105 protein-coding genes, 2 tRNA genes, 2 pseudogenes and 1 riboswitch (2 of these 110 running past the window's edge) are annotated in these 111,108 nt (G+C 73.6%); of the genes and pseudogenes, 70 read left to right on the top strand and 39 right to left on the bottom strand.

Annotated elements, in window-relative coordinates:
• From ABTX81_RS14925 to ABTX81_RS14940, 4 genes and pseudogenes are all read left to right on the top strand, one after another.
• A protein-coding gene (locus ABTX81_RS14925) for a beta-N-acetylhexosaminidase (protein ID WP_350544692.1) crosses the window boundary here: on the top strand, nt 1–1,370 show its 3' portion. It extends 238 nt beyond the left edge of the window; only the last 1,370 of its 1,608 coding nucleotides appear in the window; the start codon falls outside the window, past its left edge; the stop codon is at nt 1,368–1,370.
• Nucleotides 1,371–1,691: 321 nt separating this feature from the next.
• The gene (locus ABTX81_RS14930; RefSeq protein WP_350545037.1) at nt 1,692–2,558 is read left to right on the top strand and encodes an FAD binding domain-containing protein; all 867 of its coding nucleotides are present in this window, start codon (nt 1,692–1,694) and stop codon (nt 2,556–2,558) included.
• A gap of 86 nt (nt 2,559–2,644) precedes the next feature.
• Nucleotides 2,645–3,098 (top strand): annotated as a pseudogene (locus ABTX81_RS14935) ((2Fe-2S)-binding protein); the annotation flags it as partial.
• A 724-nt stretch (nt 3,099–3,822) separates the two neighbouring features.
• Nucleotides 3,823–6,150, top strand: a complete 2,328-nt coding sequence (locus ABTX81_RS14940) for a xanthine dehydrogenase family protein molybdopterin-binding subunit (RefSeq protein ID WP_350544694.1) — start codon at nt 3,823–3,825, stop codon at nt 6,148–6,150.
• A gap of 101 nt (nt 6,151–6,251) precedes the next feature.
• On the opposite strand, the gene ABTX81_RS14945 is transcribed toward ABTX81_RS14940, so the two are convergent.
• A tRNA-Cys gene (locus ABTX81_RS14945) sits at nt 6,252–6,323 on the bottom strand.
• A 255-nt stretch (nt 6,324–6,578) separates the two neighbouring features.
• A riboswitch (guanidine-III (ykkC-III) riboswitch) is annotated at nt 6,579–6,644 on the top strand.
• A gap of 45 nt (nt 6,645–6,689) precedes the next feature.
• On the opposite strand from ABTX81_RS14945, the gene ABTX81_RS14950 reads away from it, so the two are divergent.
• Nucleotides 6,690–7,004 carry a DMT family transporter gene (locus tag ABTX81_RS14950; protein WP_350544696.1) on the top strand — a complete coding sequence of 105 codons (315 nt, stop codon included), beginning with the start codon at nt 6,690–6,692 and terminating at the stop codon, nt 7,002–7,004.
• A gap of 95 nt (nt 7,005–7,099) precedes the next feature.
• Nucleotides 7,100–8,539, top strand: coding sequence for an MFS transporter (locus ABTX81_RS14955; RefSeq protein WP_350544698.1), 1,440 nt, complete (start codon nt 7,100–7,102; stop codon nt 8,537–8,539).
• Between the two features lie 43 nt (nt 8,540–8,582).
• Here ABTX81_RS14955 and ABTX81_RS14960 read toward each other — a convergent pair whose 3' ends face one another.
• Nucleotides 8,583–9,827, bottom strand: coding sequence for a polysaccharide deacetylase family protein (locus ABTX81_RS14960; RefSeq protein ID WP_350544700.1), 1,245 nt, complete (start codon nt 9,825–9,827; stop codon nt 8,583–8,585).
• A 437-nt stretch (nt 9,828–10,264) separates the two neighbouring features.
• On the opposite strand from ABTX81_RS14960, the gene ABTX81_RS14965 reads away from it, so the two are divergent.
• Genes ABTX81_RS14965 through ABTX81_RS14975 form a run of 3 tightly spaced genes read left to right on the top strand, consistent with a single transcriptional unit; the run spans nt 10,265 to nt 14,879 of the window.
• Nucleotides 10,265–10,909, top strand: a complete 645-nt coding sequence (locus tag ABTX81_RS14965) for a class F sortase (RefSeq protein WP_350544702.1) — start codon at nt 10,265–10,267, stop codon at nt 10,907–10,909.
• Complete coding sequence (locus ABTX81_RS14970; protein ID WP_350544704.1) at nt 10,906–12,237, top strand: alpha/beta hydrolase; 1,332 nt, start codon at nt 10,906–10,908, stop codon at nt 12,235–12,237. The genes ABTX81_RS14965 and ABTX81_RS14970 overlap by 4 nt, the downstream gene beginning before the upstream one ends.
• Nucleotides 12,234–14,879: a bifunctional lysylphosphatidylglycerol flippase/synthetase MprF gene (locus ABTX81_RS14975; RefSeq protein ID WP_350544706.1), complete on the top strand. Its 2,646-nt coding sequence runs from the start codon at nt 12,234–12,236 to the stop codon at nt 14,877–14,879. The genes ABTX81_RS14970 and ABTX81_RS14975 overlap by 4 nt, the downstream gene beginning before the upstream one ends.
• Before the next feature lie 93 nt (nt 14,880–14,972).
• Here ABTX81_RS14975 and ABTX81_RS14980 read toward each other — a convergent pair whose 3' ends face one another.
• Nucleotides 14,973–15,404 (bottom strand): SsgA family sporulation/cell division regulator, encoded by a 432-nt coding sequence (locus ABTX81_RS14980; RefSeq protein WP_350544708.1) that lies wholly within the window; start codon nt 15,402–15,404, stop codon nt 14,973–14,975.
• A 329-nt stretch (nt 15,405–15,733) separates the two neighbouring features.
• On the opposite strand from ABTX81_RS14980, the gene ABTX81_RS14985 reads away from it, so the two are divergent.
• The 5 genes from ABTX81_RS14985 to ABTX81_RS15005 all read left to right on the top strand — a co-directional run bounded on the left by ABTX81_RS14985 (nt 15,734) and on the right by ABTX81_RS15005 (nt 20,507).
• Nucleotides 15,734–17,566, top strand: a complete 1,833-nt coding sequence (locus ABTX81_RS14985) for a DEAD/DEAH box helicase (protein ID WP_350545040.1) — start codon at nt 15,734–15,736, stop codon at nt 17,564–17,566.
• 275 nt (nt 17,567–17,841) lie between these two features.
• Complete coding sequence (locus tag ABTX81_RS14990; RefSeq protein WP_350544710.1) at nt 17,842–18,087, top strand: TM2 domain-containing protein; 246 nt, start codon at nt 17,842–17,844, stop codon at nt 18,085–18,087.
• A gap of 3 nt (nt 18,088–18,090) precedes the next feature.
• Nucleotides 18,091–18,534, top strand: a complete 444-nt coding sequence (locus tag ABTX81_RS14995; RefSeq protein WP_350544712.1) for a DUF2752 domain-containing protein — start codon at nt 18,091–18,093, stop codon at nt 18,532–18,534.
• A gap of 437 nt (nt 18,535–18,971) precedes the next feature.
• On the top strand, nt 18,972–19,622 hold the full coding sequence (locus tag ABTX81_RS15000; RefSeq protein WP_270146684.1) for an IclR family transcriptional regulator: 651 nt from the start codon (nt 18,972–18,974) through the stop codon (nt 19,620–19,622).
• Nucleotides 19,623–19,700: 78 nt separating this feature from the next.
• The gene (locus tag ABTX81_RS15005) at nt 19,701–20,507 is read left to right on the top strand and encodes a S16 family serine protease (protein ID WP_350544713.1); all 807 of its coding nucleotides are present in this window, start codon (nt 19,701–19,703) and stop codon (nt 20,505–20,507) included.
• A 9-nt stretch (nt 20,508–20,516) separates the two neighbouring features.
• Here the strand turns inward: ABTX81_RS15005 and ABTX81_RS15010 are convergent, their stop codons facing one another.
• On the bottom strand, nt 20,517–21,092 hold the full coding sequence (locus ABTX81_RS15010; protein ID WP_350544715.1) for an Lrp/AsnC family transcriptional regulator: 576 nt from the start codon (nt 21,090–21,092) through the stop codon (nt 20,517–20,519).
• Nucleotides 21,093–21,296: 204 nt separating this feature from the next.
• Here ABTX81_RS15010 and ABTX81_RS15015 point away from each other — a divergent pair, with 204 nt between their 5' ends.
• A complete protein-coding gene (locus tag ABTX81_RS15015) occupies nt 21,297–21,857 on the top strand; it encodes a VOC family protein (RefSeq protein WP_502892779.1) in 561 nt (186 codons plus the stop codon).
• A gap of 9 nt (nt 21,858–21,866) precedes the next feature.
• Here the strand turns inward: ABTX81_RS15015 and ABTX81_RS15020 are convergent, their stop codons facing one another.
• Entirely contained in the window at nt 21,867–22,436 is a 570-nt protein-coding gene (locus ABTX81_RS15020; protein WP_350544717.1) for a hypothetical protein, read from the bottom strand.
• 154 nt (nt 22,437–22,590) lie between these two features.
• Between ABTX81_RS15020 and ABTX81_RS15025 the strand changes: the two genes are divergently transcribed.
• From ABTX81_RS15025 to ABTX81_RS15040, 4 genes are all read left to right on the top strand, one after another.
• The gene (locus ABTX81_RS15025) at nt 22,591–23,316 is read left to right on the top strand and encodes a response regulator transcription factor (RefSeq protein ID WP_350544719.1); all 726 of its coding nucleotides are present in this window, start codon (nt 22,591–22,593) and stop codon (nt 23,314–23,316) included.
• Complete coding sequence (locus ABTX81_RS15030) at nt 23,313–24,881, top strand: sensor histidine kinase (RefSeq protein WP_350544721.1); 1,569 nt, start codon at nt 23,313–23,315, stop codon at nt 24,879–24,881. The genes ABTX81_RS15025 and ABTX81_RS15030 overlap by 4 nt, the downstream gene beginning before the upstream one ends.
• 216 nt (nt 24,882–25,097) lie before the next feature.
• Entirely contained in the window at nt 25,098–26,762 is a 1,665-nt protein-coding gene (locus ABTX81_RS15035) for a glycoside hydrolase family 18 protein (protein WP_350544723.1), read from the top strand.
• A gap of 163 nt (nt 26,763–26,925) precedes the next feature.
• Nucleotides 26,926–28,326, top strand: coding sequence for a glycosyltransferase 87 family protein (locus ABTX81_RS15040; RefSeq protein ID WP_350544725.1), 1,401 nt, complete (start codon nt 26,926–26,928; stop codon nt 28,324–28,326).
• A gap of 95 nt (nt 28,327–28,421) precedes the next feature.
• Here the strand turns inward: ABTX81_RS15040 and ABTX81_RS15045 are convergent, their stop codons facing one another.
• The gene (locus ABTX81_RS15045; RefSeq protein ID WP_350544727.1) at nt 28,422–28,838 is read right to left on the bottom strand and encodes an SsgA family sporulation/cell division regulator; all 417 of its coding nucleotides are present in this window, start codon (nt 28,836–28,838) and stop codon (nt 28,422–28,424) included.
• 402 nt (nt 28,839–29,240) lie between these two features.
• On the opposite strand from ABTX81_RS15045, the gene ABTX81_RS15050 reads away from it, so the two are divergent.
• The 6 genes from ABTX81_RS15050 (at nt 29,241) to mycP (ending at nt 35,762) form a co-directional block, all read left to right on the top strand.
• On the top strand, nt 29,241–30,662 hold the full coding sequence (locus ABTX81_RS15050) for an RDD family protein (RefSeq protein ID WP_350544729.1): 1,422 nt from the start codon (nt 29,241–29,243) through the stop codon (nt 30,660–30,662).
• 90 nt (nt 30,663–30,752) lie between these two features.
• A complete protein-coding gene (locus tag ABTX81_RS15055) occupies nt 30,753–31,463 on the top strand; it encodes an RDD family protein (RefSeq protein ID WP_350544731.1) in 711 nt (236 codons plus the stop codon).
• 147 nt (nt 31,464–31,610) lie between these two features.
• On the top strand, nt 31,611–32,327 hold the full coding sequence (locus tag ABTX81_RS15060; protein WP_350544733.1) for an endonuclease V: 717 nt from the start codon (nt 31,611–31,613) through the stop codon (nt 32,325–32,327).
• A 93-nt stretch (nt 32,328–32,420) separates the two neighbouring features.
• Nucleotides 32,421–32,873, top strand: coding sequence for a DUF2563 family protein (locus tag ABTX81_RS15065; RefSeq protein ID WP_350544735.1), 453 nt, complete (start codon nt 32,421–32,423; stop codon nt 32,871–32,873).
• A 44-nt stretch (nt 32,874–32,917) separates the two neighbouring features.
• Nucleotides 32,918–34,399, top strand: a complete 1,482-nt coding sequence (locus ABTX81_RS15070; protein WP_502892782.1) for a WXG100 family type VII secretion target — start codon at nt 32,918–32,920, stop codon at nt 34,397–34,399.
• 118 nt (nt 34,400–34,517) lie between these two features.
• Nucleotides 34,518–35,762, top strand: a complete 1,245-nt coding sequence (gene mycP / locus ABTX81_RS15075; RefSeq protein ID WP_350544739.1) for a type VII secretion-associated serine protease mycosin — start codon at nt 34,518–34,520, stop codon at nt 35,760–35,762.
• Here mycP and ABTX81_RS15080 read toward each other — a convergent pair.
• Nucleotides 35,753–36,340 carry a GNAT family N-acetyltransferase gene (locus ABTX81_RS15080; RefSeq protein ID WP_350544741.1) on the bottom strand — a complete coding sequence of 196 codons (588 nt, stop codon included), beginning with the start codon at nt 36,338–36,340 and terminating at the stop codon, nt 35,753–35,755. The genes mycP and ABTX81_RS15080 overlap by 10 nt on opposite strands.
• Nucleotides 36,341–36,399: 59 nt before the next feature.
• Nucleotides 36,400–37,047: an NAD(P)-dependent oxidoreductase gene (locus ABTX81_RS15085; RefSeq protein WP_350544743.1), complete on the bottom strand. Its 648-nt coding sequence runs from the start codon at nt 37,045–37,047 to the stop codon at nt 36,400–36,402.
• Nucleotides 37,048–37,187: 140 nt separating this feature from the next.
• On the opposite strand from ABTX81_RS15085, the gene ABTX81_RS15090 reads away from it, so the two are divergent.
• The 3 genes from ABTX81_RS15090 to ABTX81_RS15100 are packed head-to-tail and all read left to right on the top strand — an operon-like array spanning nt 37,188 to nt 38,223.
• Nucleotides 37,188–37,460, top strand: a complete 273-nt coding sequence (locus ABTX81_RS15090) for a winged helix-turn-helix transcriptional regulator (RefSeq protein WP_350544745.1) — start codon at nt 37,188–37,190, stop codon at nt 37,458–37,460.
• Nucleotides 37,445–37,654, top strand: a complete 210-nt coding sequence (locus ABTX81_RS15095) for a hypothetical protein (RefSeq protein ID WP_350544747.1) — start codon at nt 37,445–37,447, stop codon at nt 37,652–37,654. The genes ABTX81_RS15090 and ABTX81_RS15095 overlap by 16 nt, the downstream gene beginning before the upstream one ends.
• Nucleotides 37,651–38,223, top strand: a complete 573-nt coding sequence (locus ABTX81_RS15100) for a DinB family protein (RefSeq protein ID WP_350544749.1) — start codon at nt 37,651–37,653, stop codon at nt 38,221–38,223. The genes ABTX81_RS15095 and ABTX81_RS15100 overlap by 4 nt, the downstream gene beginning before the upstream one ends.
• Before the next feature lie 48 nt (nt 38,224–38,271).
• On the opposite strand, the gene ABTX81_RS15105 is transcribed toward ABTX81_RS15100, so the two are convergent.
• On the bottom strand, nt 38,272–38,769 hold the full coding sequence (locus tag ABTX81_RS15105; RefSeq protein ID WP_350544751.1) for an RNA polymerase sigma factor: 498 nt from the start codon (nt 38,767–38,769) through the stop codon (nt 38,272–38,274).
• Between the two features lie 550 nt (nt 38,770–39,319).
• A complete protein-coding gene (locus ABTX81_RS15110; RefSeq protein WP_350544753.1) occupies nt 39,320–40,099 on the bottom strand; it encodes a hypothetical protein in 780 nt (259 codons plus the stop codon).
• Nucleotides 40,100–40,355: 256 nt separating this feature from the next.
• On the opposite strand from ABTX81_RS15110, the gene ABTX81_RS15115 reads away from it, so the two are divergent.
• Nucleotides 40,356–41,396: a hypothetical protein gene (locus tag ABTX81_RS15115; RefSeq protein ID WP_350544755.1), complete on the top strand. Its 1,041-nt coding sequence runs from the start codon at nt 40,356–40,358 to the stop codon at nt 41,394–41,396.
• Nucleotides 41,397–41,416: 20 nt separating this feature from the next.
• Here ABTX81_RS15115 and ABTX81_RS15120 read toward each other — a convergent pair whose 3' ends face one another.
• Entirely contained in the window at nt 41,417–42,007 is a 591-nt protein-coding gene (locus ABTX81_RS15120; protein ID WP_350544757.1) for an isochorismatase family protein, read from the bottom strand.
• Between the two features lie 240 nt (nt 42,008–42,247).
• The gene (locus ABTX81_RS15125) at nt 42,248–43,564 is read right to left on the bottom strand and encodes a nicotinate phosphoribosyltransferase (RefSeq protein WP_350544759.1); all 1,317 of its coding nucleotides are present in this window, start codon (nt 43,562–43,564) and stop codon (nt 42,248–42,250) included.
• A 202-nt stretch (nt 43,565–43,766) separates the two neighbouring features.
• On the opposite strand from ABTX81_RS15125, the gene clpS reads away from it, so the two are divergent.
• From clpS to ABTX81_RS15170, 9 genes are all read left to right on the top strand, one after another.
• Nucleotides 43,767–44,060, top strand: a complete 294-nt coding sequence (clpS, locus tag ABTX81_RS15130; RefSeq protein ID WP_350544761.1) for an ATP-dependent Clp protease adapter ClpS — start codon at nt 43,767–43,769, stop codon at nt 44,058–44,060.
• Between the two features lie 87 nt (nt 44,061–44,147).
• A complete protein-coding gene (locus tag ABTX81_RS15135) occupies nt 44,148–44,729 on the top strand; it encodes a DUF2017 domain-containing protein (RefSeq protein WP_350544763.1) in 582 nt (193 codons plus the stop codon).
• Nucleotides 44,730–44,973: 244 nt separating this feature from the next.
• Nucleotides 44,974–46,428 (top strand): amino acid permease, encoded by a 1,455-nt coding sequence (locus tag ABTX81_RS15140; RefSeq protein ID WP_350544765.1) that lies wholly within the window; start codon nt 44,974–44,976, stop codon nt 46,426–46,428.
• Nucleotides 46,429–46,482: 54 nt separating this feature from the next.
• Nucleotides 46,483–46,914 (top strand): M67 family metallopeptidase, encoded by a 432-nt coding sequence (locus tag ABTX81_RS15145; protein WP_350544767.1) that lies wholly within the window; start codon nt 46,483–46,485, stop codon nt 46,912–46,914.
• Between the two features lie 150 nt (nt 46,915–47,064).
• Nucleotides 47,065–47,184 carry a putative leader peptide gene (locus ABTX81_RS15150; protein WP_350544769.1) on the top strand — a complete coding sequence of 40 codons (120 nt, stop codon included), beginning with the start codon at nt 47,065–47,067 and terminating at the stop codon, nt 47,182–47,184.
• A 108-nt stretch (nt 47,185–47,292) separates the two neighbouring features.
• Nucleotides 47,293–47,571, top strand: coding sequence for a MoaD/ThiS family protein (locus ABTX81_RS15155; RefSeq protein ID WP_350544771.1), 279 nt, complete (start codon nt 47,293–47,295; stop codon nt 47,569–47,571).
• 86 nt (nt 47,572–47,657) lie between these two features.
• Entirely contained in the window at nt 47,658–48,626 is a 969-nt protein-coding gene (locus tag ABTX81_RS15160) for a PLP-dependent cysteine synthase family protein (RefSeq protein WP_350544773.1), read from the top strand.
• A gap of 134 nt (nt 48,627–48,760) precedes the next feature.
• Nucleotides 48,761–48,952: a MerR family transcriptional regulator gene (locus ABTX81_RS15165; RefSeq protein WP_350544775.1), complete on the top strand. Its 192-nt coding sequence runs from the start codon at nt 48,761–48,763 to the stop codon at nt 48,950–48,952.
• Between the two features lie 201 nt (nt 48,953–49,153).
• Nucleotides 49,154–49,900 (top strand): MBL fold metallo-hydrolase, encoded by a 747-nt coding sequence (locus tag ABTX81_RS15170; protein ID WP_350544778.1) that lies wholly within the window; start codon nt 49,154–49,156, stop codon nt 49,898–49,900.
• Nucleotides 49,901–49,904: 4 nt separating this feature from the next.
• Here the strand turns inward: ABTX81_RS15170 and ABTX81_RS15175 are convergent, their stop codons facing one another.
• Nucleotides 49,905–50,822, bottom strand: a complete 918-nt coding sequence (locus ABTX81_RS15175) for a branched-chain amino acid transaminase (RefSeq protein WP_350544780.1) — start codon at nt 50,820–50,822, stop codon at nt 49,905–49,907.
• 142 nt (nt 50,823–50,964) lie between these two features.
• Between ABTX81_RS15175 and ABTX81_RS15180 the strand changes: the two genes are divergently transcribed.
• Nucleotides 50,965–51,981 carry a LuxR C-terminal-related transcriptional regulator gene (locus ABTX81_RS15180; protein ID WP_350544783.1) on the top strand — a complete coding sequence of 339 codons (1,017 nt, stop codon included), beginning with the start codon at nt 50,965–50,967 and terminating at the stop codon, nt 51,979–51,981.
• Between the two features lie 35 nt (nt 51,982–52,016).
• On the opposite strand, the gene ABTX81_RS15185 is transcribed toward ABTX81_RS15180, so the two are convergent.
• From ABTX81_RS15185 to ABTX81_RS15200, 4 genes are all read right to left on the bottom strand, one after another.
• A complete protein-coding gene (locus ABTX81_RS15185; RefSeq protein ID WP_350544786.1) occupies nt 52,017–53,306 on the bottom strand; it encodes an NtaA/DmoA family FMN-dependent monooxygenase in 1,290 nt (429 codons plus the stop codon).
• Nucleotides 53,303–54,391, bottom strand: a complete 1,089-nt coding sequence (locus ABTX81_RS15190; protein WP_350544788.1) for an LLM class flavin-dependent oxidoreductase — start codon at nt 54,389–54,391, stop codon at nt 53,303–53,305. Before ABTX81_RS15190 ends, ABTX81_RS15185 begins: the two co-directional genes overlap by 4 nt.
• 447 nt (nt 54,392–54,838) lie before the next feature.
• The gene (locus ABTX81_RS15195; RefSeq protein WP_350544791.1) at nt 54,839–56,116 is read right to left on the bottom strand and encodes a PTS transporter subunit EIIC; all 1,278 of its coding nucleotides are present in this window, start codon (nt 56,114–56,116) and stop codon (nt 54,839–54,841) included.
• A gap of 405 nt (nt 56,117–56,521) precedes the next feature.
• Complete coding sequence (locus ABTX81_RS15200; RefSeq protein ID WP_350544794.1) at nt 56,522–57,811, bottom strand: PTS transporter subunit EIIC; 1,290 nt, start codon at nt 57,809–57,811, stop codon at nt 56,522–56,524.
• A gap of 382 nt (nt 57,812–58,193) precedes the next feature.
• Here ABTX81_RS15200 and ABTX81_RS15205 point away from each other — a divergent pair, with 382 nt between their 5' ends.
• The 4 genes from ABTX81_RS15205 (at nt 58,194) to rdgB (ending at nt 60,550) form a co-directional block, all read left to right on the top strand.
• Nucleotides 58,194–58,427, top strand: coding sequence for a PTS sugar transporter subunit IIB (locus tag ABTX81_RS15205; RefSeq protein ID WP_030060521.1), 234 nt, complete (start codon nt 58,194–58,196; stop codon nt 58,425–58,427).
• 162 nt (nt 58,428–58,589) lie between these two features.
• Nucleotides 58,590–59,324, top strand: coding sequence for a ribonuclease PH (gene rph, locus ABTX81_RS15210; protein ID WP_350544797.1), 735 nt, complete (start codon nt 58,590–58,592; stop codon nt 59,322–59,324).
• Between the two features lie 193 nt (nt 59,325–59,517).
• Nucleotides 59,518–59,907, top strand: a complete 390-nt coding sequence (locus ABTX81_RS15215; RefSeq protein ID WP_350544800.1) for a hypothetical protein — start codon at nt 59,518–59,520, stop codon at nt 59,905–59,907.
• A 37-nt stretch (nt 59,908–59,944) separates the two neighbouring features.
• Nucleotides 59,945–60,550 carry an RdgB/HAM1 family non-canonical purine NTP pyrophosphatase gene (gene rdgB, locus ABTX81_RS15220; protein ID WP_350544803.1) on the top strand — a complete coding sequence of 202 codons (606 nt, stop codon included), beginning with the start codon at nt 59,945–59,947 and terminating at the stop codon, nt 60,548–60,550.
• Between the two features lie 62 nt (nt 60,551–60,612).
• Here the strand turns inward: rdgB and ABTX81_RS15225 are convergent.
• Nucleotides 60,613–60,690: transfer RNA gene (locus ABTX81_RS15225), tRNA-Leu, on the bottom strand.
• Nucleotides 60,691–61,214: 524 nt separating this feature from the next.
• Here ABTX81_RS15225 and ABTX81_RS15235 point away from each other — a divergent pair.
• Entirely contained in the window at nt 61,215–63,563 is a 2,349-nt protein-coding gene (locus tag ABTX81_RS15235) for a chitinase C-terminal domain-containing protein (RefSeq protein WP_350545042.1), read from the top strand.
• 86 nt (nt 63,564–63,649) lie between these two features.
• Here ABTX81_RS15235 and ABTX81_RS15240 read toward each other — a convergent pair whose 3' ends face one another.
• Complete coding sequence (locus ABTX81_RS15240) at nt 63,650–64,312, bottom strand: hypothetical protein (RefSeq protein ID WP_350544806.1); 663 nt, start codon at nt 64,310–64,312, stop codon at nt 63,650–63,652.
• A 183-nt stretch (nt 64,313–64,495) separates the two neighbouring features.
• Entirely contained in the window at nt 64,496–64,972 is a 477-nt protein-coding gene (bcp, locus tag ABTX81_RS15245) for a thioredoxin-dependent thiol peroxidase (RefSeq protein WP_350544809.1), read from the bottom strand.
• A gap of 141 nt (nt 64,973–65,113) precedes the next feature.
• Between bcp and ABTX81_RS15250 the strand changes: the two genes are divergently transcribed.
• The 4 genes from ABTX81_RS15250 to ABTX81_RS15265 all read left to right on the top strand — a co-directional run bounded on the left by ABTX81_RS15250 (nt 65,114) and on the right by ABTX81_RS15265 (nt 68,185).
• On the top strand, nt 65,114–65,455 hold the full coding sequence (locus ABTX81_RS15250; RefSeq protein ID WP_350544813.1) for a DUF3618 domain-containing protein: 342 nt from the start codon (nt 65,114–65,116) through the stop codon (nt 65,453–65,455).
• A gap of 199 nt (nt 65,456–65,654) precedes the next feature.
• Nucleotides 65,655–65,957 carry a GroES family chaperonin gene (locus tag ABTX81_RS15255; RefSeq protein WP_350545045.1) on the top strand — a complete coding sequence of 101 codons (303 nt, stop codon included), beginning with the start codon at nt 65,655–65,657 and terminating at the stop codon, nt 65,955–65,957.
• Nucleotides 65,958–66,113: 156 nt separating this feature from the next.
• Complete coding sequence (locus ABTX81_RS15260) at nt 66,114–66,986, top strand: MBL fold metallo-hydrolase (protein WP_350544816.1); 873 nt, start codon at nt 66,114–66,116, stop codon at nt 66,984–66,986.
• A gap of 20 nt (nt 66,987–67,006) precedes the next feature.
• Nucleotides 67,007–68,185, top strand: a complete 1,179-nt coding sequence (locus ABTX81_RS15265; protein ID WP_350544820.1) for a winged helix DNA-binding domain-containing protein — start codon at nt 67,007–67,009, stop codon at nt 68,183–68,185.
• A gap of 12 nt (nt 68,186–68,197) precedes the next feature.
• On the opposite strand, the gene ABTX81_RS15270 is transcribed toward ABTX81_RS15265, so the two are convergent.
• Nucleotides 68,198–70,669 (bottom strand): transglycosylase domain-containing protein, encoded by a 2,472-nt coding sequence (locus ABTX81_RS15270; protein ID WP_350544823.1) that lies wholly within the window; start codon nt 70,667–70,669, stop codon nt 68,198–68,200.
• 260 nt (nt 70,670–70,929) lie between these two features.
• Here ABTX81_RS15270 and ABTX81_RS15275 point away from each other — a divergent pair, with 260 nt between their 5' ends.
• The 9 genes from ABTX81_RS15275 to ABTX81_RS15315 all read left to right on the top strand — a co-directional run bounded on the left by ABTX81_RS15275 (nt 70,930) and on the right by ABTX81_RS15315 (nt 79,841).
• Nucleotides 70,930–71,799 (top strand): ABC transporter permease, encoded by an 870-nt coding sequence (locus tag ABTX81_RS15275; protein ID WP_350544826.1) that lies wholly within the window; start codon nt 70,930–70,932, stop codon nt 71,797–71,799.
• Nucleotides 71,792–72,664: an ABC transporter permease gene (locus ABTX81_RS15280; RefSeq protein ID WP_350544829.1), complete on the top strand. Its 873-nt coding sequence runs from the start codon at nt 71,792–71,794 to the stop codon at nt 72,662–72,664. The genes ABTX81_RS15275 and ABTX81_RS15280 overlap by 8 nt, the downstream gene beginning before the upstream one ends.
• Nucleotides 72,665–72,694: 30 nt before the next feature.
• Nucleotides 72,695–73,654: an ABC transporter ATP-binding protein gene (locus tag ABTX81_RS15285; protein WP_350544832.1), complete on the top strand. Its 960-nt coding sequence runs from the start codon at nt 72,695–72,697 to the stop codon at nt 73,652–73,654.
• Between the two features lie 343 nt (nt 73,655–73,997).
• Nucleotides 73,998–75,257: a DUF445 domain-containing protein gene (locus tag ABTX81_RS15290; RefSeq protein ID WP_350545048.1), complete on the top strand. Its 1,260-nt coding sequence runs from the start codon at nt 73,998–74,000 to the stop codon at nt 75,255–75,257.
• A gap of 100 nt (nt 75,258–75,357) precedes the next feature.
• Complete coding sequence (locus ABTX81_RS15295; protein WP_350545051.1) at nt 75,358–76,425, top strand: adenosine deaminase; 1,068 nt, start codon at nt 75,358–75,360, stop codon at nt 76,423–76,425.
• Nucleotides 76,426–76,571: 146 nt separating this feature from the next.
• On the top strand, nt 76,572–77,135 hold the full coding sequence (locus ABTX81_RS15300) for a hypothetical protein (protein WP_350544835.1): 564 nt from the start codon (nt 76,572–76,574) through the stop codon (nt 77,133–77,135).
• Nucleotides 77,136–77,231: 96 nt separating this feature from the next.
• Nucleotides 77,232–78,068: a DUF4097 family beta strand repeat-containing protein gene (locus tag ABTX81_RS15305; protein ID WP_350544838.1), complete on the top strand. Its 837-nt coding sequence runs from the start codon at nt 77,232–77,234 to the stop codon at nt 78,066–78,068.
• A 40-nt stretch (nt 78,069–78,108) separates the two neighbouring features.
• Nucleotides 78,109–79,068: an ATP-binding cassette domain-containing protein gene (locus ABTX81_RS15310; protein ID WP_350544841.1), complete on the top strand. Its 960-nt coding sequence runs from the start codon at nt 78,109–78,111 to the stop codon at nt 79,066–79,068.
• The gene (locus tag ABTX81_RS15315; RefSeq protein WP_350544844.1) at nt 79,065–79,841 is read left to right on the top strand and encodes an ABC transporter permease; all 777 of its coding nucleotides are present in this window, start codon (nt 79,065–79,067) and stop codon (nt 79,839–79,841) included. The genes ABTX81_RS15310 and ABTX81_RS15315 overlap by 4 nt, the downstream gene beginning before the upstream one ends.
• Nucleotides 79,842–79,911: 70 nt before the next feature.
• Here ABTX81_RS15315 and ABTX81_RS15320 read toward each other — a convergent pair whose 3' ends face one another.
• On the bottom strand, nt 79,912–80,643 hold the full coding sequence (locus tag ABTX81_RS15320) for a TetR/AcrR family transcriptional regulator (protein WP_350544847.1): 732 nt from the start codon (nt 80,641–80,643) through the stop codon (nt 79,912–79,914).
• 171 nt (nt 80,644–80,814) lie between these two features.
• Here ABTX81_RS15320 and ABTX81_RS15325 point away from each other — a divergent pair, with 171 nt between their 5' ends.
• On the top strand, nt 80,815–82,332 hold the full coding sequence (locus ABTX81_RS15325) for an MFS transporter (protein WP_350544850.1): 1,518 nt from the start codon (nt 80,815–80,817) through the stop codon (nt 82,330–82,332).
• A gap of 82 nt (nt 82,333–82,414) precedes the next feature.
• Here the strand turns inward: ABTX81_RS15325 and ABTX81_RS15330 are convergent, their stop codons facing one another.
• From ABTX81_RS15330 to ABTX81_RS15340, 3 genes are all read right to left on the bottom strand, one after another.
• Complete coding sequence (locus ABTX81_RS15330) at nt 82,415–83,080, bottom strand: peptidase inhibitor family I36 protein (RefSeq protein WP_350544853.1); 666 nt, start codon at nt 83,078–83,080, stop codon at nt 82,415–82,417.
• 115 nt (nt 83,081–83,195) lie between these two features.
• On the bottom strand, nt 83,196–84,224 hold the full coding sequence (locus tag ABTX81_RS15335) for a CU044_5270 family protein (protein WP_350544856.1): 1,029 nt from the start codon (nt 84,222–84,224) through the stop codon (nt 83,196–83,198).
• Complete coding sequence (locus ABTX81_RS15340; RefSeq protein WP_350544859.1) at nt 84,221–84,826, bottom strand: RNA polymerase sigma factor; 606 nt, start codon at nt 84,824–84,826, stop codon at nt 84,221–84,223. Before ABTX81_RS15340 ends, ABTX81_RS15335 begins: the two co-directional genes overlap by 4 nt.
• Before the next feature lie 139 nt (nt 84,827–84,965).
• On the opposite strand from ABTX81_RS15340, the gene ABTX81_RS15345 reads away from it, so the two are divergent.
• The 4 genes from ABTX81_RS15345 to ABTX81_RS15360 all read left to right on the top strand — a co-directional run bounded on the left by ABTX81_RS15345 (nt 84,966) and on the right by ABTX81_RS15360 (nt 87,226).
• A complete protein-coding gene (locus ABTX81_RS15345; RefSeq protein ID WP_350544863.1) occupies nt 84,966–85,550 on the top strand; it encodes an NADPH-dependent FMN reductase in 585 nt (194 codons plus the stop codon).
• A gap of 110 nt (nt 85,551–85,660) precedes the next feature.
• Nucleotides 85,661–86,095: a MerR family transcriptional regulator gene (locus tag ABTX81_RS15350; RefSeq protein ID WP_350544868.1), complete on the top strand. Its 435-nt coding sequence runs from the start codon at nt 85,661–85,663 to the stop codon at nt 86,093–86,095.
• Between the two features lie 234 nt (nt 86,096–86,329).
• Complete coding sequence (locus ABTX81_RS15355) at nt 86,330–86,761, top strand: hypothetical protein (RefSeq protein WP_350544873.1); 432 nt, start codon at nt 86,330–86,332, stop codon at nt 86,759–86,761.
• A gap of 39 nt (nt 86,762–86,800) precedes the next feature.
• On the top strand, nt 86,801–87,226 hold the full coding sequence (locus tag ABTX81_RS15360; protein WP_350544877.1) for a hypothetical protein: 426 nt from the start codon (nt 86,801–86,803) through the stop codon (nt 87,224–87,226).
• Between the two features lie 6 nt (nt 87,227–87,232).
• Here ABTX81_RS15360 and ABTX81_RS15365 read toward each other — a convergent pair whose 3' ends face one another.
• From ABTX81_RS15365 to ABTX81_RS15395, 7 genes are all read right to left on the bottom strand, one after another.
• On the bottom strand, nt 87,233–88,432 hold the full coding sequence (locus tag ABTX81_RS15365) for a serine hydrolase domain-containing protein (RefSeq protein ID WP_350544881.1): 1,200 nt from the start codon (nt 88,430–88,432) through the stop codon (nt 87,233–87,235).
• Nucleotides 88,433–88,694: 262 nt separating this feature from the next.
• Nucleotides 88,695–89,939 carry a serine hydrolase domain-containing protein gene (locus tag ABTX81_RS15370; protein WP_350544885.1) on the bottom strand — a complete coding sequence of 415 codons (1,245 nt, stop codon included), beginning with the start codon at nt 89,937–89,939 and terminating at the stop codon, nt 88,695–88,697.
• Nucleotides 89,940–90,198: 259 nt separating this feature from the next.
• Nucleotides 90,199–90,969 (bottom strand): CDP-alcohol phosphatidyltransferase family protein, encoded by a 771-nt coding sequence (locus tag ABTX81_RS15375; RefSeq protein ID WP_350544890.1) that lies wholly within the window; start codon nt 90,967–90,969, stop codon nt 90,199–90,201.
• 110 nt (nt 90,970–91,079) lie between these two features.
• A complete protein-coding gene (locus ABTX81_RS15380; protein WP_350544895.1) occupies nt 91,080–91,811 on the bottom strand; it encodes a YidC/Oxa1 family membrane protein insertase in 732 nt (243 codons plus the stop codon).
• Between the two features lie 90 nt (nt 91,812–91,901).
• Complete coding sequence (locus ABTX81_RS15385; protein ID WP_350544899.1) at nt 91,902–92,201, bottom strand: DUF6412 domain-containing protein; 300 nt, start codon at nt 92,199–92,201, stop codon at nt 91,902–91,904.
• Nucleotides 92,202–92,280: 79 nt separating this feature from the next.
• Nucleotides 92,281–92,658, bottom strand: coding sequence for a hypothetical protein (locus ABTX81_RS15390; RefSeq protein ID WP_350544904.1), 378 nt, complete (start codon nt 92,656–92,658; stop codon nt 92,281–92,283).
• Between the two features lie 1,195 nt (nt 92,659–93,853).
• Nucleotides 93,854–94,273 (bottom strand): type VII secretion target, encoded by a 420-nt coding sequence (locus ABTX81_RS15395; protein ID WP_350544908.1) that lies wholly within the window; start codon nt 94,271–94,273, stop codon nt 93,854–93,856.
• Between the two features lie 127 nt (nt 94,274–94,400).
• Between ABTX81_RS15395 and ABTX81_RS15400 the strand changes: the two genes are divergently transcribed.
• Together ABTX81_RS15400 and ABTX81_RS15405 are read left to right on the top strand one after the other, a co-directional pair.
• Entirely contained in the window at nt 94,401–94,685 is a 285-nt protein-coding gene (locus ABTX81_RS15400; RefSeq protein WP_350544911.1) for a type II toxin-antitoxin system Phd/YefM family antitoxin, read from the top strand.
• The gene (locus ABTX81_RS15405) at nt 94,678–95,100 is read left to right on the top strand and encodes a type II toxin-antitoxin system VapC family toxin (RefSeq protein ID WP_350544914.1); all 423 of its coding nucleotides are present in this window, start codon (nt 94,678–94,680) and stop codon (nt 95,098–95,100) included. The genes ABTX81_RS15400 and ABTX81_RS15405 overlap by 8 nt, the downstream gene beginning before the upstream one ends.
• Before the next feature lie 13 nt (nt 95,101–95,113).
• Here ABTX81_RS15405 and ABTX81_RS15410 read toward each other — a convergent pair whose 3' ends face one another.
• A complete protein-coding gene (locus tag ABTX81_RS15410) occupies nt 95,114–95,704 on the bottom strand; it encodes a hypothetical protein (protein ID WP_350544917.1) in 591 nt (196 codons plus the stop codon).
• Between the two features lie 378 nt (nt 95,705–96,082).
• Between ABTX81_RS15410 and ABTX81_RS15415 the strand changes: the two genes are divergently transcribed.
• Entirely contained in the window at nt 96,083–96,622 is a 540-nt protein-coding gene (locus tag ABTX81_RS15415; protein WP_350544920.1) for an RICIN domain-containing protein, read from the top strand.
• Between the two features lie 69 nt (nt 96,623–96,691).
• Here the strand turns inward: ABTX81_RS15415 and ABTX81_RS15420 are convergent, their stop codons facing one another.
• Nucleotides 96,692–97,807, bottom strand: coding sequence for a Gfo/Idh/MocA family protein (locus ABTX81_RS15420; protein ID WP_350544923.1), 1,116 nt, complete (start codon nt 97,805–97,807; stop codon nt 96,692–96,694).
• A gap of 357 nt (nt 97,808–98,164) precedes the next feature.
• Between ABTX81_RS15420 and ABTX81_RS15425 the strand changes: the two genes are divergently transcribed.
• A complete protein-coding gene (locus ABTX81_RS15425; RefSeq protein ID WP_350544926.1) occupies nt 98,165–98,731 on the top strand; it encodes a histidine kinase in 567 nt (188 codons plus the stop codon).
• 54 nt (nt 98,732–98,785) lie between these two features.
• Here the strand turns inward: ABTX81_RS15425 and ABTX81_RS15430 are convergent, their stop codons facing one another.
• Together ABTX81_RS15430 and ABTX81_RS15435 are read right to left on the bottom strand one after the other, a co-directional pair.
• Complete coding sequence (locus ABTX81_RS15430; RefSeq protein WP_350544929.1) at nt 98,786–101,326, bottom strand: FtsX-like permease family protein; 2,541 nt, start codon at nt 101,324–101,326, stop codon at nt 98,786–98,788.
• 114 nt (nt 101,327–101,440) lie between these two features.
• Nucleotides 101,441–101,728, bottom strand: a pseudogene (locus ABTX81_RS15435) (ABC transporter ATP-binding protein); the annotation flags it as partial.
• Between the two features lie 475 nt (nt 101,729–102,203).
• On the opposite strand from ABTX81_RS15435, the gene ABTX81_RS15440 reads away from it, so the two are divergent.
• The 4 genes from ABTX81_RS15440 to ABTX81_RS15455 all read left to right on the top strand — a co-directional run bounded on the left by ABTX81_RS15440 (nt 102,204) and on the right by ABTX81_RS15455 (nt 106,372).
• A complete protein-coding gene (locus ABTX81_RS15440) occupies nt 102,204–102,983 on the top strand; it encodes an HAD-IIA family hydrolase (RefSeq protein ID WP_350544932.1) in 780 nt (259 codons plus the stop codon).
• A gap of 85 nt (nt 102,984–103,068) precedes the next feature.
• The gene (locus tag ABTX81_RS15445; RefSeq protein WP_350544934.1) at nt 103,069–104,274 is read left to right on the top strand and encodes a low temperature requirement protein A; all 1,206 of its coding nucleotides are present in this window, start codon (nt 103,069–103,071) and stop codon (nt 104,272–104,274) included.
• A gap of 168 nt (nt 104,275–104,442) precedes the next feature.
• The gene (locus ABTX81_RS15450) at nt 104,443–105,120 is read left to right on the top strand and encodes a uracil-DNA glycosylase (protein ID WP_350545054.1); all 678 of its coding nucleotides are present in this window, start codon (nt 104,443–104,445) and stop codon (nt 105,118–105,120) included.
• 148 nt (nt 105,121–105,268) lie between these two features.
• The gene (locus ABTX81_RS15455; RefSeq protein ID WP_350544937.1) at nt 105,269–106,372 is read left to right on the top strand and encodes a glycoside hydrolase family 6 protein; all 1,104 of its coding nucleotides are present in this window, start codon (nt 105,269–105,271) and stop codon (nt 106,370–106,372) included.
• A gap of 28 nt (nt 106,373–106,400) precedes the next feature.
• Here ABTX81_RS15455 and glxA read toward each other — a convergent pair whose 3' ends face one another.
• From glxA to ABTX81_RS39650, 3 genes are all read right to left on the bottom strand, one after another.
• Nucleotides 106,401–108,332, bottom strand: a complete 1,932-nt coding sequence (glxA, locus tag ABTX81_RS15460; protein ID WP_350544942.1) for a radical copper oxidase GlxA — start codon at nt 108,330–108,332, stop codon at nt 106,401–106,403.
• Between the two features lie 9 nt (nt 108,333–108,341).
• The gene (locus ABTX81_RS15465; RefSeq protein ID WP_350544944.1) at nt 108,342–110,249 is read right to left on the bottom strand and encodes a glycosyltransferase family 2 protein; all 1,908 of its coding nucleotides are present in this window, start codon (nt 110,247–110,249) and stop codon (nt 108,342–108,344) included.
• 459 nt (nt 110,250–110,708) lie between these two features.
• On the bottom strand, nt 110,709–111,108 hold the end of the coding sequence (locus ABTX81_RS39650) for a 3-oxoacid CoA-transferase (RefSeq protein WP_502892780.1). Its footprint extends 1,028 nt past the window's final position; the window shows 400 of its 1,428 coding nt (coding positions 1,029–1,428); its start codon lies off the right edge, out of view; its stop codon occupies nt 110,709–110,711.

The following is a 111,108-nucleotide window of genomic DNA, read 5'->3' on the forward strand; positions in this document are numbered from 1 at the left end:
GCCACGCCGTGATCACCGCCGGCGGACCGGCCGGCGCGCTCTGGGGTGCCCAGACGCTGCGCCGGCTGCTCGGTCCGGACGCCTTCCGGCGCGCCCCGCTGCGCGCGGAGTGGGTGCTGCCCGGCGTGGACATCGAGGACGCGCCCCGGTTCGGCTGGCGCGGCGCGCTGCTGGACGTCGCCCGACACTTCCTGCCCAAGGCCGATGTGCTGCGCTTCGTGGACCAGCTGTCCGCGCACAAGCTCAACGTGCTGCACCTGCACCTGACCGACGACCAGGGCTGGCGGGTGGAGATCAAGCGCTACCCGGCGCTCACCGAGAAGGCGTCCTGGCGCGAGCGCTCGATGGTCGGCTACCGGGCCGGCCAGCGCCGGGACGACCGCCCGCACGGCGGCTTCTACACCCAGGCCGACCTGCGCGAGATCGTCGCCTACGCGGCCGAGCGGGGCATCACCGTGGTGCCCGAGATCGAGCTGCCGGGCCACACCCAGGCCGTCGTGGCCGCCTACCCCGAGCTGGGCAACACCGACGTGGTGGACACCTCGGCGCTCGGCGTGTGGACCGACTGGGGCGTCAGCCACCACGTGCTCAACCCGTCCGAGGCCACCCTGCGCTTCTTCGAGGGCGTGCTGGAGGAGGTCCTGGAGCTCTTCCCGTCCGAGTTCATCCACCTGGGCGGCGACGAGGTCCCCAAGGAGCAGTGGAAGGAGAGCGCCGCCGCGCAGGCGCGGATCCGCGAGCTGGGCCTGTCCAACGAGGACGAGCTGCAGAGCCACATCATCCGGCACTTCGACCGCTGGCTGGCCGAGCGCGGCCGGCGGCTGATCGGCTGGGACGAGATCCTGGAGGGCGGCCTCGCCCCCGGTGCCGCCGTGTCGTCCTGGCGCGGCTACGGCGGCGGGATCGCCGCCGCCGAGGCCGGGCACGACGTGGTGATGTGCCCCGAGCAGCAGGTCTACTTCGACCACCGGCAGGCGCCGGGCGAGGACGAGCCGATCCCGGTCGGCTTCGTGCGCACCCTGGAGGACGTCTACCGGTTCGAGCCGGTGCCGGCCCAGCTCGACGAGGCCGCGGCCCGCCGGGTGATCGGCACCCAGGCCAACCTGTGGAGCGAGTTCATGCACAGCGCCCGGGACATCGACTACCGGGCCTTCCCGCGGCTCGCGGCCTTCGCCGAGGTCGCCTGGTCGGCGCTGCCCACCGACCCGGCCGCGCGCGACTTCGCCGGCTTCGAGCGGCGGATGGCGGAACACCTGGAGGTGCTGGACGCGCTCGGCGTCGAGTACCGCCCGGCCGCCGGCCCGCACCCGTGGCAGACCTGGCCCGGAGTCCAGGGCCGGCCGATCGAGGGGCCGCCGCCGGTGGTCTGACGGCGCGCCGGGAGGGCGGACGGACGTCACGTGCGGGAACTTCCGAACGGGCGTCGGACGTCAAGAACAGATGAACATCCGACCCGGTCCGGTACGGACCGGGTCGGATACCGCCCGGTATCGGTCCCAATCGGGCAGCACCGTTCGCCAGTCCCGAAATGATCATCGAGCATTGTGTGCCAGAGTTGCCCAACCCGGCCCGATCGCCCGTACCCTACGGGCCAGGCCGGGCTGCCGGAGCGGACACCGGCCCGAGGGCCGCGGCGGCAGGCGATCGATGAGCAAGTGGAGCACGGTGGGACCCAGGTGAACCGGACGATCATGCTGCCGGCCTCCCTCGACGAGGCCGTCGAAGCGCTGGCCGCTCACCCGGCCGCGGTGCCGGTGGCCGGCGCCACCGACCTGATGGAGGCCGTCAACGCCGGACGGCTGCGCCCGGCCGCCCTGGTGGGCCTCGGCCGGATCACCGAACTCCGCGGCTGGCGCTACGAGGACGGCGGCACCGCCGTGCTGGGCGCCGGGCTCACCCACGCCCGGATGGACCGCCCCGACTTCGCCGCGCTCATCCCCGCGCTGGCCGACGCGGCCCGCACCGCCGGCCCGCCGCAGGTGCGCAACGTCGGCACCCTCGGCGGCAACATCGCCACCGCCGCCCCGGCCGGCGACACCCTCCCGGTGCTCGCCGCGCTGGAGGCCAGCGTCACCCTGGCCCGGGCCGGCGCCACCCGCGAGGTCCCGGTCAGCCACCTGCTCACCGGCCTCGACCCGCTGCGCCCCGGCGAGCTGCTCACCTGGGTGCGGGTCCCGCTGCTGCACGCCCCGCAGGTCTTCCTCAAGGCCACCGGCCGCAGCGGCCCGGCCCGCGCCACCGCCTCGGTGGCCCTGGTCCTCGACCCCGCCCGGCGAGCCGTGCGTTGCGCCGTCGGCGCCGTCGCCCCGGTGCCGCTGCGGCCCCTGGAGGCCGAGGCCTGGGTGGCCGGCTGCATCGACTGGGACGGCTCGCGGGAGATCGACCCCGCCGCGACCGCGGCCTTCGGCGAGTACGTCGCCGCCGCCTGCGTCCCCGACGGCTACGGCGCGGAGGGCGCCTGGGAGGCCGTCACCGAGGGGCCGAGCGCGGCCGCCGTCCGTCTGCGGCGTACCGTAGCCGTGCTGGCCCGCCGGGCACTGGGAAGGGCGCTCAAGTGACCACAGACCACCCCATCGAGGCCCTGGACGCGGGGCTGCTCGACCACGCGCACGACCACGCGCCGCAGGTCAGCCGCGAGCTGCGGCCGACCACCTCGTACACCCTGCGGGTCAACGGCTTCGAGCGGCCCGTCACCGACGCCTGGATCGGCGAGAGCCTGCTCTACGTGCTGCGCGAGCGGCTCGGCCTGGCCGGCGCCAAGGACGGCTGCGAGCAGGGCGAGTGCGGGGCCTGCTCGGTGCAGGTCGACGGGCAGCTGGTGGCCGGCTGCCTGGTCCCCGCCGCGCTGGCGCAGGACAGCGAGATCAACACCGTCGAGGGCCTGTCGGCCGGCGGCGGCGCCAGCGACGTCCAGCAGGCGCTGGCCGAGTCCGGCGCGGTGCAGTGCGGCTACTGCGTGCCCGGCCTGGCGATGGCCGTGCACGACCTGCTCCAGCGCAACCACCGGCCCACCGAGGTCGAGGCCCGGCAGGCGCTGTGCGGCAACCTCTGCCGGTGCACCGGCTACCGGGGCGCGCTGGTCGCCGTGCAGAGCGTCGCCGACGCGCGCGCGGCGGAGGCCGAGGCCGCGGACGAGGCGGCCGCCGCCGAGGAGCCGGCCAAGGCCGCCGCGGCCCCCGCCCCGGACCCGGTGTCCGCGCCGTCCGAGCCCGCGACCGTGCCGGCGGCCCCCGCCGACGACGCCGTGACCGCCGCCGACCTGCCGGTGTACACCGACGGCGACGCCTGGATCGAGCACGTCCCGCAGCCCCCCGCCGAGCCGGCCGCCCCGACGCCGGCCCCCGGCGCCGGCGCGCCGTACGCCGCCCCGGACGGCGCGGGCGGCTACGACAGCGGGGTCTACGACACCACCGTGCTGGCCCCGGTCCGGGACGTCCCCGCGCCGCCCGCCGACGGGTCCGCCGGCTTCCACCCGGCCCAGGGCTACCCCGGACAGCAGCCCTACCCGGGCGCCACCCCGGCGCACGGCACCTACCTGCCCGGCGCCGCCGGCTACCCCGACGCGTCCGGCTACCCGCAGCAGCCCGGCTACGACCAGGCCCCGGCCTACGACGGCGCCGGGTACGACGGCCCCGTCTACGAGACCCCGGCCGCCGGCTACCCGCAGCAGCCCGGCCACGACGGCGGCACTCCCGCGCACGGCACGCCGTACATCCCCACGCCCCCGCACGGCGTCCCGGCCGAGGGCGCCGCCCCCGCCGGCGTCCCGTACGGCGCCACCCCCGCCCACGGCATCCGGCTCCCCGAGGACGACCACGCATCATGACGTCGCCTACCGACATCGGCGCAGCACTCCAGCAGGACGGCGACGCGGGCGGCACGACGGAGCCGTTCGGGCTGGGCAGCTCCCCGCTGCGCAGCGACGCCCTGCCCAAGGCGCTCGGCATCTACCCGTACGCCGCCGACCTGTGGGCCGAGGGCCTGCTCTGGGGCGCGGTGCTGCGCTCGCCGCACCCGCACGCGCGGATCCTCGGCATCGACACCTCGGCCGCGCTGGCCCTGCCCGGCGTGCACGCCGTGGTCACCGCCGCCGACCTGCCGGCCGGCCCGGACGGCCTGCCGGACGGCGCGCCGTCCGGACCGATCGTCGCCGACCGTCCGGTCCTCGCCGCCGGGGTGGTCCGCCACCACGGCGAGCCGGTGGCCGCGGTCGCCGCCGACCACCCCGACACCGCCCGGCTCGCGGTCGGCCTGATCACCGTCGACTACGAGCCGCTGGAGGCCGTCACCGACCCCGAGCAGGCCTTCACCGCCCCGCCGCTGCACCCGGACGGCAACCTCTTCCGCCACCTGCCGCTGCGCACCGGCGACCCGGAGGCGGCCGGCGAGGTCGTCGTCGAGGGCCTGTACCAGGTGGGCCGCCAGGACCCGGCGCCGCTCGGCGCCGAGGCGGGCCTGGCCGTGCCGCGCCCGGACGGCGGGGTCGAGCTGCACCTGTCCTCCACCGACCCGCACGGCGACCGCGACCGCACCGCCGCCTGCCTGGGCCTGGAGCCGGACCGGGTCCGGCTGGTGGTCACCGGCGTGCCCGGCGCCACCGCCGACCGCGAGGACCCGTCCTTCCAGGTCACCCTGGCGCTGCTGGCGCTGCGCACCGGCCGCCCGGTGAAGATGACGCTCACCCGCGAGGAGTCCTTCCACACCCACACCTCGCGGCACCCGGCGCTGCTGCGCTACCGCCACCACGCGGACGCCGAGGGCCGGCTGGTGAAGGTCGAGGCGCAGATCCTGCTGGACGGCGGCGCCTACGCGGACGTCTCGGCCGAGGCGCTGGCCGCCGCCACCGCCTTCTCGGTCGGCCCGTACAACTGCCCCAACGTCTTCGTGGACGCCTGGGCGGTGCGCACCAACAACCCGCCGGCCGGCCGGATGCGCGGCGAGGGCGCGCTGCAGGCGTGCTTCGCCTACGAGTCGCAGCTGGACCAGCTGGCCGCCCGGGTCGGCGTCGACCCGGTGGAGATCCGCCGCCGCAATGTGATGGCGACCGGCGACCCGCTGCCCACCGGACAGGCCGTCACCTGCCCGGCCCCGGTGGGCGCGCTGCTGGAGGCCGTCGCCGGGGAGCCGCTGCCGGCGCTGCCGGTGGACGACCCGGACGCCGAGTGGCTGCTGCCGGGCGGGCCCGGCGGCGCCGGCGACCCGGCCGCGGTGCGGCGCGGCATCGGCTACGCGCTGGGCATGGTGCACATGCTGGGCGCCGAGGGCGAGGACGAGGTCGCCACCGCGACGGTGCGGGTCAGCGGCGACCACGCCACGGTGATCTGCGCCGCGGTCGACGCCGGCCAGGGCTTCGCCACGCTGGCCCGGCAGATCGTGCAGAGCGTGCTGGGCGTCAGCGAGGTGTACATCGCGCCGGCCGACAGCGACCAGTCGGTGGCCGGGCCGTCCGCCCGGGGCCGGCACACCTGGGTGTCCGGCGGCGCGATCGAGCGGGCCGCGCTGATGGTCCGCCACCAGCTGCTCCAGCCGATCGCCGCGAACTTCGGGATGTCGGCGGAGCTGCTGCAGATCGCCGACGGCAAGATCACCTCGTACGACGGGGTGCTCGGCATGCCGGTGGCCGAGGCACTGGAGGGCAAGGAGCTCTGGGCGACCGCGCAGTGCCGCCCGCACCCGACCGAGCCGCTGGACGAGGCCGGGCACGGCGACGCCTTCGTCTCCATCGCGTTCTGCGCGATGCGCGCGGTGGTGGACGTGGACATCGAACTGGGCGCCGTCCGGGTGGTCGAGATGACGGTGGCCCAGGACGTCGGCCGGGCACTGAACCCGCGGCAGATCGAGGACCGGATCGAGGCGGGGGTCGCCCAGGGCGTCGGCCTGGCGCTGCTGGAGGACCTCCGCACCGAGGGCGGCCTGCTGGCCAACCCCTCGCTCACCGGCTACCGGCTGCCGACCGCGCTGGACACCCCGGAGATCCGGGTCGCCGCCCTGCTGGAGGAGCGCGACGTGGTGGCCCCGTTCGGGGCCAAGGCGGTCAGCGCGGTCCCGGCGGTGACCGCGCCGGCGGCCGTGGCCGCGGCGGTCCGCGCCGCCACCGGCCTGCCGGTGGGCCGGCTGCCGATCCGCCCGGAGGACGCCGTCACCGGCTGAGCGGGCGCTCGGGGAATTCGGCGGGAGACCGCCGAATTCCCGGAAAATGCATGACGAATTGCCGGTCGGCGCTTTTGCGTCGACCGGCAATTCGCTTTCGGAGGCCATGACGGGAATCGAACCCGTGTACACCGCTTTGCAGGCGGTTCCCTAAACCACTCGGGCACACGGCCGTGGGGGTGGAACTGGTGACAGGCTGGACTGCGGGGCGCCTCAGGCGCGGCGGCAGCAGCGACAGGCGCGACAACAGCGGGGAGCGGTGGCACAGGTGCGGGGCGAGGTGGCCGCCGTCTTCCTGTCCATGTCCGACTCCTGTCGTCGTTCGCCGTGTTGGTGAATTCAGTCTGGCGGAATGCCGGGCGGAACGTCAATATGCCTTTGTAAATTCTGTGTGGCGGGATTTCCGGAGGGGTGTGCTACGGTCGGAGGCAGGTGGCCCTCCGCGGCCGCCCCGGACGAGCGCGTCGTACCCGGTGATGACAAGACGACGCAGTGACAGCGGCAACCCGGCCGCTGCCGACTGCGGAGGTACGACCGTCATGGCTTGGCTCGTTCTGATTCTCTCCGGCGTCCTGGAGACCGTGTGGGCGGTGGCCCTGGAGGCGTCCAAGGGCTTCTCCCGCCTCGTCCCGACCGTGGTGTTCGGTGCGGCGCTGCTCCTCTCGATGGGCGGCCTGGCGTACGCGATGCGCTCGATCCCGATCGGCACCGGCTACGCGGTGTGGGTGGGCATCGGCGCGGTGGGCACCGCGATCTACGGCATGGCGGTACTGGGGGACGCGGTGACCCTGGCCCGGATCGGCTGCCTGCTGCTGATCGTCTCCGGCGTGGTGGGCCTCAAGGTGCTGCACTGACCGCGGCGCCGGCTCCGGACCTAGGTCCGGAGTCGGAGAAGAGTGGCGACCAGGGTCAGGGTCCATCGGGCCGGACGCGCCTTACGATCATACGTATGACCACAGCCTCCGCCGCCTCGGCCGACACCGCCCCCGTTCCGATACCGACCGACCCCGGCGGCGGGGTGCTGGGCGACCACTTCCGGGCCCTGACCCTGGGGATCGTCTCGGTGGTCCTGGTGATCGCCTTCGAGGCGACGGCCGTCAACACCGCGATGCCGGTGGCCGCCCGCGAGCTGGACGGGCTCGGGCTGTACGCCTTCGCTTTCTCCGGCTACTTCACCACCACGCTCTTCGCGCTGGTCGTCTCCGGCCAGTGGTGCGACCGGAGCGGCCCGCTGCAACCGCTGTTCACCGGCATCGCGGTGTTCGGGGCGGGCCTGCTGGTGGCCGGCGCGGCGCCCGGGATGTGGATCTTCGTCGGCGGCCGGGCGATCCAGGGCCTCGGCGGCGGGCTGGTGATCGTCGCGCTCTACGTGGTGGTCGGCCGGGCCTACCCCGAGCGGTTGCGGCCCTCGGTGTTCGCCGCCTTCTCCTCGGCCTGGGTGCTGCCCTCGATCGTCGGCCCGGTGGTCTCCGGCGCGGTCACCCAGCACCTCGGCTGGCGCTGGGTCTTCCTCGCCGTACCGGCGCTGATCCTGCTGCCGCTGGCGGTGATGGGCCCGGCGCTGCGCCGCTCGGAGAAGGAGCAGCCGGTGCTCAAGGGCGCCGCGTTCGACCGCCGCCGCACCGGGCTGGCCGCGATGGCCGCGCTCGGCGCCGGCCTGCTGCAGTACGCGGGCCAGCGGCTGGACCTGCCCGGGCTGCTGCCGGCCGTCGCCGGGGCGGCGCTGCTGGTCCCGGCGGTGCTCGGGCTGCTGCCGGCCGGCACGCTGCGGGCCGGGCGAGGACTGCCGACGGTGATTCTGCTGCGCGGGGTCGCGGCGGGGGCCTTCTTCGCGGCCGAGGCGTTCATCCCGCTGATGATGGTGACCGAGCGCGGCCTGTCGCCGACGCTGGCCGGGCTCACCCTGACCAGCGGTGGCCTGTCCTGGGCGCTCGGCTCCTGGATCCAGGGCCGGCCGGGGGCCGAGCGGTACCGCGAGGCGATGATCCGCGGCGGCTTCGTGCTGACCGCGGTGGCCATCGCCGGGGCGGCGCTGGTACTCGTCCCGGCGGCGCCGACCTGGGTGGCGGCGGCGGCCTGGGGCGTCGGCGGGATCGGCATGGGCCTGACGGTCGCGAGCGTCAGCGTGCTGATGATGAAGCTGTCGACGCCGGAGGACGCCGGGGCCAACTCGGCCTCGCTCCAGGTGAGCGACGCGCTGGGCAACGTGCTGCTGGTGGGCCTGTCCGGGGTGCTGTTCGCGGCGCTCGGCGGAGGCTCGGTGGCCGCCGCCCACGACGGCGCCGGGGGCACCGGGTCGACCGGGGCGTTCGCGGTGATCTTCCTGACCATGACCGGGGTCGCGCTGCTCGGCGCCCTGGTCTCCGGCCGGGTCCGCAAGTCCGGCTGAGCGACCGGCCGAGACCTCGGCGGGAGGCCGGGCGGGCCACGATTCAGAAGCTCTCCCAGCCCCCGGCCGGGGCCTGGCCCGGGCCCAGGGTCCGGAGCTTGCGCAGCACCGCCGGGTCCTGGGCGTCCAGCCAGTCGACCAGTTGACGGAAGGACACCAGCCGGACCTCGGGCCGCCCGGCGATCGCCTTGATGACGTCCTCGACGGCGTTCATGTAGATGCCGCCGTTCCACTCCTCGAAGTGGTTGCCGATGATGTACGGCGCGCGGTTGGTGGTGTAGGCGCGCTCGAAGCCCATCAGGTAGGCGTCCCTGGCCTGGGTCTGGAAGCCGGGGTGGAGCGCCGGGTCGGCCTTGGTGTTGCTGCCGCACTGGTTGAACATGATGTTGTAGTCCATCGACAGCACCTGGAAGGTGTGCCCGGGGAACGGGATGGACTGCAGCGGGAGGTCCCAGAGCGCCCCGCCCTGGATCTTCTGCGGCCAGATCTGGGTGCCGTTGCCGCTGCTGTCGTAGCGCCAGCCGCGCTTGACGGCGGTGGGCAGCAGGTTGCGCTGGCCCTCCAGGCAGGGGGTGCGGCTGCCGATCAGCTCCTTGCGGTAGTCGAAGGGCAGCGCGGGCAGGTCGGTGAAGCCGGTGTTGGTCCGCCAGTTCATCACGAAGTCCATCGCCTGCTGGATCTCGCTGTCCCACTCCTCCGGCGACCACTTGCCGACACCGGTGGCGCCGCAGAAGTGGCCGTTGAAGTGGGTGCCGATCTCGTGGCCCTCCAGCCAGGCGGCGTGCACGTTCTCCAGGGTGTCCCGGATGTGCTGGTCGGTCAGGTAGCCGATGTCGGAGGCGCCGGCCTTGTGCTGCGGCGGGCGGTAGAGGTCCTTGCGGGACTCCGGCAGCAGGTAGAGGCCGCTGAGGAAGAAGGTCATCGAGGCGTCGTGCTCCCGGGCGAGCCGGCGGAAGCGCGCGAACAGGCCGTTGTCGAGCTCGCCGGCGCCGTCCCAGGAGAAGACCACGAACTGCGGCGGGCGCTGGCCGGGCCGCAGCGCCTCGGGGGCGGGCCGGGCGGGCTGCGGGCCGGTGTCCGAGGTGGAGCCGTCGCCGATCAGGGTGACCGGGGGCTTGGCCGCCTCGGTCGGGGCCGGCGCGTGGTCCTCGGCCGGGGTGGCCGGGACCGGGGCCGGAGCGGTCGCCTTCCCGTCGCCCGGGTCCTTCCGGACCCCGCAGCCCGCGGCGAGGGCGGCGGCGCCGGCGGCACCCGCGGCCAGCAGGGTGCGGCGGGAGAGAGCATCCATGGTCACTCCGTTCATGGGGCGGGCGCGATGCGGGCGCGGCAGGCACGGCGGGTGGCCGGCCGGGCGGACGGGGGCCCGGTCGGACAAGTGCGGTGATAGGCCTGTGAACGGGGTCAGCATGGCACGCGATCGAGATCGGTCAATGCTTCACCACGGATGGTCGGAACTCATCGCCCGAAGGATGCAACCGGGAAGGCGTTCCTGAGTGTCCGATGAAGAGATTGTCGCCATTCCTGAGAGCCGCCAGGTGACCGGAGGGTGGCGGGCAGGTGACGTCTCACCCCTTCGGACCATGCTGTGCCCCAAGAGCCCTGCCGATCGGGGGGAGTGAGTACGACCAGCGTATGAATGTGACATAGGGTCCGATCCGGTTGCATGGTTCCCAGGAAGTTCCCAGGAACCGGCGACCGGTCCGACGTCAGCAGAGGGGAGCGCCGGTGGGCGCCCAGCAGAGCAGGAGCCCGTGGCCGGGCACCTTGGCGGTCGGTGCCGCGCTCGTGCTGGGTGCGTGGCTGCTGCACGAGGGCCCGAGTGCCGTGCTCCCGCCGGCACCCGGCGCCGGACAGGCCCTCAGCGGCTTCGCCCCGGTCTCCGTGGTGCCGCCGCTCGGCCCCTCCCGGCCGACCCGGATCCGCATCCCCGCCGTCCGGCTGGACGCCCCGGTCACCGGCCTCGGCCTCGACCGGGACGGCCGCCTCCAGGCACCGCCGCAGGAGGACCGCAACCTCGCCGGCTGGTACCGGGACGGCGCCGCCCCCGGCCAGCGCGGCACCGCGATCATCGCCGGCCACGTCGACAACGACAGCGGGCCCGCCGTCTTCTACCACCTGGGCGCCCTGCACCGCGGGGACCGGATCGAGATCCTCCGCGAGGACGGCCGCACCGCCGTCTACCAGCTCTACGCCATCGAAGTGCACGACCGAAAGGACTTCCCGGACGACCGCGTGTACCGCCAGGCCGCCGACGCCCAACTGCGGGTGATCACCTGTGGCGGCGGCTACAGCGAGGAGCACGGCTACGACGGCAACGTCGTCGCCTACGGCTTCCTCGCCGACACCACGCGCCCGGGGAAACCCGTATGACCTCCCTCGCCGACACCACCACCGGGCTCGCCGTCCGCTGGAACCCGCTCGACTGGCCGCTCACCCACGGCCCGATCCCGTACGCCGTGCTCGCCGCCGGCTGGGCCGCGCTCGCGCTGCTCGCGCTCTCCCGCGACCGGCGCTGGATCGGCCTGCGCCCGGCCGGCGCCGCGCTGCTCACCGCCGCCCTCACCGCCGCGATCAAGATCGCCGTGGACGGGTGGTGGCACCCCTTCCCCGAGGGCACCCCCGACTACGTGCTCGGCTGGGTCGCCCTCGCCGTGTTCGCGCTGGCCCTGGCCGGCTTCCGCGTCCCGCTGCTGCCCGGCCGTCAGCGGTTCCTGGCGGCCGGCGGCGCGCTCCTGGTGGTGCTGATGGCGGCCTCGCAGGTCAACCGCGGCTTCGACCAGTACCCGACGGCCCGCGTCATGCTGGCGCCGAAGACCCAGGCACTGACCACCGGCAAGGCGCCCGACGTGGTGGCCGTGCCGCCCGGCAAGGTGCTGGAGGAGGTCTGGCGCGCCCCGGCCGGTCTGCCGGAGAAGGGCACCGTCTCGACCGCCCCGATCCCCGGGACCAAGTCCGGCTTCGACGCCCGCGACGCCTACGTCTACCTGCCCCCCGCCTACCAGGCCAGCCCCCGGCCGCTGCTGCCGGTGCTGGTGCTGATGGCCGGCCAGCCCGGCAACCCCTCCGACTGGGTCAACTCCGGCGGCATGCAGGAGCGGCTGGACGCCTTCGCCGCCGACCACCAGGGCCTCGCCCCGATCGTGGTGATGGTCGACCAGATCGCCACCATGTGGGGCAACAGCCTCTGCATGGACTCCCACGTCGCCCGGGCGCAGACCTACCTCGCCGAGGACGTCCCCGACTGGATCCACGGCCACCTCCAGACCGCCACCGGCCGCACCGCCCTGTCCATCGGCGGGGCCTCGCTCGGCGGCACCTGCGCCCTCCAACTGGCCGTCAACGCGCCGCAGGTCTACGGCTCGTTCATCGACATCTCCGGCCAGGACGAGCCCACCCTGGGCACCCACGACGAGACCGTCGAGAAGGCCTTCGACGGCGACGAGCAGGCCTTCGCCGCCATCGACCCGGCGCACCTGATGGCCACCCGCCGGTTCCCGGACACCGCCGGCGTCTTCGCGGTCGGTGCCGGCGACGACGACTTCCGCCCGCAGCAGGAGACGATGTACGCGGCCGCACAGAAGGCAGGGATGAAGGTGGAGTTCCAACCGATCCCCGGCGGTCACAGCTGGACGGTGTTCCGGGAGGCGCTCGACCGGAACCTGCCCTGGCTCGGCCGGCAGACCGGGATGATCCGGTGATCCGGCTCGGCGCCGCGCCGGCCCGGGCCCTGGCGGGCGAGCGCGCGCGACAGGGCGAACGGCAACCGCGGCGGGACGGCGAACAGCCCTACCCGCGGGTCCCCGAACAGCCCCGCGGCGGACCGGCACCCGCCCCCGCCCCGGCCCCGGGCCCCGGGCCCGGCGCACCCGCGCCGCGCTCCCCGCAGCGCCTCGCCCGGGCCGCCGCCGGCCTCGCCGCCCGGGTCGCCACCCGGCTCGGCGAGGCCCCGCTCACCCTGGTGCTGCTGGTCGGCCTCTGGGCCGTCGGCGCCGCCACCGGCAGCCTCTCCCGCGGCCCGTCCGAGGCCCTGCTGGACAAGGTCGGCGTCGGCACCCCGACCCTCGGCGAGGGCCGCTGGTGGACGCCGCTCACCTCGCTGTTCTGGTGCTCCGGCACCGGCGCCTACGTCTTCACCAGCCTGCTGCTGCTCCTGGTCGCCCCGGCGGCCGAGCGCCGGCTCGGGCCGCTGCGGACGCTCGGGGTGGTGGTCGCCGGGCAGCTGGCCGGCACCCTGGCCGGCACCGGCGTGGTCGCGGCCGGCGCCGGGTTCGGCGAGCAGTGGACCGCCTCGGTCGTCGGCCAGACCGCGGTCGGCCCCGGCGTCGGCCTGTTCGCGCTGGCCGGTGTGCTCGGCTACCGGCTCACCGTGCTCTGGCGCCGGCGGCTGCACCTGCTGGTGGTGCTGGTGCCGCTGGTGATGACGCTGTACGTGGGGCACCTGCAGAGCGTGCAGCGCTTCTCCGGAGCCCTGGTCGGCCTGGCCGCCGGCGCGCTGCTCTTCCGCGGCCGCCCGCACCTGCGCTCGCACCGCTCCTCGCACACCGAGACCCGGGTGCTGGTGGCGCTCTGCCTGGTCGCCGCCGCGCTCGGCCCGCTGATCGCCTCGCTGTACGACAACGCGGCCGGCCCGTTCAACACCTTCTCGGAGATCTACCTGTCGCACCGGCTCAGCCCGGAGGAGGTCGCCGACTTCTGCGCCGTCTCGGCCCACGACTGCGCCCGCGCGCACGCCGTCGAGCGGATCTTCGACACCCCGGCGCGGCTGATGGCCACGCTCTTCCCCGCGCTGCTGCTGGTGCTGGCCGAGGGACTGCGCCGCGGCCTGCGGCTCGCCTGGCGGATCACCGTCGCCACCGAGCTGCTCTGGACCGCCATGCTGGTCTGGCTGTTCACCGAGACCGGCACCGGCTCGGGCGGGGTCGTCCAGTACTTCGTCGAGGCGCTGCTGCTGCCGCTGGTCACCGGCGGCCTGCTGCTGGCCACCCGCAAGCGCTTCCCGCTGCGATTGCCGCGCGCGGTGCTCGGCCGGCTGGCCGCCGTGCTCGGCGGCGCGCTGCTCGTCGCCAGTGCCGCGTACACCGGGCTCGGCGTGCTGGCCGCCGGGCAGTTCGAGCCGGGCGCGACCTTCCGGGGGCTGGTCGCCGGGCTGCCGGCCCAGTACCTGCCGCCCGCCTACAACGACCTGCTGCCCGACTACCCGATCGCGGTCGGGCCGTTCGCCCGGGTCCTGGAGACGTACTGCGGGCTCGCCTTCTGGGCGGTCGCGCTGGGCGCGCTCCTGGTGGCCTTCCGCCGGCCGGTGGTGCACGTCGACGCCGAGGACGCCGCGCGGGCCCGCACCCTGCTCACCGAGCACGGCGGCGGCACGCTCTCCTTCCTCACCACCTGGGACGGCAACCACTACTGGTTCGACGAGGACGGCCGGGCGGCCGTCGCCTACCGGGTGCTGAACACCGTGGCGCTGACCACCGGCGACCCGTTCGGCGACCCGGAGGCGCGCGCCCGCGCGGTGGCCGGGTTCGCCCGGTACTGCGACGCGCGTGGCTGGACGCCGTGCTTCTACAGCATCACCCCGGAGACCAGGGCCGCCGCCGGGCAGCTCGGCTGGCGCTCGCTGCAGGTCGCCGAGGACACCGTGGTCGCGCTGCCGGAGCTCGCCTTCACCGGCCGCAAGTGGCAGGACATCCGCACCGCGCTCAACAAGGCGGGCAAGCAGGGCATCACCGCCGAGTGGTGGTCGTACCACGAGGCGCCGCTCGCGCTGAAGGAGCAGATCCGCGCCATCTCCGAGGAGTGGGTCTCGGAGAAGGGGCTGCCCGAGATGGGCTTCACCCTCGGCGGCCTGGAGGAACTGGACGACCCGGCGGTGCGGCTGCTGATCGCGGTCGACGAGGACCGCGCCGTGCACGGGCTGACCAGCTGGATGCCGGTCTACGAGAACGGCGAGCCGGTCGGCTGGACGCTGGACTTCATGCGCCGGCGCTCGGACGGCTTCCGCGGCGTCACCGAGTTCCTGATCGCCTCGGCGGCGCTCGGCTTCAAGCAGGAGGGCGCGCGCTTCCTCTCGCTCTCCGGCGCACCGCTGGCCCGCTCGGAGAAGGAGCCGCCGACCGGGCTGCAGAAGACCCTGGACTGGCTGGGAAGGGCGCTGGAGCCGGTGTACGGCTTCCGCTCCCTGCTCGCGTTCAAGGCGAAGTTCCAGCCGGAGTACCGGCCGATGTACATGTCCTACCCGGACCCGGCCGCCCTGCCCAGCATCACCCGGGCGATCGGCAAGGCCTACCTGCCGCACCTCACGCCGGCCCAGGGCGTGCGGCTGATGCGGAAGCTCTCGGCGTAGCGCCCCGCCCGGACCCGCCCCGGAGCGGGCGAAGAGCAGCAGCTGCCCGGGCTCGGCCCCGGGCGGCTGCCGACTCGTGCCGTGCCGGGCCGCTCAGCCGAGCAGCTGGGCGAGGGCGCGGTCGGCGTCCAGGTGCAGGTGCTCCTCGCCCTCGGGGACGAGCAGGCGGCTGCGCCACAGGAAGCGCCGCAGGTCGGCGGTGTCGAACTGGACCAGCGCGGTGCCCTCGGGCGCGCGCAGCTCGACCATGGTGCGCCGGCCGAGCGCGGGCCGGACGTGGACGTCGCCGATGCCCGAGGGCACCTCCAGGCCGGCGGCGAGCAGCCGGCGGGCGAAGACCCAGACGATGTCGGCGGACTCCGGGCCCCCGTCGGCCGGGTCGTCCAGCGAGAACTCGGCGGGGAAGGCCATCCGGACGGCCAGCGGGTCGTCCGGGAGGTAGGTCAGGGTGACCCGCAGCCGGACGGAACGGTGGGCGGAGAGGATCAGGCGGGCCTGGACGGTCTCTTCGGCGGTGGCGTGCACGGCGGTTCCCTTCCTTGGGGGTGCGAGGCCGGTGACGGCTGTGGGGTTGGGGCGGCCTCACCCGGAAGAGAGGCGGTGGAGGGGGTTCCGCTTACCGCGTTTTCGCATGTTTCCGACGTGATCCACGTCACATCGATTTCCGGCCGAACCGGCCGCCCGCCAGCCGGAAGCCCGCCCCGCCCGGCCCCGCCGCGGCCGCCCGAACGGCCCCGGGCCCGGTACGCTGGGCGGGTTGTCCGAACGCCGTCCAGCCGTGGGGCGAGGCCGAAGAACCGCCTCTGACCTGCGATGATCCCCCCTCGGAGACCGTGAGTACTGCCGCCGCCTCGATGCCGCTCTTCTCCGACGCGCAGGAGCCGCACGCGCCCGTCCGGGCCGGCGGCCAAGCCGCGCCGACCTCCTCGCACCACCTGTCCCCGGCCTTCCCCGGCCGCGCCCCCTGGGGCACCGCGGGAAAGCTCCGGGCCTGGCAGCAGGGGGCGCTGGACAAGTACATCGAGAACCAGCCGCGCGACTTCCTCGCCGTCGCGACCCCGGGCGCCGGTAAGACCACCTTCGCGCTGACCCTGGCCTCCTATCTGCTCCACAACCACCTGGTGCAGCAGATCACCGTCGTCGCGCCGACCGAGCACCTGAAGAAGCAGTGGGCCGAGGCCGCCGCCCGGATAGGCATCAAGCTGGACCCGGCGTACTCCTCCGGGCCGCTCTCCCGGGAGTACCACGGCATCGTGGTCACCTACGCGGGCGTCGGCGTGAACCCGATGCTGCACCGCAACCGGACCGAGGCCCGCAAGACGCTGGTCATCATGGACGAGATCCACCACGCCGGTGACTCGAAGTCCTGGGGCGAGGCCTGCTTCGAGGCCTTCGAGCCGGCCGCCCGGCGGCTGGCGCTGACCGGGACGCCGTTCCGCTCGGACACCAACCCGATCCCGTTCGTCCAGTACGAGGCGGGCGGCGACGGCATCCGCAAGTCCGTCGCCGACTACACCTACGGCTACGGGCACGCGCTGGCCGACCACGTCGTCCGTCCGGTCATCTTCCTCTCCTACAGCGGCAACATGCGCTGGCGCACCAAGTCCGGCGACGAGCTGGAGGCCCGGCTCGGCGAGCCGATGACCAAGGACCTCATCGCCCAGGCCTGGCGCACCGCGCTCTCCCCGCAGGGCGAGTGGATCCCGTCGGTGCTGCAGGCCGCCGACCGCCGGCTCAGCGAGGTCCGCAAGGCGATCCCGGACGCCGGCGGCCTGGTGATCGCCACCGACCAGAACGTGGCCCGCGCCTACGCCAAGATGCTGCGCGAGATCACCGGCGAGAAGGTCACCCTGGTCCTCTCCGACGAGACCGAGGCCTCCAAGCGGATCTCCGACTACGCGGCCGGGACCTCGCGCTGGATGGTCGCGGTCCGCATGGTGTCCGAGGGCGTCGACGTGCCCCGGCTCTGCGTCGGCGTGTACGCCACCTCGATCTCCACCCCGCTGTTCTTCGCCCAGGCCGTCGGCCGCTTCGTGCGCGCCCGCAAGCGCGGCGAGACCGCCTCCGTCTTCCTGCCGACCATCCCGATGCTGCTGGGCTTCGCCAATGAGATGGAGCTCCAGCGCGACCACGTGCTGGACCGGCCGAAGAAGGAGGGCGAGGGCCTCTTCGACGAGGAGGACCGGCTGCTCGCCGAGGCCGAGCGGGCCAACGACGGCCCGGACGGCGCGGGCGGCGAGGAGTTCTCCTACGAGGCGCTGGGCTCCGAGGCGGTCTTCGACCGGGTGCTCTACAACGCCATGGAGTTCGGCATGCAGGCGCACCCGGGCAGCGAGGAGGAGGAGGACTACCTCGGCATCCCGGGCCTGCTGGAGCCGGACCAGGTGCAGATGCTGCTGCAGAAGCGCCAGCACCGGCAGATCCAGCGGAGCAAGGGCAAGCCCGCCGAGGAGGCCGATCTGCTGGAGCTGCCGGCCGAGCAGCGGCCGGTGGTGACCCACCAGGAGCTGCGCGAGCTGCGCAAGGAGCTGAACGCGCTGGTGGCCGCCTGGCACCACCGCACCAGCCAGCCGCACGGGACCATCCACAACGAGCTGCGCCGGCAGTGCGGCGGCCCGCTGACCGCGCAGGCGACGGCCAATCAGCTGAAGGCGCGGATCGCCAGGATCAGGGAGTGGGCGAAGTAACGATCCGTCGGTGGGGGCGGCGCGGGGTGACGGCATGACCGTAAAGGTCATATGACGTTCGGATATACGCGAAGGATTTGTGGAGACATTCGGTCGGATGATCGGCTAGTGTTCCGCGTGCCGCGCCGCCTCCGGGCCGCCGACGCCGCACGCTCCCCGTCCGGGGCCGGCCGTCGTGGCTCCCGGTGACTCCGGCCGGCACCTCACCGACCCGGGGAGACATGACGCTCCGTCGTGCGCCCGGGCCTGCCTGTCTTTCAAGGAGTACACCGAACGTGTCGTACCAGCAGCCCTACGCGCAGCAGCCCGAGCTCTCCGACAAGTCGAAGGTCGTCGCGGGTGTCCTGCAGATCCTGCTCGGCGGCCTGGGCATCGGCCGTTTCTACACCGGCCACATCGGCATGGGCATCGCCCAGCTGCTGACCTGCGGCGGCCTCGGTGTCTGGTCGCTGATCGACGGCATCCTGTTCCTCACCAGCAACGACCGCACCGACGCCCAGGGCCGTCTGCTGCGCGGCTGAGCCTTGGCCGCGCCCGCGAAGGCACGTCGCCGCCCCGGCCGGACCGGCCGGGGCGGCTTCGCCGTTCCCGAGCGGCTGCGCACGGCCTGGGCGCCGGTCGGGGTGCTGGCCGGCGGCGCGGCCGGTTCCGCGTACCTGTGGTCGCGCGACCCCCATCTGCCCGGGCAGGTGCTGCCGTTCTGCCCCTGGCGCAAGGTCACCGGGCTGGAGTGCCCCGGCTGCGGCGGCACCCGGATGGCCTACGACCTGCTGCACGGCGACCTCGCCGCGGCCTGGCACGACAACGCGGCGCTGCTGCTCGCGCTGCCGCTGGTCGCCGCGGCCTACCTGGTCTGGCTGCGGCACGGCCTGGCCGGCCGGCGCTGGCAGCCGCCGCTCGGCCGGCGCGGGACGGCGGTGCTGCTCGGCGTGGCGACCGCCTGGACCGTCCTGCGCAATCTGCTCTGACGCGACGTCTTCCGCGACGTTCTCCATGACGTCTTCGGTGACGTCTTCCATGACGTCTTCCGACCCGATCCGTTCCGGTACGACCTGTTCTGACGCCATCTGACCGGACGCGGTCCGATCCGTCCGGAACTCGGACTGTGGTCGAACCTACGAACGCCTGGGCGCGCTGTTCTGTCATGCTTTGTCCGCATTTACCGGGGCGTGCGAACTTGATCTTGCCCGAATTTTGGACAAACACTTCCGCCGCCGCAATTCCTTCACTACCTTTCCCACACGCTCTCCCGCCGGGCGACCCCCGCGAGACGGGCGCCGCAGGGCCCCAGGACGTCAAGGACGACTCTCCGCGGCCCGAGCGCGGCCACCCCACCTGCGCGCGACATCCGAGTCGCGGACCGGTCCGCCGATCCGCGACCCGCCGCGGAAAGGAATTGCGTGTCGTGACTGCAGAGACCTCCCAGACCCTGGACCGCGGTGTCCGGGTCCTCAAGCTGCTCGCCGACTCGGAGCGCGGGCTCACCGTGACCGAGCTGGCGGCCCGCCTGGCCGTCAACCGGACCGTCGTCTACCGGCTGCTGGCCACCCTGGAGCAGCACGGGCTGGTCCGCCGGGACATCGGCGGCCGCGCCCGGGTCGGCCTGGGCGTGCTCCGGCTCGCCCACCGGGTCCACCCGCTGCTGCGCGAGGCGGCGCTGCCCGCGCTGCGCAGCCTCGCCGAGGACCTCGGCGCCACCGCCCACCTCACCCTGGTGGACGGCAACGAGGCGCTCGCGGTGGCCGTGGTCGAGCCCAGCTGGACCGACTTCCACGTCGCCTACCGGACCGGGCTGCGCCACCCGCTGGGGGAGAGCGCGGCCGGCCGGGCGATCCTGGAGGCCAGGGCCTTCCCGAGCCAGCGCCGGCCGGAGCAGGGCTTCGTCATCACCCGGGCGGAGGAGCAGTCCGGGGCGTCCGGCGCGGCCGCGGCGCTGCTCGGGCTGAGCGGCATCGAGGGCAGCGTCGGCGTGGTGATGCTCAACGGGCTCGTCCCGGAGCGGGTCGGCCCCCGGGTGGTGGAGGCCGCCACCGAGGTCGCCGACGCGTTGCGCTGACCGGCCGGTGCGGCGGGTGGGCCGTCCGGGTGGCCGCGTGCGTGCCCGCCGGACGGCCCGGTGTGTTTGGATGCCTCTGTGTCCGACACCAAGCTGCCCCCGGCCCTCACCTCGCCCCGGACCCGCGCCCTCGCGCTCTGCGGTGCCCTGGTCACCGCGCTGTTCGGCGTGGCCGCCTTCGTCCCGCTGCCCTACACGCTGACCTTCCCCGGCGTGACCGCGGACACCCTGGGCAGCTACCAGGACCGGCCGGTGCTCACCATCACCGGCGCGCCGGTCCGCAGCACCCGGGGACAGCTGCGGATGGTGACCATCTCGGCGACCAACCCGGGGGAGCGCAACACCTTCTGGCGCTCGCTGCAGGCCTGGTTCGACGCGGACGAGGCCGTCCGGCCCACCGACACCGTCTACCCGCAGGGCGACCCGGCCAAGGCCGAGGAGGTCACCGCCCAGCAGATGGCGGAGTCCCAGGACGCCGCCACCGCGGCCGCGCTCTCCCACCTCCAGCTGTCGCCGGCCCAGGTGAAGGTGAAGGTCGACCTCGGTGACATCGGCGGCCCGAGCGCCGGCCAGATGCTCGCGCTCGGCATCGTCGACAAGCTCGCCGGGGACGGCAAGGGCGGCGACCTCACCGGCGGGCTGACGATCGCCGGCACCGGGACCATCGACGAGCAGGGCGTGATCGGCCCGGTCGGCGGCGTGCCGCTGAAGACCCAGGCGGCGGCCCGGGACGGCGCGACCGTCTTCCTGCTGCCCAAGGACGAGTGCGCCGACGCCAAGGTGAACACGCCCGCCGGGCTGCGGCTGGTGCCGGTCGGCACCCTGGCGGAGTCGGTCTCCGCGCTGGAGGCGCTGCGCACCGGCGGGGCCGTCCCCGCCTGCTGAGCCCCGCCGCTACTCGGCGGCCGCCTGGTCGACCAGCGGCAGGATCCGGTACGGCACCGGGTTCTCCAGCGCGATCGCCGTCGAGGACCGGACGATCCCGTCGAAGCCGACCACCCGGTCGATCACCCGCTGCAGATCGGCGTTCGACCGGGCCACGATCCGCACCATCATGTCGCCGTGCCCGGTGATGGTGTGCAGCTCCAGCACCTCCGGCACCGCCGCCAGGTGCTCGCGCACGTCCGTGCCCTGGCCCTGGGAGATCTCCAGGGTCGCGAAGGCCGTCACCGGGTAGCCCAGCGCCGCCGGGTCCACCTCGGGACCGAAGCCGCCGATCACCCCGCGCGCCTGGAGCCGGTCCAGCCGGGCCTGCACCGTGCCGCGCGCCACCTGCAGCCGGCGCGAGCACTCCAGCACCCCGATCCGCGGCTCCTCGGCGAGCAGCCGGATCAGCCGCCCGTCCAGCACGTCGATCGCGTCGTTGGTGCTCCCCGCCGGGCCGCCGGGAACGCCGGAATGTCCTTGCCCGGTCGGCGAGTTGGACGGTCCAGGGGCGCCCGGAGGGCTGGGGGAGTGGGCGGGGGGCATCGCGGGGTCCGTCCTCCGGTGGGCATTCTGTACAGCGGTGCGCCCGATTCTCCCGCCCCGGAGCACAGCTTGACCAGGAGGAAACGGAACAGTTGCGCGGAAGTCGGCTCGGCGCCACCCTCCAGCCACAACCCCGTGCACCCGTCCCCACACCGGCGTGCCGGGGGCGATCCGTGGTCCCGTACCCCGGCCGGGAGGGCTGACATGACCGACACCGCCGCCGAACGCGTGCTGCTCGCCCCGGGCCCGGAGCCGGCCGGCCCGGGCGCCGCCGGCCCGGAGGAGCCGGGGCTGCTCCCGATGGGCCGCGCCGACGCGGTGGTCTTCGCCGTCCGCGACGCCGAGCGGGCGGCCCGCCGGTACTCGGTGGCGCTCGGGCTGCGCTGCACCGCGTACGCCGGGCCCGAGACCGGCGAGCCGGAGACGGTCTCCTACGTGCTGCGGGCGCCCGGGACCAGATTCGTGCTGACCTCGCTCGTCCAGGAGATCGGCCCGCGCGGCCGCGAACTGGCCGGGCACCTGGCCCGGCACGGCGACGGGGTGATCGACCTCGCGGTCGCGGTGCCGGACGTCTGTTACGCGTACGACTACGCCGTCGACCGGGGCGCGGCCTCGCTCGCCGAGCCCTACGAGGTGCGGGACGCCCACGGCACCGTGGTGCTCGCCGCGATCGGGGTGCCCGGCGGGACCAGGCACACCCTGGTCGACCGCTCCCGCTACCGCGGGCCCTACCTGCCCGGCTACGTGCCCTTCGACCGCTGGTGACCGGCCCGGTCAGCGCACGACGGTGTCGACCCTCGGGGGGTAGCCGTTCCAGGAGACGATCACCGAGTTGGCCTGGTCGTCCTTGGTGAAGTCCACCCGGATCCACTGCGGGCCGTTCCAGACCAGCATCTGCCATCCCGAGTCCGGCGTGGCCGAGACCAGCGAGGCGTGGTCGGCCTGCAGGTCCAGGGCGACCCGGCCGCCCGGGACGGGGTAACTGTGCACGGAGGACGTGGTGCTGGTGGCCGGGGCCGGGCGCGTCGGGGCCGGCGCGGCGCTCGACGGGGCCGCGGGGGTGGCGGGGGTGGCCGGGGTGCTCGGCCGGGGCGGGGGTGCCGACGCCCGGCCGGTGGACGGCGTCGCGGCCGGTTCGGTGCGGTTGGCCGGCTGCGGCTGCGTCGCCGAGGGCGTCGGCGTGGGTCTCGCACCGTCGGCCGACGCCGGCGAGGGCAGCGGCAGCGCGGTGGGCCGCTCGAACGCGGCGCCGGTCAGCACGGCGTGCACGCCCAGCCAGGACAGCGCCACCGCCGCCCCGGTGGCCGCCGCCCAGGCGCCGAGCTGTACCAGTCCGTTCCGCATCGTGCGCACATCCTGCCGTATCTCCCGGCCGCACCGGCGGGCACCCCGGTACTTCCGCAGGGAACTTGCACAACTCCGGCCAGCCCCGCACAGACCGGCGCGAACCAACCCGAGGTACAGACCAATCGGGGCCGATGGGCTACCGTGCAGCCCCATGGCAACAGTGCTCGTGGTCGAGGACGACCCCTTCGTGCGATCCGCCCTCATCCGCCACCTGACCGACACCGGCCACGCGGTCCGCAGCGTGGGCACGGCACTTGAGGCGCTGCGCGAGGTCGCCCAGGTCGGCTGCGACCTGGTCATCCTGGACCTCGGCCTGCCGGATCTGGACGGCAGCGAGGCACTCAAGATGATCCGTGGCCTGACCAACGTCCCGGTCATCATCTCCACCGCCCGCGACGACGAGGCGGAGATCGTCCGGCTGCTCAACGACGGGGCCGACGACTACCTGGTGAAACCGTTCTCCGGGGAGCACCTGAGTGCCCGGATGGCCGCCGTGCTGCGCCGGCTCGGCGGCGGGGCGGCCCCGGTCAGCCAGGTGCTCAGGGTCGGCGGGCTGGCGATCGACCTCCAGCGCCGGGAGGCCTCGCTGGACGGGCGGGCGCTGGACCTGACCCGCCGTGAGTTCGACCTGCTGGCCTTCCTCGCGGCCCGGCCGGGCGTGGTGGTGCCGCGCAAGGAGATCCTGGCCGAGGTGTGGCGGCAGACCTACGGCGGCGACCAGACGATCGACGTGCACCTGTCCTGGCTGCGCCGCAAGCTCGGTGAGACCGCGTCGAATCCGCGCTACCTGCACACCGTGCGCGGCGTCGGGGTCCGGCTGGAGGCGGCCGGGCAGTCCGCCGGGTCCGGGCCCGTCCCCGTGGAGCGCCGGACATGAGGCGGTTGCGGCACTCGCTGCGCTGGGCGCTGATCAAGGCCGCCGTGGCCGGGACCACCATGGTCGCGCTGGCCTTTCTCATCCCGCTCGGCCTGATGGTCCAGCAGACCGCCCGGGACCGGGCGTTCACGGCCGCCGAGCGGCAGGCCGCCGCGCTCGGCCCGGCGCTGGCCATCACCACCAACGAGGACGCCATCGCCCGCGCGGTGGCCTCCACGGACGCGGGTGCGCAGGGGCGGATGGCGGTGCACCTGCCGCCGGCGGAGTCCGCCGCGAGCGGGGCCGGCTCCGGTTCGGCCGGCGCCGCGGGCGGGGTGGCCGCGGCGACGGGCGGGGCGGGGACGGCGGTGGGCGCCGCGGGCGTACCCGGGACGGCGGGCGCGGTGGGAACGGCGGGGACCGCCACCGCCTCGGCCACCGGGCCCGCCGCCGGCGCGACCATCGGCGAAGTCCGGGCCCTGGACGCCGATGTGGCCACCGCGGGCGGCCAGGGGCGCTCGTTCACCGTGCAGGTCCCGGGCGGCTTCGCGCTGCTCCAGCCGGTCGCCGTGGACACCGTGCGGACCGCCGTGGTCGAGGTGTTCGTGGCCGACGGCGACCTCACCCGGGGCGTCGCCACCGCCTGGCAGGTGCTCTCCGGGGTCGCGCTCGGGCTGGTCGCCATCTCGGTACTGGTCGCCGACCGGATGGGCGCCCGGATCGTCGCCTCGGCCCGCCGGCTGGCCGCCGCCGCCCGCTCGCTCGGCGCCGGCGACCTCGCCGTCCGGGTGCCGGTGGAGGGCAAGCAGGCCGCCGGCAGCCCCGTGGAGCTGCACGAGGCCGCCCACGCGTTCAATGCGATGGCCGACCGGGTCGTCCAACTGCTGGCCGCCGAACGCGAGTTGGCCGCCGACCTGTCGCACCGGCTGCGCACCCCGCTGACCGTGCTGCGGCTGAACGCCGCCTCGCTGGGCGAGGGCGACGCGGCCGACGCCACCCGGCACGCGGTGTCCCAGCTGGAGCGCGAGGTCGACCAGATCATCCGCTCGGCCCGCCGGGCGCCCGAGGACGCGCCCGCCGTCACCGTCGGCTGCGACGCCGCCGAGGTGATCCGCGAGCGGGTCGGCTTCTGGTCGGCGCTCGCCGAGGACGAGGGCCGCCCCTGGCAGCTGGCCGGCGCCGAGCACGAGACGCCCGTCCCGGTCCAGCGCGGCGACCTGGCGGCGGCGGTGGACGCGCTGCTCGGCAACGTCTTCCGGCACACCACGGTCGGCACCGCCTTCTCGGTGGACGTGCTGCCCACCGAGAGCTCGGTGATCGTGCTGGTCGGGGACGCCGGCCCGGGCTTCACCGACCCGCAGGCCGCGCTGAAGCGCGGCGAGGGCCACGGCGGCGAGGGCTCCACCGGCCTCGGGCTGGACATCGTCCGCAAGCTCGCCGAGGCCACCGGCGGCGACCTCGCGCTCGGCGAGTCGGCCGTGCTCGGCGGCGCCGAGATCCGGCTGCGGCTGCGCCTGCGGCAGGACGGCACCGCCCCGGCGCGGACCGGAAGACGCCGCGGCCGCGGGCCGCTGTTCCCGCGCTGAACGGGGCCGCCGACGGGCTGCTGGTGAAAGGTTTCAGCGCTTCGTCAGGGCCCTGCGGGGCCCGGGGGAGGAACATGCTCCTCTCTTTCTTAAGCGCACCGTAAGGGAGTTCTACCCCTGGCTCAGGGGGCGGTTTCCGGCCATTCGGCGCCGTTAGCGTCATCGGCGTCGGTCACCCGCCGACCGCACACCTGCCAGCCCCGGAGGTAAGCCCCCATGACGACCCAGCAGCCCCACCGCCGTCCCGGCGGCCGCCGTCGGCGCAGCCGCAAGGGCCTGCTGATCGGTGCCTCGGCCCTCGCCGCAGCCCTGGTCGCCGGGGGCGTCGTCGTCCTCGCCTCCTCGGCCAGCGCCGCCTCGCTCGGCGCCGTCTACAGCCGCACCAGCAGCTGGGACTCCGGCTTCACCGGCCAGTACCTGGTCACCAACCCGGACAGCGGCGCCATCGAGGACTGGACGCTCACCTTCGACCTGCCGGCCGGCGCGAAGATCGACTCGCTCTGGAACGCCACCTTCACGGCCGAGGGCCAGCACATCACCGTCCGGCCGGAGGCCTGGAGCAAGCGGCTGGAGCCGGGCAAGAGCATCGTGGTCGGCTTCGTCGCCCAGGGCTCCGGCGCCGCGCAGGCCGAGCCGGCCAACTGCCTGATCAACCAGGCCTCCTGCAAGCCGGGCGACGGCACCGTGCCCACCCCGTCCGGGCGGCCGACCACCACGGCCACGGCCTCGCCGTCCGCCTCCGCCACGACGACCGCCTCGCCGTCCGCCTCGGCCACCGCCACCGCTTCGGCGACCGCGACCGCGACCGCCACGGCCACCGGCAAGCCGACCACCGGCGCGCCGAGCCCGACCGCGACCGCCCAGCCGACCACCCTGGCCCCGACCGCGACCGCCACCACCACGGCCGCCCCCACCACTCCGGCGCCCACCGCCACCGCGACCGGCACCCCCGCCCCGGCCGGCGGCGCCGGCTTCAGCCCGTTCGTCGACACCTCGCTCTACCCGCCCTACGACCTGGTCGCCACCGCCAGGGCCACCGGCGTCAAGGACTTCAACCTGGCCTTCGTCGTCTCCGGCGGCGGCTGCACCCCGAAGTGGGGCGGCGTGAGCGACCTCGCCGCCGACGCGGTGGCCGCCCAGATCGGCGCCCTGCGCGCGATCGGCGGCGACGTCCGGGTCTCCTTCGGCGGCGCCAACGGCAGCGAGCTGGCCCTCGCCTGCTCCTCGGCCGCCGAGCTCGCCGCCGTCTACCAGAAGACCGTCGACGCCTACGGCCTCACCAAGGTCGACTTCGACGTCGAGGGCGGCGCGATCGCCAACGCCGCCGCCAACACCCGCCGTGCCCAGGCCATCGCCCAGCTGCAGAAGAACGCCGCCGCCAAGGGCAAGGCCCTGGAGGTCTCCTTCACCCTCCCCGTGCTCCCCTCCGGCCTGACCCAGGAGGGCGTCAACCTGATCGCCGACGCCAGGAACAACGGCGTGGCGATCAGCGCGGTCAACGTCATGGCGATGGACTTCGGCGACGGCGTCGCCCCCAACCCGCAGGGCCAGATGGGCAAGTACGCCATCGCCGCGGCCACCGCCACCCAGGCCCAGGTGAAGAGCGTGCTCGGCATCGACGACGCGGCCGCCTGGCGCAAGGTCGCGGTCACCCCGATGATCGGCGTCAACGACGTCGCCAGCGAGGTCTTCACCGTCGCCGACGCCAAGCAGCTCGCCGACTTCGCGAAGAGCAAGCACCTGGCCTGGCTGTCGATGTGGTCCGGCACCCGCGACAAGGCCTGCGAGGGCGGCGCCAAGCCGTACGCCGACGCCAGCTGCAGCTCGATCGCCCAGCAGCCGCTGGACTTCACCCGGGCCCTCGGCGCCTACACCGGCTGACCCCCGCCCCACAGACTCCGGCCGTCCGTGCCCCGACCGCAACGGGGCACGGCCGGCCGGCACCACATTCCAGGTGGTTACTCTCGGTCACCGACTCGATCCGGGCCCGCCACGGGGCATCGGGTATCGTCGCTGGTTGGCCGACCGGCGGACGGAGCGAAGAGTGACAGCGGTGCAAGACGAGCGCGGCGTGGTGCCCCCCGCACCGGACCAGGCGCCCGCCCCCCTGTCGGACCGGCTGCGCACCGCCCTCGGCGCGCCCCTGCGCGCTCTGCGCGAGGCCCCGCGCCGGCCGCTGCTGGCCGTCTCCGCGGTCGCGTTGTTCTCCCTGCTCGCCTACGCGGTGGTCCGGCACTTCGCGCACACCTCGATGGTCGACATGATCGTCTACCGGGCCGAGGGCGCCGCCGTCGCCAACGGCGAGGACCTCTACGCCCTGCGCGTCACGCAGTGGGACCTGCCCGCCACCTACCCGCCGTTCGCCGCGATGCTCTTCGTGCCGACGACCTGGTTCCCGATCCCGTTCCTGCGGGTCGCGGTCACGCTCTGCAACCTCGGACTGCTCGCGCTGCTCACCCACCTGTCGTTCAAGCTGGTCGGCTGGCCGCGCCGGGACCTGCGCGCGATCGGCGTGATCCTGGTCACCGGCGCCGGCGTCTGGCTCGAACCCGTCTACACCACCCTGCGCTACGGGCAGATCAACCTCGCCCTGGCCTGCCTCATCCTCTGGGACCTCACCCGGCCCGACGGGCGCCGCAGCAAGGGCGTCGCGATCGGCATCGCCGCCGGCATCAAGCTCACCCCCGGCCTGTTCGCGGTCTACCTGCTGCTCACCGGCCGCGTCCGGGCCGCCTTCGTGGCCGGCGCGACCTTCCTCGGCACCTTCCTGCTCGGCGCGCTCGTGCTGCCCGACGCCACCTGGGGCTTCTGGACCAAGTACCTCTACGACTCCTCGCGGGTCGGCAAGACCGAGATCGTCGACAACCAGGCGCTCAGCGGCGCCGTCGCCCGGCTGCTGCACACCGCCGAACCGGGCACCGTCGCCACCGTGGCCGCGGCCGTCGTCGCGGTGGCCGGCCTCGGCGTCGCCGCCCGGGCCGCCCGCAGCGCGCGCTGGCTGTCGCGCTCCGAGGCCTGGGGCGTCTGCTGCACCGCCGTCACCGCCGTGCTGATCTCGCCGATCAGCTGGACCCACCACTGGGTCTGGTGCCTGCCGGTGCTGGTCCTGCTCGGCTGCGAGGCGGCGGTCGAACGGGCCCGTCCGGCCGCCGTCCGGAAGGTCCGCTGGCGGGCCGCCTTCGCCGCCACGCTGGTCGCCTTCCTGTCGTTCGCGATGTGGCTCGCCAAGCCGCAGGGTGCGCTGGTGCTGGAGCTGTCGCCGCTCCGCCAGATCCCGACCTCGGTCTACCCGATCGCCGGGATCTGCTTCCTGCTGGCCGCCGCGCTACGCGTCCGCGCCCGGCGCCTGGCGGCCGGTGCGCCGACGGCGCCGCTGCCCGGTCAGCGCGGCGGCGGACGGCCGGACTCCGCGCGCGAGCGTCAGCAGGCCCCCGCGGCCCGCTGAATCGGCCGGGCCGCCGGGGGCGGGACGGCGGGTCACGCACCTCGCGGCCGTCTCGGGCCTCGCGGGCCTCGCGGGCCTCGTGGGCCTCGCGGAGGTCACGCGAGCAGCTCGGCCAGCGAGCCGTCCATGTCCAGCGCGGCCAGCTCGCTGCCCGGCGGCACCAGCCGGTGCGCCCGCTCCAGCCAGGCGGCCACCGCCGGCAGCGGTGCCTCCAGCAGCGCGTCCCCGGCCGGCGAGCTCAGCGCCAGGCAGAGCACGCTGCGGCGGCCCGACCGCGTCGGCCAGATCCGCACGTCGCCCTGGCCGCAGGGCCGGAAGGTGCCCTCCACCAGCAGCTCGCGGGCGAACACCCAGGTCACCGGCGAGCCGGTGTCCAGGTGGAAGGTGATGTGCACGGCGTAGGGGTCGTGGCTGCCGTACGACAGCCGGGCCGGCACGGGGACGCTGTGCTCGGGGGAGAGCACCAGGTTGAGCTCCAGCTCGTGCTCGACCACGCTCGTCGGGCGCTCCATGATCGGTTCCTTCCTGCCTGCGGTTCGTGCCCGCGTTCGGGCCCTGTGACCTTGAAGAGCGCGGCCCGGGGGCGCTCTTACACGGGTTTCCGGGATTTCTCGGATTTCTCGCGGAGATCCGTCGCCGGTGGTGTCGGGGAGTGGTGAACGCGGGACGGCGGGCGCGTGGTCGGGCGTACGCGCCGTCTTCCTTACCGTGGGCGGCCCCGGGCTGTCCGGTGAATGGCCAACTTCACTCGGCCCACCCGCCGAGGTACTACCCTTTGTGACTGACCGGCGACTGTCCGCCTCCTCGGCGGCACCTCCTCGCGCGCCGACGGCGGAGCCACCCGGCCGCCCGTGCCACCGTCGCGCACCCCTCGCCGGGCGCGCCGCATCGGCCTGCCAGGAAAGCGAGCCCCCATGACGGACCGGCCCCTCGCCGGCGGCAGCACGGACACGGCCGCCGGCCCCGCGCCGGGCTACTACCCCGACCCCTCCATCCCCGGGTTCGTCCGCTACTGGGGCGGCTCGGCCTGGGTGCCCGGCACCAGCCGGCCCGCCCCGGTCGAGGGCGAGGTGCTCGAACCGCCCCGGTACGCGACCCGCCGCCCGGGCGCGGCGGCCGGCGGGGCCGGGGCCGGGCGGTACGTGCCGCCGCCGGTGGCGGCCGAGCCGGCGGGGGAGTCCGCCGGGCGCTCGTCGTCCGGCGGGGACAGCGGGCCGGTGTACCTGGACCAGACGGGGGGCGGGGCGTCGTTCACCTTCGTGGTGCCGGAGAACGGGCCGGTCTTCCGCCGGGGCGGGGAGCGGGCGTCGTTGGTCGCGGAGCCTTCGGGCGCGGGGGCGGGGCGGGAGTTCCAGCAGGTGCCGCAGGTCGTGCCGGAGCCCGAGCCGGTCCCGGAGCCCGGGCCGGAGCCGGCCGGGTGGCAGGCGGATCCCCGGGCGCAGCGCGGGCTGATGGAGGCGGACGACGCGTCGCGCTGGGTGTCCTGGGGTGCGCTGCCCGGTCCGGTGGAGGAGCCGCCCGCCGAGGCACCCGCGCCCGAGCGGGCGGGCGTCCAGGATCCGGCCGACCCGCCGTCCGCTCCGGCCCCGGCTTCCGGCCCGGCGGTACCGGCTCCGGCCCCGGCTTCCGGCCCGGCGGTACCGGCTCCGGCACTGGCTCCGGCCGCGTCGCCGGATCCGCCCGCGACGGCGGGGGCCGTGACGGAGGCCGCGGAGGACGCCGAACCGGCCCCGCCCGCCGCACCCGCCCCGCGCGAGCCGTCCGCCACCCGGCCCGCCGCCCCGGTCCGGCGCCCGTCCCCCGCCGCGCGCCGCCGCGCCGTGGCGCCGCCGCAGCGGCCCGCCGGGCTCGGCCGCCGCCTCGCCGCCCGGCTGGTCGACACCGCCGTCCTGGCCGTGGTCGCCGTCGCGGCGGGCGTCCCGCTCGGCCGCTCGGTCGAGGCCCACCTCCAGCGCAAGCTCGACCAGGCCCGGATGGCCAGCCGGCTCACCCACCGCCAGATCGACGTCTGGCTGATCGACGGCACGGTGCTCGGCAAGGCCGCCGTCCTGCTCGGCATCCTGCTGTTCGTGGGCCTGCTCTACGAGGTCCTGCCGACCGCCCGCACCGGCCAGACGTTCGGCAAGCGGCTCGCCCGGATCCGGGTGGTCGCGGTGGCCCGGAGGACGGCGGCCGGCGCCCCGGCCCGTCCGGGGATCGGGCGCTCCCTGGTCCGCTGGCTGGTCCGGCAGCTCTCGGTGCTGCTGGTGGTCGGCCTGTTCTGGCCGCTGTTCGACCGCCCGGCGCGACGCGGCTGGCAGGACCGGGCGGCCCGCACCCGGGTGGTCCGGGTCTGAGGCGCCGCCGGCCTCCCGTCCGGTGGTCTTGTCGGACAAAACGGAGTCAATATCCCAAGTTCGTACAATGCGTGATGTTCTACTCGGGGCATGAGCACCTACAACCCCTCAGGCCCCGAGCCGGAGGGGGGCGGCAAGCCCTCCTTCGGCAAGCAGCCCCCGCAGTCGGGCGGCGGCACGCCGGAAGGTGCGCCGTCGGACCCGTACGGCACCCCGCCGCCGGACGGCGGCCCCGGCGCGTACGGCGGCACCTACGGCGGTGCTCCCGCCGGCCCGCCCCACGGCCAGAACCCCTACGGCCAGTCGCCGTACGACCAGCCCCCGCCCGGCTACGGCCCCGCCGGGTACGGTGCGCCCGGCGGCGGCCCCGTCCCCGGAATGCCCCCGCTCGGCAGCTGGCCCAACCGGATCCTCGCCCGGCTGATCGACTACCTGCTGGTGCAGATCGTCGCCGTCCTGCTGGTGCTGCCGTTCGCCAGCCTCTCCGACCGCTCCGGCTCGGCCGGCGCCTTCTGGCTCGCCTGCGCGCTCTACCTCGTCTACGAGGGCCTGATGCTCAGCCGGGACGGCCAGACCCTCGGCAAGAAGGCCATGAAGATCCGGGTCGCCATGCTCGTCGACGGCAACTCTCCGACCCCGTCGGCCGCCTGGACCAGGGCGGCGGTCTTCATCCTGCCCGCCGTGCTCTGCTGCGCCGGGCTCTGGTGGCTCATCGACGGCCTCTTCGGCGTCTTCGACAAGCCGTACCGGCAGTGCATCCACGACAAGTCCGCGAAGACGGTGGTGGTCTCCACCGCCTGAGCCGGCCGCCCCGGCCCCCTTCGTGCCGACCGTCCCGGCCGGCGTGCGGAACCCCGCGCGCCGGCCGGCCGCGTCCGGGGCCGTCCGCCCCGCTCGGTACCGTGGCCCCGACCGCACCACCGCTCCGCGCACCCAGGGGGAACCGCCGTGCCCGTCCCCGCCGACTGGCCCACCACCGAGGCCGAGGCGCTCGCCGAACAGGAGCGCCTGCGCCCGCTCGTCCGGCCGTCCGGCGCCATCGGCGACGCCGCCGCTCCGGACGGCGACGACCGGCTGATCGCCGGCGTCGACGTCGCCTACGACGACGCCCGCGACCTCGTCGTCGCGGCCGCCGTGGTCCTCGACCGCGCCACCCTCGCCGTCGTCGAGGAGGCCACCGCCACCGGACGCGTCGCCTTCCCCTACATCCCCGGCCTGCTCGCCTTCCGCGAACTGCCCGCCGTCCTCGACGCCCTCGCCGCCCTCACCCACCGCCCCGGCACCGTGGTCTGCGACGGCTACGGCCTCGCCCACCCGCGCCGCCTCGGCCTCGCCAGCCACCTCGGCGTCCTCACCGGTCTGCGCACCCTCGGCGTGGCCAAGACCCCGTTCACCTTCGACCACCGCGCACCCGGCCCCGCCCGCGGCGACTCGACCCCGCTCACCGACCCGGCCACCGGCGAGGAGGTCGGCCGCGCCCTGCGCACCCGGCCCGGCGTCAAACCGGTCTTCGTCTCCGTCGGCCACCGCATCGGCCTCGCCGAGGCGGTCGAGGCCACCCTCGGCCTCACCCCCCGCTACCGCCTCCCCGAGACCACCCGGCACGCCGACTCGCTCTGCCGGCGCGCCCTCACCGCCGCGAGCCGGGTATCGGACGTGAACTGACGGCACACCAGGAGCGGCCCGTGTGTTAGACATGACTGGCTCACCAGAACCGTCAGCGAGACACCGGCCGGACGCACGGGGGAGGCGCCGAACGTGGCAACGGGAAACGGAACGGGATCGACCGGCGGGACGGGGCGGGGCTACCGCGTCGAGGTCGAGCAACTGCGCGCCTTCGCCGCCCAGGTGCGGTTGCTGCTCGCCGAGTTCCAGCGTCACGCCGACGGCAACGCCACCCACGGCAGCAGCGGCATCGGCAAGAACGCGCTCGGCACCTTCGCCGAGGCCGTCGACCTGCACGGCCGCTACCAGACCATGCGCGACGGCCTGCGCGACGTCCTCAACCAGCTCCAGGACGCGGTCGACGAGGCCCAGAAGAAGGCCGAACTCACCGCGACCAACTACGAGGAGCAGGAGCACCACACCAAGACCAAGCTGAAGCTCGGCGACGACGGCTGGTCCGTGGCCAACCCCTCCACCGGCAGCGTCGCCGCCTACGCCCGTACCACCGCGCCGGCCCAGCACGACGACGGGAAGGGCGTCCGATGACGTACACCGACTTCGGCAGCTACAGCCACGCCGAACTCCGCCGGATGGTCCAGGCCCTCAACCCCGGCGAGGTGATGGCCGCCGCCGATCCCTGGCGCCGCGCCGCCGACACCCTCAAGGCCATCCGCGCCACCCTCACCCGCGCCAGCACCGAGGCCGCCACCTCCTGGGAGGGCAGCACCAGCGACGCCTTCCACACCCGCATGCTGCACCTCGCCACCACCATCAACACCACCGCCTCCTACGCCAACGACGCGGCCATCACCCTCAAGGCCGTCTCCGAGGCCATGGCCAAGGCCAAGCGCGACATGCCCGAGGAGCCCAGCGGCTGGGCCCAGTTCACGGACGCGGTCGGCGACACCGCCTCCTCCCTCTTCGGCGCCGACGACGAGGAATCCCGCACCAACGTCGCCGACCAGAAGAAGGCCGAAGCCGCCACCGTCCTGCAGACCCTCGCCATGCACTACCGCACCGCGGCCCCGATGCTGAAGCCCCCGCCGCCTCCCCCGCCACCACGTACAGGCGGGAAGCACGAGGACAGGGATTTCCCGGAGGACGACGCAGGCACGGGCGGCTATGCGGCCGTGGGCGGCTTCCTCAGCGGCGCGGGTGTCGGCAACATTGGTTCGGGTGCCGGTGTTGTGCCGACGGCCCGGCCTCAGGATGGGTCGGTGGCGGATCCCCGGACGGGTGGCGCCACACGCTCGAACCCACAGGCGACAAGCTCGTCGTTCTCGAAGGCGCCGTCGGCTCCCTCCGACCCGGGCGTCAAGGGCGGGGTCGCCATGCCGCCCTCCAAGGCCGCTCCGGCGAGCTTCGGCGCAGGGACCGTCGTGGACGGCGGCGCCGTTCCCACGCCACCGACGTCCGGTGGGCAGTCGCCGTCCGGAGGGAGTGGTACGTCGATCCTCGGTTCGCCGGGGAACGGCGGAAGCCAGTCCCTGCCCAACAGCCCCGTTACCCAGCCCGCCGCGCCACAGGGCGGCATCGGGGGAGGAACCCCTCACCCGAGCGGGATCCCGCAGTCCTTCGGCCCCGCGGACAGGCAAGCACCGGGCGGTGGGTGGACCGGGCAGGCCGGGCCGGAAGCCGTGCGCGGTGGCCGAGAGGGAACACCGGGTCGGACCGGAGCCGGACGCACTGGTGCGATCTTCGGCGCTGAGGGCATGCCGGGTGTGGGCGGCGGCGGGGTCGTCGGTGCGGGTTCCGCCGGGGGTAGGGGCGCCTCCCAGGGCGCGGCCGGTCGAGCCGGCGGAACGGTCGTCGGTGTCGGGGACCACTCGGGGAAGAGCAGCGGCGGCAAGCAGGCCTTCACCGAGGGCGGTTCGGGCGTCGGAGCGCGCGGGCGGATCCGGCCGGAAGCCGGTACGGGCAGCCCGCTGACGCAGACGCCCATGGTCCCGATGGGCAGCGCCGACCGGGGGCGGAAGGACGACGAGAAGAAGCGGAGTCGCCCCGACTACCTCGTAGAGGACGAGGAGACCTGGATGTCGGACGACCCGGTGAATCCGAACGTGGTGGAATGACGCCCGGCCTTCGGGTCCAAGCTGATCGATCGGTTGCCCTGCGGTTCTTCGGGCTGTGGGGCCGCCTCTGCGCTGAGTGGAGTGGCGGGACTTGAGGAGCTTTCGTCTGAGTCGCGGGGTGGCCGTGCTGCTGGCGGGCGGACTGCTGGCGACCCTGGGCGCGGGTCCCGCCCACGCCGACAACGTGCGCGATGCGCAATGGCCGCTCGTGACGTACCAGGCGGCATCCGCGATCTGGCCGGTCTCCCAGGGTGAAGGCGTCACGGTCGCAGTCATCGACAGCGGCGTTCTGAAGGACCACCAAGACCTGACGGGTCAGGTGCTGGCCGGGGCGGACTACACCGGGCAGAGCACTGACGGAACGGCGGACACCAACGGCCACGGCACAGGTATGGCCAGTCTCATCGCCGGTCATGGTCACGGGACAAGGGCCGGCATCATGGGCCTGGCGCCGAAGGCCAAGATCCTTCCGATCCGGATCACGATGGACGAGGACTCCCTGTCGGAGCGCTCGGAAATCGCTCGGGCGATCCGCTATGCCGTCGATCACGGTGCGAAGGTCGTCAACATGTCGATCGGTGGACCTACCGGAGCGGACGCCGATGAGAGAGCGGCGGTCAAGTATGCGCTGGACAAGGATGTGGTGCTGGTCGCGAGTACGGGCAATGACGGGGACAAGGGCAGCCCCGTTGACTATCCTGCCGCCTTTCCCGGGGTCGTCGCGGTCGGCGCGGTGGATCAGAACGGCCTGATCTGGAACAAGTCGAGCTTCGGCCCCGAGACCACCCTGGTGGCGCCGGGTGCGGAGATTCCCCATGCGAGCGCCAAGTCCTCGAACGGGTACGGCATCGCCAACGGCACCTCCGACGCCACCGCCTACGTCTCCGCCACCGCCGCGTTGATCCGGGCGAAGTACCCGGACCTCTCCGCCGGACAGGTCATCAACCGGATGATCAAGACCGCCACGCCGCCCGCCGACGGGTCGGCGGTGCCGAGCAACCGGTACGGGTACGGGGTGTTGTCGCCGGCGAAGGCGCTGGAGGCGAATCCCGCCGTGGACGGGGGGCCGCGGGAGAATCCGCTGGCCGGGCGGGCGGAGGCGAAGGGGGGTGTGACCCCGGCGCCGACGCCGAGTGAGGAGGACTGGGGGTCGCCGGTGCCGGTGCCGCCGCCGAGTGGGCCGAACCGCGGCGTGCAGTGGGTGCTGAGGGGCACGGCGGCGCTCGCGGGAGTGGTGTTGCTGGGTGTCGTGGTGACGGTGGTGCTGGTGGTGCGCCGGCGGCGCCGGCGGGAGCGGGAGGCCGCTGCGGCGGCGTACCAGGGGTATCCGCCGCAGCAGCAGTGGCCGCCCAATCAGGGGTGAGCGGCGAGCCACTCGGGGCGCAGGGCGGCCATCCGGAGGACGTCGTGGTACTCGTCGCCCCAGTGGTGGGCCTGGCGGGCGCGGCCCTCGTGGACGAAGCCGGCCTTCTCGTAGACGCGGACGGCGCGGGGGTTGTAGGCGTAGACCTCCAGTTGGACGCGGTGCAGGCGGACGGTCCCGAAGGCGTGCCGCAGGAGCAGCAGGGTGGCCTCGGTGCCGATGCCGCGTCCGGTGCAGCCGGGGGTGAGGGCGATCCGGTAGTGGGCGGAGGCGCTGTCGGGGTCGACGTCGTTGAGCGCGAGTTCGCCGAGGAAGCGGCCCGTGGCGCGGTCCTCGACGGCGAGGTCGAGGCGGTCGGGCTGCTCGGGGCGGGTCGTGCACCAGTCGCGGATCTCGTCCTCGGTGAACGTCCGGCGGGTGCCGGTGAGGCGGTTGGTCTCCTCGTCGTCGGTGAACCGCCACATCGGGTCGGCGTGCCGGGCGGAGAGCGGGACGAGGGTGACGGTGGCGCCGGGCAGGGTCGGCTTGCGGGCGAGCGCACCGGGGTCGAAGGCGGAGTCGAGTGCGGGAGTCGGCATGGTGGTCAGGATGGACCGGAACGCTCCGCTCCTTCCAGTGATTTCGCCCGCCGCGGCCGTCACTCGGCGACGGCGATCTGCTCGCGGTGGCGGGCGGCCGGGCCGGCGAGCTGGTCGGTGACGGCGGTGGCGAGGTCGGCCTGGGCGATCCGCTCGCCGAGGACCTGCGGGCCGCCCGTCCGGTAGCGGCCGGTGCCGGGGGCGGCGCGGTCCAGGTCGAGGGGCGGGGTGACGACGACCCAATCGAGGTCGGCGGGGGAGTCCCGGAGGAGGTCGAGGGCGGCGGCGTGGCCGAGCGAGAAGGCGCGGTAGGCCTCGGGGAAGGCGGGGTCGTCGTGGACGGCGACGCCGGGCGCGGTCTCCAGGGTGGTGGCGACCCCGACGTGGACGAGCCGGCGGACGCCGGCGGCGCCGAGGCCGGTGACCAGGGCGCGGGCCGCGGCGGGGTAGAAGTCGCCGGAGGGGACGTCGGGGGTGTAGACGGCGCTCACGGCGGCGGCATGGCCGCGGGCGGCACCGGCGACGGCGGCGGGGTCGGTGACGTCGCAGGGGACCAGGGCGATCCCGGGGCCGGCCAGGTCGGCGTGCCGTTCGGGAGTGCGGACGGCGGCGGTGACGGTCAGTCCGCGCCGGCGGGCCTCGGCGACCACGGCGCGGCCGACCTGGCCGCCGGCGCCGAACACGATCACATCGGTGGTGGGGTTCACGGGGGAATCCGTCCGTTCGTCGGTGGCGGGGCGGGGGCGGGGGCGCTGATCGCCGCCCGCCGTCGCCGTGACGGTAGAACGGGGGGTGCCGGTTACTTCAACGGTACCGGCGGGCACACCCGTTCGGTTACCGTCGGGGCATGACTCGGACCGTGCCCGCACCGTTGCCGGCGGACTTCTTCGACCCGAACTGCCCGGTTCAGCGGATCCCCGTGCTGGGGAGCAAGAAGTGGGCGTGGAAGATCGTGCGCTGCCTGGAGGGCGGCCCGCGCCGGTTCTCGGAGCTGCGGGTGCCGTTGGCGGGGATCACGGCGAAGGTGCTGGCCGAGTCGCTGCGGTCGATGGAGCACGACGGCGTTGTCAGCCGAACGGAGTACGCGGAGAACCCCCCCCGCGGGTGGAGTACGCGTTGACGCCGCTCGGCCGGACGCTGCTGGGGCCGATGGACGCGGTGTGCGACTGGAGCCGGGCCAACCTGGCCGAGCTGCTCGCCGCCCGTGAGGCCGTCGAGGGCGTGGGGAGCGCCGGGGCTGGCAGGAATTCGCCGACCGCTGGCGGCGACGCCGCTGGTGGGGGCGGTCAGGGCGCGGCCATCCTGGGCGCATGAGCACTTCGGAGCAGAGCAGCGGTACGGCCGGCGACGACGGGATCGTCCCCGACACCAAGGACTGGACGTGGGTGCTGGAGCGCCCGTGCGCGGACTGCGGTCTGGACGCCGGCGCGGTCGGCCGGGAGGACGTGGCCGGGATGATCCGGGCCAACGCGGCGGCCTGGGCCGGGGTGCTGGCCGGGGAGCCGGAGGCGCTGCGCCGCCGTCCGCGTCCGGAGATCTGGTCGGACCTGGAGTACGCGTGCCACGTCCGGGACGTCTTCCGGCTGTTCCTGGTCCGGCTGAACCTGATGCTGGACGAGGACGACCCGCTGTTCGCCAACTGGGACCAGGACGAGACGGCCGTCGCCGAGCGGTACGGCGAGCAGGAGCCGGCCGTGGTGGCGGGGGAGCTGGTGGGGGCCGCGGAGCTGCTGGCGGCGGCGTTCGAGGGGGTGTCGGGCCCGCGGTGGGGGCGCACCGGCAACCGCAGCGACGGGGCGCGCTTCACGGTGGAGTCGTTCTCGCGGTACCTGGTCCACGATCCGGTCCACCACCTGTACGACGTCACGGGGGAGCGGGTCTGAGGGAGCCGGCGAGGGTGTCACCGGCTCACGGTCGTCCAGGGCCGGGGCTCACCAGCCGGAGGCCTCGCGCAGCATGGTGCGGCGGAGCCGGCCGGCCACGCTGGCGGTGTCGGTGCCGATGACGTCGGCGATCTCCGGTGCGGCGAGGCCGACGACGTAGTGCAGGATGGCGAGGTCGTCGTCGGCGGGCCGGCCGGGGCGGTCCTGGGCCTCGGGACGGTGCTGGGGGTCCGGCCGGTCCTGGGGGTCGGGGTGGCCGGAGGGGCGGCCGCTCCGCCGGGTGTGGTCGCCGACGGTGTCGCGCAGGATCTGCCAGGCGTGCGCGGTGGGGTTGGAGCTTCCCAGTAACTCGCGCCACTGGACGGCGATTTCCGCGAAGGCGTGCTGGACGGCGCCGGCCGCGCGGTCCGGGTCGGGCAGCCAGACCCGGGCGTAGCTGAGGTACCGCGGTCGGTGCAGCTCGCAGAACGCCGCGAACTCCAGCGGTACGGCGGGTTCGCCGGACCCCGGGGGTGGCTCGGCGGTGCTGTCATGACGTTGGGTCATCTCGGCTTCTCGGCAAGTGAGATGGGCTTCTGACGGTCGATCATCTGTGCTCACTCTACGGTAGGCGCTCGGTGCGCTGGGTTACCAATCGGCGGGATTGCCCGGAAGGTGCCGCCGCGCGGCCGGTTCCGGCGGTGGCCGGACGGGGGTCGGCGGGCGGTGCGGCGGTGGCGGACGGGCGGGGAGTGGTGCGCAGTGGTGTCAGAGGCGTGGGTGCGAAGCTTTGTGGCCGGTCAGCGGGGTGACGCGGCCGGTGACGGTGGCCCATCGGCGCGCCACCGCAGAGGGTGTGATGTGCCACCGTAGGCGGTCCGGCGGTTCTCGTCCACGTCTGCGGCGCGAAGCCGCGCCCGCACCACCGGGCGCACCACCGTGCACGCGTCGGCCGGGCCGCGCCGGGCCGTGCCGGGCTGCGGCGATGCCCTGGGCGAGCCCGTCGGCGGGGTCACCCGGGAGGGGCGAGGTGATGGGCCGGCCCCGTCGCACGCGTCCCGCGTGCCCGGCCCTTCGACGGTGGATCGCCGTGTACGAGCAGAAAGTTGACGAACCGTCAGGTTGTGCGGCGGCGGCCTTCCGTCGAGCCGACCCGGTCGTCCGGCGCGGTGCCCCGGGCGAGCTGGGCGGGGAACGCCTCGACCACCCGTCGGCGGGCGAGCCGCGCGGCCGCCGCAGCCGCGGCCCCTGCGGCCCCGGCCGCCTCCGTGGCGGCGCTCAGCCGCTCCCGCTGGTGCTCCCGTCCCCGGGCGTCGGCGGACCCGTGCTCCGCGGTCGCGTGCTCCACGCCCTCGTGCCCGGGGTCCTGCCGGATGGCCGGGACCTCCTCGATCTCCGTGATCTCCTGGTTCCGCTGGGCCCGTTGGACCTCCTGTTCCTCGTGGGCCGTCTCGTGGGCCGCCTCGGGGGCGGCGTCGCGGACGGCATCGTGGGCGGCTTCGTGGACGGCGTCGCGCGCGGCCTTGGTGGCGGCCCGGCTCCGGGCCGCCTCGGACCCCCGTCGGGCCCGGCCGTGGGCGGTGCGCGCCGCGTGCTCCTCGGCCGCCTGTCTAGCCGCCAGGTAGGCCTGGACGGCGGCCATCCCGTAGACGGGCTGGATCAGCTGGTGGCCCTTGAAGAAGGGGCGGGCGGGGGCGAATCCGGCGGCGACCACGAGGTCGCGGATCTCCGCTATCTCCGCTTCGCTGCGCGCGGTGAAGCGGACCTCCCAGCCCTTCTTGTAAGTATGGCCCTGGGCACCGCTGCGGCGGGCCGGATCCGGCCGGCGGACGTATCCGGGCAGGCGTCCGAGGCGGAGCTGGGCCGCGCGGAGGCCGGCGGTCTCGTCACGTGACATGTACTAAGGGTAGGCAATCCGGCGGGCTGGAGTGACGCCCGGAGGTGACTTCGCCGTATGTGCTTGGTCACGCAGGGTCAGACGACCTGGTGGCTGATCGAGGATGACCAGGTACGACAAGCCGCTGATCACCCATTCCTCCGAATGGGTGAGGGTATGAGGACTTTAGTGCGGCCTGGTCCCGGTTTCACGACGGTTGGGTAACAGTGCGTCAGGCGGCCGCGACCGGCCCCCGGCCGTTGGGGATGGTGTCGGCATGAACTACCGGATTCCCATGCCGCCGCCGTCCCTGGAGGAACTGGCGCGCCGTCAGCAGAACGTCCTCACCGCCGGCCAGCTGCGCGCCCGGGGTGTGCCGGCCCGGATCATCAGCGAGCACTGCCGCCGCGGTGGTCCCTGGCAGCGGCTGCTGCCCCGGGTCTACCTGCTGCAGTCCGGCGACCCCTCGCCGGAGCAGCGGATGTGGGCGGCGCTGCTGTACGCGGCGCAGAACGGCCGGGAAGAGGGCCGCCGCGCGGGGGCGGTGATCACCGGCGCGGCCGCGCTCGCGCTGTACGGCTTCGCCGCGGTGCCCCGGCTGCCCGCCGTCACCGGGGTGGACGTCCTGGTGCCCCGCCAGCGGCGGCTGAAGGACGCCGGCGAGGTGCGGATCCGGCGCACCGAGCGGGAGTTGGTGGCGCGCTCGGTGCACGGGCTGGCCTGCGCGCCGGTGGCCCGCGCGGTCGCCGACGCGCTGCGCGAGTGGACGTCCGGCGACCGGGCCGGCGACCGGGCCGGCGGGGGAGCCGGCGGGCCGGCGCCGGTCCGGGAGGTGCTCTGCGAGGCCGTCCGCCGCCCCGAGCTGCGCTGCCCGGTGCGCGAACTTGCCGCCGAGCTGGCCGAGTCCGGGCTGACCGCCGACCCCCGGGTGCGGGCCGTGCTGGACGGCCTGCTGGCCGCCGAGCGGGACCGGGCGCTGGAGCGGGTCGGCGCGCTGGTGGACGAGTGGCTGCTGCCCGTCCCGCTGACCGGTCCGGAGCTGCGGATGCGCGGCGGCACCTACGTCGCCGTCCCGGACCTCTACTGGCCGGAGGCGGGCGTCGCGGTCGAGGTCGACTCGGAGCTGCGCTGCGTCAGCGAGGGCGAGGCGGCCTGGGTGCGCGGCGGCCAGCACCGGATGGAGTACCTGGGGGTGCGGGTGGTGTACGTCTCCGGCGCGCGGCTGGCCGAGGACGCGGACGCGGTCGGCGCCGAGCTGCGCGAGGCGTTCCGGCGGGGCGGGACCGACGTGGTGGAGCTGATGGTCACCGCCCACTGAGCGCCCGGGGCGGGAACCTCTCAGCCCCCCACGACCGGTTCGCCGACCAGTTCCACCCCGGCCGCCCGCAGCTCGTCCAGCGCGGCGGCGGTGGTCGGCGCGGCCACCCCGGCGGTCAGGTCGAGCAGCACCCGGGTGGTGAACCCGGCCCGCACCGCGTCCAGCGCGGTGGCCTTGACGCAGTGGTCGGTGGCGATGCCGACCACGTCCACCTCGGTGACCTGCCGCTCGCGCAGCCACTCGGCCGGTCCGCGGCTGTTCTCGTCCACGCCCTCGAAGCCGCTGTACGCCGCCGCGTAGGCGCCCTTGTCGAAGACCGCCTCGATCGCGCCGGAGGTGACGGACGGGGCGAAGTTGGGGTGGAAGCCGACCCCCTCGGTGCCCGCGACGCAGTGCACCGGCCAGCTGTGCACGTAGTCGGGGTCGTCGGAGAAGTGGTCGCCCGGGTCGATGTGGTTGTCGCGGGTGGCCAGGATGTGCCGGTAGCCGGGCGCGGACTCGGCGATGAGGTCGGTGATCGCGGCGGCCACCTCGGCCCCGCCCGCGACGGCCAGGCTGCCGCCCTCGCAGAAGTCGTTCTGCACGTCGACGACGATCAGTGCCCGGTGCATGGCTGGCATTCCTCGGTCTGGTGGGGTCCTGCGGAGGACGGGGGAGGGGCGTGAGGGGGACTCACGGCCGTACGGGGGAACTCTACGGTCGACTGTAGGCAGTGGCATCCGGGGGCGGAAGGCCCGGGGCGCGCCCGGACCCTCCGCCGCTCCGCGGACCGTCCGTGAGCCGTCCACGAACCGTCCGTGAGGCATCCGCGGGCCGTCCGAGAACGGTCGCCGCCCGCGGCGCGCCCGGCGTCACACGTGCAGTTCGGTCGCCAGCACCGGGTCGCCCTTGGACAGCTGGGTGGCCGACAGCGGCAGCGCCGCCCGGGCCCGGGTGTGCCGCTCGCGCGCGGCCTCCAGCGGCTCCCGGCCGACCACCTCGCCGGCCTTGACCAGCGGCACCTGCACCAGGTGCGGCGCCAGGGCGTCCGGGACGGGCCCGGTGCCGACGACCTCGGCCTCGGCGACACCGTCCGCGTCCGGTCGCCGGGCCGCCCACTTGCGCCCGCCGATGCTCGTCTTGCCGCCGGCCGCGCGCTTGGCGACCGGGACCAGCGGGCCGTCGGGTCCGGCGGCGCGGGCGACCAGCTTGTAGACCATCGCGCAGGTCGGCTCCCCGCTGCCGGTGACCAGGCTGGTGCCGACGCCGTAGCCGTCCACCGGGGCGGCGGCGAGCGCGGCGATCGCGTACTCGTCGAGGTCGGAGGTGACGATGATCCGGGTCCCGGCGGCGCCGAGCTCGTCGAGCTGGCGGCGGACCCGGTGGGCGAGCAGGGTGAGGTCGCCGGAGTCGATCCGGACGGCGCCCAGCTCGGGGCCGGCCACCTCGACGGCGGTGCGCACGGCCTCGCGCAGGTCGAAGGTGTCGACCAGCAGGGTGGTGCCCCGGCCCATCGAGTCGATCTGCGCCCGGAAGGCGTCCCGCTCGCTGTCGTGGACGAGGGTGAAGGCGTGCGCGGCGGTCCCGGTGGTCGGGATGCCGTAGGTGAAGCCGGCCTCCAGGTCGGAGGTGGCGGCGAAGCCGGCCACGAACGCGGCGCGGGCGGCGGCGACGGCGGCCCGCTCGTGCGCGCGCCGGGCGCCCATCTCGATCACCGGGCGGCCGCCGGCCGCGGAGGTCATCCGGGAGGCGGCGGCGGCGATCGCCGAGTCGTAGTTGAGGATCGAGAGGATCACCGTCTCCAGGATCACCGCCTCGGCGAAGCTGCCCTCCACGGTGAGCAGCGGCGAGCCGGGGAAGTAGACCTCGCCCTCGGGGTAGCCGTGGATGTCACCGGTGAACCGGTAGTCGGCGAGGAAGCGCAGGGTGTCCTCGTCGACCACGCGCTCGTCGGAGAGCCAGTCGAGCTGGGCGGAGGTGAAGCGGAAGTTCTCCACCGCGTCCAGGACCCGGCCGGTGCCGGCCAGCACGCCGTAGCGCCGCCCGGCGGGCAGCCGACGGGTGAACACCTCGAAGACGGAGCGGCGGTGCGCCGCCCCGCTGCGCAGGGCGGCCTGCAGCATGGTGAGCTCGTAGCGGTCGGTGAGCAGCGCGGTCGAGCCGGCCGCGGGCACGGAAGTGGCGTCCATGCGGATGATGCTACTACCCCTTAGCGTCAATGTGACGATTTCTCGGCGCGGGGATCCGTCCAGCGCGTCGTCGTCGCGGGGGCGGAATCGCCCGCAGGTCCCCCGGATGGCAGCATGGGGCTGGAGGGGCACGTGGAAGCCACGTGAACGGCCGGGTGGGAGCCACCCGGGAACCGAACTGAGCGGCAGGAGGGATCCGGCGGTGAGTGTCGCGCCCGTGGAGATCGAGCGCCCGGAGGTCGAGGGCGTACCGGTGACGGAGCCGGACACCCCGTGGGTCACCATCGTCCACAACGATCCGGTCAATCTGATGAGCTACGTCCAGTACGTCTTCCAGGCCTACTTCGGCTACCCGAAGGAGAAGGCCAGGAAGCTGATGATGGAGGTGCACACCAAGGGCCGGGCGGTGGTCTCCAGCGGCTCGCGCGAGGAGATGGAGCGCGACGTCCAGGCGATGCACGGCTACGGCCTCTGGGCGACCCTGCAGCACGACTGACCGCACGACCGGCGGCGCGCGCCCGCACACGGGCGGCCGCGCGGCCGCGGACCACTGGAACCGACGAGGACGGGCTGACCGATACCGATGGCTGGGTTGTTCGAGAGTGCCGGCGGCGGGGGCGCGGTGCTCGCGCTGGACGAGCTGGAGGCCTCCATCCTGCGCTCGCTGGAAGTGCAGATGCTGGAGCTGATCGGCCCCGGCCCGGGCGACGGGGAGGGGTCCGGCGACCCGCTGGCGGCGCTGTTCGCCGAGGGGCCGAGCAAGGCGCCGGACGATCCGGCGCTGGCGCGGCTCTTCCCGGACGCCTACGGGGACCCGGACGGTCCGGGCGACGCGGAGTCCCGGGAGGCCGCCGGGGAGTTCCGCCGCTACACCGAGCTGGACCTGCGGGCCCGCAAGCGCGAGGACGCGCTGCACGTCGTACGGGCGCTGGACGGACTGGGCGGCGAGGGCGGTCAGGTCGACCTCGACGCCGCCGCGTGCCTGCGCTGGCTGGGCGCGCTCAACGACCTGCGGCTGACCCTCGGCGTGCGGCTGGAGGTCACCGAGGACGACGAGCAGGGCCTGTACGGGCTGCCGGACGCCGACGACCGCAAGCCGCTGGTGATGGCCTACCTGTGGCTCGGCGCGCTGCAGGAGTCGCTGTTGGAGGCGATCGCCGACTGACGCCCCCCGGCCGAGGTTCCGGGGCGCCCCCGGACCGGGTCCCCCGTTCGGGGCAGGCCCCGGCCACTCGTCCGCATGGTGGACGAGTGGCCGGGGCTTTTCCGGTCAAAACGGGCGAAACCCTATCGAGGCATGCTCAAATATCGCTCAGATGGACACCGCTATCCGGACCGTGCGTGGTACGACTGCTGCTCCCCCACCCCCATGAGTCCCACCCGCGACATCCCATCCAGGACGGTGCAGCATGGCCGAACAGCTCTACGACGAGGTCGTCGACGCCAGACCGGACGAAGAGGGTTACCACCGGGGTCTGGGCAGCCGCCAGATCCAGATGATCGCGATCGGCGGGGCCATCGGCACCGGCCTCTTCCTCGGCGCGGGCACCGCCATCTCGAAGTCCGGCCCCAGCCTGATCCTGTCCTACGCGGTCGCCGGCGTGGTGATCTTCGCGATCATGCGGGCGCTCGGCGAACTGCTCACCTACCGCCCGGTGGCCGGCAGCTTCGCCGAGTACGCGCGGGAGTTCCTCGGCCCCTTCGCGGGCTATGTGACCGGCTGGACGTACTGGCTCTTCTGGGTTGTCACGGGCATGGCGGAAACCACCGCCGCGGCCGTGTACGTGAAGTTCTGGGCGCCCGAGATCCCGCAGTGGCTCTGCGCGCTCTGCTTCCTGGTGCTGCTCTACGGGGCCAACCTGATCTCGGTGAAGATCTTCGGCGAGATCGAGTTCTGGTTCTCCATGGTCAAGGTCACCGCGATCATCGGCATGATCCTGATCGGCATCGGGGTGCTCACCCTCGGCTTCAGCGACGCCGGCGACACCGCGTCGATCACCCACCTCTGGCAGGACGGCGGCTTCTTCCCCAAGGGCATCGGCGCCACCGTGATGACCCTGCAGATCGTCATGTTCGCCTACCTGGGCGTCGAACTCGTCGGTGTCACCGCGGGCGAGAGCGAGAACCCGAAGAAGACCCTCCCGCGCGCCATCAACACCCTGCCGTGGCGGATCGCGCTGTTCTACATCGGCTCCCTGGTCGTCATCCTCTCGCTCGTGCCGTGGACCGAGTTCCAGCCGGGCGTCAGCCCGTTCGTCGCCACCTTCGGCAAGATCGGCATCCCCGCCGCAGCCGGCATCATCAACTTCGTGGTGCTCACCGCCGCGCTCTCCTCCTGCAATTCCGGGATGTACTCCACCGGCCGGATGCTGCGCGACCTCGCCCTGCGCGGCCAGGCCCCCGGACGGCTCACCAGGCTCAACGCCCACCGCACCCCGGCCGCCGCGATCACCGTCTCCTCGCTGCTGATGGGCGTCGGCGTGGTGCTCAACTACCTCGTCCCCGCCAAGGCGTTCGAGTACATCACCTCGGTCGCCACCGTCTGCGGCCTGTGGACCTGGGCGATGATCCTGATCTGCCAGATCCGCTACCGCCGGGCCTGGAAGGGCGGCCACCTGCCGCCGCCCACCTTCAAGGCCCCCGGCGGTGTCTGGAGCAGCTGGGCCGCGCTCGCCTTCCTCGCCGTGGTCGTCGTGCTGATCGGCCTGGACCCGGACAACCGGATCTCGCTGTACGTCTTCCCGATCTGGGCCGTGCTGCTGGTCGTCGGCTACCGGGGCCTCGGACGGCGCGACCCCGGGGCGGTGCACGCGGTCGCCCACGACCACCTGCACGTCCCGGACGCCGGTCCCGACCCCCGCTGACCGCGCCTCGGACGCCCCGGCGGGCCACCGCCGGGGCGTGGCTATCCTGGCGCCATGCTGACCATCACCCGAGAACTGCGCGACGCGATCGTCGCCCACGCCCGCGCCGACCACCCGGACGAGGCCTGTGGCGTGGTCGCCGGGCCGGAGGGCAGCGGCCGCCCCGAGCGGTTCATCCCGATGCTCAACGCCGCCCGCTCGCCCACCTTCTACGAGTTCGACTCGGGCGACCTGCTCAAGCTCTACCGCGAGATGGACGACCGGGACGAGGAGCCGGTGATCGTCTACCACTCGCACACCGCCACCGAGGCCTACCCCTCGCGCACCGACGTGAGCTACGCCTCCGAGCCGAACGCCCACTACGTCCTGGTCTCGACCGCCGAGGGCAACGGCCCCGACGACGCGTACCAGTTCCGCTCGTTCCGCATCGTGGACGGCGTGATCACGGAGGAAGACGTCCAGGTCGTCGAGGCCTACCAGGCCTGACCCGCACCCACCTGGGCGAGGCCCGCCGACCACCCGCGAGCGGTCGGCGGGCCGTTGCCGTTTCCGGGCCGTCTCGGCATGGGGGACGAACCCATCCGTATCCCGAGACGGGCATGGAGGAGCGGGGCCGGGAATCTATACGATGAGCCCATGCGTTCCGTCGATGTGAGCACCCAGGCCCCGGGCACCCGCCTCGTGGCGCGCCTGCACATCGACCTGTGCCGGCTCGCCAGCGCGATCTGTCCCGGCACGCCCGCGCACTCGCGCTGAGCCGCCCGCCCTCCCCGGCCCGCCCGCGGACACCACCGCCCCGGGCCGCACCACCCTGCCGCGTCCGCTGCGGCCCACCCACCTCACGACTCGCACAGGAGCGCACCCATGGCCATCGAGGTCCGTATCCCGACCATCCTCCGCACCTACACCGACGGCGCCAAGGCCGTCGAGGGCACCGGCAGCAACCTCGGGGAACTCTTCCACGACCTCGACGCCCGCCACCCGGGCATCGCCGCCCGTCTGCTGGACGGCGGCGAGCTGCGCCGCTTCGTCAACGTCTACCTGAACGACGAGGACGTCCGCTTCCTGGAGGGCATCTCCACCGCGCTCGCCGACGGCGACAGCGTCACCATCCTGCCCGCCGTGGCCGGCGGCGCCCGCTGACCACCCGCCCGTACCGCCCCGCGCACCGTCCGGGGCGGTACGGGCCCGCCCGTACCGAACCCCACCGCCGCCCGCCGGAGGACCCCTTGCGCTACGACAGCCCGCTCGAAGCCGTCGGCAACACCCCGCTGGTCCGCCTGCCCCGGCTGTCCGCCGCGGTGCCCGGCAACACCGAGGGCCTGGTCACCCTCTGGGCCAAGCTGGAGGACCGCAACCCCACCGGCTCCATCAAGGACCGCCCGGCGCTGCACATGATCGAGCGCGCCGAGGCCGACGGCCGGCTCACCCCCGGCTGCACGATCCTCGAACCCACCAGCGGCAACACCGGCATCTCGCTGGCCATGGCGGCCAAGCTCAAGGGCTACCGGATGGTCTGCGTGATGCCCGAGAACACCAGCGAGGAGCGGCGCGAACTGCTCCGCATGTGGGGCGCCGAGATCATCGCCTCGCCCGCCGCCGGCGGCTCCAACACCGCCGTGCGGATCGCCAAGGAGATCGCCGCCGAGCACCCCGACTGGGTCATGCTCTACCAGTACGGCAACCCCGACAACGCCGGCGCCCACTACGCCGGCACCGGCCCCGAGATCCTCGCCGACCTGCCCACCGTCACCCACTTCGTGGCCGGCCTCGGCACCACCGGCACCCTGATGGGCGTCGGCCGCTTCCTGCGCGAGAAGGTCCCCGGCGTGCGGATCGTCGCCGCCGAGCCGCGCTACGACGACCTCGTCTACGGCCTGCGCAACCTCGACGAGGGCTTCGTCCCCGAGCTGTACGACGCCGAGGTGCTCACCACCCGCTTCTCGGTCGGCTCCGCCGACGCCGTCCGGCGCACCCGCGAACTCCTCCAGGAGGAGGGCATCTTCGCCGGCGTCTCCACCGGCGCGATCCTGCACGCGGCGATCGGCGTGGGCCGCAAGGCCGCCCAGGCCGGCGAGCGCGCCGACATCGTCTTCGTGGTCGCCGACGGCGGCTGGAAGTACCTCTCCACCGGCATCTACACCGCCGAGTCCACCGAGGCCGCCGTCGAGGCGCTGCAGGGCCAGCTCTGGGCCTGAAACGCCAGGGATTGTCCGGACCGTGCTCCCGGTTCGTCACGGAACGACCACGGAGTCCGGTCCGGGGCGGGGATTCCCGGCCCGCCCGGAAAGGCTGCTCACGAACGTCCCCCACGCACCAGCGGAGGTGACCCGTGAGCCGCAGCACCGACCTGTGGTCGTACACCGACATCGCCCGCCACATCAACGTCCGGCCCGAGACCGTGCGCACCTACCGGCGGCACGGCCTGCTGCCCGACCCGGACCTGGTCGACGCCGGCGGCCGCCCCCGCTGGTACCCCGCCACCATCCGCGCCTGGGCCCGCCGGCGCCCCGGCCACCGCTGACCGCCACCCCGGCGCGCGCCGCCCCCCCGTCCCCCCGGGCGTTCTGGTGATTCCAGCCACAGCACGGCACGGAGACGGGGGCAAAGCGCCGGTCCGCCCTTACCCTCGACAACACGCGCAGGGCAGCGCCTCCGGCCGGTATCCCCGGCCCGCTGTCATGACCAGCGGCAGCCAGGGATGTGTCGGGGCGGAGGGGCTCGGATGAAACTGACCGTGGTGGGGTGCTCGGGGAGCTTCCCGTCGGCCGACTCGCCGTGCTCCAGCTACCTGGTGGAGGCCGACGGCTACCGCGTCGTGCTCGACCTCGGCAACGGCGCGCTCGGCGCCCTGCAGAAGTACGTCTCGATCTACGACGTCGACGCCGTCCTGCTCAGCCACCTGCACGCCGACCACTGCGTCGACCTCTGCGCCTACTGGGTCGCCCGCAACTACCGGGCCGAGGGCTGCCCCGACCCGATGCCCGTCTACGGCCCGGCCGGCACCGCCGCCCGGATGGCCCGCGCCTACGACATGCCGGAGAACCCGGGGATGAAGGAGGTCTTCGACTTCCGCACCCTCACCCCCGGCCGCTTCGACCTCGGCCCGTTCCGGATCGACGTCGCCCAGGTCAACCACCCCGTCGACGCCTTCGCCTTCCGGCTCGAACACGGCGGCCGCAGCCTCGTCTACTCCGGCGACACCGGCGAGAGCGCCGAACTCGTCGAACTCGCCCGGGACACCGACCTCTTCCTCTGCGAGGCCGCCTACCTCGACGGCCGCGACACCTACCGGGCCGTCCACCTCAACGGCCGCGAGGCCGGCGAGCACGCCACCGCGGCCGGCGCCCGCCGGCTCGTCCTCACCCACATCCCCCCGTGGACGGACGCCGAACTGAACCGGCGGGACGCGGCCGCCGCCTACGCCGGGCCGGTCGAGATCGCCCGGGCCGGCGCCGTCTACGAGCTCTGACGGCTCACTCCACCGGCGTCAGCCAGTGCCGGTAGCGCGCGTCCGCACCGGTCACCGCCGCCTCGTAGGCCGCCTGCAACCGGGCCGTCAGCGGACCCGGGGCGGCCGGCAGCTCCCGGTCGTCCAGCGAACGCACCGCCACCACCCCGGCCGCCGTCCCGCACAGGAACACCTCGTCCGCCGCGTACAGGTCCGAACGCAGCAGTGACTCCACCCGCACCGGCACACCCAGGTCACGGGCCAGCGTCAGCACCGTGTCCTGGGTGATCCCCTCCAGGGCGCCCGCGCTCGTCGGGGGCGTGCGCAGCACCCCGTCGCGCACGGCGAACACGTTCTCGCCCGTGCACTCGCTCACCGTGCCGTCCGGGCCGAGCAGCAGCGCCTCGTCGTACCCCGCGTCGGTCGCCTCCCGGCGGGCCAGCACCGAGTTCAGGTACGGGCCGGTCGCCTTCGCCGCGGGCGGCACCGCGTTCGGGTCGGTCCGCCGCCAACTGCTCGTCTTCAGCCTGATCCCGCCCTCCGCGTCCGGCAGCTGGGAGTGCCACTCCCAGCTCGCGACCGCCGTGACCATCGGCGAGGACCGCATGTCCAGGCCCATCGCGCCGTAGCCCAGGAACGCGAAGTGCCGCAGATAGCAGGAACGGTGGCCGTTCGCCCGCACCAGGTCGACGGTGGCCTTCGCCAGCTCGTCCACCCCGTACGGCAGTTCCATCCGCAGCATCCGCGCGCTGCGGTCCAGCCGGCGCAGGTGCTCGGGCAGCCGGAACACCGCCGGGCCGTCCGCCGTGGCGAACGCCCGGGTGCCCTCCAGCACCCCCGTTCCGTAGTGCAGGCCATGGGTGAGGACGTGCGTGGACGCCGCGTGCCACGGCACCAGCGCACCGTCCAGCCAGATCGTCGAAGCCTCGGGAAGAACCGTCATGGCCGCCATCCTGGCCACCCCGGCGCCCCCGGTCAGCGGCTCGGACACTGCCGGAACCGGCCATGACCGGGAGCGGAAACGACCCGTCTCGCAGGATGGAAGACCCGGGCGGACGGGCACCGGCCCTCACTAGGCTGCGCCGATGGAGAGCCCCGCCGACCGGGACGCCACCCGGCTCTACGCCCGCCTGCTCGCCGAACCCGGCCGCCCGCCCGCCGAGTTGTTCCCCGACTGGGACCGGCACCGGCTCGCCGCCGCCACCGCCGAACTCCTCGCCCTCGGCCTGCTCCAGCCCGCCGCCGCCGGCCCCGTCCGGGACCGCCCCGCCGACCACCCCGCCGGCCGCGCCGCCGTCTCCGTGGACACCGCCGTGCGGCAACTGCTGCTCGACGCCGACCACCAGGTCGCCGACCTGCTCGGCGCCCTGCACCGGGCCCGCGACGCCGTGGACCGGCTGCACACCGACTACCTGCCCGTCCAGGAACGCCACCGCGCCGGCACCGCGCTCGAAGTCGTCCGCGGCGCCGACCGGGTCGCCGCCCTGCTGGAGGACGCCGCCCGCGGCGCCCGCGCCGAAGCCCTCTCGCTGCGCCCCGGACAGGACCTCTCCGGCCCGGCCCTGGCCGGCAAGCTCGCCCGCGAACGCCTCGCCCTCGCCCACGGCGCCACCCTGCGCACCATCCACCCGGCCGCCGCGCTGCGCCGCCCGGCCGTGCTCGGGCACGTCCGGGAGCTGACCGGGGCCGGGGCGCGGATCCGGGTGGCCCACTCGCTGCCGCTCTGGCTGATCGTGGTGGACGCCCGGCTGGCGATCCTGCCCGCCCCCGGCTCCGGGCCGGGCGGCGACGCCCCGGTGGCGGAGGCGGCCGTGGTGGTGCGCGAGCCGACGCTGGTCGCGCTGGTCGCCGAACTCTTCGAGTACTTCTGGTCGGCCGCCTGGACCCCTGCCGAGCTCCTTCCCGGCGCCGTGGAGATGACGGAGCGTCACGTCGAGGTGCTGCGCCTGCTGGCGGCCGGTCGCACCGACGCGGCGATCGCCCGCAAGCTGGAGCTGTCCGAGCGCACGGTGCGCCGGCTGGTCGCCGAACTGACCGCCGGCCTGGGCGCGGAGAGCCGCTTCCAGGCCGGCGTGCACGCCGCCCGGCTCGGCCGGGTCTGACGGCGGCGGTGCCGGGCGGTGGTGCCGGGCGGGTGTCAGCGCCGGCCGGGGACCGGCAGGCCGAGGTGCTCGCGCAGCGTCGTCCCGGTGTACTCGGTGCGGAACACCCCGCGCTCCTGGAGCAGCGGCACCACCCGGTCGACGAAGTCGTCCAGCCCGCCCGGGGTGAGGTGCGGGACGAGGATGAAGCCGTCCGCGGCGTCGCTCTGCACATGCCGGTCGAGCTGGTCGGCGACGCTCTCCGGCGTGCCGATGAAGCTCTGCCGGCCGGTCACCTCGATCACCAGCTCGCGGCTGCTGAGCCCCTTCTCGGCGGCCACCGCCCGCCACGTGGCGGCGATCTCCAGCGGGTCGCCGAGCGAGGTGCGGCCCTGGACCAGGCCGGAGTCGCGGACCGGGTCGATCGCCGGCAGCGGGCCGTCCACGTCGTGGTCGGAGAGGTCGACACCCCAGACCTGCTCCAGATAGGCGATCGCGGTGGCCGGGCTCACCTGGGCGCGGCGGATCGCGGCGGCGCGCTCGACGGCCTCCTCCTCGGTGTCGCCCAGGACGTAGGTGACCCCGGGCATGATCTTCAGCTCGTCCGGCTTGCGCCCGTACGCGGCGAGCCGCCGTTTGACGTCGGCGTGGAAGGCCTGGCCGGCGGCGAGCGTGGAGTGCCGGCTGAACACCACGTCGGCGGTGGCGGCGGCGAACTCGCGGCCCTCCTCGGAGTCGCCGGCCTGGATCACCACCGGGTGGCCCTGCGGCGGCCGGGGGACCGAGAGGGTGCCCTCGACGTCGAACTGCGGCCCCTGGTGGCGGACCGTGCCGGTGCCCGCCGCGTCCCAGAACGCCCGGGCGAGCGCGACGGACTCGGCGGCCCGGGTGTAGCGGTCGGCGCGGTCCAGGTAGCCGCCGCGGCGGAAGTTCTCGCCGGTGAAGGCGTCCGAGGAGGTGACCACGTTCCAGGCGGCGCGGCCGCCGGAAAGGTGGTCCAGGGAGGCGAACCGGCGGGCCAGTTCGTAGGGCTCGTTGAAGGTGGCGTTGACGGTCGCGGCCAGCCCGAGGCGGGTGGTGACGGCGGCGAGCGCGCCGAGCACGGTGATCGACTCGGGGCGGCCGACCACGTCCAGGTCGTGGATCCGGCCCTTGACCTCGCGCAGCCGCAGGCCCTCGGCGAGGAAGAAGAAGTCGAACCGGCCGCGTTCGGCGGTCGCGGCGAGGTGGCGGAAGGAGCCGAAGGCGATCTGGCTGCCGGAGGCCGGGTCGCTCCACACGGTGGTGTTGTTGACGCCGGGGAAGTGGGCGGCGAGGTGGATCTGCTTGAGCGGGCGGTCCGTCATCGGGTCACCTCGGCGGTTGCGGCAAGGCCGGCGGCAAGGCCGTCGGCGGGGACGGGGACAGGCGTGGGGACGGGGGCGGCGATGGTCGCGGCGAGCGCGTAGCGGCTGGCCGGGCGGGCCAGGCCGAGGTGCTCGCGCAGGGTGCGGCCGGTGTAGCGGGCCCGGAACAGGCCGCGCTCGCGCAGCGCCGGCACGACGTGCTCGGCGAGCGCCGCGAGGTCGCGGGCCGGCTCGGCGGGCACCAGGTGGAAGCCGTCGACCCCGCCGCCGCCCTCGGTGACCTCGGTGAGCAGGGCGGCGGCCGCGGTGTCGTCGGGCAGCGCGGCCGGGATCCGGGCCAGGATCCGCAGCGCCTCGCCGCCGCGCAGCCGCAGTGCGGTGGCGGCGGTGAGCCGGGTGGCCCGGTCGGGGGCGTCGAGCAGGACGACATCGGCGTAGCGGGCCGCGGTGGCGACCCGGGCGCGGCCGCCGGGGCCGGCGTCCGGTGCGAGGTCGGCGGCGGTCACGGTGACCGCGATCACCGGGCGGCCCTGCGGCGGGCGGGGGGTGATGGAGGGGCCGCGGACCGAGAAGCGCGGGCCCCGGAAGTCGATGTGGTGCAGCTTGGCGCGGTCGACGAACCGGCCGGTGGCGGTGTCGCGGATCTCGGCGTCGTCCTCCCAGCTGTCCCAGAGCCGGGTGGCGACCTCGGCGGCGTCGGCGGCCTCGGCCCAGAGCTCGTCGGCCGGGGCGGCGTCCTTGCGGCCGAAGGCCCTGGCCTCGGCCTCGGTGTCGGAGACGCCGACCAGCCAGCCGGCCCGGCCCTCGCTGACCCAGTCCAGGGTGTTGACCGCGATGGAGGTGTGGAACGGCTCGGTGTGGGTGGTGGTGACGGTGGGGACCAGGCCGAGGCCGCGGGTGACCGGGGCGAGCCGGGCGAAGGTGGCGAGCGCGTCGAGCCGGCGCGGTTCGGGCGCGTAGGAGTCGTCGAGGGTGACGAAGTCGAGGGCGGCCCGTTCGGCGAGCCGGGCGAGCGCGGTGAAGTGGGCGGCGTCGACGTGGCCGGGGCTGTCGAGGGCGGCGGAAAGGTGCAGCGGGCGGGGCATGGGCGGCCTGGACTTTCCTGGGACGGAAGCGGTGCGTGCGGCGGGTCGCGGACCGGCCCGCGCTCCCGGGGACGGGGGCGGGCGGGGGTGCGCGGGCACGCGTCGGCCCGTACGGGGCACGGGCGGGCGCGGGTGACGGGGTGGTGCGCGGGCCGGGCGCGGCGGGACGTCAGCCGGGCGGCGGCGGGGGAACGCTCGGGTCAGCCGCGACACGCCGCGGACCACACGCGACCGAAGTCGATGTGGCTGCGGGTCACCAGCGGGCGGGGGGCGTTCACCGCTTCAGTTGACCAGCGGCTCCGCGGATCCGTCAACCACCGTCTCAGCGGGCGGCCGTCGCGGTGGACACGCGGGGAGCCGGCCTCGGGCACGCGAACGGCCCCGCCCCGCCACCCGGGGGAGCGGGGGCGGGGCGGGGCCGTGAGCGGCGTGCGGTGGTACGGGGCGTCAGGCCTTGGTGACGTCCTCGATCTCGTCGTCGTCCTCGCGACCGGGGGTCTTGAGGTCGAACTTCACGATCGCGAAGCGGAACAGGAAGTAGTAGATCGCGGCGAAGACCAGGCCGAGCGGGATGATCATCCACGGGTCGGTCGCCTTGCTCCAGGCGAGCAGGTAGTCGATCAGACCGCCGGAGAAGGTGAAGCCGTCGTGCACGCCGAGCGCCCAGGTGACGGCCATCGAGACGGCGGTGAGGACGGCGTGGATCACGTACAGCAGCGGGGCGATGAAGACGAAGGCGAACTCGATCGGCTCGGTGACACCGGTCACGAAGGAGGTCAGCGCCAGCGACAGCATCATGCCGGTGACGGCCTTGCGGCGGTGCGGCTTGGCGGTGTGGGCGATGGCGAAGGCGGCGGCCGGCAGGGCGAACATCATGATCGGGAAGAAGCCCGACATGAACTGTCCGGCGGTGGGGTCGCCGGCGAAGAAGCGGGTCAGGTCGCCGTGCACGACGGTGCCGTCGGCCTTGGTGAAGTCACCGGTCTGGAACCAGGCGTAGGAGTTCACGAACTGGTGCATGCCGACCGGCAGCAGACCGCGGTTGACCAGGCCGAAGGCACCGGCACCGAACGCGCCGGCCCCGATCAGGGTGTCGTTCAGGCTCTTGATCGCGTCGCCAATGGGGCCCCAGGTCAGGGCGAACAGGACACCGACGGCGGTGCCGACGAAGGCCATCATGATCGGGACGAGACGGCGGCCGTTGAAGAAGCCGAGCCAGTCGACCAGCTTGGTGCGGTGGTACTTCTGCCACAGCACGGCGCTGAGCAGACCGATCACGATGCCGCCGAGGACGCCGGGGTTCTGGTACGTCGCGGGGACCCACTTGCCGTCGGCGATGTGGCCCTCGGCGATCGGGAAGGCGGTCAGCACGTTCTTGTAGACCAGGAAGCCGACCAGGGCGGCGAGGGCGGTCGAGCCGTCGGCCTTCTTGGCGAAGCCGATGGCGATGCCCACCGCGAAGAGCAGCGGCAGGTTGTCGAAGACGCCGTTGCCGGCGGTGGCGAAGACCGCGGCGACCTTGTTCCAGCCGAGGCCGTCCTTGCCGAAGACGTCGTCCTGGCCCAGGCGCATCAGCAGACCGGCCGCCGGGAGGACGGCGATCGGCAGCTGGAGGCTGCGGCCGATCTTCTGCAGACCCTGGAGCAGGTCCTGGCCGAACTTCTTCGTGGGACTCGGCGTGGCCGGAGCCGTGGCGGGCGCCGGTGCCTGCGCAGACTGACTCATGGGGGTGGCTTCCTTACGGCAAGGGCGGGTCGGTCGGGGGAAGGTGCACAGGGGGCCGAACCGCGAACTGGTCTACACCACACGTGGTGTAGACCAGTTTTGTAGCACGCGCGGAGGAGGCGGGGAACCCTTGAAAGCGCCGCAGATGGGAAGCGCTATGAAATCGAAACCTACTTGTGGATCGGCGATCTTGATTACCCGCCGTGATTGGTATTTTGGCTATTTGCGCAACAAAAAGCCGCGGCGGCCGAACGCTCCACGGCACGTCACCGGCCGGTCACCGACCGGCCCGGGGGCCGCGGCGGGCGGCGTTCCGGCCGGGGCCCTCGGCTCGGCCGGATATGCCGAAGGCCCCCGGACCGATGGTCCGGGGGCCTTTTCGGATTGTGTTCGGTGACGCTCGGTTTATGCCTTGGTCACGTCCTCGACCTCGCTCTCGGGCTCGCGTCCCGGTGTTTTCAGGTCGAATTTCACGATGATGAAGCGGAACAGCGCGTAGTACACGGCGGCGAAGCAGAGGCCGATCGGGATGATCAGCCAGGGTTTGGTGGCCAGGCCCCAGTTGATCACGTAGTCGATCAGGCCGGCCGAGAAGCTGAAGCCGTCGTGCACCCCCAGCCCCCAGGTGACGGCCATCGACGCGCCGGTCAGCAGGGCGTGCACGCCGTACAGGGCCGGGGCGATGTAGGCGAAGGAGTACTCGATCGGCTCGGTGACACCGGTCACGAAGGAGGTCAGGCCGACCGAGAGCATCAGGCCGTAGATCTCCTTGCGGCGGTGCGGCTTGGCCGAGTGGGCGATGGCCAGCGCGGCGGCCGGCAGCGCGAACATCATGATCGGGAAGAAGCCCGACTGGAACTGCCCGGCGGTCGGGTCGCCGGCCAGGAAGCGCGGGATGTCGCCGTGCACGATGGTGCCGTCCGGCTTGGTGAACTCGCCGAACTGGAACCAGACGAAGGTGTTCAGCAACTGGTGCATGCCGATCAGCAGCAGCGCGCGGTTGAACACGCCGAAGATGCCCGCGCCACCCGCGCCGAGGTCGGCGAGGGTCTGGCTGAAGGAGTTCAGGCCGCGGCCGATCGGCGGCCACACCCAGACCGCCACCACGGCGAGGCCCATGCCCACCAGGGCGGTGATCATCGGCACCAGCCGGCGGCCGTTGAAGAAGCCCAGCCAGTCCACCAGCCTGGTGCGGTGGAAGCGCACCCAGAGCCAGGCCGACATCAGGCCGAGCAGGATGCCGCCCAGCACGCCCGGGTTCTGGTACGTCGCGGCCGCCGCCTTCGCCGAGGTGTAGTCCACGCACTGGTCGCTCACCAGCACCGTCCCCGGCGCGCAGTCCTCCGGGAAGGCGTGCAGCACCTTGTAGTAGACGAGGAAGCCGACCACCGCGGCCAGCGCCGTCGAGCCGTCGGCCTTCTTGGCCATGCCGATCGCCACCCCGATGCAGAACAGCAGGGGCAGGCCGAAGGAGGAGTCCAGCAGCGCGCCGCCGGCCGCCGCGAACACCTTGGCGACGTTGTTCCAGCCCAGGCCGTCCTTGCCGAAGACATCGGGCTGTCCGAGCCGGTTCAGGATGCCCGCGGCCGGGAGCACCGCCACCGGCAGCTGGAGGGAGCGGCCCATCTTCTGGAGGCCGCCGTAGAAGGTGTGCCACCACGTGCTCTGCGGTGCTGTGGCGCCTGCCGAACTCATCCTTCGCCCTCCGGGTGCCGTGGCCGGCCGGTGGTCCCCGCCGGGACCCCCGGGTGGGGACCGGGAACACCCGGGGCCCTTCCTGCGTTCATCGGAGTACACATATATTGGTGTAGACCACTTTGGGACGCAGGCCGCGCGCCGGGAGACGGGCCCCACTGCTCGTCATCCTCGGGGGCCGACCCCGGGCGTGCGCGTCGGAATGGGCCAAAAGTGGACTAACGTGGCATATCGGTCCGGCTCGGGTCATGCTGGTCGCGCCGCGCGGGCAGCACGCCACGGCAACGACCCACCACTGACCGCACGTCACCCGCGACCGAGGTCACAGCGCAGGACGGCACCCGGCAGAGCAGCCGACGGGCCGAGACAGAGGGAGAAAGCAATGGCCAGCAAGGCTGAGAAGATCGTCGCCGGTCTGGGCGGCATCGACAACATCGAAGAGGTCGAGGGCTGCATCACCCGCCTGCGCACCGAGGTCAAGGACGCCTCCCTCGTCGACGAGGCCGCGCTCAAGGCCGCCGGCGCCCACGGCGTCGTCAAGATGGGCACCGCGATCCAGGTCGTCATCGGCACCGACGCCGACCCGATCGCCGCCGACATCGAGGACATGATGTGAGCTGAGCCCACCCGGCTCGCACCGCGGCCCGCCGACCCCACCGGTCGGCGGGCCGCGGCACGTCCGGGCACCGGACCCCGCCCTCCCGGGCAGACCCGGACGCCTCGGGACGCCTCGGGGCGTACCCGGAGCACCCGCCGAAACCGACTACGCTCGGTGCCTATGTCACGCATCGACGGCCGCACCCCCGAACAGCTCCGTCCCGTCACCATCGAACGGGGCTGGAGCAAGCACGCCGAAGGCTCCGTCCTCATCTCCTACGGCGACACCAAGGTGCTGTGCACCGCCAGCGTCACCGAAGGCGTCCCGCGCTGGCGCAAGGGCAGCGGCGAGGGCTGGGTCACCGCCGAGTACTCCATGCTCCCGCGCGCCACCAACACCCGCGGCGACCGCGAATCCGTCAAGGGCCGCCTCGGCGGCCGCACCCACGAGATCAGCCGGCTCATCGGCCGCTCGCTGCGCGCCGTGGTCGACCACCGCGCCCTCGCCGAGAACACCATCGTCCTCGACTGCGACGTCCTCCAGGCCGACGGCGGCACCCGCACCGCCGCCATCACCGGCGCCTACGTCGCCCTCGTCGACGCCGTGAGCTGGGCCCGCGAGCGCAAGCTGCTGCGCGCCAAGGGCAAGCCGATCACCGGCGGCGTCAGCGCCGTCAGCGTCGGCATCATCGACGGCGTCCCGATGCTCGACCTCCAGTACGAGGAGGACGTCCGCGCCGAGACCGACATGAACATCGTCTGCACCTCCGACGGCCGCTTCGTCGAGGTCCAGGGCACCGCCGAGGGCGCCCCCTTCGACCGCGCGCTGCTCGACCGGCTGCTCGACCTCGGCACCCTCGGCTGCGCCGAGCTCGACGAGGTCCAGCGCAAGGTCCTCGGCGAGCTGGAGGGCTGACCTCCCGGGGCCTCCTTACCCCCTGAAGTACCGGTTCCGTTTCGGTTTCCGGAAATCAACGGGCTCCGGGCCCGGCCGCTGTACAGGCCGGGCCCGGAGCCCGTACGGTTCCCGCAGCACCCGTGGCCGGGAACCGCGCACCCCTCAGCGCGCGTCCTTCCCTTCCGGATACCCGCGCACCCAGGAGGACCGGATGCCCCAGAGCATCGCCCGCCCCACCATGCTCGCCGTGGCCGGCCTGATCGCCATCCTCCCGCTCAGCGCGGTCAGTTGCTCCGCCGCCCAGAAGGCGATCGACTGCGGCAACACCGCCGTCAAGATCACCGGCGACATCAACGAGGTCAGCAACGCCTACAGCAACGCGAGCAACGACGCGGCCGCCGCCGGGCAGGCGCTGCAGAAGCTGAAGAACGACCTCGACCAGCTCGGCAAGAACTCCGAGGACACCGACATCGCCCAGGCCATCACCGACCTCAGCACCCAGGTCGACAAGGTCCAGCAGGCGGTCAACAACAAGCAGGTCCCGGACTTCAAGCCGCTCGGCGACGCCGCCTCGAACCTCACCAAGGTCTGCACCGGCTGACCGGAATCGCGCCGTTCGCTCGGTTTAGGGTGGCTTCATGACCACTCGACTCATCCTCGCCACCCGTAACCAGCACAAGGTCGCCGAGCTGCGCGACATCCTCGGCGACGCCGGCCTGGACGTCGAACTGGTCGGCGCCGACGCCTACCCGGAGATCCCCGACGTCCCCGAGACCGGCGTCACCTTCGCCGAGAACGCCCTGCTGAAGGCGCACGCCCTGGCCCGCGCCACCGGCCTGCCGGCCGTCGCCGACGACTCCGGCCTCTGCGTGGACGTCCTGAACGGCGCCCCGGGCATCTTCTCCGCCCGCTGGGCCGGCAGGCACGGCGACGACCGCGCCAACCTCGACCTGCTGCTCGCCCAGCTCTCCGACATCGCCCCCGAGCACCGCGGCGCCCACTTCTTCTGCGCCGCCGCCCTCGCCCTCCCCGACGGCACCGAGCGCGTCGTCGAGGGACGCCTCCTCGGCACCCTGCGCACCACCCCCGCCGGCACCGGCGGCTTCGGCTACGACCCGATCCTCCAGCCCCTCGGCGACAGCCGCACCTGCGCCGAACTCACCCCCGCCGAGAAGAACGCCATCAGCCACCGCGGCCAGGCCTTCCGCGCCCTCGCCCCCGTCGTGAAGACCCTCCTCGGCTGAGCCCCGTAGGAATGAAATTGGCCCGTTTGCCTTCGATTCGAAGGCAAACGGGCCAATCTGCTTGGTACGCCCGGTGGGACTCGAACCCACGACAATACGGACCTAAACCGTACCTCTCTAGCCAGCTGGAGTACGGGCGCACGTCAAGGCAAGCGTACCGGCTGTCGGGGGCGCCGATAACAGGTTTGCGGTTCCGCCCGCGGTACGTCGGGGTGACGGCGTGGCAGGTCGGACAGAGCAGCCGGAGGTTCTCGCGCCGGTTGTCCAGCCGGTCGCCGTTGACGTGGTCCACCTCCCTCGCCGTCGGCGGGGCGGGGGAGGTGGGCGCGGCGCGGGGTTGGGGGTCGTCTGCATGCGGAGGAGGGTGGGGGTGGCTGGGGCTGGTGATGTGTCGGCGACCGTCGACAATCGGCCGTTCGACCGGGGATGTTGGGGAATTGATTACCAATTGGTACAGACCTATTGACCTATGTGGTTCAGACCACATAGCTTCAGCGCCAATCTGCTTTCCCCCACGTGCGTGCTCCCCCACAGGCACGCGCCGACACTCTGCCCGGAGGACCGAGTGTTGATCCGATCCTCGGCGGAGCGGCGTCCCACCGCTGCCCGTCGTTCCACGAGCCCGGCGGCCCGCGCCGGCCTGGCCTCGCTGGCGGCTGCCGCGATGGCCGGCCTGCTGGTGGCCACGCTGGGCGCGGCGCCCTCCCAGGCGTCCGCCACCGTCGACAATGCCGCCTGTCGCCCGGACGGCCTCTACGCCACCCCGGGCGTCGACGTCCCGTACTGCAGCGTCTATGACACCGAAGGCCGCGAGAAGATGGGCGCGGACCACCAGCGCCGCATCATCGGCTACTTCACGAGCTGGCGCACCGGCCAGGACGGCACCAAGCCGTACCTGGTCAGCGACATCCCGTGGGACAAGGTGACCCACCTCAACTACGCGTTCGCCCACGTCGATTCCAGCAACAAGCTGTCGGTCGGCACGGACAACGCGCAGAACGCCGCCACCGGGATGTCCTTCCCGGGCGTGCCCGGCGCCGAGCTCGACCCGTCGCTGCCCTACAAGGGCCACTTCAACCTGCTGACGAAGTACAAGAAGCAGTACCCGAACGTCAAGACGATGATCTCGGTGGGCGGTTGGACCGAGACCGGCGGGTACTTCGGGGACGACGGCAAGCGCGTCAACTCCGGCGGCTTCTACTCGATGACCGTCAACCCGGACGGCAGCGTCAACCAGGCGGGCATCGACACCTTCGCCAACTCGGCCGTCGACTTCATCAAGAAGTACGGCTTCAACGGCGTCGACGTCGACTACGAGTACCCGACCTCGATGAAGGACGCGGGCAACCCGCTGGACTGGCAGCTCGCCAACAGCAAGCGCGGCTCGCTGGCCAAGGGCTACGCGGCGCTGATGAAGACGCTGCGCGAGAAGCTGGACCGGGCCGGCGCCGCCGACGGCAAGCACTACCTGCTCTCGGTCGCGGCCCCGTCGTCCGGCTACCTGCTGCGCGGCATGGAGACCTTCCAGATCGCGCAGTACCTGGACTACGTCGACATCATGTCGTACGACCTGCACGGCTCCTGGAACAAGTACGTCGGCCCGAACGCCGCGCTGTTCGACGACGGCAAGGACGGCGAGCTGGCGGCGGCCAACGTCTACGGCACCGGCCAGTACGGCGGCATCGGCTATCTGAACGCCGACTGGTCGTACCACTACTTCCGCGGTGCGATGCCGGCCGGCCGGATCAACGTCGGCCTGCCGTACTACACCCGCGGTTTCAAGAACGTCCAGGGCGGCACCAACGGCCTCTGGGGCACCGCCTCCGCGACCACCTGCCCGGTCGGCTCCGGCCTGACCTCGTGCGGTGACGGCGCGGTCGGCATCGACAACATCTGGAACGACAAGGACGACGCGGGCAAGGAGTCCCCGGCCGGGTCGAACCCGATGTGGCACGCCAAGAACCTGGAGAAGGGCATCGTGCCCGACTACCTCTCCAAGTACGGCGTGAGCGACACCGCCCTGCAGGGCAGCTACGTGCGCAACTACAGCTCCACCCTGGTGGCGCCGTGGCTGTGGAACGACGCCAAGAAGGTGTACCTGTCCACCGAGGACGAGCAGTCGATCGCCGCCAAGGCCGACTACATCGTCAACCAGGGTGCCGGCGGCACGATGATCTGGGAGCTCGCGGGCGACTACAAGTGGGACGCCACCGCCAACGGCGGCAAGGGCCAGTACGTGCCCGGCGACACGCTGACCACGCTGATGTACGACAAGTTCAAGGCGGCCTCGCCGTACGGCGCGACCCGCTCGACGACCACCCTGCCGAAGCAGACCCTGCCGATCGACGTGTCGTTCACCAACTTCGCGCTGGGTGACTCGAACTACCCGATCAACCCGAAGATCCACATCGTCAACAACTCGACGACGACCCTGCCGGGCGGCACCGAGTTCCAGTTCGACTACAGCAACTCGGCCCCGGGCAACGCCAAGGACCAGTCCGGCTTCGGTCTGACCGTGATCAAGCAGGACCACACCGGCACCGGCAACGTGGGCGGCCTCAAGGGCACCTACAACCGGGTCTCGGTGAAGCTGCCGGGCTGGCAGTCGCTCGCGCCGGGCGCGTCGATCGACATGGACTTCGTCTACTACCTGCCGGTGTCCACCCCGTCCAACTGGACGGTCAACGTGGGCGGCACGCTGTACGGCCTCAAGGGTGACCTGACCCGCGGCGCGGTGGACGGCGGCACGACCCCGACCACTCCGCCGACGACGCCTCCCACGACGCCGCCGACCACCCCGCCGACCACCCCGCCGACCACTCCGCCCACCACGCCGCCGACCACGCCGGCCGGTTGCGCGGGTGCGCCGAGCTGGGACGCGGGCACCACCTACGGTTCCCCGACCAAGGTCTCCTGGAAGGGCCACTACTACCAGAACAAGTGGTGGACCAAGGGCGACGACCCGAGCGCCAGCGGCGCCTGGGGTGTCTGGAGCGACCTCGGCACCTGCTGATGACAGCGGTCGCCTGAGGTGAGAGACGGCGGTGGCGGTGCACCCGGTCGGGGGGTGCGCCGCCACCGCTGCTTCACGTTCCCGGCCTACTTCTCGATGTCGCCGCGCATCTTGGCGAACAGGGCGGCGGCCTCGGCAGGGGTGGTCTTCGGGAACAGCGCGACGCCGGCCGTGGAGGCGTCGGACCAGCCGCAGACGACGTCCGTGGTGGGCGCCTCCGGCAGCTTCAGGCACTCCAGCGAGCCGCCGAGCGGGCCGGCCGGGTACGGCGTGGCGGTGGTCGGGTCGCCCGTGGAGCCGTTCTGCAGGGCGTAGTCGATCATGCCGCGCCAGAGGTGCTCACGGCGCTTGGCCGGGTCCTCGGGGATGTTGTCGACGGCGATCAGCAGGATCCGGCGGCCGGAGGTCTGGCCGGGGCGGTCGAAGTCGGAGACCACCAGGTGCATGTTCTCGCGCATCTCGCCCGGGTCGACGGCGATGTCCGAGACCGCGTCCTTGCCGACCGTCTTCGCCAGCCCGCCGGCCGTCCTGGCCTCGACCACCTGGCGCTTGCCGGCCGGAGCCGCGGTGGCCGGGGCGGTCGCGGTGGGCTGGGCCGTGGTGCTGGCGGTGGTGCCCGCCGTCGGCTGGGCGGGTGCCGTGGCGGTGGCCGGCGGCGGTGCGGCGGTGTCCTCGTTCTCCGGCCCGCAGGCGGTCAGCGCGAGCGCCGCGACGATCGCGCCGGCGACGGCGACACGGGCGGTGGACACGGATCTGGCACTCTGCACGGCTCTACTCCTGTGGCAAGAACGGAACCCGGGCGGCTGGCACCCGGCGAGCAGAACGCTAGGGGGTGCCGGTCTCCCGCCGACAGGCCCCGGGCAGAGCGCGGACAGCACCGGGACACGGCGGTGACGAAGCGTCACTCCGCGCCGCCGTGTCCGGACGCTGCGTCAGGCCGCCTCGACCTTGAGGTCGCGCAGCAGCTTGGCCACGTGGCCGGTCGCCTTGACGTTGTACAGCGCGTGCTCGACCTTGCCCTGCTCGTCCACGATCACGGTGGAGCGGATCACCCCGGTGACCGTCTTGCCGTACAGCTTCTTCTCGCCGAACGCGCCGTAGGCCTCCAGCACCTTCTTCTCCGGGTCGGAGAGCAGGGTGACCTTGAGGTCCTCGGCCTCGCGGAACTTGCCGAGCTTCTCCGGCTTGTCCGGCGAGATGCCGATGACGTCGTACCCGGCGCCGGCGAAGACCTCCAGGTTGTCGGTGAAGTCGCAGGCCTGCTTGGTGCAGCCGGGGGTGAGCGCGGCCGGGTAGAAGTAGACGATCACCTTGCGGCCGAGGTGGCCGGCGAGGGACACCTCGTTGCCGTCGGCGTCGGGCAGGGTGAAGGCGGGCGCGGTGTCACCGGGCTGGAGACGCTCACTCACGGGATTTCTCCTGGTGCTGGACGGGCGGTCGTACCACGGCAAACTTACCTCCGATGGTGGGTGGGGCCGCGCGGCCCCGCGTGCCAGCTGACACACTGGGTCAGTCGCACAGGACGAACATCAGTGAATGGGGTGGCCCGAGTGGGCGAGGCGAGCAGTACGGACAAGTCGGCGCGGACGACCGCCCAGATCGAGGCGGACATCTCCCGGACCCGCACCCAGCTGGCGGCGACGCTGGACGAGCTCGCCGTGCGCGTGCACCCGACCACCATCTCCGCCCAGGTCAAGGCGAAGGCCGTGGCCGCCGTCGAGGAGAAGGCCGGCCGGGCGTACGTGGCCGCCAGCGGCCTGGTCGAGCAGGCCCGCGCGCAGTTCGTGGACGAGAAGGGGCAGCCGCGCAAGGAGCGGATCGTCCCGGCCGCGCTGGTCGGCGTCGGCCTGGTGCTGCTGGTCGCCTCGGCGCGCAAGCGCCGCAAGGGCTGACCGCCACCGCCTCCGCCCCGGGCCGGACACCCGGTGTCCGGCCCGGGGCCGTTCGCCCACCGGGCTGGCGTCACACGCCGCGCCCGGGGGCGGTACCTTCGGGGTCGTGAGTACGAACGACGAACCGACCCAGCAGTCCCTCCCCGGCGAGGCCGACGCGCCGCGTCACGACCGGCTGGGCGAGAAGCTGCCGATCAAGATGCTGCACGACCGCGTGCTGGTGAAGACCGAGGCCGGCGAGGGCGAGCGCCGCTCCACCGGCGGCATCCTGATCCCGGCGACCGCGGAGATCTCCAAGCGCTGCGCCTGGGCCGAGGCGGTCGCCGTCGGTCAGAGCGTGCGCTCCGTCGAGCCCGGCGACCGGGTGCTCTACGACCCCGAGGACAAGCTGGAGGTCGAGGTGCGCGGCGCCAGCTACGTGCTGCTGCGCGAGCGCGATCTGCACGCCGTCGCCGCGATGCGCTTCGGTGACACCGAGGGGTCGACGGGGCTGTACCTGTAGTCGACGAGCGGGTTCCCCGGGTGGGCCGCCGTGCCGTGGGCGCGGCGGCCCACCGGCGTTTCCGGCGTTTCCGGGGGACTGTCCTCCGGGGGACTGTCGGAGCGCGGTGGTAGCGTCGCCGGCGGGGACGAGGCGGAGAGCGGGACGGGGGACGGCATGGGCGACGCTCTGATCGACTTCGGCGGCACGGCCTCGGAGGTCCGGGGCCTGGACGTCCGCTGGATCCACGGATCGGAGTCGGCGAAGCACAACACCGATCCGGACATCCAGGTGCACCGGTACGACGAGCACACGTTCGTGCTGCGGCAGAACATGGCGGTGAACTACGAGGCCCCGTTCCTGTTCCTGCTGTTCGGCAACGAGCGGGCGGTGCTGATCGACACCGGGGCCACCGCGTCGGCGGAGTACTTCCCGCTGCGGGAGACGGTCGACGGGCTCGTCGACTCCTGGCTGGAGCGCAACCCGAGGGACGGCTACGGGCTGCTGGTGCTGCACACGCACGGGCACGGGGACCACGTCGCGGGCGACGGGCAGTTCGCGGACCGGCCGGACACCACGCTGGTGCGGGCGGACCGGGCCACCGCCTGGGCGTTCTTCGGGTTCGACCGGGACGCCGACGCCGTGGCCCGGGTGGACCTCGGGGGCCGGGTGCTGGAGTGCCTGGCGACGCCGGGGCACCACGCGGCGGCGGTGACGTTCCACGACGCGTGGACCGGTTTCCTGCTCACCGGCGACACGGTCTACCCGGGGCGGCTCTACATCCAGGACTGGGCGGCGTTCGCGCGCTCGATCGGCCGGCTGGTGGACTTCTGCGAGGGCCGGACGGTCACCCATGTGCTCGGGTGCCACATCGAGATGAGCGTGCAGCCGGGGGTGGACTACCCGATCCGCTACACCTACCAGCCGCACGAGGTCCCGTTGCAGCTCACCGTCGACCACCTGCGGGAGATCCGCGCGGCGCTGGAGGAGATCGGCGACGTGCCGGAGCGGCGGGTGTTCCCGCTCTTCATCCTGTCGCCCGACGGCTGATCGGGTCCTAGGATCCGCTCATGGCGATCAACGGGGCGGCTCCGATCGACGACGGGCAGCGGCGGGCGCGGTTGGGGCGGCGGTTGCTGCTGGCGCCCGCCGGGTGGGCGGCGCGGGCGGAGGAGGTGGCCGACGCGGTCGTCGGGCTGCACGCGTCCGACCCCGTGACGGTGTACCTGTCGGCCTGCGCGCGGCTGCGCGAGCCGTCGGCGGCGGAGGTGGAGCGGGCGCTGTACGACGACGTCTCGCTGGTGAAGCTGCTGTCGATGCGGCGGACGCTCTTCGCCGTGACCGAGGAGTTCGCGCCGTACGTGAGCGCGGCGGCGGCGCGGCAGATCGCGGCCAAGGAGCGGGCGACGCTGCTGAAGCACCTCGCGGAGTTCGCCGAGGGGTGGAGCGAGGCACGGCTGGCGGAGACCGAGCGGGCGGTGCTGGCGGCGCTGGCGGAGCGCGGCGAGGCGACCACGGCGGAGCTGGCCGCGGACGTGCCGGCGCTGCGCGAGACGATGCTGATGTCGGCGGGCAAGCCGTACGAGGCGAAGCAGAGCGTGGGCAGCCGGCTGCTGCGGCTGCTGGCCTCGGACGGCCATGTGCGGCGGTGCCGGCCGCGCGGGTCGTGGCTGAGCAGCGGCTATCCGTGGGCGCCGGTGGAGCCGTGGCCGGAGGTGCCGGTGCGGGAGGCCAAGGCGGAGGTGGTGCGGCGCTGGCTGGCGTCGTACGGGCCGGGCACCGTCGAGGACGTGAAGTGGTGGACGGGCTGGACGCTGCGGGACGTGCGTGGGGCGCTGGCCGACGTGGGCGCGGTGGAGGTGGCGCCGGCGGGCGGTGCGGCGGGGCTGGTGCTGCCGGGGGACGAGGGGCCGGTGGCGGCGCCGGAGCCCTGGGCGGCGCTGCTGCCGGCGCTGGATCCGGCGGTGATGGGCTGGCGGGGCCGGGACTGGTACCTGCGGCCCGAGGACGTGCCGGCGCTGTTCGACCGGGCGGGGAACGCGGGGCCGACGGTGTGGTGGTGCGGCCGGGTGGTCGGCGGCTGGGCGCAGCGGGCGGACGGCGAGGTGGTGTGGCGGCTGTTCGAGGACGTGGGTGCCGGGGCGCGGGCGGCGGTCGCGGCGCAGGCGGAGCGGCTGGCGGCCTGGCTGGGGGAGGTCCGGGTGACGCCGCGGTTCCGGACGCCGCTGGAGCGTGAGCTCTCGGCCTGAGGCAGGTCCCGGTCAGGCCGGTGGCGGGGTGGCCGGTTGGGCGGTGGCGGGGGGTCTGGGGGTGGTGGGCGGCGGGACCGGGGTGTGCGGGGCCGGGGCCGGGGCCTCGGTGGGGGCGGTGGTCGGCGGTTCGGCGGTGGGCCGGTCGGCGGTGGGCCGGGTGCTGGGGGTCGTCTGCGGCTGTGTGGGCTCCTGCGCGGCGGGCGCCGCGGGGGTGGACGGTTCGGGGGCGGTGGCGGGCCGGTCCGGTTGCGGTTCGGGGTCGGTGGTGGCCGTGGTGGGCCGCCGGGGTGTGGCGGGGGCGGCCGGTGCGGCGGGGGCGGCCGGTGCCGCCGGCGCCGGCGGGGCCTGGCCGGTTTCGCCGTGGCCGCCGGTGGTGTCCGGGGACGGCGAGGGGGTGGTGGACGCGGGGGCCGGGGCGGTGGCGCCCGGGGCGCCGCCGTGGCCGCCGGTGACGGCCCGGCCGTTGCCCTCGCCGGGTTCGAGGTCGAAGGCCTGGACGTCGGTGCCCTCCAGGGCGTCGCCCATGTAGGCGGTCCAGATCCGGGTGGGGAAGGCGCCGCCGTTGATCCGGGCGTAGCCGGCGGTGCCGGCCAGCGGTTCCTTGGCGTGGGTCTTCGGGTTCTCCCGGAAGAGGCCGACGGTGGTGGCGAGTTCGGGGGTGTAGCCGGCGAACCAGGCGGAGAGGTTGGCGTCGGTGGTGCCGGTCTTGCCGGCGGCGGGCCGGCCGAGGTCGAGGGCGGCGGCGCCGGTGCCGCGGACGCTGATGACGTCGCGCAGGACGTCGGTGACGGCGTCGGCGGTGCCCCGGTCGAGGACGGTGGCGGCGTCGTGCCCGGGCAGTTCGGGTGTGTCGACGGGGCCGGTGCCGGGGGTGATCCGTTCGAGTCCGGCCACCGACCAGGGGTGGTGGGCCTCGCCGTGGTTGGCGAGGGCGGCGTAGACGCCGGCCAGGTCGAGGGCGCTGGGAGTGGCGGTGCCGAGGGTCATCGAGGTGTTGGCCGGGTCCATGCCGGGCACGTCGTCGGGGATGCCGAGCCGGATGGCGGTCTCCCGGACGTGGTCGAGTCCGGCGTCCACGCCGAGCTGCGCGTACACCGAGTTGACGGACTTGACCATGGCCTGGCGCAGGGTGACGGGGCCGTAGTCGATGTCGTCCTCGTTGGGCGGCGCGTACGGGGTGGGGCCGTCGGTGACGGGGCGTTCGCTGGTGCCGTCGTAGCGGGTCTCGGTGGTGATCGGGCGGCCGTCGCCGCTGCTGTGGTTGGAGGTGAGGGCGGCGGCGAGGTCGATGGGCTTGAAGGTGGAGCCGATCTGGTTGTCCTGGCGCAGCGCGTCGTTGTAGGGCTGCTCGGCGTAGTCGGGTCCGCCGTAGACGGCGACCACCCGGCCGGTGGCGGGTTCGACGGAGGCGCCGGCGACGCGGACGTCGGTGTCGGTGTCGGGCCGGGCGGCGGGGTCGAGTTCGCCGGTGAGCTCGTCCTGGACGGCGCGTGCGAAGGCGTCCTGCTTCTCCTGGTCGAAGGTGGTGGTGATGCGCCAGCCGCCGGCCTTGAGGGTGGCGCTGTCGAGGGTGCCGCTGGCGACCAGGTACTCGTCGGCGACGCCGACCAGGTAGCCGGCCTGGCCGGCCAGGCCGGTGGCGGGCTGCGGGTCGATCGGGTCGGGGAACGCGAGGCCGGCGCGTTCGGTGGCGCCGAGGAAGCCGAGCTGGACCATGCCGTCGAGGGTGTAGTGCCAGCGGGCGACGGCCTTCTCGCGGTTGGCGGGGGTGGCGGTCTTCACGTCGAAGGCGCTGGGGGCCTGGAGCAGGGCGGCGAGGTAGGCGCTCTGCGGGAGGGTCAGTTCGGAGACATCGACGCCGTAGTAGGCGCGGGCGGCGCTCTGGATGCCGTAGGCGCCGCGGCCGAAGTAGCTGGTGTTGAGGTAGCCGGCGAGGATCTCGTCCTTGCCGCGCTGCTGGTCGACCTTGAGGGCGATGAGGAGTTCGCGGCCCTTGCGTTCGATGGTCTGGCTCTGGGTGAGGTAGTAGTTCTTGACGTACTGCTGGGTGATGGTGGAGCCGCCCTGCAGTCCCTGGCCGGTCAGGGTGTTCCAGCCGGCCCGGACCATGCCCGTCAGGTCGATGCCGCGGTTCTGGTAGAAGGTGCGGTCCTCGGCGGAGACCACGGCCTGCCGGGTGCTGACCGGGATGCTGTCGATGGTGACGTCGGTGCGGTTGACGGCCCCGGTGCGGGCGATCTCGGTGACGCCGTCGGCGTAGAGGTAGACGTTGCTCTGGGCGACCGCCTGGGCGTTGGGATCGGGCAGCGGCACGATGACGTAGAGCACGGCGAAGGCCCCGACGGCGAGCAGCACCGTGGTGAGGACGGCGCCGAGGGTGACCCGCCAGGTGGGCAGCAGCCGTCGCCGGAGCGGCAGGGCGCGGCGTGCCTCGCGGCGGGCGGCCCGTCCGGCCCGGCGGCGGCTGGTGCTCAGGGTCATGCGGAGATTATGTGCTATTTGACTGGTGATCAGGCGCCGGGGCGACTCCGTACGGGTGGTGGAAAACCGGGTGCGCGCGGGATATCGCCGCAGTACGGTGAAAGGTGCAAACCACATAGCGCGGCCGTTTCGGGCTCCGGCCCGGTTCAGCTCCGCCCGCCCGGCCCGGTACCCCCGGGGGAGGGTGGCCGGGGCCGGTCCGGCATGCGCGCCCGCGGACAGGGTCTCCCTGCGCCGCTATTTGTCGATAAGGAGACAATATGCAGAAGCTTGAGCCGCAGCCGGCCGACTCCCGTCCTCCTGATCCCGGCGGCGGCGCGCGCGCCGCCCTCCGCCTGTACGCCGCGGTCCTGCGCGGCGCGTTCCGCCGCTTCTCCACCTACCGGGCCGCCACCCTGGCCGGCGCCTTCACCAACACCGTCTTCGGCTTCATCCTCGCCTACACCTTCCTCGCCCTCTGGCAGGCCCGCCCCGGCCTCGGCGGCTACGACGAGGCCGCCGCCGTCACCTACATCTGGGTCAGCCAGGCCCTGCTGATGACGGTGGCCGTGATGGGCGGCGGCTTCGAGGACGACGTCCAGGAGCGCTTCCGCAGCGGAGACATCGCCGTCGACCTCTACCGCCCGGTGGACTTCCAGGGCTGGTGGCTGGCCACCGACCTCGGCCGGGCCGGCTTCCACCTGCTCGGCCGGGGCGTGCCGCCGGTGCTGGTCGGCGCCCTGGCCTTCCGCACCCGGATGCCGGAACACCCGCTGACCTGGGCGGTCTTCCTGCTCTCCGTGCTGCTCGCGGTGGTGGTCAGTTTCGGCCTGCGGTTCCTCGTCGCGCTCACCGGCTTCTGGCTGCACGACTCGGAGGGCGTGCGGACCCTGATGGTGATGGTGTCGATCTTCTTCTCCGGCATGCTGCTGCCGCTCGCGCTCTTCCCCGGCCGGCTCGGCGACCTCGCCCCGGTGCTGCCCTGGGCGGCGCTGGTGAAGGTGCCCACCGACGTCTTCCTGGAGCGCGTCACCGGCACCGGACTGATCGGCGCGCTGGGGTTCCAGCTGGCCTGGGCGCTGGCGCTGCTCGCGGCCGGGCGGCTGGTCCAGCTGCTCGCGACCCGCAAGGTGGTGGTCCAGGGTGGCTGACCAGTCCCCGCCGGCCCACGGGACCGCCGGGTTCGGGCCCCGTGAACCGCTCGCCGCCCGGACGGCGTGGGCGGTGCGCTCCTGGTGGCTCACCGCCGCCATGTGGACCAGGGCGATGATGTCCTACCGGGCGTCGTTCGTGATGATGACCGTCGCCAACGTCGTCATCACCTTCCTCGACTTCGTCGTGATCATCCTGATGTTCCAGCACACCGACAGCCTCGGTGACTGGACCCTGCCCGAACTCGGCTTCCTCTACGGCACCTCCGCGTTCGCGCTCGGCACGGCCAACCTCTTCGTCGGCACCGTCGACGCCCTCGGCGAGCGCATCCGCACCGGCACCCTGGACACCATGCTGGTGCGGCCCGCGCCGGCGCTCGCCCAGATCTGCGCCGAGCGGTTCTCGCTGCGCAGGCTCGGACGGCCCGCGCAGGCGGCGGCCGTCCTGGGGTGGTCGCTGGTCGTGCTGGACGTCCGCTGGACCTGGGACCGGGTGCTGCTGGTGCCCGTGCTGCTGGTCTGCGGCACCCTCATCTTCGCGGCGCTCTACATCGGCTTCGCCAGCCTGCAGTTCTGGTGGGGCGAGTCCGGGCAACTGCACCACTCCTTCACCTACGGCGGCGCGACCGTGCTGCAGTACCCGCCGACCGTGTTCGCCAAGGAACTGGTCGCCGGAATCGTCTTCGGCGTGCCGCTGGCCTTCGTCAACTGGCTGCCCGCCCTGCGCATCCTCGACAAGCCCGACCCGCTGGGCCTGCCCGCCGCCTTCCGGTTCGCCTCGCCGCTGGCCACCGCGCTGAGCCTGGCCGCCGCCGGACTGGTCTGGCGGGCCGGCCTGCGCGCCTACCGCGGCGCCGGCAGCTGACCCCCCGTCCCACGTTCTGAGGAAGACCCCATGGCACTGATCGAGCTCGACGACGTCCGCCGCACCTTCACCGTCCGCGCCAAGGCCGGCCGGCTGAAGCGGGAGAAGCGCGAGGTGCGCGCCGTCGACGGACTGACCTTCACCGTCCGGGCCGGCGAGTGCGTCGGCTACATCGGCCCCAACGGCGCCGGCAAGTCCACCACCATCAAGATGCTCACCGGCATCCTGGTCCCCAGCGCCGGCCGGCTGCGCGTCGCCGGCGTCGACCCGGCCCGCGAACGGGCCGCGCTGGCCCGCCGGATCGGCGTCGTCTTCGGACAGCGCACCACCCTCTGGTGGGACCTGCCGCTGCGCGACTCCTACGAACTCGCCCGCCGGCTCTACCGGATCCCCGACCACCGATATCGCGTCAACCTGGAACGCTGCGTGGAGCTGCTCGACCTCGGCGCGCTGCTCGACACGCCCGTGCGCCAGCTCTCGCTCGGCCAGCGGATGCGCGGCGACCTCGCCGCCGCCCTGCTGCACGACCCCGCCGTGCTGTACCTGGACGAGCCGACCATCGGCCTCGACGTGGTCAGCAAGGGAAAGGTGCGCGACTTCCTGCGCGAGGTCAACCGCGACCGGGGCACCACCGTACTGCTCACCACGCACGACCTCACCGACATCGAGCAGCTCTGCGACCGGGTCATGGTGATCGACCACGGCCGGGTCGTCTACGACGGCGGCCTGGAGGGCCTGCACGCCGTCGGCGACAGCGAGCGGACCCTGGTCGTCGACCTGGCCGAGGTCCGTCCGCCGATCGAGGTGCCCGGCGCGCGGGTGGTCCGGGTCGAGGGCCCGCGCCAGTGGCTGGCCTTCCCGGCGGAGCAGAGCGCCGCCCCGGTGGTCGCGGCCGTCGCCGCCCGCTATCCGCTGGTCGACCTCTCGGTGCGCGAGCCCGCGATCGAGGACGTGATCGCCCGGATGTACGCGGAGGTCGCCATCGGCTGAGTGTCCGACGGGGGAGTGGGTGGCCGGGGCCGCCCGCTCGTGCGGGTGGTGGAGGTGGCGGACGTGGCGGACGTGGCCCCGTGGCACGCCGCCCGGTTGCCCCCCCAGCACCGCCCGGCCTCGTGTCGCCCGCCCCGTTCCGCGGGTGACGCGGCGCCGGGCGGGCGACATCGGGGGCGTGTGCCGCCCGTCGCGCGCCGTTTCTTCGCCTTCCGGATCGCCTCGGGCGGGCGGGCGCGGCGGCGAACCGGCGCGCGATGTTCGGGCGCGCCGTCCGTTCGCGCCGGGCAGCGGGCAGACTGGCGGGGTGAGCGACGAAGCCTTCAGCGGGACCGGCCCCGGGATGCGGTTCACCGCGGCCGACGAGGAGAAGAGACGCGGCGTCCGCCGGATGAAGACCATCGCGACCGGCCTGCTGGCCCTCGCGACCCTGGTCTTCGCCCTGGCCACCTGGGCGAAGGCGGCCGGCGCCGGCGCCTGGGCGGGCTACCTGGCCGCCGCCGCCGAGGCCGGCATGGTCGGCGCGCTGGCCGACTGGTTCGCGGTGACCGCGCTGTTCCGCCGCCCCTTCGGCCTGCCCATCCCGCACACCGCGATCATCCCGACCAAGAAGGACGCCTTCGGCCGCTCGCTCGGCGACTTCGTCGGCGAGAACTTCCTCTCCAGCCACGTGGTGCGCGGCCGGCTCGCCGCGCTCGGCATCGCCCGGAGGCTCGGCGAGTGGCTGGCCGCGCCCGGCAGCGCCGAGCGGGTCACCAAGGAGGCCTCGGCGGCGCTGCGCGGGGTGCTCGCGGTGCTGCGCGACGACGACGTGCAGGCGGTCGTCGCGGAGGCGGTCACCCGGCGGGCCGCCGCCACCTCGGTCGCCGAGCCGGCCGGCCGGATGCTCGGCAAGGTGGTCGCGGACGGCGGCCATCACGGGGTGGTCGACCTGATCACCGTCCGGGCGCACGACTGGCTCACCGAGAACCACGCCGAGGTGGTCCAGCGGGTCACCCAGAAGACCCCCGGCTGGACCCCGAAGTTCATCGACCACCAGGTCGGCGAGCGGGTCTACAAGGAGCTGATGCGGTTCGTCACCGACATACGGGACGACCAGCGGCACCCGGCGCGCGGCGCGATCGACAAGTTCCTCGCCGACTTCGCCACCGAGCTGCAGACCGACCCGGAGACCATCGCCCGGGTCGAGCGGGCCAAGGGCGAACTGCTCGCCCGGCCCGAGGTGCAGGACCTCATCGCCTCCACCTGGGCCGCCGTCCGCTCGCTGGTGCTGAACGCCGCCGAGGACGAGGAGAGCGAGCTGCGCCGGCGCATCCGCGAGGGCGTGCGCAGTTTCGGCACGCGCCTGGCCACCGACACCAAGCTGCAGGCCAAGGTGGACGGCTGGCTCCAGGACGCCGCCCAGTACCTGGTCGACACCTACCGGGCCGAGATCACCTCGCTGATCTCCGAGACGGTGGCGGGCTGGGACGCCGAGGACGCCTCGCGCAAGATCGAGGCCAACGTCGGCCGCGACCTCCAGTTCATCCGGATCAACGGCACGGTGGTGGGCGCGCTGGCCGGGCTGCTGATCCACACCGTGGCGGTCGCGCTCGGCGGCTGAGCGCCGTCTGCTTATCCTTGCCAGCACACTCAAAACGCGCGTAGATCCTCAGTCTCAGAGAAGAAGGGCACCCACCGTGGTCCAGCCGGACGGAAGTCGGATCGGAACCCCCAGCGCCAGCGCCCACGCGGGCCCCGCGGACCGCTCCATCGAGGCGTTCATCGCCGCGATGCCCAAGGCGGAACTGCACGTCCACCACGTCGGATCGGCCTCGCCGCGGGTGGTCGCCGAGCTCGCCGCCCGCCACGAGGGCCGGGCCAGGGTGCCCGTCGACCCGCAGGCCCTCGCCGAGTACTTCACCTTCACGGACTTCGCGCACTTCATCGAGGTCTACCTGAGCGTCGTGGACCTGATCCGCGACGCCGAGGACGTCCGCGCCCTGACCTACGGCGTCGCCGAGGACATGGCCCGGCAGAACATCCGCTACGCCGAGCTGACCGTCACCCCCTACTCCTCGGTCAGCCGGGGCATCCCCGACGTCGCCTTCATGGAGGCGATCGAGGACGCCCGGCTGCGCGCCGAGAAGGAGCTCGGGGTGGTGCTCCGCTGGTGCTTCGACATCCCCGGCGAGGCCGGTCTGGCCGCCGCCGAGGAGACCGCCCGGCTCGCCGTCGACCTCGCCCCCGAGGGCCTGGTCAGCTTCGGCCTCGGCGGCCCGGAGATCGGCGTTCCGCGCCCGCAGTTCAAGCCCTACTTCGACCGGGCGCGGGCGGCCGGCCTGCGCAGCGTCCCGCACGCGGGCGAGACCACCGGGCCGGAGACGGTCTGGGACGCGCTGCGGGTGCTCGGCGCCGAGCGGATCGGCCACGGCACCCAGGCGGTCAACGACCCGGCGCTGCTCGATCACCTGGGCGAGCACCGGATCCCGCTGGAGGTCTGCCCGACCTCCAACATCGCCACCCGCGCGGTGGAGCGGATCGAGGACCACCCGATCAAGCGGATGGTCGACTCCGGGCTGCTGGTGACCGTCAACAGCGACGACCCGCCGATGTTCGGGACCGACCTCAACACCGAGTACGCGGTGGCGGCCCGGCTGCTCGGTCTGGACGAGGCCGGGGTGGCCGCGCTGGCGAAGAACGCGGTGGAGGCGTCCTTCCTCGACGTGTCGGGCAAGGCCCGGCTGGCGGGCGAGATCGACGCCCACCTGGCGCGGTGGCGCCAGGGCTGACCTGCCCTTTCCCGCTCCCCGGGCCCCGTCGGCGTCGTGCCGGCGGGGCCCTCGGCGTTCGATGGCGCCGTCACTCGTCCGAGTGGCGCCATGAAGTGGTGCCAAAAAGTCTCGACATGGCGCCACTGGTGTGCCATTCTCTAGCCATGGATCTCACGCCGTACGTCGACAACCTCCGGCACGAGCTCGCGGTGGCCGCGGGCGCGGGCGGGGACGAGGCACGCGCCCTGGCCGAGCGCCTGACCCTGCCGCTGGAATCGGCCGCCCGGCTCACGCTGCTGAACGCCCTCTCCGACGCCATGGGGGAGGTGACCAGGGAGCTGGCGCCGGGGTCGGTGGACGTCCGGCTGCGCGGGCTGGACCCGGAGTTCGTGGTCTCGGTGCCGCCGGGCGCCGACGCGTTCCACGACGCGGAGCCGGCCGGTGCCGCGGTGGTGCCACCGGGGCCGCCCGTGGCGCCGTCCGCGGCGTCCGCCCCGCTCGGCGGCCCGGTGGAGGCGGCCGACGACGGCAACACCGCCCGGATCAACTTCCGGCTCCCCGCCCACCTCAAGGCCCGGGTCGAGGAGGCCGCCGGGCAGGAAGGGCTCTCGGTCAACGCCTGGATGGTCCGGGCCGTGGCCGCCGCGCTGGACCCGGGCGCGCCCGTGCGGCCCGAGCCGCGGACCAGGCGGGCCGTCGGCCAGGGGTTCACGGGCTGGGTCCGCTAGCCCGTCCGCCGATCGTTCCATCCATCCACCATCCGCTCACTCTCACCTTCTTCCACCTGCGCAAACGCGGGGCAGAGCCACGAGGACGGGACAGCCATGCCTTCTTTCGACACCCCCAACCCGATCAGCGCCACCCTGGAGTTCGACATCGGCTCGGTGCGGATCACCGCGGCCAAGCGCGCCGACACCGTCGTCGAGGTGCGCCCCGCCGACCCGGGGTCCGAGGCGGACGTCCGGATCGCCGAGCAGACCAAGGTCACCTGCGCCAACGGCGTGCTGGTCCTCAAGGCCCCGAAGAAGCGGTCGATCTTCGGCCGGGCGGGATCGATCGACGTCACGATCGAGGTGCCGGCCGGCTCCGAGATCCGCGGTGACGTTCCGATGGGCGACTTCCTGCTGGAGGGCGTCTTCGGCGACTGCCGGCTGAAGACCTCGGTCGGCCGGATCCAGGTCGACGAGGCGGCCACCGTCCACCTGCGCAGCGACCACGGGGAGGTCCGGCTGGGGCGGGCCGGCGGGGACGCCGAGGTGCTGTCCTCCGGGCGGATCGAGCTCAACAGCGTCGCCGGCGCCCTGACGGTCAAGAACCTCAACGGCGAGACGGTGGTCGGACAGGTCGGCGGCGAGCTGCGGGCCAACTCCTCCAACGGCGCCATCACCGTCGGCACCGCGCTGGCCGGGGTGGACGCCAAGTCCGCCCACGGCACCATCCGGATCGGCGAGGTGGTCCGCGGCCGCACCGTGCTGCAGACCTCCATCGGCGACCTGGAGATCGGCATCCGGGAGGGCACCGCCGCCTGGCTGGACGTGCACACCAAGGTCGGCGGCGTCCGCAACACGCTGGAGGCCTCGGACGCACCGGGCGCGGCCGTGGAGACGCTGGAGGTACGGGCCCGTACCCAGCTCGGCGACATCGTGATCCGGCGCGCCTGACCGGCCGCCGGACGGACCATCGGACAGGGGGAGTGACAGCGTGACCACCATCGGCAGCACGCTCGGACCGGGCACCGCGATCTCCGCCGTGGGGCTGACCAAGGCCTACGGCGGGCGGACGGTCCTCGACGGCATCGACCTGAGAGTCCCGGAGGGCACCGTGTTCGCCCTGCTCGGGCCCAACGGCGCGGGCAAGACCACCGTCGTGGAGATCCTCTCCACGCTCGTCCCGGCCGACGCGGGGGTGGTCCGGGTGGCCGGCCACGACGTGGCCCGGGAGGCCGACCGGGTGCGCTCCGTGATCGGGCTCACCGGCCAGTTCGCGGCCGTGGACGGTCTGCTGACGGCCGAGGAGAACCTCCACCTGATGGCCGATCTGCACCACCTCTCCCGGCGGGAGGGGCGCCGGCGGGCGGTGGAGCTGCTGCGGCGCTTCGACCTCGCCGAGTTCGCCGGGAAGCCCGCCGTCACCTTCTCCGGCGGCATGCGGCGCAAGCTGGACCTCGCCATGACCCTGGTCGGCGACCCCCGGGTGATCTTCCTGGACGAGCCGACCACCGGACTGGACCCGCGCAGTCGGCGGACCATGTGGGAGCTGATCGAGGGGCTGGTCCAGGACCGGGGCGTCACCGTCCTCCTGACCACCCAGTACCTGGAGGAGGCCGATCGCCTGGCCGGCCGGATCGCCCTGCTCGACGGCGGACGGATCGTCGCCGAGGGCACGGCCGCGGAGCTCAAGCGGCGCATCCCCGGCGGCCACCTCCGGCTGCACTTCGCCCGCCCGGCCGAGCTCGACGCGGCCGCCGCGCTGTTCGACTACGCCGCCGCGGACGCCGGGGCGCTCACCCTCTCGATCCCCGGCGACAACTCGATCGTCACGGTGAAGGCCGTCCTCGACGCCCTCGACAACGCGGCCGTCCGGGCCGAGTCGCTCACCGTCCACACGCCCGACCTCGACGACGTCTTCCTGACCCTGACCACGGAGGGGGCGGTCCGGTGAGCACGGTGTCCTACGCCGTCGGCGACTCGCTGACGATGCTGCGGCGCAACCTCAGGCACGCGCGGCGCTACCCGGCGATGACCTTCTCGGTCGTGCTGATGCCGGTGATGATCCTGCTGCTCTTCAACTACGCCTACGGCGACACCCTGGGCGCGGGCATCGGGGGCGGCGACTACATCGACTACGTGACGCCCGGCATCGTGCTGATGGCGGCGACGGCCGGCTCGCTGGTGACGGCGGTCGGGGTCTGCGTCGACATGACCGAGGGCATCGTCAACCGGTTCCGCACAATGGCGATCTCGCGCTCGGCCTTCCTGGCCGGGCATGTGCTCGGCAGCGTCCTGCAGACCATGGCGGGACTGCTGATCGTCGTCGCGGCCGCCTTCGCGATGGGCTTCCGCCCGGACGCCGGTCCGCTGGAGTGGCTGGCGGCGGCCGGACTGCTGCTCTTCGTGACGCTGGCGCTCACCTGGGTGTCGGCCGGTATCGGCCTGGTCGCCAAGACGCCGGAGAGCGCGAGCAACCTGCCGCTGCCGCTGCAGTTCCTGCCCTTCGTCGGCAGTGCGATCGTGCCGCCGGAGTCGATGCCCACCGCCCTGCGCTGGTTCGCGGAGTACCAGCCGTTCACGCCACTGATAGAAACCCTGCGGGGGCTGTTGATGGGCACGGCCATCGGGTCGAGCGGGGTCGTCTCGCTCGGCTGGTGCGCCGCGCTCACCGCCGCCGGGTACCTCTGGGCCCGCGCCACCTTCCGCCGTCCGGCCAAGCGCTGACGGCCGGTGGACGCGGGGCCCGCGGCCGCCGCGGGGACGGGCGGCGGCCGCGGGCCTGCTCCGACCGGAGCTAGCGGGGCAGGCGGAGCGACAGGCCGTCGAGGATGACGTTCAGGCCGTAGGCGAACTTCTCGTGCCGCAGCTCGGCCGGGTCCGTGACGGCGGCCGCCGCCGCGGCGTCGGCGAAGGCGCCGGACAGGAACTCGTGCCCGGCCACCGCCTCCTGGGCGGAGGGCATCAGCCCGGTGATGAACTCGGCCTCGGTCTGGCCGCTGCGCATCACCGTGGTGAGGAAGGCGGCCTCGGTGGTGCTCATCCCGAGCACGTAGGAGAGCGTGGTGTCGATCGCCCGGGACGGCTCCGGGAAGCCGGCGGCCGAGAAGAGCGCGGCCATCCGCTCGGAGACGGTGATCAGGTTGGGGCCCAGGTAGACCAGTCCGGCCTGGCCGATGACGGACCCCAGCCAGCGGTGGCGCAGCGTGGTGTCCCGGAAGGCCTCGCAGGTCGCGGTGACGCCAGCCCGCCAGTCGGAGGCGCCGGGGTCCGGGACGGGGATCTCACCGAAGACCTCGTCCACCGCGAGCTCGATCAGCTCGTCCTTGGTGGCGACGTGCCGGTAGAGGGAGGTCGCGCCGGCGTTGAGGCGGGCGCCGAGCTTGCGCATGGAGAGCGCCTCGACCCCGTCGGCGTCGAGCATGGCGATCGCCTCGCGGACGATCGTCTCCCGGCTGAGCGCGGGCTGTTCGGGCTCGCGCTGCCGGCGGGCCCACACGGACGGAATCGGGTTCGTCTTGGCGGCCATCGGCCGGTCCTCCCTCGAAGGATCGGTACACGGAAACAACGGAAATCCCTGCGTACACCGTTCGCGGGAAGCGTACAGGAAGCAGGGTTGCGCACACTGTTCCGCGCTGCGTACAGTGTGCGCATCGACGGAACATCGTACGCACCAGGCGTACTTCGGAGGGGAAGAATCATGGAAGGCCGTAATCCGCGGCGCTGGTGGATCCTGATCGTGCTGTGCCTCAGCACGCTCGTCCTGGTGGTCGACAGCATGGCGCTGACCGTGGCGGTGCCGTCGATGACCGAGGACCTGAAGGCCACGGCGCAGGACACCCAGTGGATCCTGGACTCCTACATCCTGGTCTTCGCCGGGCTGCTGCTGACCTCGGGAAGCCTCGGCGACCGGTTCGGCCGGCGGAAGATCATGATCATCGGCCTGCTGCTCTTCGGGGCGGCCTCGCTGGCGGCGACGGTCTGCACCAACCCCGGTGAGGTCATCGCGAGCCGGGTGGCGATGGGCGTCGGCGGCGCGCTGATCATGCCCTCGACCCTGTCGATCCTGATCACCGTCTTCGAGGAGGACGAGCGCGGCAAGGCCATGGCGGCCTGGGGCTCGGTCTCGATGCTCGGCCTGGTCGGCAGCCCGGTGCTCGGCGGTGTGCTGATCGACCACTTCTCCTGGCACTCGATCTTCTTCATCAACGTGCCGGTGGTGGTGCTGGCGATCACCGCCGCGCTGGTCCTGATGCCCGAGTCCAGGGGGCCCTGGCAGAAGGCGGACCCGCTGGGCGCGGTGCTCTCGGCGGTCGGCATGACCGCGCTGATCTGGTGGATCATCGAGATCCCCAAGCACGGCGCGTTCGGCGGCACCTCGCTGGTCTCCCTGGCGGTGGCGGTCGTGGCCCTCGGCGGCTTCGTGGTCTGGGAGAACGTGGTGGCGGAGCCGATGGTCCCGCTGGTGCTCTTCAAGCAGCGCAACTTCAGCGGCGGTTCGCTCTCGCTGACCCTGGTCCAGATCGGCAACGGCGGTCTGCTCCTCGTCCTCACCCAGTACCTGCAGTTCGTGCTGGACTACTCGCCGGTCAAGGCGGGCCTGGCCTTCGTGCCGATGGCGGTCGCCGCGCTGATCGGCAACGGCGCCGGCGCCGGCCTCACGGCCAAGATCGGCTTCCGCCCGCTGGTCCTGGTCGGCATGGGGCTGATGGCCGGCTCGTTCGTCCTGCTCAGCACGGTCGACGCGGACACCGGCTTCACCGTCCCGGCGGTGGCGCTGGCCCTGCTCGGCCTGGGCGCCGGCCTCGCGATGCCGGCCGCGGTCGGCGCGCTGATGGGGGAGATCCCGCCGGAGAAGGCGGGCGTCGGCTCGGCCCTCAACGACACCATCCAGCAGGCGGGCACCGCGCTCGGCATCGCGATCCTCGGCTCGCTGCTGGCGAGCGGCTACGCCGACAAGATGCCGGCGGGCTCCTCCGAGCCGGCCAGGCAGTCGATCGTCGGCGCGCTGGCCGAGGCCGGCGCCAAGGATGACGCGGGCCTGGCCCACGCGGCCCGGGAGGCGTTCACCTCGGCGATGTCCACCACCCTCACCGTGAGCGCGGCGGGCGTCCTGGCGGCGGCCCTGCTGGCGGCGGTGGTGCTGCGGAACCGGAAGCCGGGCGCCGCCGAGGCACCGGAGGCCCCGAAGGAGGACATCGCCGAACTGGCGGTGTGAGCTCCCGGGACGGGGCGGGAGCACACGACGAAGGCCGGTACCCCGGGAGGGGCCGGCCTTCGGGCGTTGCCGCGGGTGGTGGCTACAGGTTGACGTAGTCCGCCTTGTCGTTCCAGTTGCCCCCGTACGGGTAGCTGATGGCCCCGAAGTCGTAGCAGTAGCCGTTCGACAGCACGACCACGGGGTCCGGCTGCAGGGTGCGGTCGTCGTAGACCGCCATGTCGCCGCTGGAGCGGAAGACGCAGGCCGAGCTGGCCAGGTCCCGGAACGACCAGTCGGAGAGGTACTTGGTGCCCGGCTGCGAAAAGCGCAGCAGAGCGCCGGTGAAATCGGAGTGCTGCCAGAGGCAGGCGTAGCCGGAGCCGCAGTCCCCGGTCCCCAGCGGCGAGAGCACGACGTCTGCGGGCACGGCCGGTGCGGCCTTGGCGGCCTCGGCGAGCACCGGGTCGATGGTGGCGATCGCCGCGTCGGCCTCGGCGACGCTGTCGTGGCAGTAGATGGCGCCTCCCGTGACCTCGGTGCAGACGCCGGCACCGCTCCAGCCCTTGGCCAGGTCGATCTGGCGGCCCTTGTAGGTGGCGACCACCGGCTTGGACGGCGTTGCCTTCGTCGAACCGGCGGACTGCTGGGCGTCGGCGGCCGGGACCGCCGTTGCGGACGGCGCGGGCGCCGCCGTGGCCGTCGGGACCGCCGGCGCGAGCGCGCCGACGGCCGCGGTGACGACGGCGAGCATGCGGAAGGAACGCACGGTCAACTTCTCCCTGATGAGTCGTGGCAGGACTGTGCTGCCACGAACCCAACGCCGGATCGGCCGTTCGCACAATAGTTCCGACGAGGACCGGTCAATGGCTGGCCGAATCCGCTCAGTGGCTTGATTCCGCGCCCTGCACGGGAACCGCCTCACCGAGAGCGCCGACGATGCCCTGGGCGAGAACGGCGGTGGACTCCACCTCGTCCCCGGGCCCGCCCCACAGGCCGTCTTTGACCAGGACGGTCCGGGTGCCGAGCAACCCCAGGGTCGTCCGGTCGAAGATCCACTCGAAGCGCAGGCCGTCCTCCACCCGGGCCACCGCCACCCCGTGCCGCCCGGCGGCGTCGACCGAGTCGTCCACGGTCACCACCCCGGGGATCCGGGCGGCGGCACGGTAGAGCGCCGAGTCCACCTGGGGAGGGGCGACCGAGCTGCGCAGGAGGTCGCCGATGGCGATGAAGGCCTCGTGGTCGGCCCCGGTGGTCGACGCCGAACCCGATCCGTGGTTCAGCCGGCTGTCGGCGTAGACCAGCTTCAGCAAGGCTTCGGGGTCGGTCGGCAGGGTGGCCAGCAGGCGGTAGGTGGGGGAGTTGAGCGAGCCGGGGGCGATGGCGGGCAGTGGCGTGTCGACGCCCTCGCGGCGCACCAGGCCGGCGCGGCCGCCGTCCACCGCGGTCCAGCGCTCGGTGTTCGAGGTGGTGTCGGCGCCGGCCATGCTGCCGTCGGTGTCCTCGGTCATCGTCCTGGTGTGGGAGACCGTCCGGAGGTAGGTGAACTGGCTGTCCTGGGCCGGGGGCTGCGGCTGGGCGTAGGCGACCTTGGCGATCCGGTCGAGGAGGTCGACGGAGGCGGCGGTGGCCGGCGGTCGTGGGTCCTGGGAGGAGGAGGGGTCGGGGGCGAGGGTGACGGCGGTGATGGCGGCGGCGGTGGCGACGGCCGTCACCGCGACGAGCCCGCGCCAGCGGGCGGTGAGGGCGGAGAAGGGGCGCGGGCGGGCGAACTCGGCGAGGAGGATGTCGCGGCGGAGGGCCAGTTGGGAGGGGGAGGGTTCCGGGTGGGGCGGCGGGGGGAGCAACCGGGCGAGTTCACGGCGCTCGCTGTGTTCGTTCCACTCGGAGTGGTCGGTGCGTGTGTTGCTCATGGCCGCCTTTCCTGGTGGTGGCCCACGGGCTGATGGCTGAGGGAGAGGCCGACCCGGCGTGGCTCGGGGGGATCCTCGGCGTCGACGATCCGGCGGAGCTTGTCCCGGACGCGTGAGAGCCGGGAGCGGACGGTGCCGACGGGTATGCCGAGGGCCTGGGCGGCCTCGGCGTAGCCGAGCCCGGACCAGACGACGAGGGTGAAGACCTCGCGCTCCGGCCCGCCGAGCTGGTCGAGCGCGCGGACGGCGGCCGCCGCCGTGTTGGCGTCGGTGATCCGGCTGACCACTTCGTCGGCGAAGTCGGGGATCGGATCGCGCCGGGGGAGCCGGGACATCGCGTCCCGGTGGCGGCGCGCGGTGCGGGCGGTGTTGCGGAGCACATTGGTGGCGATGGCCAGCAACCAGGCGCGGGGGTGGAGGACCTCGTCACGGAGCTTGCGCCGGAGCCGCCAGGCCTCGAGGAAGGTGAGGGAGACGATGTCGTCGGCGAGGTCGCGGTCCCCGGTGGACCTGTACGCGTGCGCGAAGACCGTGCGAGCGTGCTGATCGTAGAGCTCGGCGAACAGCTGGCGCTCGCCGGCCTGCGTCTGCTTACTGGACAAGGAGGACTCCACGCAGAACTGGTGTCCGCAGGACGGAGGCGGTTCCAGGGAAGTTTGGGAAAAGATGGAAGAGGAAAAGGATGCCCGCCCGCAGCCTCGGGTTGAGTTCGCCCATAGGTGAATGCCTAGCGTCGACACCATGACAGAAGACGACGTCAACAGCCGGATCCGGGTCGCCGTGGTGATCGGGAGCGTGCGCAGGCCCAGAATGGCTGATCCTCTCGCCGCGTGGTTGGAGCGCGAGCTCACCGCGATCAGCTGGCTCGACCTCGACATGATCGACCTCGCCTCGGTCCCGCTGCCGATGCACGAGATGCAGCCGGGCGGGGCGGCCGCGTCCCCGATCGCCGGCCGGCTCGCGGATGCCGACGGATTCCTGTTCCTCACACCGGAGTACAACCACAGCTTCCCGGCGCCGGTGAAGAACGTGATCGACTGGCACTTCACCGAGTGGGCGTACAAGCCGGTCGCGTTCGTCGGATACGGCGCTTCCGGCGGTATCAGGGCGGTTGAGCAGTTGCGGACGGTCTTTCCGGAACTGCGCGCCACCACCGTCCGGGAGTCGGTCCTGCTGCCGATGCCGTGGGAGCACCTCGACGCCGACGGCCGTTTCGTCGCCCCCCCGGGAACGGCGCGGGCGCTGGGCGCGACGATGAACGAACTGCGCACGTGGGCGCGGGCGTTGCGATCCCTTCGAACCGCGGACCTGGTCGGCCGGACGTGACGGGTCGACGAGGTCGGGAGCGCGCGCCACGCTCGTCGCGGCGGAGCCCCCGCACCGCGCCCTGTGATACTGGACCGGCAGGATTCACCCTTGAACGCGGGACGTGTGCCATGACCACCACCGAGCAGTCCGGCCACGGAGCGAGCCACGCCACCCTGACCGTCGGGCAGTTGGCGATGGCTGCGGGAGTGACCCCCAACGCGGTCCGCTTCTACGAGCGCTACGGCGTGATCAGCGGGTACCGGAGCAGTGGCAACGCCCGCCGCTTCACCGTCGACGCGATCTGCCGGATCAAGCTCGCACTCGCCGCGCAACGCGTCGGAATCACCCTCAAGGAGAGTGCCGGCATCCTCGCCGGCATCCCGCCCCTCTCGCGCGATCTCGACGGGTGGGTCGCGGCGGGGGAAGAACTCGTCCGGATCGGCCGAGCCCGCGTCAGCCAGCTGCACGCGACGGTGAACGAACTGGCCACGCTGGAGTTCCTGCAGGCGGACCCCCGTACCGGACGGCTCGGCGAGCCGTCCGGAGCCGTCCGAAGCGGGTGACGCCGCAGGACGCGCGTCCGACCTGACCGGCTGCCCGGTCGGCCAGGTCGGACGCGCCCGCCGCGGCCGTTGCCCCGCCATCTTCGCCGCAGGGGAGGGCGGGGATGGCGACGACCGTGGCCCGATCATCGTCCCTGCGGTGAACTGCCCCCGTCCATCTGCCGATCGGCGGGTCGCGACTCCTCCCCGAAGCGCACTCCGGAGCCGGAGGCCGACGCTGCTACGGTGCCCGGCATGTCAAGATCCACCCAGTACGCCATCCCGGCCGTCGCCCTGGCGTTCCTCCTGGTGCTCGCCGCCTTCCTGGTGCTCCCACCCCTCCTCGCCACCGCCCCGCCGCCGAGCCCGGCAGGCCGGTGGGTGGCGGACCGGGGCCCGGCCGGCGCCCGCTTGGGGCTGCTGGAGGGCGGACGGCTCGGCCCGTCCGTGATATCGGCGTCCGCCTGCCGGGAGTACGCGACCTCCCCGGCCGACGAGGACCTGTGGGAGGTCGCGGACGGCACCTGGAACGCCGCCTGGGAGACGGACGCCGGCCACCAGGTGCACATCGAGTTCACCCAGCCGAGGAAGTGCCGCATCACGCTGGCGAACCGTGTCGAGAAGGACGGCGGGCACACACTCTGGTACAGCAGGTTCACCACCGAGTTGACCCTGATGCGCCCATGAAAGAGCATCAGCGAACATCCGCGCTGCTAGCCTCCCGGCGTGGAGAGAGTCGCGAAGTACGCTGTTCCGATCGTCGCGCTGCCGTTCCTCCTGGTGATCGCCGCCCTCGTCGCATTCCGGTTTCTCGCCGCCGCAGACCCGCCGCCGAGCGCGGTCGGCGCCTGGGCGAGCACGGGCCCGGCCGGCGGCCGCTTGGAGCTGCTGGAGGGCGGACGGCTCGGCCCGTCCGTGGTGCCGGCGGTCGCCTGCCGGAGTCGCGAGTCACTGATCGCGGATGATCCGGTGGAGGTGACCGGCGGCACCTGGGGCGAAGGCTACGACGCGGACGCCGGCTACCTGGTGACCGTGCGATTCGGGCAGCCCGAGAGATGCGTTCTCACGTTCGCGAGCCGCGTCTCCGATGACGGCGGGCACACCTTGGCGCTCGGCAGCCTCGACGTCTCGTGGACACTCGCCCGTCCCTGATCCCGCTCAGCGCCCTGCGCCGCCCCGCAGGGCCGACAGTCCGGCCGCCGCGTCCGCGACCGCGCCGGCCGAGGCCGCCTCCTCGCCGCACAGCGTCTTGACCGCCACGTTGACGACCGCCATGTCGATGCCCGACTGGTCCGTGCCCTCGAACGGGTTGTACGACAGCGCCACCTGCCGCTTCCCGTCCGCCGTGCCGAACAGCAGCGTGCCCCAGCCCGGCAGGCCGCCGTCGTGGCCCCACAGCGGGCCGCAGCCGAAGTCGGCCTGGGCCACGCCGAGTCCGTAGAAGGAGTGGCCCGAGCCGGTCGGCACCGTCCGCTTCAGCTCCGCCTGCTCGGCGGGTCGCAGCAGCTTGCCGCCGAACAGGGCGGCGTGGAAGCGGTTGAGGTCGGCGGGGGTGGAGATGCCGTTGCCCGCCGCGTCGGCGACGGTCATGTTGAGCCGGGTGATGTCCGCCGGCCCCTCCGGCAGCTTGGCGTACGCGTGGGTGTGCGGGCCGCGCACACCGGTCTCGGAGCCGGGGAACGTGGTGTCGCCGAGGTGCAGCGGCTTGACGATTCGCCGCTCGACCTCGCTCTGCCAGCTGTTCCCGGTCAGCTTCCTGATCAGCATTCCGGCGAGGACGTAGTTGGTGTTCGAGTACTTCCACCCCTGCCCCGGCGCGAAGTACGGCGGGTGTGCGACGCCGACCGCGACCAGCTGCTCCGGCCGGTAGTCCTGCCAGCGGCCCGCCCCGTGGACCCAGTCGCGCAGGCTCGCCTCGTCCCGGTAGAAGAACTGCGGATCCTCCAGGTAGTCGTACAACCCGCTGGTGTGGTTGAGCAGATGGCGCACGCTGATCGCGCCGCCGTTGGGGACGAGACCCGGCAGGTGCTGCTCCACCGGGTCGTCCAGCCGCAGCCTGCCCTCGGCGACCAGCTGGAGCACCACCGTCGACACGAACGACTTGGTGACACTGCCGATCCGGAACCGGCCGTCCGGCCTGACCGGCTGCCCGGTGGTCAGGTCGGACGTGCCGGCCGTGCCCCGCCAGATCCGGCGGCCGTCCTGCCGGACCTCGGCGAACGCGGCGGTCGAGGACCCGTCCGCGATGAACGCCCGCAGCTCCGCCCGGGCGTCGACGCCGGCCGGTGCGGCAGCCGTCGCCGCCGGGGCGAGCGCGACGACCGTCGCCCCGGCCAGTGCGACGGCGGCCAGCCGCATCCCCAACCGTCCCCGCCCGCGCGCTCGGTGAGCCTGAACGAACGCCATGGTGAACCACCCTCCCCGGCCCGGACCTCGGGCCCTCGGCACTCAGGCTCGCATCCGCCCTACCCGCCCCGCGTCGTCCTGCGGACCGGCCTCGAAGGGCCCCGGCCGTCCATCGGGGGTATCCCGGGACCCGGCCGAACGGCGGGGGTCGGGTACCGGTTGATCGGCGTCACCGGTCTTGACGCCGCAGGCGCCCCGCTGTCCGGCCGGTCGCTCAACGCAGCGTCTTCAGGCGCGGGTTCGCCGTCGTGCCGCCTTCGGGGGCGACGGCCGCGCCACACGAAGCCTTCACGATGAAGGCGTTCAGCGTGGTGAAGGTGGCCTCGGTCTCGGCTCCCTGCGAGAGGTTGAAGGAGAGCGCGAACTGCCGGGTGCCGTCCTTCGACCCGAGCCACACCGTGTTGTACCCCGGTATCCCGCCGGTGTGGCCCCAGACCTCGCCGCAGGGCAGGTCGTACCGGATCAGGCCCAGCCCGTAGTGCGCGCCGATCATCGGCGCCGGGACGGCCGTCGTCATCTCCGCGAACACGGCGGCCGACAGCAGCTTGCCGCCGAACAGGGCGGCGTGGAAGCGGTTGAGGTCGGCGGTGGTGGAGATGCCGTCGCCGGCCGCGTCGCCGAAGCTCGGGTTGATCAGTGTGAGGTCGGCCAGGCCCTCCGGCAGCTGGGCGTAGGTGTGCGCGTGCGGGCCGGGTATGCCCGTCCGGGCGCCGGGGAACACCGTGTTGTCGAGGTGCAGCGGCTTGACGATCCGCCGGTCCACTTCGGTGCGCCAGTCGTGCCCGGTGACCGCGCGGATCACCTCGCCGAGCAGGACGTAGTTGGTGTTCGAGTAGTGCCAGCCCTGCCCGGGCGGGAAGTCCGGCGTCCCCCGCACGCCCACCTCGATCAGCTGGGCCGGGCTCCAGGTCGTCCAGCGGCGCTGGGCGAGGTACGAACGCAGGCTCGGCTCGTCCTGGAAGAGGAAGCGTGGGTCCTCCAGGTAGTTGTACAGGCCACTGGTGTGGTTGAGCAGCTGCCGCAGGGTGATCGCGCCGCCGTTCGGGACGACGCCCGGCAGGTGGCGTTCCACCGGGTCGTCCAGCCGGAGCCTCCCCTCGTCGGCGAGCTGGAGCACGACCGTCGCCACGAAGGTCTTGGTGACGCTGCCGATCCGGAAGCGGCCGTCGGTGCGCACCGGGCGCCCGGAGTCCAGGTCGTTGACGCCGGCGCCGCCGCGATAGACCCGGCGGCCGTTCTCGCGGGCCTCGGCGAGCGCGGCCGTCGCGGCGCCGCGCTCGACGAGGGCCCGCAGTTCGGGGCCGAGGTCGACCCGCGCGGCGGCGTCGGCCGACACGGCGGGAGACGCGCCTCCGCCCTCGGCCGCGACGGCCGCCGTCGGAGCGAGCGTGACGATGGTGGCGCCGGCCAGCGCGACGGCGGCCAGCCGTAGGGCGCGGGTGGTGCGGATGACGTTCATGGTGATCCCTCCCTGGGGCCGAACTCCGGCCCCCGGCAGCCACGTTCGCACTCGCCGCACCCGCTCGCGTCAGCCTCCGGGACCAGCCTCGGTAGCCCTCGGGGGTATTGCGCCACCCGTGCGACCGGACGGCCGCCGCCCGGCTCTCGGGCACGACCACGGCCGGGCGCCCCGGGAACGGCGACGGCGCCCCGGGAACGGCGACGGCGCGCCGACCCGTGGGTCGGCGCGCCGTCCTGGGCGTCGGGCGCGGGCCCGCTCAGCGCAGGCGCGAGGAGGAGAGGATCGACGCCAGGTGCGCGACCACCATCCCCCAGGTGATCACGGTGATCGCGGCGACCGTCGCCTGCGTCGGGTCGGTGTGGCCGACCACCGCGTCCACGACCGCCGCCGCCAGCAGCACCAGCGAGGCCTCGATCCCGTTGGTCACCCGGTGGATCTTGAACACCGAGGCCAGCCGGCGCGCCGTCGCGATGCCCTGCGAGCGCGGCTGCGTCGACTCCTCGTCCGCCGGCGCCATCCCGCTGCGCGCCCGCGCCACGTCCACCAGGTCGGTCGACGCCTTCAGCAGCACCACGCCCAGCGCGGCCGCCAGGCCCACCGACACCCACAGCTCCGACCCGCCGCGGGCCGCCCGGACACCCGCGCCGATCATCAGCGCCGCGTCCGCCAGGTACGCGCCGAGCCGGTCGACGTACACCCCGGCCATGCTGAACTGCTTCTTCCAGCGGGCCACCTCGCCGTCCACGCAGTCGAACAGCAGGAAGCCCTGCATCAGCACCACCGCCAGGACCGCGCCCGGCAGCCCCGGGATCAGCAGCGCGGCCCCGGCGCCCACCCCGCAGACCACCATCACCCAGGTGAGCGTGTTGGGCGACACCGAGGTCCGCACCAGCTGCCGGGTGACGCGCAGCGAGACGGCGCGCATGTAGAGCCGCCCCGCCCAGTGCTCCCCGTTGCGGCTCGCCAGCTTCGCCTGCGGCTGGCAGACCTCCCGCAACTCGGCCAACGCCGGAGCAGCGACCGTCATGGTCCGACCTTCCCTTCGCCTCTGTGATCTCGCCTGTGTGATCGTCCGGCCGACCGGCCCAAACGATCACACAGGCTAGAGGAGGCCCGGCGCTCGCTCCGACCCGGGCGTCACACCAGCGCGACGCCGGCCGGCTCCGGCGCGCCGTCCCGGTACAGCCAGGCGCGCTCGGCGGCGGACCAGGTGGTGGTGGTCAGCAGGTAGACCCCGGCCGCCAGCGGGACGAGGGCGGCGAACAGCACCGTGCCGAAGGACAGGTACGGCAGCAGCGCCAGCCCCGGCTGCGGAGGCGCGCCCTCGGCGGCCTTCGCCGCCTGCGCGGCCTGGGCGGCCTGGGCGGCCTGGGCGCGGCGGGCCCGCCGGAAGCCGACGTACGCCACCGCCGCCAGGCCCGCGTACAGCACGGCGAACACCGCCCACTGCCCCGCGCCCTGCGCCGCGCCGACGTGCAGGCCGAGCGGGGCGCCGAACAGGGTGTGGCCGAGCAGGTCGTTCGGGGTGGTGAAGAGCCGGTACATCACCGAGAAGAACGGGATCTGCACCAGCATCGGCAGGCACCCCGCGAACGGTGAGGCCTTCTCTTCCCGGTACAGCTCGGCGAGTGCCGCCTGGAGCTTCTCCGGGCGGCCCTTGTGCTTGCGGTTCAGCTCGGCGACCCGCGGCGCCAGCCGGGCGCGCGACTTCTCCCCGCGCGCCGCAGCGCGCGCCAGCGGGTGCAGCGCCAGCCGGACGCAGACGGTGAACAGGACGATCGCCAGCGCGGTCGGAAGGACCTGTGCGAGCGCGGCGACGACATCGTGGGCCAGGCCGACGGCCGGGTCGAGCACAGCGAAGACGGACATGGTGGAGCGAGCCCTCCGGGGTCTCGGGGTACGAGTGATCGACGGAGGACGGCCGCGCTCGCGGACTTCCGGAAAGGACTGCTACCGGGGCTACGCGGCCGCCGGGACCGCTCCCGGCGCCCTCGGGCGCCGTCGGCCCCGGGCGTCCGGATCGCGCTGCGGGAGGAACGCCGTCCGGAACGCGCGCCTGCGCAGCATCCCGTCCCGCACGTTCGCCGGCGCCCGCGCGCCCAGCAGCCGCGCGACGACCAGCGCCCCCGCGACCGCCCCGGCCACCAGCACCACGGCGGCCGCGGCCGCCACCGAGGTCAGCGACCCGCCACCCTCGGCGAGCCACTCCCCACCGGTCAGCACCCGGAGCACGCCGAGCAGCATCGCGACCACCGCCACGTCCCTGCCCTCCTTCACGCGCTCCGGACCCGGGCCTTCAGAGCAGGAAGACGATCGGGCCCCCGCCCCGGTTCCCGGTTCAGGGCGTCTGCATGGCGCTCACCCACACCTGGCTCGTCCCGTCCGCCTGCCCGGCGAAGCACGCCGTGGTGCCGACCTGTTTGGCGGCGCCCGGGGAATAGAAGCTCCCGCAGGTCAGGGAGGAGACGGTCGACGGATCGGGGGCGCCCATGTGGAGGAAGCCGTCGAGATCGCCGCTGTCGATGTACCCGCCCTCCCTCCACCTGGTGACAGGGAGGCTGCTCTTGAAGTCGTCCAGCCCGGCCTGCGGCAGCCGGAACGAGAGGAAGGCGAGGTCGTCCTGGAAGCCGTTCTGATAGGCCCACCGGACATCGACCGCCGCGGTCGGCACCGGCACACGCGCGAACCGGGACACCTCCTCCGAGCTCACGGTCATCCACGCTCCCGGTCGACCGCTGTCGGGCTGCGGATGGAGATCCTGTTCGTAGGCCCGGTAGAGCAGAGCCACCCCGGCCGTCAGCAGGACCAGGGGACCGATGACCAGGATCCCGATCATGCGCCGGCGACGGGTCCGCCGGGGATCGCGGGAGGGCTGCGTTCCGCTCATCGAGTCTCCCGTCCGGGGAGGGTGCTGCGTCGGGGAGCGCGACGATGGCCGGAGTGCTCCGGCCGGCGATGTCGAACTCCCTGGCGAGACCGGTCCGGTGGAGGGCGGCCAGGTCGCTGTCCGCGATGCTGGTGCCGGCGATCGGGGTGTGCTTGCCGGGGTCCCAGTTGTAGCGGTCCCAGAGGCTGACCTGGTACTGGAACGACACCAGTGGCTTGCCGTCCGGGCCCGGCCGGGCGGTCACCACACCGGATGTGGCGTAGGCGTGGCTACCGATGGCCAGGTACCGGTTGCGCTGGGAATGCGGGTCGAAGGTCCGGTGCGCCGAGGCCTCGACGGGGACGGCGACCGGGGCGCCGCCCGACTGCGCGTAGGCGTCCAGGGCCATCCGCCGCCACTGCGCCTGGTCGTCGGTGATCTGCTGGTCCACCAGAGCGCGGAACTTCGGGTCGTCGTGGAGCATCCGGTCCACGTCGACGTCGAGTGGTTCACCCGTCGCGGTCAGGAAGTGCTGCATGTGGCGCGCGGCGTCCGTGAATCCGGCGAGACTTCCGGCTCCGGCCAACAGGTGCTCGGCCGCGACCCCGTTGGCATATTCGCCGACGCCGGGCGGACGCTGGGCGTAGTCGCCGGCGCCGGTGTACGGAGCGTGCCACTCATAGTCGACCGGGCCCAGCACTCCCGCCGCGATCAGGCGCTCTCCGTCCGAGGCCAGCAATCCCGCCCGGACGGTCGGGTCGAGCGTGCCCCACCAGGCCCGCAGTTCCTCGGGGTCGGTGGGCATGCCCGCCGCCCGGGCGAGGTCGGCGCCCGCGTTGCCCACCGCCGCCGCGACGCCGGTCCAGGCGCGGGCGCCGGTGGCGGCGAGCGGATTAGGGCCGGCGCCGGTGAGCGGTTGCAGCACACCGGACCGGACCTGGCCGGCGATCTGTTCGGTGCGCCCGGCGACGCCGTTCCAGGTGTCGCCGGCCTTGTCGAGCGTGTCGAAGGAGGCGTGCCGGAGCTGTGCGAAGGTCACCATGGCTCACCGCGCCCCGAACGGGGAGGCGGTGGACGCGTCCGTCGCGCGGTAGGCGCCGGCGGTGGCCTCCAGCCGGTCCGCGGTCAGCCCGAGGCGGTGGTCGAGGCTGGTCCACCGGGTCTTCCACCAGGTGAGGACCTGGCTGAGCGCGGCACCCGAGCCGAAGCATTCGGCGGACAGGGCCTGGGCCGCGGCCCTGCTGTCCGGCTCGGCGTGGCCGACGGCGAACCGCAGCTCCCCCTGGAGGCGGCGGGACACTCCGGCCGCCCGGCGGAGTGCGGCGGGTTCCACGGTGACCGGGGCGCCGGCCGAGGGGCCGTTCGCCCAGGGCCCCGGACCGTTGGTGGGGCGCGGGACCCCGGAGGGCGGACCGTCCTGGCCGTGGAGCCAAGGGTTCTGCTGCGCCTCGGTGGCGTCGGTCATGATCGGAACCCCCTGCTGTGATCGCACGTGTGCGTACCGTAACGAAGAGGCGGCCTCCGCGCGATCGATTTACGGGACCGGAGGCGGGGATGTAGCCGCCGGTGCTACACGGGGCTACTTTGGGAGGATGAAGACGATTACCCAGCGGGAGTTCCGGAACAACTCCGCCGCGGTGATGGACGCCGTGGAGGCGGGGGAGACCTTCCACATCACCAGGAACGGGGTCGAGGTCGCGGAGCTGCGGCCGGTGGCGGGACGGCGGCGGCTCACGGCGGAGGAACTGGTGGCACGGCACGTGAAGCTCCCGCGCGTGGACTACCAGCAGATGCGCAAGGAGGCCGAGGACTACTTCGGCCCGGAGGAACTGGTCGGGGACGAGGACGGCGACCCGTTCGAGCGGCCGCGTGGCTGAGCGGCGGCGGGCCTCCCGGCGGCGGCCGGCCGGGGTGCTGGACACCTGTGTCTACATCGATCTGGCACTGCTCAGCCCGGCCGATCTGCCGGCCGTGCCCGAGCTGACCGCGATCACCTTCGCCGAACTGCAGCAGGGCGTCTCGATGGCCCGCGACCCGGTCAGCCGGGCGGCCCGGATGGAGGTGCTGGGCGCGGCGATGGCGGACTTCGAGCCGCTGCCCTTCGACGCGGCCGCCGCCGCCCGCTACGGCACCCTGGTGACGCTGACCATCGCCGCCGGGCGCCAGCCGCGCCCGCGCCGGATCGATCTGATGATCGCCGCGATCGCCTCCGCGCACGGCCTGCCGCTGTACACGCGCAACGTCGCGGACTTCAAGGGGCTGGGCTCGGCCGTCGAGGTCATCGGCGTCTGACCCGGGTCGGCCGTCAGCCGTCCGCACGGCCGCCGCGCCCTCCCGCTCGACGCGGTCGGCCAGGACCGCCGCGGCGAGGGCGACGGGCCGCTCGTCGCGGCCCCGTTCGAAGGGTGGGCTTCCCTTTCGCTCCCACGGCGGCGACGACGGCCCAGCGCGGCCGGTCGGACAGCCGCAGGACCAGCCGCCGGACCCCAAGGTCGAGCCCCGGCACCAGGCCGACGGCGATGACGAGCAGGAGGCCCACCGGGTCGCTGATCGGGCCGTGCGTGGGGCCTCCGCGGAACGCCCTCCGCGCGGCCCGGTGGCGGCCGGGCCAGACCACGGCGATCCGCACCGGCTCCCCGCCGTCCGGGCCGGCGACCTCCGCGAAGGCGTGGTTCCCGCCCCGCGTGCCGCGCACCCAGGCCGCCCGCAGGGCGGCGTTGCGCTCGGCCCGCTCGCGTTCCGCCCGTGCCGCGTCGGCCGCCGCCGCCCGCCGTTCGAACTCGGCGGTCCACTCCCGCTCCCGGCGGCGCTGCTCCTCACGGGCGGCGCGGCGCTCGTCCGCCCCGTCCTCCTCCTTCCCTCTCCCCTTCGCTTTCCCGCCCTTACCCGTCGTCATCGGCTGCTCCCCGGCGTGAGGGCGTCGGTGCCGTCGCGTTCGACGCGGTCGGCGAGGGCGGCCGCCGCGCTCAGGGCCTGCTTGCGGCCCGGGCTCGCTGCCGCTGTTCGACGCTGTCGGTCAGCCCCCGCTGGTACCGCTCCCCCCAGGTCTGCACGGGGTGCAGCGTAGGCGAACGGGTGGATGGAACGGCCGGGCCGGCGGGGGAGTTCAGCGGAGTTCAGTGGCGGCCCGGGCCGAAGGGCGAGGTGCGGACGATCTTGTGGAGGGGACCCCTGGCTGCCATGCTCGATGCGCCGTGGCGGGTGGGGGCGGGCGCCGGGTGAGCCGTGGCCCGTCGTCCCCGCGCGTTCGAATGCCGTGAAGGAGCGGGGGGACATGATGGCGGGTTGGAAGAAGCAGGCGGTGCGGGCCGGCGCGGTGGTGGCCGGTGCGGTGCTCGTGCTGAGCGGTCAGACGGCGTCGGCGTCGGCGGCGCAGGCGACCATCGGTCCGTACCGGTTCGTCAACCAGAGCAGCGGCAAGTGCCTGGAGGTGGCGGACTGGCGGACGGACGACGGCGCGCCGATCCGGCAGTGGGACTGCACCGGTGGCGCCAACCAGAAGTGGCGGCTGGTGAGCCCGACCGAGTACGCCACCGGAAGCTGGGCGCTCGTCAACGTCAACAGCGGCAAGTGCGTCGTCGGGTCGGGCGACGGCTCCCTGGCCAGTGGCACCGAACTGCGGCAGGTCACCTGCACCGGCTGGCAGACCTGGATCGTGTCCAACTACCCCAACCCCGAGGACGCCACCATCCGGACCGGTGACCTGGCACTGGAGATCGGTGGTTTCAGCGGCGCCCAGGGCGCCCCCGCGCAGGTGTGGTGGTGGAACGGCGGCGCCAACCAGCGCTGGTGGATGCAGCCCACCACCGGCTGAGCCGCGCCGCGGCCAGGTGGGCCCGCCGGACCGGCCGGGCCCACCGTGGCGCGGAACGCCGGCGGATCGTCAGCCGGGGAGGCCTTCGAGACGGACCGTGCTGCCGGTGGCGGCGGAGGCCCGGGCGGCCTCCAGGACGGTGAGGGTGGCGACGGCGTCGCGCGGGTCGACCGGGGGCGGGGTGCCGGGGGTGGCCAGGGCGGCGGCGACGCCCGCGTAGAAGGCGGGGTAGTCGCCGGGGTCGGTGGGCACGGTGACCGTCGACTCGTCGGTACCGAGCACGCCGTCCCGGGCCGGGTCCTCGGCGCCCCAGGGGGTCGCGGCGTCGGGGCGCCGGCCGGACCGCAGCGCCGCCTCCTGCGGGTCCATGCCGGACTTCACGTACCCGGCGGTGTCGCCGAGGACCCGCAGGTGCGGGCCGACGAGCGGGGCGAGGGCGCTGGTCCACAGGTGGGAGCGGGTGCCGTTGGCGTGGGTGAGCGCGAGGAAGGCGTCGTCGTCGACCACCGCGCCGTCGCGCCGGACGTCGATCTCGGCGTACACCGTGTCGACCGGCCCGAAGAGCGTGAGCGCCTGGTCGACGAGGTGGCTGCCCAGGTCGTAGAGGGTGCCGCCGACCTCGGCCGGGTCGGCGAGCTCGCGCCAGCCGGGCTTGGGCTTGGGCCGGAAACGCTCGAAGCGGGACTCGAAGCGGTGCACCCGGCCGAGCGCGCCCTCGCGGATCAGCCGGGCGGCGGTGAGGAAGTCGCCGTCCCAGCGGCGGTTCTGGAAGACGGTGAGCAGGGTGCCGCCCGCCTCGGCGAGCGCGCAGAGCTCGGCCGCCTCGGCGGCGGTCCCGGCCAGCGGCTTGTCGACCACGGTGGCCAGCCCGGCGGCGAGGGCGGCGCGGGTGAGCGGGGCGTGGGTGCGGTTGGGGGAGGCGATGACGACCAGGTCGAGCGCCTGCGGGTCGGCGAGCAGCTGCTCGGGGGTGTCGACGGCGCGGGCGTCGGGGTGCTCGCGCCGCAGCTGCGCCCGGCGGTCCGGGTTGGCGGTGACCACCGCGTCCAGCCGGAGCCCGGGGGTGGTGGCGATGAGCGGGGCGTGGAAGGCGGAGCCGGCCAGGCCGTAGCCGATCAGACCGACGCGGAAGGGCGGGTGGTTGCCGGAGGGGGTGGCCGGGGCTCGGCGCGCGGAGGTCGTCATGCGCCCTACTCAACCACGGCGCGCCCGCCCGGCCCGGGTTTCGGCGTCGGCGCCGGGCCGGGTCCGCGGCGGGGCGGAGAAGGAGACCGTGCCGCCGCCGCGGTGGGGGACGCGGCGGCGTGGCGTTCACGGTAGCCGGGCGGGGCCGTGCTGCCGAAGGGGCATCGCTGCGGTTAGGGGCGTCTTAAGGAGCCCTTGAGGAGGGCATGCCGACCGGCGACTCGACGCCGCTCGACCACCTAGCGTGGACGGAAGCGAGGCGAGTGGGGGCGCGAGTTCCACGAGGGCACCTTCCTGCCGACGGCCACACTCCTGGGAGCCGCTCCCGGGCGCTGCCTCGTTCTCAAGCGCACCGGCATGGTCGCTCACGGGCTGCTCACCTATCTGCCGATCGTGGCGTTCGACGGATCATGGGTCGGTATCCCCGGCTCGTTCGCCGGATCGGTACTGCTGACCGTCGCCTTGCCGCGCTCCTGGCTGCTCTTCGCGGTACTGGCCGCGGGCCAGTACCCGCTCTACGCGGTGCTGGGCGGGACTCCCGGTGAGTGCGTCAACGCTGTCGTCTCCACCGTCGTTGGCGGAATCGTCGTGTACGGCGTCGCCCGACTCGCCGATCTGACCGCGGAGTTGCGGGCGGCTCGGACGGAGCTGGCGGAGCGTGCGGTGGATCAGGAGCGGCTGCGTTTCGCGCGGGACCTGCACGACCTGCTCGGCTACAGCCTCTCGGTCGCCGCGCTGAAGTGCCAACTGGCGGAGCGGCTGGCGCTGGAGCACCCGAAGCAGGCCCGGAACCTCACCGAACGGATGCTGGCCGTCGGCGGCCGGCTCACCGTCGAGCAGGACGAGTCGGGCTGGTTCCACCTCTCGGCCGTGATCGACGGTGTCGGCCGCCCGGAAGCCAGACCGATCGGCCGACGTCGCTAGAGCGTCCGAGCCCGCCCGATCCCCCACGCGGGCCGGTCGGCCAAGAGACACGCCTCAGTCGCGCTCCCCGATCGCCTCGGCCGGTTCCCGCCGCAGTGCCAGCCGGGTGGTCAGCAGCACGGTACCCACCCCCAGGAGCGCCGCTCCGCCCAGCACCGCGGCCAACCAACTCGCGGGCAGCGCGGGCCAGGCCGTACCGGTGAGCGCGAGACTGATCGGGACCAGGACGGCGGTGGTGACCGCCGCGCCGAGGACGAGCGCCACCGCGATCGTGATCCCGCCCTCCCAGGCCATCATCCGCAGCACCTGGCGACGCGTGGTCCCCACGAGCCGCAGCAGCGCGAACTCGCGCTGCCGCTCGGTCGTGGTCATCACCAGGGTGTTGACGACGGCGATGGCGGTGAACAGGCTGATCACGCCCAGCAGCAGCCGGCCGACCTCGCCGGCCGCCTCCTGGCGGTGCCGACGTGCCGCTTCGTAGTCCGCCCGGTCGCTGATCCGGGCCATCGGGTAGGCCGGGGTGAGGTCCCGGAGCTCCCGGCCCACCTGCCGGGGGTCGGCGCCGGGGGTTGTGCGGACCAGCACGGTCGGTGCCAGCCGGTCCGGTGTGTGGGCGGTGGCGAAGTCGGTGGGCAGCAGCGCGTCCGCGAACCGGGCGTCGCGGTCGTAGACGGCTGCCACCGTGGCGGTGCTGTCGCTGCCGTCCTCCCAGCGGATCCGGACCGTGGCGCCGACGTCGACCTTGAGCCGGGAAGCCGTTCGCTGCCCCAGCGCGATGCTCTCGCCACGCAGCCGCTCCAGCGAGCCGGCCGTCACCCCGGGGTCCAGCAGCTGTTCGAGCCCCTGCGGATCCACGATCCGGGCGTCCGCCCCGTGGGAACCGCCGCTGTCCGCCGTGGCGCCGGAGGACACCATGACGAAGCTGGGGACCAGGCCGCCCGCCGCCCCGACGCCGGGCACCCGGCGGACGGCTTCGGTGAATTCCGTCGGCAGGCCGATGCCCTGTGCCTGGGCCACGTGGTCGGCCAGCAGCCGCCGACCGTCCTCGGCCGCGCTGCCCTGCGCCTTGACGACCGGGACGAACAGCACGCTGCCGGTGAAGGCCACCGCCAGGACCAGCGGGGTGACGGCGGCGGCGAAGCGGCGGGGCTGGGCCCGCAGGGCGGTGGAGGCCAGGAACCCGGCGACGGGGAAGAGGCGGCCCATCGGCACGCCGATCACCACGCCCGCGATCCGGCCGATCATCGGACCGATCAGCGCGACCCCGAGCAGCAGCACCAGCACCATGCCCTCGGCCGTGCCGGCCCCACTGCGGCCGTCCGTCGAGCCGGCCAGCACCACGCCGCACACGGCGAGCGTCACGAGTCCGAGCCCCGTTCGGATCCGGCCGATCCGCGGCGGTGGCGCCGAGGAGTCGCGCAGCGCCCGGGTGGGCTCGACCCGGGAGGCCCGGCGGGCGGCGGCCCGGACGGCCACCTGCGCGGTGACGACGACGCCGCCGAGGACGACCAGCGGGGCGGTCGGCCCGACGTGCAGCGGCACGTTCGAGCCGACCACCCCGCGGCCGACCAGTTCGCCCCGCAGCAGCGCGGCCAGGCCGATCCCGAACGGGAGGCCGACGGTCGCGGCCGCGAGGGTCAGCACCAGCGTCTCCAATGCGATCATCCGCCGCACCTGCCCGGTGGTGGCGCCGACCGCCCGCAGGAGGGCCATCTCGCGCAGGCGCTGCTGGACGGAGAGCGCGAGCGCACCGGCCACCACGAAGACCGAGACGAACAGCGACAGCGCGCCCATCGTCCCGGCGAGCGAGGAGAGGCCGTCCCCGGGCCCGGGGACGTCGGAGAATTCCAGCTCGCCGCGCTCGTCGCCGGTGCGCACCTGGGGCTCGGACGCGTCCTCGCCCCCGTTGTGCGGCCCGGCGGAGGCCACCGCCGACCGGGCCTGCTCGGCCAGCGTCCCGGGATCCGTCCCCTCCTCGACGGTGAGCCCGATCGCGTCCGCGCCGGTTGTCGTCCCGGCGAGCCGGGCGGCCTGCGCAGGGCTGAAGAAGAGCGCGCTCTGACGGGTCGACTCCCGTGGGGGCAGGGCGAGTCCGGTCACGGTGTAGGTGCGGGGGGCCTCGATGGTGGCCAGCCGCACGGTGCCGCCGGCCCGGATCCCGGCACGGGCGGCCGTGGCGGTGTCGAGGACCACCTCGTCCGGGCCGGCCGGGGCACGGCCGGAGGCCAGCCGGAACGGGGCGAGTTCGGCGCCGGCCCAGGAGTGTCCCAGCGAGGGGCCGCCCTGCGGTCCGGACAGGACATCCCCGTCCGAGGTGATCACGGCGGCCGGGAAGGAGACCTCGGGGACAGCGGCCGTGACGCCGGGCAGCCCGGCGAGTTCGGCGGCCAGCGGTCCGGCGTCCGGGATGCGAGTGCTGCCGCCGATCACGACCGGGGCGGCGGCGTAGCGCTCGGTGGGCGTGCCCGCGCGCAGGGCGGACTCCAGCAGGACACCGCAGGCGGAGGTCAGGACGAGGGCGAGGACGAGCGCGGTGAAGGCGCCGGCGAAGCCCGCCTTCCGCGCGCGCACGGTCTGCCAGGCCAGTAGGAACATGTCGTCAGCGCCTTCCCAGGAGGGTCATCCGCGCGGCGACCCGTTCGGGCGTGGGCCGGTCCAGAGCCTCGACGAACCCGCCGTCGGCCAGGAAGCGGACCTGGTCCGCGAAGTCTGTTCGACCGTCAGCGACGGCAGCAGGTTGAAGGCCTGGAAGACGAAGCCGATCCGCTTCCGGCGCAGGAGGGTCAGCTCGTTCGCGTTCAGTGCCGCCAGGTCCTGGCCGGCCAGCCGGACTGTCCCGGAGGTCGGCCGGTCGAGCCCGGCCGCGCAGTGGAGGAACGTGCTCTTCCCCGATCCGGACGGCCCCATGACCGCGGTGAACCCGCCGCGCCGGAACTCCATCGACACCCCGCGCAGGGCGTGTACGGCCCCCGCCCCCTGCCCGTACACCTTGCTCACTCCGTCGAGCCGGACCGCCGGGTCCGGGCCGGAAACGGAACCGGTCCGCTCCGGATCGCTGTCATCCGCAGTGCGCGAATAAACGGGAATCCCCTCCTCGTGTGCCGGTCTCCGCTACCGCCGGTCCTCGTACGCGAGGAGCGCCATCAGCGCGCTGCGCACCATGTCCATGTCTTCGGCCAACAGCACCCTGATCATCAGTAGCTCCCCCTGTCGGACGGCCGTCACGCACGGCCTTCATTAGACAACAGGTCCTGACCCGGCGGGTGGACCGTTTCGAGGCGGCCACCGGACCGGCCGCCGTTCGTCGAGCGGGGGCCCGGGGGGTGGTCCGGGGGCTGTCCCGCCTGGGATTTCGGGCGGATAGGCTGGTGCGCGTTGGGGCAGCCAGTGGCGCCCGGCCGGCCGAGGGTGTCCGGTCCGGAGCGATGTGCGAGATCGTTCAGTACCGTTGCAAGACCGAGGAGACACCGACGTGGCAGAGCGCAAGCCCATTGAGTCGTGGCTGACCGACATGGACGGGGTCCTCATCCACGAGGGCACCCCCATCCCCGGCGCGGAGGAGTTCCTGCGCAGGCTGCGGGAGTCCGGCAAGCCGTTCCTGGTCCTCACCAACAACTCCATCTACACCCCGCGCGACCTCAGCGCCCGGCTGGCCGGGATGGGCCTGGAGGTGCCGGAGGAGTGCATCTGGACCTCGGCCCTGGCCACCGCCAAGTTCCTGAAGGGCCAGCGCCCCGGCGGGACCGCCTATGTGATCGGGGAGGCGGGGCTCACCACCGCGCTCTACCAGGCCGGCTACGTGCTGACCGACAACAACCCGGACTACGTCGTGCTCGGCGAGACCCGGACCTACAGCTTCGAGGCGCTCACCAAGGCGATCCGCCTGATCAACCAGGGCGCCCGCTTCATCTGCACCAACCCGGACGAGACCGGCCCCTCTACCGAGGGCGTGCTGCCGGCCACCGGCTCGGTTGCGGCGCTGATCACCAAGGCGACCGGCGTCGAGCCGTACTTCGTCGGCAAGCCCAACCCGCTGATGATGCGCGAGGCGCTCAACACGGCCGGCGCCCACTCGGAGACCGCCGTCATGATCGGCGACCGGATGGACACCGACATCGTGGCGGGCATGGAGGCCGGCATGGAGACCATCCTGGTGCTCACCGGCCTCACCGCCGCCGCCGACGTGGAGCGCTTCCCGTACCGGCCGACCCGTGTGGTCAAGTCGATCGCGGACCTGGTCGAGCTGGTCTAGCCTCGGCACTGCTGTTGCGGGTCCCGCCTCCGGTCGACGACGGCCGGGGGCGGGGCCCGTTCGCCGTGCGCGTCGGGGAGGACGAATGGGCAGCGCGGGGGAGTCGGCCGGGGACCCGGGGGAGAAGCGGGTCACCTGGGCGGAGTTGTACTTCGACCTGGTGTTCGTGTTCGCGATCACCCAGGTGTCGGGGTTGCTGCACCACCACCACGACTGGGCGGGCGTCGCCCGGGCGCTGGTGGTGTTCGTGCCGGTCTACTGGTGCTGGGTCGGCACCACCGTGCAGGCCAACATCCGGGACGTGGACACCGCGCGCGACCGGCTCGGCATCCTCACCGTCGGACTGACCGGCCTGGTCATGGCGCTCGCCGTGCCCGGGGCGTACGGGGGCCGGGGCGTGCTGCTGGGCGCCGGGTACTGGGCGGCCCGGGTGGTGCTGCTGCTCCTGCTGGTCCGCGTCCCGGGCGTCTGGCGCGGCCCGTACGGGGTGGGCGCGCTGGTCAGCGGGCCGCTGCTGGTGGTGGGCGGGCTGCTGCCGGAGGGGCCGCGGGTCTGGCTCTGGGCGCTGGCGGCGCTCTGCGACCTGTCCGCCCCGGTGGTGTTCCGCCGCCGGTTGGCCGACGTCTCCTACCACCCCGCGCACATGCCGGAACGGTTCGCCCTGTTCCTGCTGGTCGCGCTCGGCGAGTCGATCGTCGGGATCGGCGCCACCGCGGCGGCGGCCCGCCTGGACGCGGCCGAACTGGTCGCGGTCACCGCCGCGTTCACCATCTCGGCCGGGCTCTGGTGGCAGTACTTCGTCTACGCGGCCGACGCCATGCGGCACGCCGTCGTCGTCGCGGACTCGCGCCGGGACGTCGTGCGCCGGGTCTTCCAGTACGGGCACCTGGCGCTGGCCGCCGCGGTGATCGCGGTGGCGGTCGGCTTCGGCGAGACGGTGGCCGATCCGCGCAGGGCGCTCGGGGCGGGTTCGGTGGCGCTGCTGTACGGCGGCTGCGGGCTGTACCTGCTGACCTTCGGCTACACGCGCTGGATGATGTTCCGCTCGGTCGCGACGACCCGGATCGGGGCGGCGGCGGTGGTGCTGGCGCTCGCGCCGCTGATGGTGCGGTGGCCGGCGATCACCGCGCTGGTGGTGCTCGCGGTGCTGCTGGTGGCGCTGAACGTCGTCGAGCACCTGCGGGTGGCGCGGGCGGCGGTCGGTGAGGGGATTGATGAGAGGGCTGGTGGGGCGGCCGGTGAGGGGGTCGGTGAGGTGGTCGGGGACCCGGTTGTCGGTGGGCCTGTGTAGCGTTCGGGGTGAAAGAGGGCGTACGGCGCGAGGGGCGCGATACGCCCGCAGGTCGGGGCGGTGCGGCGGTGAGCGGCCGTCCGGTGGGAGGTGGATGTCGTCGTGACGGAGACGGTCGAGGCGGGGACGGTCGAGGCGGACGTGACCGGGACGGAGGCGGGGACCGGGCTGGAGCTGCCGGAGTCCTGGCGGGCGGTGCTGGGCGCCGAGACGGAGAAGCCGTACTTCGCCGAGCTGGCGGCCTTCGTGGCCGCGCAGCGTGCGGAGCACCAGGTCTTCCCGCCGAGCGGGCAGGAGTTCTCCGCGCTGGAGGCCACGCCGTACGAGAAGGTCCGGGTGCTCGTCCTCGGGCAGGACCCGTACCACGACGACGGCCAGGCGCACGGCATGAGCTTCTCGGTGCTGCCGGGCACCAAGACGCCGCCGTCGCTGCGCAACATCTTCAAGGAGCTGGACGCCGACCTCGGCATCCCGGCGCCGGACAACGGCTACCTGATGCACTGGGCCGAGCAGGGCGTGCTGCTGCTCAACGCGGTGCTCACGGTGCGCGCGCACGAGGCCAACTCGCACAAGGCCAAGGGCTGGGAGAAGTTCACCGACGCGGTGATCAAGGCGGTGAGCGCGCGCGAGGAGCCGGTGGTCTTCGTGCTCTGGGGCAACTACGCCAAGAAGAAGCTGCCGCTGATCGACACCGGCAAGCACGTGGTGGTCCAGGGCGCGCACCCGTCGCCGCTCTCCGCCAAGCTGTTCTTCGGCAGCCGGCCGTTCTCGCAGATCAACACCGCGCTGGACGGCTTCGGCGTCGACCCGATCGACTGGCGGATCCCGGACCTCAAGCAGGCCTGAGCCGCCGGACCCCTCGCCCCTGGCCGACGGGGCGTCTTCTCGCCTGCCGCCGCCCGTCGTTCACCTGATCGTGGACGGCGGGCGGTGCCCGGTGTGCGAAGCTTGGGGCCGGCCGGGTCGCCCGGACCGGGCAGGGGAGGGGCGGTAGGTGCGCCGAGTTGGGCGGGGGACGGGGCTCCGGCTGGTCGCGGGGGCGGCGCTGCTGGGACTGCTGGCGGGCGCCGCGGGGTGTTCGGGGGGAAGCGCCGGCGGGAACGTCGACGGCAACGCCGACGGCGCCAAGGGAACGCCCGGCGGCCGGAGTTCGACGGCCGCCGCGCCCGCGCCGACCACCGCTCCGGGCGCCGGCACGCTGCCGCAGCTGCCCGGCCAGACCTTCTACGTCTCCGACCGGACCTCCGTCGCCCGCCAGGCGGCCGCCCTGCGCGGCCAGGGCCGGACGGCCGAGGCCGACAGCCTGCTGCGGATCGCCGCCCAGCCCTCCTCCCAGTGGCTCGGCGACCAGGCGGCCCACGGCATCGCCGACCAGGTGAGCCGCCGCGCCGCCGAGGCCGACCGCACACCGGTCTTCGTCGCGTACAACATCCCGCACCGGGACTGCGGCCTCTACTCCGCCGGCGGCGCGTCCGACGCCGCCGCCTACCGGGCCTGGATCACCGGCCTGGCGGAGGCGCTCGGCGACCGGCGGGCCTGGGTGGTGCTGGAGCCGGACGCGATCGCGCACACCCTGGACACCTGCGGGGTCAAGGGCGACGCCGCCGCCGAGCGGTACGGCCTGCTGGCCTTCGCCGTCCAGGAGTTGAAGAAGCGCCCGCGGGTGCGGGTCTACCTGGACGCGGGCAACCCCGGGTGGACGCCGGACCCGGCCGCACTGGCCGAGGCGCTGCGCAGGTCGGGGATCGCGGCGGCCGACGGCTTCGCGGTGAACGTCTCCAACTTCTTCACCACCGACCGCAACGCGGCGTACGGCGCGCAGCTGTCCGCCCTGCTGGGCGGCAAGCACTTCGTCATCGACACCAGCCGCAACGGCAACGGCCCGCTGAACGCCGAGGCGTGGTGCAACCCGCCCGGCCGGGCGCTGGGCACGCCGCCCACGACCGAGACCGGGCGGCCCGGCGTCGACGCGTACCTCTGGATCAAGAACCCGGGCGAGTCGGACGGCGAGTGCGGCCGCGGTGAGCCGGCGGCCGGTGAGTTCTGGCTGCCGTACGCGCTGGGCCTGGCGACGGCGGGCGCGGCCACCGCCGGGTAGCGGGCCTCGCCGCCGGGCGCCCCGCGGCTCAGGGCGTGACCTGGATCCAGCGGGCCTCCGACGGGGTGCCGGCCGCGTCCGTGACGAAGAGCATGTACCAGCCGGGCGGCAGCAGGTTCGGGTTGCCGGGCAGGGTGAGCGTGACGCCATCGGTGGTGCGCGCGGTGATGTCCAGGGCCACCGAGCGCTGCTCGACGTCGGTGGCGTGGGTGACCGAACTCGGCCGGACGAGCTTGGCGGTGGCGATGCCGCCCGGCGCGGTGGTGGACACCCCGACGGTACCGCCGAGCCTGGCGGCGGCCGGGACGTCGGTCAGCCTCGGCCGCTCGCCGTGGAACAGGTAGGGCGGGCTGTAGATCTCGATCCGCTGCTCGAAGGTGCCCGGCTCGGTGCCGGCCTTGTCATTGAAGAGCGGGTCGGAGCCGAGCACCGCCACCCGGCCGTCGGGCAGCAGCAGGGCCTCGGAGTGGTAGTTCCGGCCGACGGTGGGCTCGGCGGCGGTGGTGAAGGTGTTGGTGTCCGGGTGGTAGGTCTGGGCCTTGAGCAGGTCGCTGCGGTGCTTGCCCCGGTAGTCGCGCGAGCCGCCGGTGGTGAAGACGGTGTCGTCGGGCAGGATCACGCTGTTGAGGTACCGGGTGCCGCCGGCCGGCAGGTCGGGGCCCGGGGTGAAGGCGGGCCGCGCGGCGGCGAGGTCGGCGATGTCCGTGCGGGCGGTGGAGAGCGGGGACTCGCCGACGCCCCCGCCGCCGAGCACCATCACCTTCTGCGCCTGCGCGGGCGGCAGCAGCACCGAGGAGGAGGTCTCGGTGAGCTGCGGGTCGCGCAGGCCGGGCACGGGCTGGAAGCTGTTGTCGGTGAGGTCCCAGAGCCCGGGCTCGCGACCCTGGTCGGCGGGCCCGTAGCCGGCGTTGGACCCGGAGTAGAAGAGCTTGCCGGACGCGGTGAGGAAGATCGACGGGTAGGTCGGGAAGTAGCGGTCGGGCGCCTTGGACCAGGTCTTGCCCGCCGGGTCGTAGACCTCGTTGTCGTTGCCGCTGAGGATCTGTCCGGTGTCGTCCAGCCCGGAGACGGTGACCACCCGGCCGTCGCCCAGGCCGGTCAGCGTCGGGTACCAGCGGGCGTAGGCCATGTCCGTGACCTGCTCGTACATCTCGGTGTCCGGGTTGAACTCGAAGGCGGCGCGGATGCCCTGGTAGTCCTGCTTCTCCAGGGTCATCCGGTCGGCCGCGCCGTAGAGGTTCCGGGCGTCGGCACCGGTCAGGCCCTTGATCGTGAACTGGGCGGGGGAGTCCAGCACCGAGTCCCGGCCGGGTGCCACCGCCTCCGCGAACACCTTGGCCTCGGAGGCCGTGACGACGGTCGCGGCGCCGGCGCCGGTCTTGGTCGCGGCGGGGACGGTGAGGTCGGCGGTGGAGACGTACTCATGGCCGTTCGGGGCGCGGAAGACGGTGCCCTTGGGAAGGCTGCGGGCCGCGTCCGGGTCCTCGTTGCGGACCCGCATCGTGCCGGCGGCCTTCTTCACCGCGCCGTCCAGCGCCTCGTAGCGGCGGGTGCCGCCGGCCACCAGCATCCGGCCGTCGGGCAGCGCGGTGTGGCCGCCGCAGAACAGGTCGGCGGGGGTGGGGACCGCCTTGTAGGTGTTGGCGGCCGGGTCCCAGAGCAGGCTCTTGAAGGTGCCGGCGTCGAAGCTCTTCAAGTCGTTGCCGGAGCCGGCGATGATCAGGACCTTGCCGGTGCGCAGCAGGGCGGCGTGGATGGCGTTGATCCGGAACTCGGCGGGGAGCACCAGGGTCTGCCAGTGGCCGTACTCGGCCTTGTAGGCGGGGCGGTTGACCACGTAGTGGTGGTACCGGTCGGTGGCGAATCCCAGGACGGCGGGGGCGTTCATCCCGGCCACGGTCAGGGCGACGGTGCTGCCGAGGGCGAAGCGCCGGGTGCGGCCGGTGTGGCGGATCTTCACGGTTCCTCGTCATCCCCTCGTGGCGGGTGCGGGTGCGGGTGCGGGCACGGATGCGGGTGCGGCTGTCGGTTCGGCGGTGGACGGCGGCCCGGAGGCGGGGGCCGCGCCGGCGCCGGCCGGGGTGAGCGTGAGGGTGGAGACGGGCCGGGCCCGGCGGCGGTGCACGGCGTCCGCGACGAGCAGCAGCATCGGCAGCAGGCTGAGGAACAGGGCCAGGCAGGCCCAGGTCCGCATCGCGACGTGGTCGTGGCCGGTCCGGAAGGAGACCGCGACGGCGCCGCCGAACACCAGCGCCCAGAACAGGTGGAGCCGGAAGGTGGCCACCCGGTCGGGGCTGGTCGACGCGCCCTTCGGTGTCACCACGAACCGGCTGCGGATCCGCAGGAGGGCCTGCAGAAACGATGCCGCGTAGATCGGACCGCAGAGCGCCGACATCACCATGCCCGCCACGCCCGACGATCCCGCCGGCTCGTGCGGGCTCACGTTGTGCTTGCGGTTCCAGGTGTAGAGCAGCACCTGCAGCGCGGCCGCGTCGCTGTAGAGCGCCATCCAGATCTCGGACGACACATGGACGCCCGACGCGCCGAACCCCAGGTAGAGCACGCTGGACACCCCGCCGAGCAGCCAGGTGAGCGCGGCCATCGGGTAGAAGGAGACCATCAGCGTGTAGTTCAGCAGCCGCCCCGGCGACAGTTCCCAGGCCGCCCGCCAGTACTGGGTGAGCAGGGTCTCGTAGGTGCCCCGGCTCCAGCGCAGCTGCTGGGAGAAGAAGTCCGTCCAGGACGACGGCCCCTCGCCGATCGCCAGCACGTCCGGGGTGTAGACCGACTTCCAGCGCGCGCCGGTGGCCGGGTTGCGGCGCCGGTGGAACTCCAGACCGGTGGCCATGTCCTCGGTGACCGAGTCGTAGAGCCCGCCGATCGAGCGCAGCGCCTCGAGCCGGACGGCGTTGTTGGTGCCGACGAACATCGGCGCGCCGTAGCGGTTCCCGGCCCGCTGGACCAGGGCGTGGAAGAGATACTGCTGGCTCTCCGAGAACTTGGTGACCACCGAACCCGAGCTGCGGTAGTTCCCGTACACCTGCGGGCCGACCACGAACGCCACGTCGGGGTCGCGGAAGTAGCCGAGCATGCGCTCGCAGAACTCGGGCAGCGGGACGTGGTCGGTGTCCACCGAGACCCAGAAGTCGTAGTCGGCGCCGTACGCCTGGAGCCAGCTGTTGTAGTTGCCGTGCTTGGTCCTGGCGCGGAACCGGCCCGTGGGCGTGTTCCACTGCGGGATGTCGTCCCGGCTGAAGTGGCGCACGCCCAGCCGTTCGCAGAGTTCGCGCATGGCGGGATCGTTTCCCTCGTCCAACAGCCAGACGTGGTAGGGGCCGTCGTGGCGGACGGCCAGCGCGGCGGTGAGCGTGGCGCGCACCATCTCGGGCGGCTCCTTGCCCGGGACGCGGGTGGTGATGAAGGCGACCCGGGTGCCGCGCTCGGGCGCCACCGGGACCGGATCGCGGGCGGTCAGCGTCGCATGGGCGTTGGAGACGACGTTGACCAGCCGGAACGCCTCCACCACCGCGATGATGCCGATCATCACCTTGTCGCCGACCAGCAGCCAGGTGTCGGTCTCGCCTGGTCGGACCGGCCAGTGGCCCGGCTGGAGCAGCCAGACCAGCAGCACGCACTCGACCAGCGGCGCGGCCAGCAGGAGCAACGCGGCCCGGATGCGGTGCGGTTCGCGGCTCAGCAGGCTGCGGTACCGCACCCGGTACGGCTCGTCCGTCGGGGCGTCCTCGACCGTGCGGCCCGCGAGGCTGCTGAAGTAGGCGTAGTCGTACGGGGCTTCGGGGACGGCGACCGGTTCCGGCGGGGCGTCCGGAGCGGACGGTTCCGCGCCCTTCGCGCGACGCGAGAACAGCCCGGTCATGTGCGCTCCCCCCGTGGCCGGCGGCATGGACCCGCCTCTTCGTGCGTGCTCCGACCAGGGGTGTGCGACCTGCTGCGCCGTGCGGTCCCACGGCGGCCGACCTGGCGGTTCTGGCGATTCCGGGCCGCCAATCGTTAAAACGCGGACGATCGATCGCGGTGCGCGAAAATGCGACGGCGCCGAAAGCGGGATCCGTGCGGCGGCCCCGGACTCCCTTCCGGGGATGCCGGGATCCCCGGGCTTCCCCAACTGTCCCGGAGGGGAAGCCCGATTGCAACCGGTCCGGAGAATGATCGGCGTGCGGGGAACGGGATATGGCGATTCCCGGCCAATCACGGGCGCATCGGTGTTATGGGGATTGGAACGCGTATCGGCGCCTCCGGATTGTTCGAGACTGTGCGCGGTTCGGTCGGTTCGGTCGGTTCGGCGGGCTCGGTGGGGGCAGCCGGTTCAGCCGACTCAGTGGGCGGGTCGGGCTGGTGGCAGCAGGGTGGCCCCGGTCGCCGCCCGCACCTCGTCGAAGGTGACTCCGGGCGCCGTCTCCACCAGCCGCAGGCCCTCCGGCGTCACGTCGACCACCGCGAGGTCCGTGACGATCCGGTCCACAACGCCCCGTCCGGTGGCGGGAAGTGAGAGCCGTTCGACGATCTTCGGCGAGCCGTCCCGCGCGGTGTGCTCCATCACGACGATCAGCCGCCGGGCGCCGTGCACCAGGTCCATGGCGCCGCCCATGCCCTTCACCGTCCGGCCCGGGATGGTCCAGTTGGCGAGGTCCCCGGTGGCCGAGACCTGCATCGCGCCGAGCACCGAGACGTCGATCCGGCCCGCCCGGACCATGCCGAAGGAGAACGCGGAGTCG

The organism is Kitasatospora sp. NPDC097605 (assembly GCF_040302725.1).
Classification (GTDB): Bacteria; Actinomycetota; Actinomycetes; order Streptomycetales; family Streptomycetaceae; genus Kitasatospora.

What these genes read in the sequence shown, in the direction of transcription:
- ABTX81_RS15425 (WP_350544926.1), top strand. Translation starts at nt 98,165, where the DNA reads ATGGTCGCTCACGGGCTGCTCACCTATCTGCCGATCGTGGCGTTCGAC.
- ABTX81_RS15420 (WP_350544923.1), bottom strand. Translation starts at nt 97,807, where the DNA reads ATGACGACCTCCGCGCGCCGAGCCCCGGCCACCCCCTCCGGCAACCAC.
- ABTX81_RS15290 (WP_350545048.1), top strand. Translation starts at nt 73,998, where the DNA reads ATGCGGTTCACCGCGGCCGACGAGGAGAAGAGACGCGGCGTCCGCCGG.
- ABTX81_RS15285 (WP_350544832.1), top strand. Translation starts at nt 72,695, where the DNA reads ATGGCACTGATCGAGCTCGACGACGTCCGCCGCACCTTCACCGTCCGC.
- ABTX81_RS14970 (WP_350544704.1), top strand. Translation starts at nt 10,906, where the DNA reads ATGACCTCCCTCGCCGACACCACCACCGGGCTCGCCGTCCGCTGGAAC.
- ABTX81_RS15325 (WP_350544850.1), top strand. Translation starts at nt 80,815, where the DNA reads ATGGAAGGCCGTAATCCGCGGCGCTGGTGGATCCTGATCGTGCTGTGC.
- ABTX81_RS15010 (WP_350544715.1), bottom strand. Translation starts at nt 21,092, where the DNA reads ATGCCCCCCGCCCACTCCCCCAGCCCTCCGGGCGCCCCTGGACCGTCC.
- rdgB (WP_350544803.1), top strand. Translation starts at nt 59,945, where the DNA reads ATGACCACTCGACTCATCCTCGCCACCCGTAACCAGCACAAGGTCGCC.
- ABTX81_RS15135 (WP_350544763.1), top strand. Translation starts at nt 44,148, where the DNA reads ATGGCTGGGTTGTTCGAGAGTGCCGGCGGCGGGGGCGCGGTGCTCGCG.
- ABTX81_RS15195 (WP_350544791.1), bottom strand. Translation starts at nt 56,116, where the DNA reads ATGAGTCAGTCTGCGCAGGCACCGGCGCCCGCCACGGCTCCGGCCACG.
- ABTX81_RS14955 (WP_350544698.1), top strand. Translation starts at nt 7,100, where the DNA reads ATGACCACAGCCTCCGCCGCCTCGGCCGACACCGCCCCCGTTCCGATA.
- ABTX81_RS15380 (WP_350544895.1), bottom strand. Translation starts at nt 91,811, where the DNA reads ATGTCCGTCTTCGCTGTGCTCGACCCGGCCGTCGGCCTGGCCCACGAT.
- ABTX81_RS15400 (WP_350544911.1), top strand. Translation starts at nt 94,401, where the DNA reads ATGAAGACGATTACCCAGCGGGAGTTCCGGAACAACTCCGCCGCGGTG.
- ABTX81_RS15020 (WP_350544717.1), bottom strand. Translation starts at nt 22,436, where the DNA reads ATGCGGAACGGACTGGTACAGCTCGGCGCCTGGGCGGCGGCCACCGGG.
- ABTX81_RS15175 (WP_350544780.1), bottom strand. Translation starts at nt 50,822, where the DNA reads ATGACGGTTCTTCCCGAGGCTTCGACGATCTGGCTGGACGGTGCGCTG.
- ABTX81_RS15235 (WP_350545042.1), top strand. Translation starts at nt 61,215, where the DNA reads ATGGCCGGCCTGCTGGTGGCCACGCTGGGCGCGGCGCCCTCCCAGGCG.
- ABTX81_RS15035 (WP_350544723.1), top strand. Translation starts at nt 25,098, where the DNA reads ATGACGACCCAGCAGCCCCACCGCCGTCCCGGCGGCCGCCGTCGGCGC.
- ABTX81_RS15410 (WP_350544917.1), bottom strand. Translation starts at nt 95,704, where the DNA reads ATGACGACGGGTAAGGGCGGGAAAGCGAAGGGGAGAGGGAAGGAGGAG.
- ABTX81_RS15070 (WP_502892782.1), top strand. Translation starts at nt 32,918, where the DNA reads ATGGTCCAGGCCCTCAACCCCGGCGAGGTGATGGCCGCCGCCGATCCC.
- ABTX81_RS14960 (WP_350544700.1), bottom strand. Translation starts at nt 9,827, where the DNA reads ATGGATGCTCTCTCCCGCCGCACCCTGCTGGCCGCGGGTGCCGCCGGC.
- ABTX81_RS15120 (WP_350544757.1), bottom strand. Translation starts at nt 42,007, where the DNA reads ATGCACCGGGCACTGATCGTCGTCGACGTGCAGAACGACTTCTGCGAG.
- ABTX81_RS15255 (WP_350545045.1), top strand. Translation starts at nt 65,655, where the DNA reads ATGCTGCACGACCGCGTGCTGGTGAAGACCGAGGCCGGCGAGGGCGAG.
- ABTX81_RS15260 (WP_350544816.1), top strand. Translation starts at nt 66,114, where the DNA reads ATGGGCGACGCTCTGATCGACTTCGGCGGCACGGCCTCGGAGGTCCGG.
- ABTX81_RS15430 (WP_350544929.1), bottom strand. Translation starts at nt 101,326, where the DNA reads ATGTTCCTACTGGCCTGGCAGACCGTGCGCGCGCGGAAGGCGGGCTTC.
- ABTX81_RS15185 (WP_350544786.1), bottom strand. Translation starts at nt 53,306, where the DNA reads ATGACGGACCGCCCGCTCAAGCAGATCCACCTCGCCGCCCACTTCCCC.
- ABTX81_RS15265 (WP_350544820.1), top strand. Translation starts at nt 67,007, where the DNA reads ATGGCGATCAACGGGGCGGCTCCGATCGACGACGGGCAGCGGCGGGCG.
- ABTX81_RS15050 (WP_350544729.1), top strand. Translation starts at nt 29,241, where the DNA reads ATGACGGACCGGCCCCTCGCCGGCGGCAGCACGGACACGGCCGCCGGC.
- ABTX81_RS15150 (WP_350544769.1), top strand. Translation starts at nt 47,065, where the DNA reads ATGCGTTCCGTCGATGTGAGCACCCAGGCCCCGGGCACCCGCCTCGTG.
- ABTX81_RS15155 (WP_350544771.1), top strand. Translation starts at nt 47,293, where the DNA reads ATGGCCATCGAGGTCCGTATCCCGACCATCCTCCGCACCTACACCGAC.
- ABTX81_RS15015 (WP_502892779.1), top strand. Translation starts at nt 21,297, where the DNA reads ATGACCGACACCGCCGCCGAACGCGTGCTGCTCGCCCCGGGCCCGGAG.
- ABTX81_RS15395 (WP_350544908.1), bottom strand. Translation starts at nt 94,273, where the DNA reads ATGACCGACGCCACCGAGGCGCAGCAGAACCCTTGGCTCCACGGCCAG.
- ABTX81_RS15335 (WP_350544856.1), bottom strand. Translation starts at nt 84,224, where the DNA reads ATGAGCAACACACGCACCGACCACTCCGAGTGGAACGAACACAGCGAG.
- ABTX81_RS15115 (WP_350544755.1), top strand. Translation starts at nt 40,356, where the DNA reads ATGAACTACCGGATTCCCATGCCGCCGCCGTCCCTGGAGGAACTGGCG.
- ABTX81_RS15045 (WP_350544727.1), bottom strand. Translation starts at nt 28,838, where the DNA reads ATGGAGCGCCCGACGAGCGTGGTCGAGCACGAGCTGGAGCTCAACCTG.
- ABTX81_RS15025 (WP_350544719.1), top strand. Translation starts at nt 22,591, where the DNA reads ATGGCAACAGTGCTCGTGGTCGAGGACGACCCCTTCGTGCGATCCGCC.
- ABTX81_RS15030 (WP_350544721.1), top strand. Translation starts at nt 23,313, where the DNA reads ATGAGGCGGTTGCGGCACTCGCTGCGCTGGGCGCTGATCAAGGCCGCC.
- ABTX81_RS15270 (WP_350544823.1), bottom strand. Translation starts at nt 70,669, where the DNA reads ATGACCCTGAGCACCAGCCGCCGCCGGGCCGGACGGGCCGCCCGCCGC.
- ABTX81_RS15215 (WP_350544800.1), top strand. Translation starts at nt 59,518, where the DNA reads ATGCCCCAGAGCATCGCCCGCCCCACCATGCTCGCCGTGGCCGGCCTG.
- ABTX81_RS15205 (WP_030060521.1), top strand. Translation starts at nt 58,194, where the DNA reads ATGGCCAGCAAGGCTGAGAAGATCGTCGCCGGTCTGGGCGGCATCGAC.
- rph (WP_350544797.1), top strand. Translation starts at nt 58,590, where the DNA reads ATGTCACGCATCGACGGCCGCACCCCCGAACAGCTCCGTCCCGTCACC.
- ABTX81_RS15275 (WP_350544826.1), top strand. Translation starts at nt 70,930, where the DNA reads ATGCAGAAGCTTGAGCCGCAGCCGGCCGACTCCCGTCCTCCTGATCCC.
- ABTX81_RS14950 (WP_350544696.1), top strand. Translation starts at nt 6,690, where the DNA reads ATGGCTTGGCTCGTTCTGATTCTCTCCGGCGTCCTGGAGACCGTGTGG.
- ABTX81_RS15110 (WP_350544753.1), bottom strand. Translation starts at nt 40,099, where the DNA reads ATGTCACGTGACGAGACCGCCGGCCTCCGCGCGGCCCAGCTCCGCCTC.
- ABTX81_RS15200 (WP_350544794.1), bottom strand. Translation starts at nt 57,811, where the DNA reads ATGAGTTCGGCAGGCGCCACAGCACCGCAGAGCACGTGGTGGCACACC.
- ABTX81_RS15465 (WP_350544944.1), bottom strand. Translation starts at nt 110,249, where the DNA reads ATGACCGGGCTGTTCTCGCGTCGCGCGAAGGGCGCGGAACCGTCCGCT.
- ABTX81_RS15180 (WP_350544783.1), top strand. Translation starts at nt 50,965, where the DNA reads ATGGAGAGCCCCGCCGACCGGGACGCCACCCGGCTCTACGCCCGCCTG.
- ABTX81_RS14985 (WP_350545040.1), top strand. Translation starts at nt 15,734, where the DNA reads ATGCCGCTCTTCTCCGACGCGCAGGAGCCGCACGCGCCCGTCCGGGCC.
- ABTX81_RS15320 (WP_350544847.1), bottom strand. Translation starts at nt 80,643, where the DNA reads ATGGCCGCCAAGACGAACCCGATTCCGTCCGTGTGGGCCCGCCGGCAG.
- ABTX81_RS15355 (WP_350544873.1), top strand. Translation starts at nt 86,330, where the DNA reads ATGTCAAGATCCACCCAGTACGCCATCCCGGCCGTCGCCCTGGCGTTC.
- ABTX81_RS14940 (WP_350544694.1), top strand. Translation starts at nt 3,823, where the DNA reads ATGACGTCGCCTACCGACATCGGCGCAGCACTCCAGCAGGACGGCGAC.
- ABTX81_RS15080 (WP_350544741.1), bottom strand. Translation starts at nt 36,340, where the DNA reads ATGCCGACTCCCGCACTCGACTCCGCCTTCGACCCCGGTGCGCTCGCC.
- ABTX81_RS15305 (WP_350544838.1), top strand. Translation starts at nt 77,232, where the DNA reads ATGCCTTCTTTCGACACCCCCAACCCGATCAGCGCCACCCTGGAGTTC.
- ABTX81_RS15090 (WP_350544745.1), top strand. Translation starts at nt 37,188, where the DNA reads ATGACTCGGACCGTGCCCGCACCGTTGCCGGCGGACTTCTTCGACCCG.
- ABTX81_RS15055 (WP_350544731.1), top strand. Translation starts at nt 30,753, where the DNA reads ATGAGCACCTACAACCCCTCAGGCCCCGAGCCGGAGGGGGGCGGCAAG.
- ABTX81_RS15370 (WP_350544885.1), bottom strand. Translation starts at nt 89,939, where the DNA reads ATGAACGTCATCCGCACCACCCGCGCCCTACGGCTGGCCGCCGTCGCG.
- ABTX81_RS15190 (WP_350544788.1), bottom strand. Translation starts at nt 54,391, where the DNA reads ATGCCCCGCCCGCTGCACCTTTCCGCCGCCCTCGACAGCCCCGGCCAC.
- ABTX81_RS15345 (WP_350544863.1), top strand. Translation starts at nt 84,966, where the DNA reads ATGACAGAAGACGACGTCAACAGCCGGATCCGGGTCGCCGTGGTGATC.
- ABTX81_RS15100 (WP_350544749.1), top strand. Translation starts at nt 37,651, where the DNA reads ATGAGCACTTCGGAGCAGAGCAGCGGTACGGCCGGCGACGACGGGATC.
- ABTX81_RS15365 (WP_350544881.1), bottom strand. Translation starts at nt 88,432, where the DNA reads ATGCGGCTGGCCGCCGTCGCACTGGCCGGGGCGACGGTCGTCGCGCTC.
- ABTX81_RS15145 (WP_350544767.1), top strand. Translation starts at nt 46,483, where the DNA reads ATGCTGACCATCACCCGAGAACTGCGCGACGCGATCGTCGCCCACGCC.
- ABTX81_RS15300 (WP_350544835.1), top strand. Translation starts at nt 76,572, where the DNA reads ATGGATCTCACGCCGTACGTCGACAACCTCCGGCACGAGCTCGCGGTG.
- ABTX81_RS15445 (WP_350544934.1), top strand. Translation starts at nt 103,069, where the DNA reads ATGGGCAGCGCGGGGGAGTCGGCCGGGGACCCGGGGGAGAAGCGGGTC.
- ABTX81_RS15415 (WP_350544920.1), top strand. Translation starts at nt 96,083, where the DNA reads ATGATGGCGGGTTGGAAGAAGCAGGCGGTGCGGGCCGGCGCGGTGGTG.
- ABTX81_RS15105 (WP_350544751.1), bottom strand. Translation starts at nt 38,769, where the DNA reads ATGACCCAACGTCATGACAGCACCGCCGAGCCACCCCCGGGGTCCGGC.
- ABTX81_RS15140 (WP_350544765.1), top strand. Translation starts at nt 44,974, where the DNA reads ATGGCCGAACAGCTCTACGACGAGGTCGTCGACGCCAGACCGGACGAA.
- ABTX81_RS15375 (WP_350544890.1), bottom strand. Translation starts at nt 90,969, where the DNA reads ATGACGGTCGCTGCTCCGGCGTTGGCCGAGTTGCGGGAGGTCTGCCAG.
- ABTX81_RS15125 (WP_350544759.1), bottom strand. Translation starts at nt 43,564, where the DNA reads ATGGACGCCACTTCCGTGCCCGCGGCCGGCTCGACCGCGCTGCTCACC.
- ABTX81_RS15170 (WP_350544778.1), top strand. Translation starts at nt 49,154, where the DNA reads ATGAAACTGACCGTGGTGGGGTGCTCGGGGAGCTTCCCGTCGGCCGAC.
- ABTX81_RS15350 (WP_350544868.1), top strand. Translation starts at nt 85,661, where the DNA reads ATGACCACCACCGAGCAGTCCGGCCACGGAGCGAGCCACGCCACCCTG.
- ABTX81_RS14930 (WP_350545037.1), top strand. Translation starts at nt 1,692, where the DNA reads ATGCTGCCGGCCTCCCTCGACGAGGCCGTCGAAGCGCTGGCCGCTCAC.
- ABTX81_RS15390 (WP_350544904.1), bottom strand. Translation starts at nt 92,658, where the DNA reads ATGACCGTGAGCTCGGAGGAGGTGTCCCGGTTCGCGCGTGTGCCGGTG.